This window comes from Nocardioides sp. (assembly GCF_041913365.1).
GTDB lineage: Bacteria > Actinomycetota > Actinomycetes > Propionibacteriales > Nocardioidaceae > Nocardioides.
The window spans coordinates 243,448-349,941 of record NZ_JAYSFM010000003.1; the positions used below are offsets into that span (position 1 = coordinate 243,448).

The 106,494-nt window shown below is 71.9% G+C and carries 99 protein-coding genes and 1 tRNA gene (1 of these 100 only partly in view); 57 read left to right on the forward strand and 43 right to left on the reverse strand.

Annotation, left to right across the window (positions count from 1 at the left end; all coding sequences use genetic code 11):
• From ACE3QY_RS09555 to ACE3QY_RS09610, 12 genes are all read left to right on the forward strand, one after another.
• Window positions 1-1,108, forward strand: the 3' portion of a protein-coding gene (locus ACE3QY_RS09555; RefSeq protein ID WP_374455775.1) for an MraY family glycosyltransferase. Its footprint begins 119 nt before the window's first position; 1,108 of the gene's 1,227 nt are visible here — the last part of the coding sequence; its start codon lies off the left edge, out of view; its stop codon occupies window positions 1,106-1,108.
• A 73-nt stretch (window positions 1,109-1,181) separates the two neighbouring features.
• Window positions 1,182-1,661 (forward strand): hypothetical protein, encoded by a 480-nt coding sequence (locus tag ACE3QY_RS09560; protein ID WP_374455776.1) that lies wholly within the window; start codon window positions 1,182-1,184, stop codon window positions 1,659-1,661.
• A 29-nt stretch (window positions 1,662-1,690) separates the two neighbouring features.
• Window positions 1,691-1,915: a hypothetical protein gene (locus ACE3QY_RS09565; RefSeq protein WP_374455777.1), complete on the forward strand. Its 225-nt coding sequence runs from the start codon at window positions 1,691-1,693 to the stop codon at window positions 1,913-1,915.
• Between the two features lie 12 nt (window positions 1,916-1,927).
• Complete coding sequence (atpB, locus tag ACE3QY_RS09570; protein ID WP_374455778.1) at window positions 1,928-2,725, forward strand: F0F1 ATP synthase subunit A; 798 nt, start codon at window positions 1,928-1,930, stop codon at window positions 2,723-2,725.
• Window positions 2,726-2,850: 125 nt separating this feature from the next.
• Entirely contained in the window at window positions 2,851-3,036 is a 186-nt protein-coding gene (gene atpE, locus ACE3QY_RS09575; RefSeq protein WP_236404967.1) for an ATP synthase F0 subunit C, read from the forward strand.
• Between the two features lie 34 nt (window positions 3,037-3,070).
• Window positions 3,071-3,652: a F0F1 ATP synthase subunit B gene (locus ACE3QY_RS09580; protein WP_374455779.1), complete on the forward strand. Its 582-nt coding sequence runs from the start codon at window positions 3,071-3,073 to the stop codon at window positions 3,650-3,652.
• Window positions 3,652-4,446 (forward strand): F0F1 ATP synthase subunit delta, encoded by a 795-nt coding sequence (locus tag ACE3QY_RS09585; protein WP_374455780.1) that lies wholly within the window; start codon window positions 3,652-3,654, stop codon window positions 4,444-4,446. The genes ACE3QY_RS09580 and ACE3QY_RS09585 overlap by 1 nt, the downstream gene beginning before the upstream one ends.
• A gap of 62 nt (window positions 4,447-4,508) precedes the next feature.
• Window positions 4,509-6,149, forward strand: coding sequence for a F0F1 ATP synthase subunit alpha (atpA, locus tag ACE3QY_RS09590; RefSeq protein ID WP_374455781.1), 1,641 nt, complete (start codon window positions 4,509-4,511; stop codon window positions 6,147-6,149).
• 4 nt (window positions 6,150-6,153) lie between these two features.
• Window positions 6,154-7,071: a F0F1 ATP synthase subunit gamma gene (locus ACE3QY_RS09595; protein ID WP_374455782.1), complete on the forward strand. Its 918-nt coding sequence runs from the start codon at window positions 6,154-6,156 to the stop codon at window positions 7,069-7,071.
• Between the two features lie 5 nt (window positions 7,072-7,076).
• Entirely contained in the window at window positions 7,077-8,534 is a 1,458-nt protein-coding gene (gene atpD, locus ACE3QY_RS09600) for a F0F1 ATP synthase subunit beta (RefSeq protein WP_374455783.1), read from the forward strand.
• The gene (locus ACE3QY_RS09605; RefSeq protein ID WP_374455784.1) at window positions 8,534-8,938 is read left to right on the forward strand and encodes a F0F1 ATP synthase subunit epsilon; all 405 of its coding nucleotides are present in this window, start codon (window positions 8,534-8,536) and stop codon (window positions 8,936-8,938) included. Before atpD ends, ACE3QY_RS09605 begins: the two co-directional genes overlap by 1 nt.
• Before the next feature lie 89 nt (window positions 8,939-9,027).
• On the forward strand, window positions 9,028-9,471 hold the full coding sequence (locus tag ACE3QY_RS09610; RefSeq protein ID WP_374455785.1) for a DUF2550 domain-containing protein: 444 nt from the start codon (window positions 9,028-9,030) through the stop codon (window positions 9,469-9,471).
• Here ACE3QY_RS09610 and ACE3QY_RS09615 read toward each other — a convergent pair.
• Window positions 9,468-10,448 (reverse strand): LacI family DNA-binding transcriptional regulator, encoded by a 981-nt coding sequence (locus ACE3QY_RS09615; protein WP_374455786.1) that lies wholly within the window; start codon window positions 10,446-10,448, stop codon window positions 9,468-9,470. The two genes, ACE3QY_RS09610 and ACE3QY_RS09615, sit on opposite strands and share 4 nt — an antisense overlap.
• Before the next feature lie 89 nt (window positions 10,449-10,537).
• On the opposite strand from ACE3QY_RS09615, the gene ACE3QY_RS09620 reads away from it, so the two are divergent.
• Window positions 10,538-11,716 carry an MFS transporter gene (locus tag ACE3QY_RS09620; RefSeq protein WP_374455787.1) on the forward strand — a complete coding sequence of 393 codons (1,179 nt, stop codon included), beginning with the start codon at window positions 10,538-10,540 and terminating at the stop codon, window positions 11,714-11,716.
• Window positions 11,717-11,803: 87 nt separating this feature from the next.
• Here the strand turns inward: ACE3QY_RS09620 and ACE3QY_RS09625 are convergent, their stop codons facing one another.
• Together ACE3QY_RS09625 and ACE3QY_RS09630 are read right to left on the reverse strand one after the other, a co-directional pair.
• The gene (locus ACE3QY_RS09625; RefSeq protein ID WP_374455788.1) at window positions 11,804-12,772 is read right to left on the reverse strand and encodes a diguanylate cyclase; all 969 of its coding nucleotides are present in this window, start codon (window positions 12,770-12,772) and stop codon (window positions 11,804-11,806) included.
• An 89-nt stretch (window positions 12,773-12,861) separates the two neighbouring features.
• Entirely contained in the window at window positions 12,862-13,446 is a 585-nt protein-coding gene (locus ACE3QY_RS09630; protein ID WP_374455789.1) for a cob(I)yrinic acid a,c-diamide adenosyltransferase, read from the reverse strand.
• A gap of 133 nt (window positions 13,447-13,579) precedes the next feature.
• On the opposite strand from ACE3QY_RS09630, the gene ACE3QY_RS09635 reads away from it, so the two are divergent.
• The 5 genes from ACE3QY_RS09635 (at window position 13,580) to ACE3QY_RS09655 (ending at window position 17,824) form a co-directional block, all read left to right on the forward strand.
• Window positions 13,580-13,888 (forward strand): STAS domain-containing protein, encoded by a 309-nt coding sequence (locus tag ACE3QY_RS09635; protein WP_374455790.1) that lies wholly within the window; start codon window positions 13,580-13,582, stop codon window positions 13,886-13,888.
• A 66-nt stretch (window positions 13,889-13,954) separates the two neighbouring features.
• Window positions 13,955-15,952 carry a protein meaA gene (locus ACE3QY_RS09640; RefSeq protein ID WP_374455791.1) on the forward strand — a complete coding sequence of 666 codons (1,998 nt, stop codon included), beginning with the start codon at window positions 13,955-13,957 and terminating at the stop codon, window positions 15,950-15,952.
• Between the two features lie 21 nt (window positions 15,953-15,973).
• Complete coding sequence (locus tag ACE3QY_RS09645; RefSeq protein ID WP_374455792.1) at window positions 15,974-16,891, forward strand: FAD-dependent oxidoreductase; 918 nt, start codon at window positions 15,974-15,976, stop codon at window positions 16,889-16,891.
• Window positions 16,884-17,495 (forward strand): histidine phosphatase family protein, encoded by a 612-nt coding sequence (locus ACE3QY_RS09650; RefSeq protein WP_374455793.1) that lies wholly within the window; start codon window positions 16,884-16,886, stop codon window positions 17,493-17,495. Before ACE3QY_RS09645 ends, ACE3QY_RS09650 begins: the two co-directional genes overlap by 8 nt.
• A gap of 92 nt (window positions 17,496-17,587) precedes the next feature.
• Entirely contained in the window at window positions 17,588-17,824 is a 237-nt protein-coding gene (locus ACE3QY_RS09655; RefSeq protein WP_374455794.1) for a hypothetical protein, read from the forward strand.
• A 3-nt stretch (window positions 17,825-17,827) separates the two neighbouring features.
• Here the strand turns inward: ACE3QY_RS09655 and ACE3QY_RS09660 are convergent, their stop codons facing one another.
• Both ACE3QY_RS09660 and nucS read right to left on the reverse strand, forming a co-directional pair.
• Window positions 17,828-18,277 carry a DUF952 domain-containing protein gene (locus tag ACE3QY_RS09660; RefSeq protein WP_374455795.1) on the reverse strand — a complete coding sequence of 150 codons (450 nt, stop codon included), beginning with the start codon at window positions 18,275-18,277 and terminating at the stop codon, window positions 17,828-17,830.
• A gap of 85 nt (window positions 18,278-18,362) precedes the next feature.
• Window positions 18,363-19,049 carry an endonuclease NucS gene (gene nucS, locus ACE3QY_RS09665; protein WP_374455796.1) on the reverse strand — a complete coding sequence of 229 codons (687 nt, stop codon included), beginning with the start codon at window positions 19,047-19,049 and terminating at the stop codon, window positions 18,363-18,365.
• Between the two features lie 38 nt (window positions 19,050-19,087).
• Between nucS and ACE3QY_RS09670 the strand changes: the two genes are divergently transcribed.
• Both ACE3QY_RS09670 and ACE3QY_RS09675 read left to right on the forward strand, forming a co-directional pair.
• A complete protein-coding gene (locus ACE3QY_RS09670; protein WP_374455797.1) occupies window positions 19,088-20,194 on the forward strand; it encodes a GNAT family N-acetyltransferase in 1,107 nt (368 codons plus the stop codon).
• A gap of 46 nt (window positions 20,195-20,240) precedes the next feature.
• A complete protein-coding gene (locus ACE3QY_RS09675; RefSeq protein ID WP_374455798.1) occupies window positions 20,241-22,034 on the forward strand; it encodes a 3-hydroxyacyl-CoA dehydrogenase family protein in 1,794 nt (597 codons plus the stop codon).
• 27 nt (window positions 22,035-22,061) lie between these two features.
• Here ACE3QY_RS09675 and ACE3QY_RS09680 read toward each other — a convergent pair whose 3' ends face one another.
• From ACE3QY_RS09680 to ACE3QY_RS09690, 3 genes are all read right to left on the reverse strand, one after another.
• Window positions 22,062-22,598: a hypothetical protein gene (locus tag ACE3QY_RS09680; protein ID WP_374455799.1), complete on the reverse strand. Its 537-nt coding sequence runs from the start codon at window positions 22,596-22,598 to the stop codon at window positions 22,062-22,064.
• Window positions 22,599-22,683: 85 nt separating this feature from the next.
• A complete protein-coding gene (locus ACE3QY_RS09685; RefSeq protein WP_374455800.1) occupies window positions 22,684-23,145 on the reverse strand; it encodes a VOC family protein in 462 nt (153 codons plus the stop codon).
• A 48-nt stretch (window positions 23,146-23,193) separates the two neighbouring features.
• Window positions 23,194-25,617, reverse strand: coding sequence for a LuxR C-terminal-related transcriptional regulator (locus tag ACE3QY_RS09690; RefSeq protein WP_374455801.1), 2,424 nt, complete (start codon window positions 25,615-25,617; stop codon window positions 23,194-23,196).
• Between the two features lie 225 nt (window positions 25,618-25,842).
• Between ACE3QY_RS09690 and ACE3QY_RS09695 the strand changes: the two genes are divergently transcribed.
• The 3 genes from ACE3QY_RS09695 to ACE3QY_RS09705 all read left to right on the forward strand — a co-directional run bounded on the left by ACE3QY_RS09695 (window position 25,843) and on the right by ACE3QY_RS09705 (window position 29,056).
• Window positions 25,843-26,613, forward strand: a complete 771-nt coding sequence (locus tag ACE3QY_RS09695; protein WP_374455802.1) for a hypothetical protein — start codon at window positions 25,843-25,845, stop codon at window positions 26,611-26,613.
• Between the two features lie 79 nt (window positions 26,614-26,692).
• Window positions 26,693-28,177: an MFS transporter gene (locus tag ACE3QY_RS09700; protein ID WP_374455803.1), complete on the forward strand. Its 1,485-nt coding sequence runs from the start codon at window positions 26,693-26,695 to the stop codon at window positions 28,175-28,177.
• A gap of 108 nt (window positions 28,178-28,285) precedes the next feature.
• Complete coding sequence (locus tag ACE3QY_RS09705) at window positions 28,286-29,056, forward strand: alpha/beta fold hydrolase (protein WP_374455804.1); 771 nt, start codon at window positions 28,286-28,288, stop codon at window positions 29,054-29,056.
• Window positions 29,057-29,084: 28 nt separating this feature from the next.
• Here ACE3QY_RS09705 and ACE3QY_RS09710 read toward each other — a convergent pair whose 3' ends face one another.
• Window positions 29,085-29,621 carry a CGNR zinc finger domain-containing protein gene (locus ACE3QY_RS09710; protein ID WP_374455805.1) on the reverse strand — a complete coding sequence of 179 codons (537 nt, stop codon included), beginning with the start codon at window positions 29,619-29,621 and terminating at the stop codon, window positions 29,085-29,087.
• A 47-nt stretch (window positions 29,622-29,668) separates the two neighbouring features.
• On the opposite strand from ACE3QY_RS09710, the gene ACE3QY_RS09715 reads away from it, so the two are divergent.
• A complete protein-coding gene (locus ACE3QY_RS09715; protein ID WP_374455806.1) occupies window positions 29,669-30,655 on the forward strand; it encodes a DMT family transporter in 987 nt (328 codons plus the stop codon).
• On the opposite strand, the gene ACE3QY_RS09720 is transcribed toward ACE3QY_RS09715, so the two are convergent.
• From ACE3QY_RS09720 to ACE3QY_RS09740, 5 genes are all read right to left on the reverse strand, one after another.
• Entirely contained in the window at window positions 30,633-31,946 is a 1,314-nt protein-coding gene (locus tag ACE3QY_RS09720; protein WP_374455807.1) for an AI-2E family transporter, read from the reverse strand. The two genes, ACE3QY_RS09715 and ACE3QY_RS09720, sit on opposite strands and share 23 nt — an antisense overlap.
• Before the next feature lie 26 nt (window positions 31,947-31,972).
• On the reverse strand, window positions 31,973-33,415 hold the full coding sequence (locus ACE3QY_RS09725; RefSeq protein ID WP_374455808.1) for a hypothetical protein: 1,443 nt from the start codon (window positions 33,413-33,415) through the stop codon (window positions 31,973-31,975).
• 138 nt (window positions 33,416-33,553) lie between these two features.
• A complete protein-coding gene (gene ccrA / locus ACE3QY_RS09730; RefSeq protein WP_374455809.1) occupies window positions 33,554-34,894 on the reverse strand; it encodes a crotonyl-CoA carboxylase/reductase in 1,341 nt (446 codons plus the stop codon).
• 110 nt (window positions 34,895-35,004) lie between these two features.
• Window positions 35,005-35,457 (reverse strand): methylmalonyl-CoA epimerase, encoded by a 453-nt coding sequence (gene mce / locus ACE3QY_RS09735; RefSeq protein ID WP_374455810.1) that lies wholly within the window; start codon window positions 35,455-35,457, stop codon window positions 35,005-35,007.
• Between the two features lie 65 nt (window positions 35,458-35,522).
• On the reverse strand, window positions 35,523-36,278 hold the full coding sequence (locus ACE3QY_RS09740; RefSeq protein ID WP_374455811.1) for a LamG-like jellyroll fold domain-containing protein: 756 nt from the start codon (window positions 36,276-36,278) through the stop codon (window positions 35,523-35,525).
• Window positions 36,279-36,531: 253 nt separating this feature from the next.
• Here ACE3QY_RS09740 and ACE3QY_RS09745 point away from each other — a divergent pair, with 253 nt between their 5' ends.
• Both ACE3QY_RS09745 and meaB read left to right on the forward strand, forming a co-directional pair.
• Window positions 36,532-37,713 (forward strand): acetyl-CoA C-acetyltransferase, encoded by a 1,182-nt coding sequence (locus ACE3QY_RS09745; RefSeq protein WP_374455812.1) that lies wholly within the window; start codon window positions 36,532-36,534, stop codon window positions 37,711-37,713.
• A 17-nt stretch (window positions 37,714-37,730) separates the two neighbouring features.
• The gene (gene meaB / locus ACE3QY_RS09750) at window positions 37,731-38,690 is read left to right on the forward strand and encodes a methylmalonyl Co-A mutase-associated GTPase MeaB (protein ID WP_374455813.1); all 960 of its coding nucleotides are present in this window, start codon (window positions 37,731-37,733) and stop codon (window positions 38,688-38,690) included.
• Here the strand turns inward: meaB and ACE3QY_RS09755 are convergent.
• Complete coding sequence (locus ACE3QY_RS09755; RefSeq protein WP_374455814.1) at window positions 38,681-39,235, reverse strand: hypothetical protein; 555 nt, start codon at window positions 39,233-39,235, stop codon at window positions 38,681-38,683. The two genes, meaB and ACE3QY_RS09755, sit on opposite strands and share 10 nt — an antisense overlap.
• Before the next feature lie 202 nt (window positions 39,236-39,437).
• Here ACE3QY_RS09755 and ACE3QY_RS09760 point away from each other — a divergent pair, with 202 nt between their 5' ends.
• Both ACE3QY_RS09760 and ACE3QY_RS09765 read left to right on the forward strand, forming a co-directional pair.
• Window positions 39,438-40,079, forward strand: coding sequence for a TetR/AcrR family transcriptional regulator (locus tag ACE3QY_RS09760; protein ID WP_374455815.1), 642 nt, complete (start codon window positions 39,438-39,440; stop codon window positions 40,077-40,079).
• A 1-nt stretch (window position 40,080) separates the two neighbouring features.
• The gene (locus ACE3QY_RS09765; RefSeq protein WP_374455816.1) at window positions 40,081-42,633 is read left to right on the forward strand and encodes an MMPL family transporter; all 2,553 of its coding nucleotides are present in this window, start codon (window positions 40,081-40,083) and stop codon (window positions 42,631-42,633) included.
• 4 nt (window positions 42,634-42,637) lie between these two features.
• Here the strand turns inward: ACE3QY_RS09765 and ACE3QY_RS09770 are convergent, their stop codons facing one another.
• Both ACE3QY_RS09770 and ACE3QY_RS09775 read right to left on the reverse strand, forming a co-directional pair.
• Entirely contained in the window at window positions 42,638-43,363 is a 726-nt protein-coding gene (locus tag ACE3QY_RS09770; RefSeq protein WP_374455817.1) for an SDR family oxidoreductase, read from the reverse strand.
• A 102-nt stretch (window positions 43,364-43,465) separates the two neighbouring features.
• Complete coding sequence (locus ACE3QY_RS09775; protein ID WP_374455818.1) at window positions 43,466-44,053, reverse strand: GtrA family protein; 588 nt, start codon at window positions 44,051-44,053, stop codon at window positions 43,466-43,468.
• Between the two features lie 58 nt (window positions 44,054-44,111).
• Here ACE3QY_RS09775 and ACE3QY_RS09780 point away from each other — a divergent pair, with 58 nt between their 5' ends.
• Window positions 44,112-45,044 (forward strand): tetratricopeptide repeat protein, encoded by a 933-nt coding sequence (locus ACE3QY_RS09780; protein ID WP_374455819.1) that lies wholly within the window; start codon window positions 44,112-44,114, stop codon window positions 45,042-45,044.
• Here ACE3QY_RS09780 and ppdK read toward each other — a convergent pair.
• The 8 genes from ppdK to ACE3QY_RS09820 all read right to left on the reverse strand — a co-directional run bounded on the left by ppdK (window position 45,030) and on the right by ACE3QY_RS09820 (window position 60,428).
• Complete coding sequence (gene ppdK / locus ACE3QY_RS09785) at window positions 45,030-47,708, reverse strand: pyruvate, phosphate dikinase (RefSeq protein ID WP_374455820.1); 2,679 nt, start codon at window positions 47,706-47,708, stop codon at window positions 45,030-45,032. The two genes, ACE3QY_RS09780 and ppdK, sit on opposite strands and share 15 nt — an antisense overlap.
• 14 nt (window positions 47,709-47,722) lie before the next feature.
• The gene (locus ACE3QY_RS09790) at window positions 47,723-48,466 is read right to left on the reverse strand and encodes an NUDIX domain-containing protein (RefSeq protein WP_374455821.1); all 744 of its coding nucleotides are present in this window, start codon (window positions 48,464-48,466) and stop codon (window positions 47,723-47,725) included.
• A 10-nt stretch (window positions 48,467-48,476) separates the two neighbouring features.
• A complete protein-coding gene (locus ACE3QY_RS09795) occupies window positions 48,477-49,205 on the reverse strand; it encodes a TetR family transcriptional regulator C-terminal domain-containing protein (RefSeq protein WP_374455822.1) in 729 nt (242 codons plus the stop codon).
• 282 nt (window positions 49,206-49,487) lie between these two features.
• A complete protein-coding gene (gene glgB, locus ACE3QY_RS09800) occupies window positions 49,488-51,368 on the reverse strand; it encodes a 1,4-alpha-glucan branching protein GlgB (protein ID WP_374455823.1) in 1,881 nt (626 codons plus the stop codon).
• Window positions 51,365-52,759 carry a hypothetical protein gene (locus ACE3QY_RS09805; RefSeq protein WP_374455824.1) on the reverse strand — a complete coding sequence of 465 codons (1,395 nt, stop codon included), beginning with the start codon at window positions 52,757-52,759 and terminating at the stop codon, window positions 51,365-51,367. The genes glgB and ACE3QY_RS09805 overlap by 4 nt, the downstream gene beginning before the upstream one ends.
• The gene (gene treS / locus ACE3QY_RS09810; protein ID WP_374456015.1) at window positions 52,756-54,486 is read right to left on the reverse strand and encodes a maltose alpha-D-glucosyltransferase; all 1,731 of its coding nucleotides are present in this window, start codon (window positions 54,484-54,486) and stop codon (window positions 52,756-52,758) included. The genes ACE3QY_RS09805 and treS overlap by 4 nt, the downstream gene beginning before the upstream one ends.
• Window positions 54,487-54,509: 23 nt before the next feature.
• Complete coding sequence (locus tag ACE3QY_RS09815; RefSeq protein WP_374455825.1) at window positions 54,510-56,504, reverse strand: alpha-1,4-glucan--maltose-1-phosphate maltosyltransferase; 1,995 nt, start codon at window positions 56,502-56,504, stop codon at window positions 54,510-54,512.
• Between the two features lie 87 nt (window positions 56,505-56,591).
• Window positions 56,592-60,428, reverse strand: a complete 3,837-nt coding sequence (locus ACE3QY_RS09820; RefSeq protein ID WP_374455826.1) for a M36 family metallopeptidase — start codon at window positions 60,426-60,428, stop codon at window positions 56,592-56,594.
• Window positions 60,429-60,544: 116 nt separating this feature from the next.
• On the opposite strand from ACE3QY_RS09820, the gene glgP reads away from it, so the two are divergent.
• Window positions 60,545-63,127 (forward strand): alpha-glucan family phosphorylase, encoded by a 2,583-nt coding sequence (gene glgP, locus ACE3QY_RS09825; protein ID WP_374455827.1) that lies wholly within the window; start codon window positions 60,545-60,547, stop codon window positions 63,125-63,127.
• A gap of 19 nt (window positions 63,128-63,146) precedes the next feature.
• Here glgP and ACE3QY_RS09830 read toward each other — a convergent pair whose 3' ends face one another.
• Together ACE3QY_RS09830 and ACE3QY_RS09835 are read right to left on the reverse strand one after the other, a co-directional pair.
• Window positions 63,147-63,896, reverse strand: coding sequence for a hypothetical protein (locus ACE3QY_RS09830; protein WP_374455828.1), 750 nt, complete (start codon window positions 63,894-63,896; stop codon window positions 63,147-63,149).
• Window positions 63,897-63,980: 84 nt separating this feature from the next.
• The gene (locus tag ACE3QY_RS09835; protein WP_374455829.1) at window positions 63,981-64,115 is read right to left on the reverse strand and encodes a hypothetical protein; all 135 of its coding nucleotides are present in this window, start codon (window positions 64,113-64,115) and stop codon (window positions 63,981-63,983) included.
• 252 nt (window positions 64,116-64,367) lie between these two features.
• On the opposite strand from ACE3QY_RS09835, the gene ACE3QY_RS09840 reads away from it, so the two are divergent.
• Window positions 64,368-65,279, forward strand: a complete 912-nt coding sequence (locus tag ACE3QY_RS09840; protein WP_374455830.1) for a helix-turn-helix domain-containing protein — start codon at window positions 64,368-64,370, stop codon at window positions 65,277-65,279.
• Between the two features lie 5 nt (window positions 65,280-65,284).
• On the opposite strand, the gene ACE3QY_RS09845 is transcribed toward ACE3QY_RS09840, so the two are convergent.
• A complete protein-coding gene (locus ACE3QY_RS09845; RefSeq protein WP_374455831.1) occupies window positions 65,285-65,653 on the reverse strand; it encodes a hypothetical protein in 369 nt (122 codons plus the stop codon).
• 87 nt (window positions 65,654-65,740) lie between these two features.
• The gene (gene glgX, locus ACE3QY_RS09850) at window positions 65,741-67,870 is read right to left on the reverse strand and encodes a glycogen debranching protein GlgX (protein ID WP_374455832.1); all 2,130 of its coding nucleotides are present in this window, start codon (window positions 67,868-67,870) and stop codon (window positions 65,741-65,743) included.
• Window positions 67,871-68,013: 143 nt separating this feature from the next.
• On the opposite strand from glgX, the gene ACE3QY_RS09855 reads away from it, so the two are divergent.
• The 6 genes from ACE3QY_RS09855 (at window position 68,014) to ACE3QY_RS09880 (ending at window position 72,865) form a co-directional block, all read left to right on the forward strand.
• On the forward strand, window positions 68,014-68,790 hold the full coding sequence (locus ACE3QY_RS09855; RefSeq protein ID WP_374455833.1) for an enoyl-CoA hydratase/isomerase family protein: 777 nt from the start codon (window positions 68,014-68,016) through the stop codon (window positions 68,788-68,790).
• A 67-nt stretch (window positions 68,791-68,857) separates the two neighbouring features.
• Window positions 68,858-69,157: a hypothetical protein gene (locus ACE3QY_RS09860; RefSeq protein ID WP_374455834.1), complete on the forward strand. Its 300-nt coding sequence runs from the start codon at window positions 68,858-68,860 to the stop codon at window positions 69,155-69,157.
• Between the two features lie 162 nt (window positions 69,158-69,319).
• The gene (locus ACE3QY_RS09865) at window positions 69,320-70,216 is read left to right on the forward strand and encodes an Ig-like domain repeat protein (protein WP_374455835.1); all 897 of its coding nucleotides are present in this window, start codon (window positions 69,320-69,322) and stop codon (window positions 70,214-70,216) included.
• Window positions 70,217-70,264: 48 nt separating this feature from the next.
• Window positions 70,265-70,963 carry an Ig-like domain-containing protein gene (locus ACE3QY_RS09870; protein ID WP_374455836.1) on the forward strand — a complete coding sequence of 233 codons (699 nt, stop codon included), beginning with the start codon at window positions 70,265-70,267 and terminating at the stop codon, window positions 70,961-70,963.
• Between the two features lie 134 nt (window positions 70,964-71,097).
• On the forward strand, window positions 71,098-71,898 hold the full coding sequence (locus ACE3QY_RS09875) for an electron transfer flavoprotein subunit beta (protein ID WP_374455837.1): 801 nt from the start codon (window positions 71,098-71,100) through the stop codon (window positions 71,896-71,898).
• Window positions 71,899-71,911: 13 nt separating this feature from the next.
• Window positions 71,912-72,865, forward strand: a complete 954-nt coding sequence (locus tag ACE3QY_RS09880; RefSeq protein WP_374455838.1) for an electron transfer flavoprotein subunit alpha/FixB family protein — start codon at window positions 71,912-71,914, stop codon at window positions 72,863-72,865.
• A 53-nt stretch (window positions 72,866-72,918) separates the two neighbouring features.
• Here the strand turns inward: ACE3QY_RS09880 and ACE3QY_RS09885 are convergent, their stop codons facing one another.
• Window positions 72,919-74,451: a hypothetical protein gene (locus ACE3QY_RS09885; RefSeq protein ID WP_374455839.1), complete on the reverse strand. Its 1,533-nt coding sequence runs from the start codon at window positions 74,449-74,451 to the stop codon at window positions 72,919-72,921.
• Window positions 74,452-74,489: 38 nt separating this feature from the next.
• Between ACE3QY_RS09885 and ACE3QY_RS09890 the strand changes: the two genes are divergently transcribed.
• The 7 genes from ACE3QY_RS09890 to ACE3QY_RS09920 all read left to right on the forward strand — a co-directional run bounded on the left by ACE3QY_RS09890 (window position 74,490) and on the right by ACE3QY_RS09920 (window position 78,133).
• Entirely contained in the window at window positions 74,490-75,740 is a 1,251-nt protein-coding gene (locus tag ACE3QY_RS09890; protein WP_374455840.1) for a glutamate-5-semialdehyde dehydrogenase, read from the forward strand.
• Between the two features lie 30 nt (window positions 75,741-75,770).
• Window positions 75,771-75,923, forward strand: a complete 153-nt coding sequence (locus tag ACE3QY_RS09895) for a hypothetical protein (protein WP_374455841.1) — start codon at window positions 75,771-75,773, stop codon at window positions 75,921-75,923.
• Between the two features lie 4 nt (window positions 75,924-75,927).
• Complete coding sequence (nadD, locus tag ACE3QY_RS09900; protein WP_374455842.1) at window positions 75,928-76,560, forward strand: nicotinate-nucleotide adenylyltransferase; 633 nt, start codon at window positions 75,928-75,930, stop codon at window positions 76,558-76,560.
• Window positions 76,557-76,916 carry a ribosome silencing factor gene (gene rsfS / locus ACE3QY_RS09905; protein WP_374455843.1) on the forward strand — a complete coding sequence of 120 codons (360 nt, stop codon included), beginning with the start codon at window positions 76,557-76,559 and terminating at the stop codon, window positions 76,914-76,916. The genes nadD and rsfS overlap by 4 nt, the downstream gene beginning before the upstream one ends.
• Complete coding sequence (locus ACE3QY_RS09910) at window positions 76,913-77,536, forward strand: histidine phosphatase family protein (RefSeq protein WP_374455844.1); 624 nt, start codon at window positions 76,913-76,915, stop codon at window positions 77,534-77,536. Before rsfS ends, ACE3QY_RS09910 begins: the two co-directional genes overlap by 4 nt.
• Window positions 77,533-78,003, forward strand: coding sequence for a DUF4112 domain-containing protein (locus tag ACE3QY_RS09915; RefSeq protein WP_374455845.1), 471 nt, complete (start codon window positions 77,533-77,535; stop codon window positions 78,001-78,003). The genes ACE3QY_RS09910 and ACE3QY_RS09915 overlap by 4 nt, the downstream gene beginning before the upstream one ends.
• Window positions 78,004-78,057: 54 nt before the next feature.
• A tRNA-Ala gene (locus ACE3QY_RS09920) sits at window positions 78,058-78,133 on the forward strand.
• A 149-nt stretch (window positions 78,134-78,282) separates the two neighbouring features.
• Here ACE3QY_RS09920 and ACE3QY_RS09925 read toward each other — a convergent pair.
• Window positions 78,283-79,152: an NAD(P)-dependent oxidoreductase gene (locus tag ACE3QY_RS09925; protein WP_374455846.1), complete on the reverse strand. Its 870-nt coding sequence runs from the start codon at window positions 79,150-79,152 to the stop codon at window positions 78,283-78,285.
• A 128-nt stretch (window positions 79,153-79,280) separates the two neighbouring features.
• Here ACE3QY_RS09925 and rocD point away from each other — a divergent pair, with 128 nt between their 5' ends.
• Window positions 79,281-80,516 (forward strand): ornithine--oxo-acid transaminase, encoded by a 1,236-nt coding sequence (gene rocD, locus ACE3QY_RS09930; RefSeq protein ID WP_374455847.1) that lies wholly within the window; start codon window positions 79,281-79,283, stop codon window positions 80,514-80,516.
• Between the two features lie 14 nt (window positions 80,517-80,530).
• A complete protein-coding gene (locus ACE3QY_RS09935) occupies window positions 80,531-81,922 on the forward strand; it encodes a DUF6226 family protein (RefSeq protein WP_374455848.1) in 1,392 nt (463 codons plus the stop codon).
• Here ACE3QY_RS09935 and ACE3QY_RS09940 read toward each other — a convergent pair.
• The 5 genes from ACE3QY_RS09940 to ACE3QY_RS09960 are packed head-to-tail and all read right to left on the reverse strand — an operon-like array spanning window position 81,915 to window position 86,060.
• Window positions 81,915-82,196 (reverse strand): ankyrin repeat domain-containing protein, encoded by a 282-nt coding sequence (locus ACE3QY_RS09940; RefSeq protein ID WP_374455849.1) that lies wholly within the window; start codon window positions 82,194-82,196, stop codon window positions 81,915-81,917. The two genes, ACE3QY_RS09935 and ACE3QY_RS09940, sit on opposite strands and share 8 nt — an antisense overlap.
• Window positions 82,196-83,446, reverse strand: coding sequence for a low temperature requirement protein A (locus tag ACE3QY_RS09945; protein WP_374455850.1), 1,251 nt, complete (start codon window positions 83,444-83,446; stop codon window positions 82,196-82,198). Before ACE3QY_RS09945 ends, ACE3QY_RS09940 begins: the two co-directional genes overlap by 1 nt.
• A gap of 22 nt (window positions 83,447-83,468) precedes the next feature.
• Window positions 83,469-84,230, reverse strand: coding sequence for an SDR family NAD(P)-dependent oxidoreductase (locus ACE3QY_RS09950; RefSeq protein ID WP_374455851.1), 762 nt, complete (start codon window positions 84,228-84,230; stop codon window positions 83,469-83,471).
• Window positions 84,231-84,240: 10 nt separating this feature from the next.
• Complete coding sequence (locus ACE3QY_RS09955; RefSeq protein ID WP_374455852.1) at window positions 84,241-85,494, reverse strand: MFS transporter; 1,254 nt, start codon at window positions 85,492-85,494, stop codon at window positions 84,241-84,243.
• The gene (locus ACE3QY_RS09960; protein WP_374455853.1) at window positions 85,491-86,060 is read right to left on the reverse strand and encodes an ArsR/SmtB family transcription factor; all 570 of its coding nucleotides are present in this window, start codon (window positions 86,058-86,060) and stop codon (window positions 85,491-85,493) included. The genes ACE3QY_RS09955 and ACE3QY_RS09960 overlap by 4 nt, the downstream gene beginning before the upstream one ends.
• A gap of 195 nt (window positions 86,061-86,255) precedes the next feature.
• On the opposite strand from ACE3QY_RS09960, the gene ACE3QY_RS09965 reads away from it, so the two are divergent.
• Window positions 86,256-86,771 carry a DUF4870 domain-containing protein gene (locus ACE3QY_RS09965; protein WP_374455854.1) on the forward strand — a complete coding sequence of 172 codons (516 nt, stop codon included), beginning with the start codon at window positions 86,256-86,258 and terminating at the stop codon, window positions 86,769-86,771.
• A gap of 3 nt (window positions 86,772-86,774) precedes the next feature.
• Here the strand turns inward: ACE3QY_RS09965 and ACE3QY_RS09970 are convergent, their stop codons facing one another.
• On the reverse strand, window positions 86,775-87,539 hold the full coding sequence (locus tag ACE3QY_RS09970) for a hypothetical protein (protein ID WP_374455855.1): 765 nt from the start codon (window positions 87,537-87,539) through the stop codon (window positions 86,775-86,777).
• Between the two features lie 161 nt (window positions 87,540-87,700).
• On the opposite strand from ACE3QY_RS09970, the gene leuS reads away from it, so the two are divergent.
• The 5 genes from leuS to holA all read left to right on the forward strand — a co-directional run bounded on the left by leuS (window position 87,701) and on the right by holA (window position 95,301).
• Window positions 87,701-90,187 carry a leucine--tRNA ligase gene (leuS, locus tag ACE3QY_RS09975; RefSeq protein ID WP_374455856.1) on the forward strand — a complete coding sequence of 829 codons (2,487 nt, stop codon included), beginning with the start codon at window positions 87,701-87,703 and terminating at the stop codon, window positions 90,185-90,187.
• 28 nt (window positions 90,188-90,215) lie between these two features.
• Window positions 90,216-91,073: a DegV family protein gene (locus ACE3QY_RS09980; RefSeq protein ID WP_374455857.1), complete on the forward strand. Its 858-nt coding sequence runs from the start codon at window positions 90,216-90,218 to the stop codon at window positions 91,071-91,073.
• Window positions 91,074-91,220: 147 nt separating this feature from the next.
• On the forward strand, window positions 91,221-92,030 hold the full coding sequence (locus ACE3QY_RS09985; RefSeq protein ID WP_374455858.1) for a helix-hairpin-helix domain-containing protein: 810 nt from the start codon (window positions 91,221-91,223) through the stop codon (window positions 92,028-92,030).
• Between the two features lie 4 nt (window positions 92,031-92,034).
• Complete coding sequence (locus ACE3QY_RS09990) at window positions 92,035-94,302, forward strand: ComEC/Rec2 family competence protein (RefSeq protein ID WP_374455859.1); 2,268 nt, start codon at window positions 92,035-92,037, stop codon at window positions 94,300-94,302.
• Between the two features lie 12 nt (window positions 94,303-94,314).
• Entirely contained in the window at window positions 94,315-95,301 is a 987-nt protein-coding gene (gene holA / locus ACE3QY_RS09995) for a DNA polymerase III subunit delta (RefSeq protein WP_374455860.1), read from the forward strand.
• 56 nt (window positions 95,302-95,357) lie between these two features.
• On the opposite strand, the gene rpsT is transcribed toward holA, so the two are convergent.
• The 3 genes from rpsT to ACE3QY_RS10010 all read right to left on the reverse strand — a co-directional run bounded on the left by rpsT (window position 95,358) and on the right by ACE3QY_RS10010 (window position 97,693).
• Window positions 95,358-95,618 carry a 30S ribosomal protein S20 gene (gene rpsT / locus ACE3QY_RS10000; protein ID WP_374455861.1) on the reverse strand — a complete coding sequence of 87 codons (261 nt, stop codon included), beginning with the start codon at window positions 95,616-95,618 and terminating at the stop codon, window positions 95,358-95,360.
• Window positions 95,619-95,789: 171 nt separating this feature from the next.
• Window positions 95,790-96,734, reverse strand: a complete 945-nt coding sequence (locus ACE3QY_RS10005) for a hypothetical protein (protein WP_374455862.1) — start codon at window positions 96,732-96,734, stop codon at window positions 95,790-95,792.
• Window positions 96,731-97,693: a phosphotransferase family protein gene (locus ACE3QY_RS10010; protein ID WP_374455863.1), complete on the reverse strand. Its 963-nt coding sequence runs from the start codon at window positions 97,691-97,693 to the stop codon at window positions 96,731-96,733. Before ACE3QY_RS10010 ends, ACE3QY_RS10005 begins: the two co-directional genes overlap by 4 nt.
• Window positions 97,694-97,776: 83 nt before the next feature.
• Here ACE3QY_RS10010 and ACE3QY_RS10015 point away from each other — a divergent pair, with 83 nt between their 5' ends.
• The gene (locus ACE3QY_RS10015) at window positions 97,777-98,325 is read left to right on the forward strand and encodes a GNAT family N-acetyltransferase (protein WP_374455865.1); all 549 of its coding nucleotides are present in this window, start codon (window positions 97,777-97,779) and stop codon (window positions 98,323-98,325) included.
• A 53-nt stretch (window positions 98,326-98,378) separates the two neighbouring features.
• Here ACE3QY_RS10015 and ACE3QY_RS10020 read toward each other — a convergent pair whose 3' ends face one another.
• Window positions 98,379-99,305 carry a DMT family transporter gene (locus ACE3QY_RS10020; RefSeq protein WP_374455866.1) on the reverse strand — a complete coding sequence of 309 codons (927 nt, stop codon included), beginning with the start codon at window positions 99,303-99,305 and terminating at the stop codon, window positions 98,379-98,381.
• Window positions 99,306-99,403: 98 nt separating this feature from the next.
• Here ACE3QY_RS10020 and lepA point away from each other — a divergent pair, with 98 nt between their 5' ends.
• Both lepA and ACE3QY_RS10030 read left to right on the forward strand, forming a co-directional pair.
• Entirely contained in the window at window positions 99,404-101,278 is a 1,875-nt protein-coding gene (gene lepA / locus ACE3QY_RS10025) for a translation elongation factor 4 (RefSeq protein WP_374455868.1), read from the forward strand.
• Entirely contained in the window at window positions 101,275-101,763 is a 489-nt protein-coding gene (locus ACE3QY_RS10030) for a HutD family protein (protein ID WP_374455869.1), read from the forward strand. Before lepA ends, ACE3QY_RS10030 begins: the two co-directional genes overlap by 4 nt.
• On the opposite strand, the gene ACE3QY_RS10035 is transcribed toward ACE3QY_RS10030, so the two are convergent.
• Window positions 101,760-102,848 (reverse strand): DNA glycosylase AlkZ-like family protein, encoded by a 1,089-nt coding sequence (locus ACE3QY_RS10035; protein WP_374455870.1) that lies wholly within the window; start codon window positions 102,846-102,848, stop codon window positions 101,760-101,762. The genes ACE3QY_RS10030 and ACE3QY_RS10035 overlap by 4 nt on opposite strands.
• Window positions 102,849-102,851: 3 nt before the next feature.
• Complete coding sequence (locus ACE3QY_RS10040; RefSeq protein WP_374455871.1) at window positions 102,852-103,304, reverse strand: XdhC family protein; 453 nt, start codon at window positions 103,302-103,304, stop codon at window positions 102,852-102,854.
• Between the two features lie 104 nt (window positions 103,305-103,408).
• Here ACE3QY_RS10040 and ACE3QY_RS10045 point away from each other — a divergent pair, with 104 nt between their 5' ends.
• Both ACE3QY_RS10045 and ACE3QY_RS10050 read left to right on the forward strand, forming a co-directional pair.
• Window positions 103,409-104,341, forward strand: coding sequence for an aminoglycoside phosphotransferase family protein (locus ACE3QY_RS10045; RefSeq protein ID WP_374455872.1), 933 nt, complete (start codon window positions 103,409-103,411; stop codon window positions 104,339-104,341).
• Between the two features lie 185 nt (window positions 104,342-104,526).
• Complete coding sequence (locus ACE3QY_RS10050) at window positions 104,527-106,347, forward strand: long-chain fatty acid--CoA ligase (RefSeq protein ID WP_374455873.1); 1,821 nt, start codon at window positions 104,527-104,529, stop codon at window positions 106,345-106,347.
• The last annotated feature ends 147 nt before the right edge of the window (window positions 106,348-106,494 follow it).

Here is a 106,494-nt window from a genome sequence, read left to right on the forward strand (position 1 = left end):
GCACGCCGAGCCGATCCCCTACCTCGGCGGCCTGGCGATGCTGGGCGGGCTGTGCGCGGCGTACGTCGTGGCGCGCGAGCTGCCGTTCCTCGGCGGCCGCAGCGAGGTCTTCGTCTTCAAGGACGCCGGCGTCGTCCTGCTCGCCGGCGCACTGGTCTGCGCCGTCGGCGTCGTGGACGACATCTACGAGCTCGACGCGCTCACCAAGCTCGGCGGACAGGTGCTCGCCGCGGGCCTGCTCTTCTCGATGGGGGTCCGCTTCTACTACTTCCCGGGGGCCGACGGCACGCAGTTCGCGCTCGACGACGCCCAGAGCGCGCTGCTCACGATGGTCGTGGTCATCGGCACCATGAACGCGGTCAACTTCGTCGACGGCCTCGACGGCCTCGCCGCCGGCGTGGTCGGCATCGGTGCCGCGGCCTTCTTCCTCTACTGCTACTCCGCCTCGGCCCAGAGCAACCTCACCCTGGCCACCACCGGCGCCCTGCTCAGCGCCGCGCTGGCCGGCGCCTGCGCTGGCTTCCTCCCGCACAACTTCCACCCGGCCCGCCTCTTCATGGGCGACTCGGGGTCGATGCTGATCGGCCTGGTGCTGTCGGCCAGCGCGGTGACGCTGACCGGCCAGTTCTTCGGCTTGCCGAAGACCGACGGCAACAGCCTGTTCGTCAACCTGCTGCCGGTGCTGCTGCCCATCTCGCTGCTGATGGTGCCGATCGTCGACCTCGTGCTGGCCGTCGTACGTCGCACCCGTGCGGGACGGTCCCCGATGAGCGCGGACAAGCAGCACCTCCACCACCGCCTGCTCGAGATCGGCCACTCCCAGCGGCGTGCGGTCCTCATCATGTGGATGTGGGCGTTCACGCTCGCCACGGGCGCCGTCGTCGTCAGCCTGGAGGACGCGGTCTGGGTGTGGTTCGGCCTCGGCACGATGCTCGCGCTGACCGTGCTGCTGACGTTCGTGCTGCCGAAGGTGCACCGGCCGCGCAAGACCGGGCTGGGTGACACCGGCCTGCCGGAGAACGCCGTGCCCGAGGGTCGCGCCGAGGCTCCGGATGAGGCATCGTCGGGGGAGCAGCACCCGCGCGAGGAGCACCTGCCGGGACCCTGACTGGAGGGGGTCCGGGACTTTGTGATAGTTTTCACGAGCAGTCAAGAACGCCCCCAACGGACAGGCCGCCGCCATGACGACCGAGTCGAAGCACGACACCCGCAACGGGTTGTCACCGCTCCTCGGTGCGTTGGGTGCAGGTGCCGTCGCGGTCCTCGTCCTCGTGGTCCTCGCCGCTCTCGTCGACGGCCGCGGTGCCGTGGTGGGCGCGGCGGGCGGGGGAGTGCTGACCCTCGCGGTGTTCGCACTCGGGGTCGCCGTGGTGACCGTGGTCGCGCGGCTGATGCCGTCCGCGTCGCTGCTCGTCGCGCTCATGACGTACGCCCTCCAGCTCCTGGTGCTGGCGCTCTGCATCGCCGCCATCGAGCGCGCCGGCGTGAGCGAGGCAGAGCTCTCGCGGGGCTGGTTCGCGGCCGCCGTGATCGCGGTGACGCTGCTCTGGGTGACCGGCCAGCTGGTGACGGCTACGCGTCAGCGGATCCCGGTCTACGAGCTGCCCTCGCAGGCCTCTCCCAGCGACGAGTTGGTCGACCACCCCGGGGGTGAGCGATGACCGAATCCGCTGCTAGTGTGCGGACCGCGATGGCTCGACAGCTTCCCCCGACGGCCGGACCCGACGACACCCCCAAGGGCGACCCCTGGCACGCCTTCGGCTACATCGTCTCGGGTGTGGGCGTCTACGGTCTCGCTGGCTGGGCACTCGACCGGTGGCTCGGTACGGACTTCCTCGTGGCGATCGGCATCCTCATCGGTGCCGGCTTCGGGATCTACATGACATATGCACGGTTCAACAAGGCAAGCCAGTAGGAGACTGACTCGATGATCGGCATCACGATGGCTGAGTCCGGCGGCGAGTTCGTCGCCCCGGGCCCCAACAGCTTCGACTTCTCCGAGGTCGCGCTGTTCCACATCGGTGACACCGCGATCACCAAGCCCATGGTCCAGCTGGTCCTCGGCGCGGTCGTGGTCTTCGTCTTCTTCTACGCCGCGTTCCGCCGCGCCACCCTGGTGCCGGGTCGCCTGCAGTTCGCCGGCGAGAGCGCCTACGGCATGGTCCGCAACTCGATCGGCCGCGACATCATCGGCAGCCACGACTTCCTCAAGTTCGTCCCCTACCTGGTGACGATCTTCTTCTTCATCCTGGTCAACAACGCGTTCGCGTCGATCCCGGGCATCCAGTTCCCGACGTTCTCGCGAGCCTCGATGGCCTACGCGCTGGCCGCGCTGAGCTGGGTCATCTACAACGCGGTCGGCATCAAGAAGCACGGCTTCCTGGGCTACCTCAAGCTCCAGAGCGTCCCGAGCGGCGTGAGCCCGGTGATGTACCCGCTGCTGGTGCCGCTCGAGTTCTTCTCCAACATCCTGGTCCGCCCGGTCACGCTGGCCCTCCGTCTCTTCGCCAACATGTTCGCCGGCCACCTGCTGCTCATCCTGTTCTCCACCGGCGGCCTGTTCCTGCTGGAGTACGGCGGCATCGGCTACGTCGCCGGCCCGCTCGCCTGGGTGCTCGCGATCGCGATCTCGTTCCTCGAGCTCCTGGTCCAGTTCCTGCAGGCCTACGTCTTCACCCTGCTCAACGCGATGTACATCTCCGGCGCCCTCGCCGACGAGCACTGAGCCCAGCACCACCAGCGTCCCCCCCAGATTTCCACCCTGATTCACACCGAAGCTCCACCCCGGGCTCAACCCAGAGCTCACGCTTCACCAACCGAAAGGAAAAAGCCGTGGAAGGCTCCCTCAACATGGTCGGTTACGGTCTCGCTGCGATCGGCCCCGGTGTCGGTATCGGCCTGATCTTCGCCGCCTACATCTCCGGCGTCGCCCGTCAGCCCGAGGCCCAGAGCCGCCTCCAGTCGATCGCCATCCTGGGCTTCGCCCTCGCCGAGGCGCTCGCCATCATCGGTATCGCGCTCGCGTTCGTCCTCTGACACGACCCGCCTGCACGACTGACGAAGGACTGCCATGCAGAATCTGATCTTCCTCGCGGAAGGAACCGAGCCCACCGAGGGCGGCCACGCCCCGGAGAACCCGCTCGGCTTCGTGCCCGTCGAGGCTGCCCTGTCGCTGGTCGTCTTCGGCCTGCTGCTGTTCCTCATCTGGAAGTTCGTGGCTCCGCGCTTCGAGCAGACCTTCGCCGAGCGCACGCAGGCGATCGAGGGCGGCCTGGCCGCGGCCGAGACCAAGCAGGCCGAGGCCGACGCGAAGCTCGCCGAGCTGGAGAAGCAGCTCGCCGACGCGCGGCACGAGGCGGCGCGCATCCGTGAGGAGGCGCGTGAGCAGGGTGCCCAGATCGTGGCCGAGATGCGGGAGCAGGCCCAGGCCGAGTCCAACCGCATCGTCGAGCACGGCAAGACCCAGATCGAGGCCGAGCGCCAGCAGGCGGTCACCTCGCTCCGTGCCGAGGTCGGCTCCCTCGCGACCGGTCTCGCCGGTCGCATCGTGGGGGAGAGCCTCGAGGACGAGGCCCGCCAGAGCCGCGTGGTCGAGCGCTTCCTCGCGGACCTGGAGGCCCAGGGCGGCACCACGTCGGGGAGCGTCAACTGATGATGCGAGGTGCGTCCGCAGACGCCTACGCCGCGGCAGCCGGTGTGCTGCCCGGCACCGGCGACCTGCGCAAGGTGGGCCAGGACCTGTTCGGGGCGGCGGACCTGTTCCGCGCCGAGCCGGGCCTGCGCCGCGTCGCCACCGACGTGTCCGTCCCCGGCGAGGCGAAGGCCGGGCTGGTCCGCGACGTGCTGACCGGCAAGGTGTCGGGGGAGGCGCTCGAGGTGGTGACCACCGCTGTGGCCCAGCGCTGGACCGCTGCGCGTGACCTCGCCGACGCCCTCGAGCAGCTCGGCGTGGTCGCCGTGGTCCGGTCCTCGGCCGACCAGGCCGACCGCCTCGAGGACGAGCTCTTCGCGGTGGGCCAGCTGGTCCAGAGCAGCCCCGAGCTGCGCGAGGCGCTCTCCGACCCGGCCCGCAGCCGGGCGGACAAGTCCACCCTGGTGAGCGGGCTGCTGGCGGAGAAGGTGCTGCCGTCGACGGTCTCGCTGGTGCAGCAGGCGCTCTCGGGCAGCCACCGCACCGTCGGCGTGGCGCTGAACGAGTACCAGAAGGTGGCCGCGGAGGTCCGCGAGCAGCGGGTCGCCACGGTGCGCGTCGCCCGGCCGCTGGCCGAGACCGACCGCGAGCGGCTGCAGGCGGTGCTCTCGCGCACCTACGGCCGCACCGTGCACCTCAACGTCGTCATCGACCCCGAGGTCATCGGCGGCATCCGGGTCGACATCGGTGACGACGTCATCGACGGGACGGTCGCGAGCCGCCTCGACGAGGCCGGGCGCAAGCTCGCCGGCTGACCCACCAGATCCACAGACCCCACAAGTTCTTTCGAGCAGACCCAGAGAAACAGGTGAGTGAAATGACGGAGCTGTCCATCCGTCCGGACGAGATCCGGGACGCGCTGCAGCGCTTCGTGTCGGACTACAAGCCCGAGTCGGCGACCACGGAAGAGGTCGGCACCGTCGCGGAGGCCGCTGACGGCATCGCCCGCGTGAGCGGACTGCCCTCGGTCATGGCCAACGAGCTGCTCGAGTTCGAGGACGGCACGCTGGGCATCGCCCTGAACCTCGACACCCGCGAGGTCGGCGTCGTGGTCCTGGGTGACTTCGACAAGATCGAGGAGGGCCAGGCGGTCCGCCGCACCGGCGAGATCCTGTCGGTCCCCGTGGGCGAGGGCTACCTCGGTCGCGTCGTCGACCCGCTCGGCCAGCCGATCGACGGCCTCGGCGACATCGAGACCTCCGGTCGTCGTGCGCTCGAGCTCCAGGCGCCGACCGTGGTGCAGCGCAAGTCGGTCCACGAGCCGCTCGCCACCGGCATCAAGGCCATCGACGCGATGACCCCGATCGGCCGCGGCCAGCGCCAGCTGATCATCGGTGACCGTGCGACCGGCAAGACCACCATCGCCATCGACACGATCATCAACCAGAAGCAGAACTGGGAGTCCGGCGACCCGGACAAGCAGGTCCGCTGCATCTACGTCGCCATCGGCCAGAAGGGCTCGACCATCGCCTCCGTGCGTGGCGCCCTCGAGGAGGCCGGCGCGCTGGAGTACACGACCATCGTGGCCTCCCCGGCGTCCGACTCGGCCGGCTTCAAGTACCTCGCCCCCTACACCGGCTCGGCCATCGGCCAGCACTGGATGTACGAGGGCAAGCACGTCCTGATCGTCTTCGACGACCTGACCAAGCAGGCCGAGGCCTACCGCGCCGTGTCGCTGCTGCTGCGCCGCCCGCCGGGCCGTGAGGCCTACCCGGGTGACGTGTTCTACCTGCACAGCCGGCTGCTCGAGCGCTGCGCGAAGCTCTCCGACGACATGGGCAGGGGCTCGATGACCGGCCTGCCGATCATCGAGACCAAGGCCAACGACGTCTCGGCGTTCATCCCGACCAACGTCATCTCGATCACCGACGGCCAGATCTTCCTGCAGTCCGACCTGTTCGCGGCCAACCAGCGCCCCGCCATCGACGTGGGTGTCTCGGTCTCGCGCGTGGGTGGCTCGGCGATGACCAAGGCGATGAAGGCCGTCACCGGCTCGCTCAAGGTCGACCTGGCGCAGTTCCGCGCGATGGAGGCGTTCGCCATGTTCGCCTCCGACCTCGACGCGGCCTCGCGCCAGCAGCTCGACCGCGGCCAGCGCCTGATGGCGCTGCTCAAGCAGCCGCAGTACTCGCCGTACCCGCTCGAGGAGATGACCGCGTCATTGTGGCTCGGCACCACCGGCCGCCTCGACAAGGTCCCCACCGACGACGTGCTGCGCTTCGAGGCCGAGTTCCTCGACTACCTCCGCCGCAGCCACGAGGGCATCCTCGCCGGCGTGCGGGAGACGCAGAAGCTCGACGACGACGCCGAGGCCGAGCTCGCGAAGGCCTACGACTCCTTCCTCGACCAGTTCGAGACTTCCGACGGCCAGAGCATCAAGGCCGGCAAGGAAGAGCACGTCGCCCTCGAGGACGAGGACGTCGAGCAGGAGCAGATCGTCAAGCAGAAGCGGGGCTGACGCCATGGCTCTCTCCGTACGCGAGTACCGCGCGCGGATCAAGTCGACGGAGTCGATGAAGAAGATCACGCGTGCGATGGAGCTCATCGCCGCGTCGCGGATCATCAAGGCGCAGCAGCGGGCGCAGGCGGCAGCGCCGTACGCCCGTGAGCTGACCCGCGCGGTCTCGGCCGTGGCGACGTTCTCCAACGTCGACCACGCGCTGACGACCGAGCCGGAGGACCCCAAGCGGGCCGCCGTCCTCGTGGTCACCTCCGACCGCGGCCTGGCCGGCGCCTACTCCTCGAGCGTGCTCAAGGAGGCCGAGCGCCTCGTCGAGAAGCTCAAGGAGGAGGGCAAGTCCGTCGACCTCTACACCAGCGGTCGCAAGGGCGAGGCCTACTTCAAGTTCCGCCAGCGCGCCATCGTCCAGGCCTGGACCGGGTTCTCCGACCAGCCGACCTACGACGTGGCCGCCGAGATCGGGTCCACGCTGATCGCGGCCTTCCTCGGTGACTCCGACTCCGACGAGCACGCCGTCGACGAGGTCCACGTGGTCTACACGCGGTTCCGCTCGATGCTCAGCCAGGAGCCCACCGCCGTGCGACTCCTCCCGCTGGAGGTCGTCGAGGGCACGGAGGCTCCGGACAAGGACGACGTCCTGCCGCTCTACGAGTTCGAGCCGTCCCCCGCGGAGGTGCTCGACTCCCTGCTCCCGCGCTACGTCCAGAGCCGGATCTTCTTCGCCCTGCTGCAGGCGGCCGCCTCCGAGCTGGCCGCCCGTCAGAAGGCGATGAAGTCCGCCACGGACAACGCCGACGAGCTCATCAAGAAGTACACCCGAATCGCCAACCAGGCCCGCCAGGCCGGCATTACCCAGGAAATCAGCGAGATCGTCGGTGGCGTCAACGCCCTTGCCGACGCCAACGCCGGGAGTGAGTGAGAGAAATGACTGCCACTGTTGAAGAGACCCAGACCTCCGGCGCGGCCGGCTCGGTCGGTCGCATCACGCGCGTCATCGGCCCGGTCGTGGACATCGAGTTCCCGACCGACGCGATGCCGGCGATCTACAACGCCCTCAAGGTCGACCTGACCCTTTCCGGCGAGACCACGACCATCACGCTCGAGGTCGCCCAGCACATCGGCGACGGCATGGTCCGTGCGATCTCGATGAAGCCCACCGACGGCCTGGTCCGCGGCGCGCAGGTGACCGACACCGGTGAGTCGATCACCGTGCCGGTCGGCGACGCCACGCTGGGCAAGGTGTTCAACACGACCGGCGACGTGCTCAACCTCGAGGAGGGCGAGACCTTCGAGGTCAACGAGCGCTGGGGCATCCACCGCAAGGCGCCCGCGTTTGACCAGCTGGAGTCCAAGACCCAGATGTTCGAGACCGGCATCAAGGTCATCGACCTGCTCACCCCCTACGTCCAGGGCGGCAAGATCGGCCTGTTCGGTGGTGCCGGCGTCGGCAAGACCGTGCTGATCCAGGAGATGATCGCCCGCGTCGCCAAGGACCACGGTGGCGTGTCGGTGTTCGCGGGCGTCGGTGAGCGCACCCGTGAGGGCAACGACCTCATCGTCGAGATGGAGGAGGCCGGCGTCCTCGGTCAGACCGCCCTCGTCTTCGGCCAGATGGACGAGCCGCCGGGCACCCGCCTGCGCGTCGCCCTGTCGGCGCTGACCATGGCGGAGTACTTCCGCGACGTGCAGAAGCAGGACGTGCTGCTCTTCATCGACAACATCTTCCGCTTCACCCAGGCCGGCTCCGAGGTCTCCACGCTGCTCGGCCGCATGCCGTCCGCCGTGGGCTACCAGCCCAACCTCGCCGACGAGATGGGCCAGCTCCAGGAGCGCATCACCTCGACGCGCGGTCACTCGATCACCTCGATGCAGGCGATCTACGTGCCGGCCGACGACTACACCGACCCGGCTCCGGCCACGACCTTCGCGCACCTCGACGCGACCACCGAGCTCTCGCGAGAGATCGCCTCGCTCGGCATCTACCCGGCCGTGGACCCGCTCACGTCGACCTCGCGGATCCTCGACCCGCAGTACATCGGCGACGAGCACTACCGCTGCGCGATCCGCATCAAGCAGATCCTCCAGCGCAACAAGGAGCTCCAGGACATCATCGCGATCCTCGGTGTCGACGAGCTGTCCGAGGAGGACAAGATCATCGTCTCCCGGGCCCGTCGTATCCAGCGCTTCCTGTCGCAGAACACCTACGTCGCCAAGCAGTTCACCGGCATCGAGGGTTCGACCGTCCCGGTGGCCGACACCATCGAGGCGTTCAACAAGATCGCTGACGGCGAGTACGACCACGTGGCCGAGCAGGCCTTCTTCATGTGCGGCGGTCTGGACGACGTCGAGCAGAAGTGGGCCGAGATCCAGAAGAGCCTCTGATGGCCGAGTCGACCGACAAGGTCCTCCAGGTCGAGCTGGTCGCCGCCGACCGGCTCGTCTGGTCGGGCCAGGCCACCATGGTCATCGCCCGCACGACCGAGGGCGACGTCGGCATCCTGCCCAACCACGCGCCGCTGCTGTCCTCGATCATCGAGGGCGTGGTGGACGTGCAGACGGTCGACGGCGAGACCTGGGTCGCGGCGGTCGACGCCGGCTTCCTGTCGGTGGCCGACAACCGGGTCTCGATCCTCTCCGAGCGGGCCGAGATGTCCCACGAGATCGACCTGGAGCAGGCGCGCGCCGAGCTCGAGCGGTGCAAGCAGGCCGGCGAGAACGACGACGAGGCGCAGGAGAAGGTACGCCGCGCCGAGGCACGCGTGCGTGCCGCGGAACGGGCCTCCTGAGAGGTCTTCCCACGCGACCGCTAGGGTGAGCGCACGAACCACACGGTTCGTGCGCTCACCTTGTTTCTGTCGGCGTGTGGAGGGTGTGGATGCCGGTCTGGGAGTGGATGCTCGACATCGTCGGGCTCGCCCTTCTGCTGGCCCTGCTCTACGGCATCTCGCTCATCGTCCGGCGCCGCCTGCTGGCCCGCAACGGCGGCACGTTCGAGCTGAGCTACCGGGTCCGCACCGAGCACCCCGGTCGCGGCTGGCTGCTCGGGATCGGCCGCTACTCCGGGCAGTCCCTCGAGTGGTTCCGGATCTTCTCGCTGTCCCCGCGCCCCAAGCGCGTCTGGGCCCGTGACCACCTCGAGTACTCCGGCCGGCGGGCGCCCGCGGGGCCCGAGGAGATGTCGCTCTACGACGGCCACGTGGTGGCCTCCTGCCACTACGCCGGCGAGCCGCTCGAGATCGCGATGAGTGAGGCCTCGCTGACCGGCTTCCAGGCCTGGCTCGAGTCGGGCCCGCCCGGCACCGACTGGAACCGGCGCTAGCCCGTCCTGGCCGGTCCAGTCGACTCCCCGACGCGCAGCGCGACCGGGAGCAGCACGTCGGCGACGTCCTCGCCGTCGACGCGGGCGAGCGCCGCCTCGGCCGTGGCGCGGCCCTTCTCGGCGATCGGCTGGACCACCGTCGTGAGCTCCAGGTCGAGCCACGGCGTCGGCACGCCGTCGAAGCCCGCGACGCTGAGGTCCTCGGGGACCCGCGTCCCGCGGCGGCGCGCCTCGGTGACGACCGCCGCGGCCTGCACGTCGCTCTGGCAGACGACCGCGGTGACGTCGGGGGCTGAGTCGAGGTAGGCCGCAACGATCGACTGGGCCGCCTCGTGGTCGCTGGGGCACGCACCGATGGTGTGGGCGTCGGGGAAGACCGCCCGGATACCGGCCTCGCGCTCGCGCTGCGGGTGCGAGGCCTCGAGGGTGAGCAGCGCGGCGCGCCGGTGCCCGAGCTGGTGGAGGTGCTCGGCCAGGGCGGTCGAGCCGGCGCGGTGGTCGACGTCGATGAACGTCGTGCCGGGCCACGCCGGACCCTCGACGACGACCAGAGGCACGTCGCGCGCCACGAGGTCGTCGTACGCCGCCCAGGTCTCGCGGCCGCAGTTGTCGTAGATGACCGCGTCGAGGGGCAGCCGGCTCTGCTCGTCGCCGTCGGCCATCAGCAGCAGGCCCACCCCGGCCGACTCGAGGACCTCGGAGACGGCGTCGAGCATCGGCAGCGCCGCCGGGTCGCGGAACGCCGTGCTGAGGCGACCGACCGCGATGCCGACGACGCCGCTGCGGCCCTGCCGCAGGTTGCGGGCGAGCGGGTTGGGTCCTGCGTAGCCCAGCGTCGCGGCGGCGGCGAGCACCCGCTCGCGGGTGGCGGCGGAGACCGGCTTGTTGCCCGAGAAGGCGAGCGACGCCGTCGACAGCGACACCCCGGCGGCGGTGGCCACGTCGGCCAGGGTGGGGGCGCGGGTTGGACCGGACACGGGGGAGAGGCTAGCATCGAATCGTTTCGATCGAAACGTTTCGTTGCGCCGCGCGACGATGCCCGCCCGAGCCCGTCCGAGGAGCGCCCGTGCCCACCCTGACCGCCGCCCGCAACGCCGTCGGGCTGTCGTTCTTCCTCAACGGTCTGGTGTTCGCCAGCTGGGTGTCGCGGATCCCGGAGGTCAGGTCGAGCTTCGACCTCTCCAACGGCCGGCTCGGCCTGGTCCTCCTCGCCATCGCGCTCGGCTCGGTGCTCGCGCTCCCCACCAGCGGTGCCCTGATCAACCGGTGGGGCACCGTCCGGATCGTCCGGTTCGGCTCGGCCGCGGCCACGATCGGCATGCTCACCGCGGCCCTGGGGCTCGGCCAGCTGCTGCCCGTGACCGTCGTCGGCCTCTTCGTCTACGGCCTCGGCATCGGGGTCTGGGACGTGGCGATGAACGTCGAGGGAGCCGAGGTCGAGCGCAGCCTGCGGCGCACGATCATGCCGCGCTTCCACGCCGGCTTCAGCGGCGGCACGGTCGTGGGCGCCCTGCTCGGAGCGCTGCTGATCGAGCTGTCCGTCCCCTCGTCCGTGCACCTGGTCGGCATCGTGCTGGTCGCGGTGCTGCTGGTGTGGCGCACGTCCCCGTCGTTCCTGCCGGTGGCCGAGTCGCACGCGGAGCACACCACGTCGGCCGCTCGTGCCTGGCTCGAGCCGCGGACCCTGCTCATCGGCGTCATGGTGCTCGCCTTGGCGATGACCGAGGGCACCGCCAACGACTGGCTCGCGGTCGCCCTCGTCGACGGCCACGACGTCTCGCACGCCGTGGGGGTCGCCGGCTTCGCGGTCTTCGTCCTCGCGATGACCGCCGGTCGTTTCGTCGGCACCGGTCTGATCGACCGCTTCGGCCGCGTCCTCGTGCTGTGGGGCACGATGGTCCTCGCCGGTGCCGGCGTGCTGCTGATCGTCTTTGCCGACCAGCCCGTCCTCGTCGTGCTCGGCATCGTGCTCTGGGGCATCGGCGCCTCGCTCGGCTTCCCGGTCGGCATGAGCGCCGCGGCCGACGACCCGGTCCGCGCGGCGTCGCGGGTGAGCGTCGTGTCGACCATCGGCTACGCCGCGTTCCTGGCGGGCCCGCCCTTCCTCGGCTTCGTCGGCGACCAGGTCGGCACGCTCAAGGCGCTGCTGGTCGTCGCCGTGCTGCTGATGCCCGCGGCCCTCGTGGTGCCCTCGGCCCGAGAGCAGCGCAGCACGACTCCCGCTGCTCGCCAGGAGACGGCCTAGGAGCGCATCAGCGCCCCGGGGGTGTCGAGGCTCTCGCCCGTCCCGAGCAGGGTCTCCGGGCCGGGCAGGATCATCAGCCAGCCAGTGTCAGCGGCGGAGCCGCTTGTCGGCGTACATCGCGGCGTCCGCGATCGCCTCGGTCTCGCCCATCGTGCCGACCTGGTCGAGCGTCGCCGAGCCGATCCCGGCGGACAACCCCGCTGCGTCGAGCTCGGCGCGCAGCCGCTCGACCACGTGCGCGACCTCGGCGGCCGTCGTCTGGGGGCACAGCACGCCGAACTCGTCGCCGCCGAGCCGCGCGACCACGTCGGTGCGCCGGCAACCGGCCCGGATCACCCCGGCGGCCCGCTGGAGCATCGCGTCGCCGGCGGCGTGGCCGTCGCGGTCGTTGACCTGCTTGAGGCCGTCGAGGTCGAGCACGACGATGCTGGCGTGGTCGCCCAGCCGGTGGTGGCGTCCCTCCTCGACCTCGCACGCCCGGCGCCAGGCCCGTCGGTTGCGCAGACCGGTCAGCGGGTCGGTCTCCGCCTCCCGCAGGGTCGCCTCGAGCTGACGGGACAGCCAGACCGCCTGGTCGTCGAGCATGCGGACCACCGACAGCATCTGGCCGAGCAGCTCCAGCTGCGGGGCGATCTCGACGAACGCGTCACCGCGCACCGAGGAGTCGATGCCGCAGACCGTGCCGAAGAGCGTGTTGTCGCTGTTGAACAGCGGGATGCCGACATAGCTGGCGACCGAGAGCGCGCGCGCCGCCTCGATGCCGGCGTACTGCCGCACCCGGGACACGTCGGGTGCCACCCGGGGGCCGCCCTCCTCCCACATGGAGTGGCACAGCGAGTCCTCCCACTTGGGGCCGTCGCCGACCGCCAGGTCGAGCTCGTTGGGCGTGACCTCGAGGTAGACCTGCCTGCCGTCGATCACGCGCGAGACGGTCCAGAAGTCCATCGGCACCTGCTTCTGCAGGTAGTCCAGGACCAGCCGGGTCGCCTCGTCGAACGTGGACACCCCGGTCAGCCGGGGCATCCCGGCGTGGGCGTGGGTGGGCTGCGCGGTCACGCGTCTCCTCGAGATCGATCAGGGCCGGTCCGGTCCATTGTGGGACACGGGGGACGGGTCCCGCGGGGGAATCGGGCGGTGGGACGGGTTCAGCGCTCGCCGCCCGGGACCCACAGCACGTCGCCGTTCTCGCGGTTCGCGTGCCGGGCCAGGATGAAGAGCAGGTCGGAGAGGCGGTTGAGGTAGGTGATCGCCAGCGGGTTCATGGTCGCCTCGTGCTCGCCCCAGGCCGCCCACGCCGCCCGCTCGGCACGACGTACGACGGTGCGCGCGACGTGGAGGTGCGCCGCGGCCACGGTGCCGCCGTTGAGGATGAACGACCGCAGCGCGGGCAGCGACTCGTTGTAGTGGTCGCACCAGGCCTCGAGGCGGTCGACGTAGTCCTGCTCGACGCGCAGCGGCGGGTACTTCGGGTCCGGCACCACGGGCGTGGAGAGGTCGGCGCCCACGTCGAAGAGGTCGTTCTGGATCGTGGTCAGCACCGACACCACGTCGTCCTCGAGGCTCCCGTCGGTGGCCGCGTGCGCCAGGGCGACGCCGATCTGGGCGTTGCCCTCGTCGACGCAGGCGTAGGCCTCGAGCCGCGGGTCGGTCTTCGCCGTCTCGCTCATGTCGCCGAGCCGGGTCCGGCCGGCGTCGCCGGTGCGGGTGTAGATGCGCGTCAGGTTGACCATAGGGCGGGAGCCTACTTGCGGGGACTCGCCGAAAAGGTGAGGCATCGGTGCAACCTGATCGGGTACACATGCGTCCTAGGAAGTGACAGCGGTCACGGGCCTGGCGTCGGGGGACGTCAGTGAGGAGCACCAGATGGACATCGTCTCGGACGGGAACATCCTGGTCCTGCACGGCGCGTTCGACGTGCGGAGCACGTCGGAGGTCCGCAACGCCATCTACGAGCACCTCGAGGGCGGCGAGGACGACGTCGTCATCGACATGACCGGGGTCTCGACGATCGACCTGACCGCGCTCCGCCTGCTGGCCGTGGCCACGCGCCACGCGTGGCTGACCGGCCACCACCTCACCGTGCGCAACCCAGGCCCGGCCGTGCGGCGGATGGCCCACCTCGCCCGGCTCGCCCACGCGATCGAGGTCGAGCGGGTCGCCGCCACCGCCTGAGCCTGAGGGATCCGTCACACGTCCAGCCCGGTGACTCCCGGGTAACCGCCGTCCTACCCTGTCGCCATGACGGACAAGGACCGCCCCTGGGTGATGCGCACCTACGCCGGCCACTCCACGGCCGAGGCGTCCAACGCGCTCTACCGCACGAACCTGGCCAAGGGCCAGACCGGCCTCAGCGTGGCCTTCGACCTCCCCACCCAGACCGGCTACGACCCCGACAGCCCGCTGAGCCGTGGCGAGGTCGGCAAGGTCGGCGTGCCCGTCCCGCACCTCGGCGAGATGCGCAAGCTGTTCGCCGACATCCCGCTCACCGCCATGAACACCTCGATGACGATCAACGCGACGGCCATGTGGCTGCTCGCGATGTACCAGGTCGTGGCGGAGGAGCAGAACCCCGACCTCTCGCCCGACGAGGTGGCCCACCAGCTCGCCGGCACCACGCAGAACGACATCATCAAGGAGTACCTCTCCCGGGGGACCTACGTCTTCGGGCCCGAGGCGTCGCTGCGCCTGATCGCCGACATGATCGCCTACACGGTCCACGAGATCCCGAAGTGGAACCCGATCAACATCTGCAGCTACCACCTGCAGGAGGCCGGTGCCACGCCCGTGCAGGAGGTGGCGTACGCCCTGTGCACCGCGATCGCGGTCCTCGACCAGGTCAAGGCCTCCGGGCAGGTGTCCGAGGAGGACTTCGAGAAGGTCGTCGGCCGGATCTCGTTCTTCGTCAACGCAGGTGTCCGGTTCATCGAGGAGACCTGCAAGATGCGGGCCTTCGTGCAGCTGTGGGACGAGATCACCCAGGAGCGCTACGGCGTCACCGACCCCAAGATGCGGCGCTTCCGCTACGGCGTGCAGGTCAACTCCCTCGGGCTGACCGAGGCGCAGCCGGAGAACAACGTGCAGCGGATCGTGCTGGAGATGCTCGGCGTGACGCTGTCCAAGGACGCCCGCGCCCGAGCCGTGCAGCTGCCCGCCTGGAACGAGGCCCTCGGCCTGCCGCGACCGTGGGACCAGCAGTGGTCGCTGCGCTTCCAGCAGGTCCTCGCCTTCGAGTCCGACCTGCTGGAGTACGACGACATCTTCGCCGGCAGCCACGTGATCGAGGCGAAGGTCGCCGAGCTGGTCGAGGGTGCGAAGGCCGAGATCGACCGCGTCCAGGCGATGGGCGGAGCGATCGCCGCGGTCGAGTCCGGCTACATGAAGCAGAACCTCGTCTCCGCCCACGCCGCCCGCCGCGCGCGCATCGAGTCGGGCGAGGAGGTGATCGTCGGGGTCAACAAGTTCGAGACCACCGAGCCCTCGCCGCTGACCGCCGACCTCGACGCGGCCATCCAGACCGCCGACCCTGAGGCCGAGCGGGCCGCGCTCGCGAGCGTGGAGGCGTGGAAGGCCCAGCGCGACGAGGCCGAGGTGACCGAGACCCTGGCCGCCCTCGCGGCGGCCGCCAAGACCGACGCGAACCTGATGCGGCCGACCCTCGCAGCCGCCCGCGCGGGCGCGACCACGGGGGAGTGGGCCGGCACGCTGCGCGAGGTGTTCGGCGAGTTCCGCGCCCCGACCGGCGTCTCCGGCGCCGTCGGCGTGGCCGAGGCCGGCGCCGAGCTGAGCGCCGTGCGCGAGCGGGTGCGCGCGACCGGCGAGGAGCTGGGCGGCCGCTTGCGCGTGCTCGTCGGCAAGCCGGGGCTCGACGGCCACTCCAACGGCGCCGAGCAGGTGGCCGTCCGGGCCCGCGATGCGGGCTTCGAGGTCATCTACCAGGGCATCCGCCTCACGCCCGAGCAGATCGTCGCCGCGGCCGTGGCCGAGGACGTGCACCTCGTCGGCCTCTCGATCCTGTCGGGCTCGCACATGGAGCTGGTGCCCGACGTGCTCGACGGCCTCGAGGCAGCCGGGCTCGGCGACCTCCCGGTCATCGTCGGCGGCATCATCCCGAGCTCGGACGCCAAGGCGCTGGTCGAGCGCGGTGTGGCCGCGGTCTACACGCCGAAGGACTTCGGGCTCACCGAGATCATGGGCGGCTTCGTCGACGTGATCCGCAAGGCCAACGGCCTGGACTGACCGGCTGGCAGACTCTCGGTCATGCCCACCTCCGAGCAGCGCGTGATCGTGGTCGGCGCCGGCGTGGTCGGGCTGACGTGTGCGATCAGGCTGCTCGAGGCCGGGCACCGCGTCGACGTGGTGGCCCGCGACCTGCCGCTGGAGACGACGTCCGCGATCGCGGCGGCGCTCTGGTACCCCTACCGCGCGTTGCCCCAGGACCGCGTGACGGCCTGGTCGAAGGCGGCGTACGGGGCCTTCGAGGAGCTGGCCGCCGACGAGCGGAGCGGCGTCCGGATGCTCACCGGCACGGAGGTCCTCCGCGACCACCAGCCCGACCCGTGGTGGCGCGGGGCGGTGCCCTCGCTGGACCGGGAGACCTCGCTGCCGCCGGGGTACGCCGACGGCTGGACGTTCGTCGCACCGGTGATCGACATGCCGGTCCACCTCCGCTGGCTGGTGGCGCGGGTCGAGGCGCTGGGCGGCACGCTGACCCGGATGAACCTCTCCTCGCTCCCTGACGACGGCACGCTCGTCGTCAACGCGACGGGCCTCGGCGGGCGGCACTTCGGCGCCGACCCGTCGGTGCACCCGGTCCGCGGACAGGTCGTCGTCCTGGAGCAGGTCGGCCTCGACCGCTGGACGCTCGACGGCAGCGGACTGACGTACGTGGTGCCGCGCGCGGCCGAGATCGTCGTCGGCGGGACCGACGTGGAGGGTGAGTGGAGCCGCACGCCGGACCCGGCCGTCGCCGAGGAGGTGCTGCACCGCGCGACGGCGCTGGTCCCGGAGCTGGAGGGCGCCCGGGTGCTGCGGCACAAGGTCGGGCTGCGACCGGCGCGCCCGGAGGTGAGGATCGAGCGGGTCGGCGAGGTGATCCACTGCTACGGCCACGGCGGCGCCGGGGTCACCCTCTCGTGGGGCTGCGCCGACGACGTGGTGGGGTTGGCCGGTGACTGACCTCCAGTGCGCCGCCCGGGTCTTCGTGGCCCGGCACGGCGAGGCCCTCTACGAGAGCGAGCTGCTCAGCGACGCCGGCGGCTGGCTCAGCCCGCTGGGGCGCGAGCAGGCCCGACGGCTGGGCACCGAGATGGCCCCCGAGCGCATCTCGCACGTGTGGACCAGCGACATGGCGCGTGCCGTCCAGACCGGGGAGATCGTCGCCGCACAGCTCGGCGTCGACGTCGTCGTACGCAAGGGCCTGCGCGAGTTCGGTGTCGGTGACGCTGCCGGGACGACCGGGATCCCCGACCCGTTCGCCGCGACCTTCGCCGCCTGGCTCGAAGGCGACCTCGACGCCCGGATCCCGGGCGGGGAGAGCGGCGACGAGGTCCTGGAGCGCTACCGGACCGTGCTCGAGGAGATCGCCGACACCCACCGTGGCGAGGCCGTGCTCGTGGTCAGCCACGGTGGCGTCATGTGCATGGCGCTCTCCGCACTGGCCCGCAACCTCTCGATGAGCCACAGTCGCGACCTGCCGATGCCCAACGGCGGCGTGGTGGCCCTCGAGGCCGACGCCGACGGCTGGGTGGCACGCTCCTGGGCCGGGGCGACGCTCGACTGACGGCTGGGCGAGACCCGGGTGGGGACACCCTGGGTCGACACTAGGCAAGACACTAGGTAAGGCTTCCCTAACCCTCATGTAGGGTGCCGCGCGTGGGCAAGTCCAAGTGCGGTTCCTCGAAGAAGGCCGGCAAGGCGGTGAAGGTCGCCAAGCTGCCGAAGAAGAAGTGCTGCGTCTCATCGACGAAGTGCAACCGCTGCCCGCTGCGCATGCTCAAGGAAGGCACCCTTCCGGCCGGCTACACGGTCAAGAAGCGCAAGCTCGTGAAGATCGACGTCGTCACCGCCAAGGGCGGCAAGAAGGGCAAGAAGGCCGCGAAGGCCGCCTGAGGCTCACCCCAGACGTTGGGCGACCAGCACGACGACCGCGATCACTGCCATCACGGCCAGGGCGATGCCCATCCGCCGCGCCATCTCCTTGACCCACAGCGTGGTCACCGTCTCCACTGCGCCCTTCCGGCTCAGCGGCGCGACGTCGACGACGGCCCGGCGGTTGATCGGGCCGTAGACGTGCGGGTAGGTGTCGTCGCCCACCGGCTCGACCCGCACCTCCGACTCCAGGCGGGCGGTGTCGATGGTCAGCAGGACCAGGTCCTCGCCGATCGAGCGGTAGTAGCGGTCGAACACCCCCTGCACCTGGTCGCGCCGGCTCGCGTGGATGAATCCCTCCTCCTCGAGGCTCACGCCCACGGTCGAGGTGGTGTAGGTGTCGGTCTCCAGCGCCCTGCGCCAGTCCGCGGCGGTCGCGATGTGGAAGATGCGCTCGGGCTGGCTCGCGGTCACCGTGCGAGGGTAGCGACATGGCCCGGTACCCGAGGGTCGCGCGCCCGATGGAATTCCGCCCGCAGGAGTGGAAGTCCATCCGGGCTCAGAACAGCCGGTGCTCGGCGTCGTCCATGCCGCGGAGGGCGTCGTAGTCGACGAGGGCGCAGGCGATGCCGCGGTCGGTGGCGAGGACGCGGGCCTGGGGCTTGATCTCCTGGGCCGCGAAGATGCCGCGGACCGGACCCTTGGCGCTGAGCAGCGGGTCGCGGTTGAGCAGCTCGAGGTAGCGGGTGAGCTGCTCGACGCCGTCGATCTCCCCGCGCCGCTTGATCTCCACCGCGACCGAGAGGCCGTCGGCGTCCCGGCACATCAGGTCGACCGGGCCGATCGCGGTCATGTACTCGCGGCGCACGAGCGACAGCCCGTCCGCGAGGGTCGCGGGGTGCTCGGCCAGCAGCTCCTGGAGGTGCTTCTCGACGCCGTCCTTCTGCAGGCCGGGGTCGACGCCGAGGTCGTGCGAGCTGTCGTGCAGCACCTCGTCGATGAGGATGCGCAGGGTGTCGTCGGACTTCGCCGCCGTCACCAGCCACTCGGGCCGGCCGTCCTCAGCGACGCCCTCGCGCACGGTGCACGGGGGCGACATCCAGTTCAGCGGCTTGTAGGAGCCGCCGTCGGAGTGGATCAGCACGGACCCGTCCGACTTCAGCATCAGGACGCGGGTGGCGAGCGGCAGGTGGGCCGAGAGCCGTCCGGCGTAGTCCACCTGGCAGCGTGCGACGACCAACCTCATGAATACAGCCTCACGACGGGCGAATCTACAGTGACCCCGTGACCGACCACCCGACCGACCACGCCGTACGCCCCGCGCGGGCGCGCGACCTGCCCCTGCTCGCGGCGATCGAGGACGCCGGGCTGCCGATGTTCGAGGAGGTGCTGGGCGACCTGACGGGTGACGCCCTGGCCTCGCCCGCGGTCAGCGGGCACGAGCGGGCCGCCCAGCCGGGCTTCATCCTGGTCGCAGGCGACCCGGTCGTCGGCTTCGCCCACGTCCGCGACCTCGAGTCCCACGCCCACCTCGACCAGCTGTCCGTGCACCCCGACCACGGCCGCCGCGGGATCGGCGCCGCGCTGCTGGACGCGGCCGCGGAGCGTGCCGCGGTCAAGGGCCACGGCGCCCTCACGCTCACGACGTACGCCGACCTGCCGTGGAACGCTCCGTTCTACGCCCGGCACGGATTCACCGAGGTCGCCGCCGACGAGCCGATGACCGCCACCCAGCTGGCCATCTCGGCGGCCGAGGAGCAGCTCGGCCTCGGCCGCCACGGCCGCCGCACCTGGATGCGCCGCACGCTCAGGAGGCACCGCAGCACCGCCGACATCGCTGCGTTCCTGCCGGCCGTCGACGGGTCCCCGCGCGACGTGGGCGTCCTGCGGGCCGTGGTCCGGCGGCCCGGTCCGGGGGAGCGCGAGGTGCTGGAGGTCGGCCACCTCGACGTCACCGAGGGCCTGGTGGGCGACACCTGGGCGACCCGAGGGAGCCGTCGTACGCCGGACGGCTCGGCGCACCCCGACATGCAGCTGAACCTGATGAACCACCGGCTCGTGGAGTTCCTCGCGCAGGACCCCGGGCGCGAGCAGCTCGCCGGCGACCAGATGTTCGTCGATCTCGACCTCTCGCACGCGAACCTGCCGGCGTGGAGCGAGCTCCACATCGGGGGCCCGGCCGGTGCCGTGATCGTGGTGACCGACCAGCCGCACAACGGGTGCGGCAAGTTCATCGCCCGCTTCGGCAAGGACGCGCTGACCTTCGTCAACGGCCCCGAGGGCAAGCCCCGCCGGCTGCGCGGCCTCTGCGCGAGGGTGGTGCGCCCGGGCCCGGTGCGTCCCGGCGACGAGGTCGTCGTCGTACGTCCGGGGGAGCCGACGTCGACGTGACGGTTGCCACACCCGCACGGGCGAGGAGGCGTGGGAGCATGCGTCCATGACTGAGACGGCTACTCGTGAGTTCACCACCGTCGGCGTGATCGGCCTCGGCACCATGGGTGCCGGCATCGCCGAGGTCTTCGCCCGCAACGGCTACGACGTCATCGGTGTCGAGCTCAACGACGCGGGGCTCGAGCGGGGCCGCCAGCACCTCGAGCACTCCACCGGACGCGCGGTGAAGCGCGAGAAGATGACCGGGGAGCAGCAGGCCGAGCTGCTGGGCCGGATCACCCTCACCACCGCGATGGAGGACCTGGCCAAGGCCGACCTCGTCGTCGAGGCGGTCGTCGAGTCGCTCGAGGTCAAGAAGTCGATCTTCCGCACGCTGGACGGCATCGTCCGCGACGACGCCGTGCTCGCCACCAACACCTCGTCACTGAGCGTCACCGAGATCTCCACGGCCAACTCCAAGCCGGGCCGGGTCGTCGGCGTCCACTTCTTCAACCCGGCTCCGGTGCAGAACCTCGTCGAGATCGTGCGCACGGTCGTCACGGAGCCGGAGGTGCTCGCGCAGGTCCAGGGCCTGCTGCGCGACCTCGGCAAGAACCCCGTCGTCTGCGGCGACAAGGCCGGCTTCATCGCCAACACGCTGCTCTTCGGCTACCTCAACCACGCCGTGGCGATGTACGAGGGCAAGTACGCCTCGCGCGAGGACATCGACGCCGCGATGCGCTTCGGCTGCGGCTACCCGATGGGCCCGCTGGCGCTGCTCGACCTGATCGGCCTCGACACGGCCTACGAGATCCTCGACACGATGTACAAGCAGGGTCGCGACCGCCTGCACGCCCCGGCCCCGATCCTCAAGCAGTACGTCACCGCGGGCCTGCTCGGCCGCAAGTCGGGCCGCGGGTTCTACACCTACGAGGCCCCCGACTCGCCGATCGTGGTGGCCGACGCCCACACGCCCAGCGAGGACGACAAGCCCCGCCTGCGCCACGACATCAAGCTCGTCGGCGTGGTCGGCACCGGCACGATGGCCTCCGGCATCGTCGAGGTCTTCGCCAAGGCGGGCTACGACGTGCTGTTCACCGGTCGCGGCCAGGACAAGGTCGACGGCGTCATCGCCACGATCACCAGGAACTTCGACAAGCAGATCCAGCGCGGCCGCGCGACCGAGGAGCAGAAGACCGAGGTGCTCGGCCGGGTGCGCGGCACGACCTCGCTGGACGACCTCAAGGACGTCGACATCGTGGTCGAGGCGATCGCCGAGGACCTCGCGATCAAGACCACCCTCTTCGAGAACCTCGACGAGATATGCAAGCCCGGCGCGATCCTGGCGACCACCACCTCGTCGCTGCCGATCATCGCGATGGCGAAGGTGACGAAGCGTCCGCAGGACGTGATCGGCATGCACTTCTTCAACCCGGCCGCGATCATGAAGCTGGTCGAGGTGGTCTCGACCGTCTCGACCGACGAGGCGGTCACCGAGAGCGTCCTCGCGCTCTGCGACCAGGTCGGCAAGGTGGCGGTGAAGTGCGGTGACCGCGCCGGCTTCATCGTCAACGCCCTCCTCTTCCCCTACCTCAACGACGCCGTCAAGATGCTCGAGGCGCACTACGCGACCGCCGACGACATCGACACGGCGATGAAGCAGGGCTGTGCGCTCCCGATGGGACCGTTCGAGCTGCTCGACGTGGTCGGCAACGACGTGTCGCTGGCGATCCAGAAGGAGCTCTACCTGGAGTTCCGGGAGCCGGGCTTCTCGCCGGCGCCGCTGCTGGAGCACCTGGTCACCGCGGGCTACCTCGGTCGCAAGACCGGGCGCGGCTTCCGGGACTACAGCGCGCGCTGAGACGCGCCGCCTCCGAGCGGCCCCGGATCAGACGGTCGCCGTGATGGTGCGGCTGGCGGAGGTCGCCTGCGGTGACGTGGCCACGACGGTGAGGGAGGCGCTCGTCGTCGGCACGTTGCGACGCTTGACCGAGAACGTCAGCTCCGGGGTCGACTGGGCGTCGTTGGTGAGCGCACCGGTCCACGTGAACGTGTAGGTCCACACGGTGTCGCTGGAGCCGGTCACCTTGCCCGCTGCCCAGCCGGTGCCGGTGACCGACAGGGCTGCGCCACCGGCGGCCGAGGTGCCGGGGAACGACAACGTCACCGTGAGGCTGGTGACCACGGGAGCCGTCGCGGACCACTCGCGACGCACCTGGACCTGCGTCTTGATGCGGTTGGGCGACGCACCGTTGTAGTCGTCGGGGTAGACCGCGAAGGTGTCGAGCACGAGCGAGGCAGCAGCGGAGGCGGCGTACGCGGGGGCCGTGCTGGCGGCGACGACCACCGGCGCCGTCCAGGCGGCGCCGAGCAGGGCACGCCGCGAGGCGGCCGGACCGCTGTCGCGGGTCGTCGACTCCGTCATGCGACCGCCCTCCCTCGGTGCGGTGTGCGAGCGAGCATCGCTCGTCGACAAGTGAACCACGTGAGGGCCAGCCGGTCAGGGCTGGTCAGTCCAGGCAGAACTCGTTGCCCTCGGGGTCGGTCATCACGAGGTGCCCGGCGGTCATCGGCGGAGCCGGCTCGTGCCGCTCCACCCGGGTGGCGCCCAGGGCGACGAGGCGCTCGCACTCAGCCTCCAGGGCGGACATCCGCTCCTCGCCCTGGAGCCCGGGCGCCGCCCTGAGGTCGAGGTGCACGCGGTTCTTGGCCGTCTTGCCCTCCGGCACGCGCTGGAAGAACAGCCGGGGCCCCTCGCCGTCAGGGTCCTCGGCCGCGGACGCGGAGTTCCACTCCGACTCCGGCACCCCGACCTCGGCGAGGAAGGCGTGCCACGCGTCGAACGGGTCCTGGCCCGGCTCGAGCTCACGCCCGGGCGGGGGTGGGTTGACGTAGCCCATCGCCTCGGCCCAGAAGCGGGAGAGGGCCTGCGGGTCGTGGGCGTCGAAGGTCACCTGGATGGTCCGGCTCATGCGGGCCATCATGCGCACACGCCACCGACAGTGGGGTCCCGGTAGGCGTCAGAGGCGCTGCGACTGCTCCATCACCAGGGCCGCGAGGCGCGCCCGCGTGTTGATGTCGAGCTTGCGGTAGATGTGGGTGAGGTGCGCGTCGACCGTGCGGGGGGAGACGAAGAGCTCCTCGGCGATCTTGCGGCTGGTCAGGCCGTGCGCGACCCGCTCGGCGACCTGGCGCTCGGCCGCGGTGAGCGCGTCGAGCACCGACGGCGGCGCCGTCGCGGGGCGGTTGAAGACCGCGGTGATCAGCGGCACCGCCTCGGCGGACAGCTCGTCGCCGTCGAGCCACTCCGCGGGCGCCGTGCCCGGGGCGATGTCGTAGTCGGCGGAGTAGCCCCAGCGCACCGCCATCCGTGGCGTGCGGAGCGCGAAGGCGGCGGCCGCGAGCGCCCGCGCCTCGGGCAGGTCGCGGGCACGGGCCACCCCGGCAAGGCCGTCGAGCACGTCGGCCGCGCGGAGCGGGAGCCGCATCGTGCGGCAGTGGTCGAGCGCGGTGAGGTACGTCGTCGTGGCCTGGTCGAGGTCGCCGAGCTCCACCAGCGCCCGCCCGAGCAGCAGCCGCGCCTCGACGCCGTCACGACCCAGCCGCGCGGAGTCGGCCAGCGCCACCACGTCGGCGGCGAGCCCGGCGGCCTGGCGGGACTCCCCGCGGCGCAGCAGGTCGCGGCCGTCCTGCGCCAGCACCGGCAGCCGGACCGCCCAGGGCAGCGTCTCGCGGACCACCTCGGTGGGCTCGAACGTCGGGTCGAGGCCACGCAGCAGCGTCTCCGCGAGCAGCCCGACGCGGTCCTCGGCGAGCTCGCGGGCCTCGGCCACCACGGCACGGGTGCCGGCGACCGCCTCGGCGATGCGTCCCTGCTCGAGCGCGATGCGGGCCAGCAGGGTGCGGAGGGAGAGGTCGATCCAGCGCTCGTCGCCCCCGGTGCGGGCGGGCATCGCCTCGCCCGCGGCCCGGGTGGCCTCGGCGAAGCGCCCCTGCGAGGTGTACAGATCGGCGAGGGTGCGGGTCGCCTGGCGGCGCATCGACCCTTCGGGATCGAGCTCGATGGCCCGCAGCGCCTCGCTCTCTGCGCGGGCGAGGTCGCCGGCGTCGAGGTGCATCTCTGCGCGGATCGAGGCGGTCTTGGCGAGCTGCTCCTCGGGCCGCGGTGCGGAGGACGCGTGCTGGTCGGCGCGGTCGAGCAGCCAGAGCCCTTCGTAGGTGCCGCGCATCTCCGACGCGGCGATGCCGGCGCGCCGGGCCATCTGGGCGCCGATCCCCGGCGGTCCGTCGCCGCTGGCGAGCGCGCCCTCCATGATCTCGACCGCCTCGCGCGTGCGCATGGAGGTGTAGAGCGAGGAGTAGATCCGGTTGGCGACGGAGTAGCCGTCGGCGCGCGTCTCCGGGTTGGCGCACGCAGCCAGCACGGCATGGCGCATGGCCGGGAGGTCGCGCAGCCACTCCGCGTCGGCCGCGCCGAAGTTGTCGTGCTCGGGGGCGTTGCCCTCGGCCCACCGCAGCAGGCCCGCGTCGACCGCCGCGGCGTCATCGGCCCCGGCCAGCACGCGCGCCCGTCCGCGGATCGGGGAGAGCATGTCGAACCGCCCGTGCTGGTCGACCTCGAGCAGGCTGCGCCGGACGAGGCCGCCGGTCAGCTCCGCGGCCTCGGGCACCGGCACGTCGAGCACCTCGGCGAGGACCCCCAGACCGACCGGGAAGTCGAGCAGCCCGATCCGGCGCAGCGCGGTGGCGCTGGCCTCGTCGAGGAGGTCGTGCGCCGAGTCGACCGCCTGGTCCAGGCTGACCGTGGACATCGCGTTGCTGAGCCCGACCAGCGCGGACTGCACGGCGACCTGCTCGATCAGCAGGGGGAGGCCGCCGGTGGCGCTCAGCAGCCGGCGCACCTCGTGGGCCTGCGCGGCGAGGTCCACCTGCTGGCCACCGGCCGAGCGGATGCGGCGGAGGAACAGCTCGACGGCCGGGCCCTCCAGCGGCGAGCGCGGGGTGGGCACCGGCAGCGGCCCGACGCGTACGACGGACTCGTAGGGCTGCCCGGCCGTGGTCCGCGCCGTCACCACCACGCGCGCGTCGCTGGTGCTCTCCAGCATCGACTGCAGCACCGGTCCGGCGTCGGTCGCGTCGAGGTCGAGCCCGTCGAGGACGAGCAGGGTGTCCCGGCCGTCGACGGCGCGGCCCAGCGCGCCGGTCAGCGAGTCGCCCGGCGCCGTCTCCGACTCGAGGCTCTCGAGCGCGGCCACGAGCACGTCGTCGAGCGTGCGCAGGTTGCGCGCGTCGACCCACGACGCGGGAGCCGCCTGGGCGGCGTGGCGCACCAGCAGGGTCTTCCCGCTTCCGGGAGGACCGACCACGGTGACCCAGCGCGACTCGTCGATCGCCTCGCTCAGCGCACGCTGGACGTCGTCTCGACCGAGGCACGGGGACAGCACGAGTCCGAATCTATCGGCTTACGTAGGTGAGATAGGTAGGACTACGGATGCCGACACCCGCCCTTTCGCGGGAATCTTCTCTCACGCCGAGAGCGGCGGGACCGCACAGGGGAGGGTCCCGCTGCCCGGCCGCTTCTCGAGAGCAGGTCGCACGTCGTCGGGGGTCGACGCGCGACCTGCTCTTCGCGTTGCCCGGCAGTTGCGCCCGCTGCGTACGCTGTGGCCATGGAAATCGTCCTCCTGCTCGTCGTCCTCGGCGGCCTCACCGCGGTCGCGGTGGGAGCCGGGAGGTCGGGCAAGAAGCGCGAGCTGGCCCGGGCGGAGGCCGAGGTCGCGCCGGTGAAGAAGCTCGCCGAGGAGGACGTCACCGCCCTCGGCGTCGAGCTCCAGGACCTCGACATCGACCTGGCCGGGCAGGAGCTCGACCCCGGTGCCAACGCCGACTACCAGCGGGCGCTCGACGCCTACGAGTCCGCCAAGGCCGCCGCCGCGGGGCTGACCCGGCCCGAGGACGTCAAGCACGTCACCGAGATCCTCGAGGACGGCCGCTATGCCATGGCGTGCGTGCGTGCCCGGGTGGCCGGTGAGCCGCTGCCGCAGCGCCGTCCGCCGTGCTTCTTCGACCCGCGCCACGGGCTGTCGGTCGCCGACGTCCCCTGGACGCCGCCGGGCGGCGCCTCGCGCGACGTGCCGGCCTGCGCCCTCGACGTGGAGCGCGTCCGCGCCGGCGCCGAGCCCGACATCCGCAAGGTCATGGTCGGCTCCCGCCGGGTGCCGTACTGGCAGGGCGGCCGCGCCTACCAGCCCTACGCCGCGGGCTACTTCGGCGCCTTCAGCCCGATGGACTGGATGTTCATGGGCATGCTCTTCGGCGGCGGGTTCGACGGCCTCGGCGAGGGCATCGGGGCGATCGGCGAGGGCATCGGCGACATGTTCGGCGGCATCGGCGACGGCATCGGCGGCATGTTCGACGGCTTCGACGGCTTCGACTTCTGAGCCGACCTCCGACCCCACCCGGACCCTTCGTCCTCAGGGGTGTGCTCGACCCCCGAGGACCGGTCTAGCGTCCGAAGGCATGGCCGGAGTCGAGACAGGCACCATCACCACCGACATCCCCGCACGGATGGACCGCCTCCCGTGGGCCCGCTGGCACTGGCTCGTGGTCATCGGCCTGGGCACCGTGTGGATCCTCGACGGCCTCGAGGTGACGATCGTCGGCTCGATGTCGGAGGCGCTCAAGCCGGGTGACACCGGCCTCGGCCTGTCGAGCTCCGACGTGGGCCTGGCCGGCGCGATGTACGTCGCCGGGGCCTGCGTCGGCGCGCTGTTCTTCGGCCAGCTCACCGACCGGTTCGGCCGCAAGAAGCTCTTCCTCATCACCCTCGGCGTCTACACGGTGGCCACGGTGCTGACGGCGTTCTCGATGAACCCGGCGTGGTACTTCGCGTGCCGCTTCCTGACCGGCACCGGCATCGGCGGCGAGTACGCCGCCATCAACTCCGCCATCGACGAGCTGATCCCTGCGAAGTACCGCGGTCGGGTGGACGTGGCGATCAACGGCTCGTTCTGGGTGGGCGCCGCCCTGGGTTCGCTCCTGACCATCCCGCTCCTCGACCCCAACGTGGTCGACCCGAGCTGGGGCTGGCGGGCCGCCTTCGCCCTCGGCGCGATCCTCGCAGTCGGGATCCTGGTGGTGCGTCGCCACGTGCCGGAGAGCCCGCGCTGGCTCTTCATCCACGAGCGCGAGGACGAGGCCGAGCGCGTCGTGAGCGACATCGAGAGGACGGTCGTCGACGAGACGGGCGTCGAGCTGCACGACGTCGACGACACGATCACCATCCGGCAGCGCAAGACCATCAGCCTGGCCCTCATCGCGAGGACCGTCTTCACGATGTACCCGCGGCGCACGATCCTGTGCTTCTCGCTGTTCGTGGGCCAGGCCTTCCTCTACAACGCCTTCTTCTTCACCTACGGCGACACCCTCAGCACCTTCCTCGACGTGACGCAGACCGGCTGGTACCTCGCGATCTTCGCGGCCAGCAACTTCATCGGCGCGCTGGTGCTGAGCCCGCTCTTCGACACCATCGGGCGGGTGCGGATGATCGCCGGCACCTACATCGTGTCCGGGATCCTGCTGGCGGTCGCGGGGGTGCTGCTCGGCGACCTGAGCGCGGTGACGCTCACGATGTTCGGCGCGGTGACCTTCTTCTTCGCCTCGGCCGGTGCCAGCGCGGCGTACCTCACCGCCTCGGAGATCTTCCCGATGGAGACCCGCGCCCTGTGCATCGCCTTCTTCTACGCGATCGGCACGGCCGCGGGCGGCATCGCCGGCCCGCTCCTGTTCGGCCGGCTCATCGAGGACGCGAGCAGCGACGGCGACATCACCGGCATCGCGATCGGCTACTTCATCGGCGCCGCCCTGATGATCGCCGGCGGCATCGTCGAGATCTTCCTGGGCGTCAAGGCCGAGGGCCAGTCGCTCGAGGACATCGCGCAGCCGCTCACCGCCGAGGACCGGGCCGACAACCAGACGGACCAGGCCGAGAGGAGCCGAGCATGAGCCCGATGCCACCGCCCGAGTCGTCTACGGAGGGCCACCGCGACCGGCAGCCCCACACCACCGGGGACGGGTCGGTCGTCGCGACCTGAGCACTGCGAGGATGGGGCCGTGAGCCTGCACACCACGGTCCTCGGCGACCACGGCCCGACCGTCGCGTTCTGCCACGGGCTCTTCGGCCAGGGCAAGAACTGGACCCAGATCGCCAAGGCGCTCAGCGCCGACCACCGGGTGGTCCTCGTCGACATGCCCAACCACGGCCGATCGCCGTGGACCGAGACGTTCGACTACCTCGACCTCGCCGACCAGGTCGCCGACACCCTGCGCCCCGAGGGGGCGCTCGCCCTGGTCGGTCACTCGATGGGCGGCAAGATCGCGATGTGCCTCGCGTTGCGGCACCCCGAGCTGGTCGAGCGGCTCGCCGTCGTCGACATCGCCCCGGTGGCCTACGACAGCGGTCGGGAGTTCGTCGGCTACATCGAGACCATGCGCGGGCTCGACCTCACCACCATCGAGCGCCGCGACGAGGCGGAGGAGGCGCTGCGCGAGGCCGTGCCCAACCCGGTCGTGCGCAGCTTCCTCCTGCAGAACCTCCGCCGCACCGACGACGGCTGGCAGTGGCAGGTCAACCTCGAGCTGCTCGGGGAGGAGATGGCGGGGCTGGTCGGGTGGCCCGACGCCGAGCTCGGCGAGGCGACGTACGACGGACCGGTGCTGTGGGTGGGCGGAGCCGACTCCGACTACATCAGCGACGAGTCCGGCGGCGAGATGGACCGCCGCTTCCCCCGCAACCGGCGGGTGCTGGTCAAGGGCGCGGGCCACTGGGTGCACTCCGAGCAGCCGCAGGTGTTCCTCGAGGTGATGCGCCGCTTCCTGCCCTGACCCTGCGCAGCCGGTCCCAGGACGGGGGTCAGGAGCGTTGGCGGGCCCGGTAGGCGGCCACGGCCTCGCGGTTGCCGCAGGTGGTGGAGCAGTAGCGGCGCGAGCGGTTGCGGGACAGGTCGAGGACGACGTCCTCGCAGTCCTCGGCGGCGCAGCGGGCCAGGCGCGACATCTCGTCGGCGCGGATCACGTCGACCATGGCCATCGCGGTCTCCACCACCACGCGCTCCTCGAGCGGGCGGTCGGGGTCGACCGCGTGCAGGTGCCAGTCCCACTGGTCGTGCCGCTGGAGCTGGGGGAGTGCCTTCGCCCGGGCCAGCATCGTGTTCACGATCTCGGCGGCCTCGTCGCGCTCGGCCAGCAGCAGGCCCCGCAGCGCGGGCCGGAGCCGGCGTACGGCATCGAGCTCGGCAGGTGTCGCGTCGTGGCGCCCGGTGTAGGACCACCCGACCAGGAAGGCCGACAGGTCGTCGACCGACCCCAGCGGCTGGCCGGGCTCGTCGGTCGAGTTGGCCAGCGCCACGGCCGCCTGGAGGGCCGCGTCGGTGTCATCCGTGAAAAGCACGTTGACACATTACATGAGTCCGCCCTAATGTCATGACCGTGAGCGCTATGACCCATGACGTCACCTCGTCCCGCACCGCGGCCGGCCTGGTGCTGGCCGTCGCCTCCGCGACGTCGTTCGGCCTGTCGGGTGCACTCGCCCGCGGCCTGCTCGACACGGGCTGGAGCGCGGGCGCCACCGTGGGCCTGCGCATCGCCATCGCCGCCGCCGTGCTGGTCGTCCCGGGCGCGCTGGCGCTCCGGGGCCGGTGGCACCTGGTGCGTGACAACGCCGGGCTGGTCCTGGTCTACGGCCTGGCGGCCGTGGCCGGCGCGCAGCTGTGCTACTTCTACGCCGTCACCTACATGCAGGTCAGCGTGGCGCTGCTGCTGGAGTACACCGCGCCCGTCGCCGTCGTCGTGTGGCTCTGGCTGCGCCACGGGCACCGGCCCTCGGCGCTCACCCTGCTGGGCGCGGCGATCGCCGCCGCTGGGCTGGTCCTCGTGCTCGACGTCGTCTCCGGTGCCGAGCTGAGCACGGCCGGCGTGCTGTGGGCGCTGGGCGCGATGGTCGGCGCGGCGACGTACTTCGTGATCTCCGCCGACGAGGACAACGGCCTGCCGGGGATCTCCCTGGCCGCCGGCGGCCTGCTGGTCGGCGGCGTGGTCCTGCTGGTCGCCGGGGCCACGGGCATCCTGCCCTTCCACGCCTCCACCGCGGACGCGGTCTACGACGGCCGGGCGGTGGCGTGGTGGATCCCGGTGGTGCTGCTGGGCCTGGTCACCGCGGCGTTCTCCTACGTCACCGGCATCGCGGCGGGACGCCGCCTCGGCAGCCGCCTCGCGTCGTTCGTCGCCCTCGGCGAGGTCCTGGCCGCGGTGGTCTGGGCGTGGCTGCTCCTCGGCGAGCTGCCGCGGCCGATCCAGCTGGCCGGTGGCCTGCTGGTGCTCGCCGGCGTCGTGGTGGTCAAGCTCGGGGAGGGCCGCGCGTCCCTCGTCGTCGAGCCGCTGCCCGAGCCGGAGCCCGAGTCCCTCAGCGGGCGTCCTGCCGCTTGAGGAACACCTCGCGGTGCAGCAGCAGCAGTGCCGCCGCGGTGGGCACCGCGAGCAGCGCGCCGACGACGCCCATGAGCGAGCCGCCCACCAGCGCCGCCACGACCGTGACCGAGCCGGGGATGTCGACCGACTTCTTCATGATCCGCGGGTAGATGAAGTACGACTCGATCTGCTGGTAGGCGAGGTAGTAGACCAGCGCGACGAGCGCCACGGTGGGGGAGACCGTCAGCCCGAGCAGCGTCATGATCGCCCCTGAGACGAAGGCGCCGACGACCGGGATGAGCGAGAACAGCCCCACCACGAAGGCCAGAGCGAACGCGTAGTCGCCCAGGCCCACGACGAACGAGAACAGCAGCGTGCTGATCCCCGCGCACAGGGCGACGAGGAACGCGCCCGCGACGTAGGCGCCCGTGGAGCGGATGATGCGGTCGCCCAGGTCGCTGACCCGGGGGCGCTTCGACGCCGGGGCCAGGGAGTACGCCGCGTGCTTGATGCTCGGCAGCGAGGCCAGGAAGTAGATCATCAGCACCAGCACGATGAGGCTGTTGGTGAGGGCGCTGAGCACCCTCAGGCCGACGCCGAGCGCGCCGCCGAACACGCGCTCGCCGAAGTCGCCGTTCTGGATGTAGTCGCGGACCTTGGCGATGAGGTCGTACTTGTCGTCGAGCTTCTGGACCTGGCTGTTGGCCTGGAGGTCGTCGAGCCATCCAGGGGCGTTGCGGGTGATCTGCGCGATCTGCTCGCTGATCACCGGCGCCACGGCGACGACGAACAGCGCGAGGACGCTGATGACCACGACGAGCACCAGCAGCACGGACAGCCCGCGCCGGATGCCCCGGCGCATGAAGAACTCGACGACGGGGTTCAGGCCGATCGCGAGGAACATCGACATCACGAGCAGCACCAGGATCGAGGAGATGCTCAGCAGCTGCTGGGACAGGAACACCGCGATGAGTGCGCCGAAGGCGCCGAAGAAGCCGATGTTGAAGGGGGAGTGGCGCAGCAGCTGCGAGGGCTGGGCCGCCGGCTCCACGGGGACGTACGGCGCGGGCGCCGCCTCGTCGACCACGAGGTCGGTGGCATCGTCGATCCTCTCCGCGATGTCGGCAGCGGACTGCGCGGACTCCTCCGCCGACTCGGCTGCCGCCTCGGCACGGTCGGCGTGGTCGCTGGCCTGCTCCACGACCTGCTGGGCTGCCTCGTGCGCGGCTCCGTGAGCGGCGGACGCATCGCCGTCCGCCCGCGTCTGGGCGGCCGCGGGCACCTCGTGCTCGGCGTCGCGGGGTGCCACGGCCTCCCGCAGCCGAGAGCGCCAGCTCAGGACTCGTCCTCGCCGAAGCCGGCGACCACGTCGCGCAGTGCACCGAGCTGGGCGGTGATGGCGTCGCGGCGCTTGGTCACGCGCTCGACCTCCGACTGGATGTTCGCCAGCTCGCGCTCGGCCTCGGCCTGTCGCGTCGCGGTGATCGAGTCGGCCTGCGTGCGGGCGGAGGCCACGATCTGCTCGGCCTCGCGGCGGGCCCGGCTGAGCAGGCCCTCGGCCTCGCTCTGGGCCTGGGACCGGTGCGTGTTGGCCTGGGCCGTCGCCTCGCGCGCCCGCTGCTCGGCCGCGGTGGCGCGGTCCTCGGCCTCGACGACGAGGCGCTGCGTCTCCGCGGTGGCGTTGCTGTGGTGCTCGGCCGCCTCGCGGGTCAGCCGCTCCTTCTCCACCGCCAGCGTGCGCCTGGCCTCCTGGACCTCGCGGTCCGCCGCCGCCCGGGCCTGCTCGGCCTCGCGGGTGGCGGTGGTGCGCATCTCGTTGGTCTCCTGCTGCGCGGCCAGCCGGAGCTGGTCGGCCTCGCGTCGCGCCGCGGCCAGGATGTCGTCCGCCTCGGCCTTGGCCAGCGAGCGCTCGGTCTCCGCGTCGGCGGTGAGCCGGGCGCGCATCTCGTCCAGCTCCTTGAGCTGGACCATGCGCATGTCGTCGGCCTCACGGGCCGCGTCGGCGCGGATGCTCTCGGCGTCGCGACCGGCGGCGCGGCGGATCTCGTCGGCGTCGCGGCGGGCGGCCGTGCGCACGTCGTTGGACTCGTCCTCGGCGAGCTTGAGCATCGAGGTGGCCCGGCCGCCGAGACCGGCGTAGGTCGGGTTGGTGTTCTCCTCGAGCTCGGCGCGCAGGCGGCCCAGCTCGGACTCGAGCTCGATCACCCGCTCCTCGCTGCTCGCGAGGCTGGTGGCCAGGCCGGACTTCTCCGACATGAGCTGGCCGACCCGCTGGTCGACCGCGGTCCGGTCGTAGCCACCGCGGCGCACCTGCGGCAGCGGTGCCGCTGCGGCAGCCGGGGGGACTGGGGCGGCCGGGCGGGCGGCCGCCGGGGTGGGCGCCGGGGTCGTCGCCCGGGCGGGCGCGGGAGCCTGGGCAGCCGGCGCGGGCGGCGGGATCACCGGGGCCTTGACGGTCGCCTCCTGGTCCGGGGTCGTGCGGGGCGCGGGCTGCTCGGTCGGCTTCGCGGCGGCCGGCTGGGCCGGCTTCTCGGCCGGCTTCTCAGCCGTCTTCTCCACGGGCGTCGTCGCCGGGGCCTCGGTCTTCGAGGGTGCGGGCTTCGCGGCCCCCGCCTTCGCGGGCGCCTCGGCAGGCTTCGCGGCCGGCTTCCCGGCCGACTTCGCGGCCGCGGCGGCGGGTTCGTCCTTCGGTGTCACCGGGAGCACCTGGGTCTCCTCGGCCGCGTCGTCGGAGGACTCCGGCTCGTCGAAGATGGACAGGCCCTGGTCGGAGCTCATGCTGCGACACCCACTCTCACGTCGTACGGACTGCGTAGGTGCCAGTCTCTCCGATGCCGTGGAACAAACACACCCCGGCTCGCGGACGAGCCGCGAACCGGGGTGTGAGCAATCTCAGAACAGCCCCGAAGGGGTGGGTCAGACGCCCCGGAACCGGTTGATCGCGCTCTCGTGCTGCGCGCGCATCTCGTGGTCGAGGACGCCCTGGCCCTCCTCCGGCGCGAGGCAGAGCACGCCGACCTTGCCCTGGTGGGCGTTCTGGTGGACGTCGAGCGAGGCCTGGCCGACCTCGTCCAGCGTGTAGGTCCGCGACAGGGTCGGGTGGATCTTGCCCTTGGCGATGAGGCGGTTGGCCTCCCACGACTCGCGGTAGTTGGCGAAGTGGCTGGAGATGATCCGCTTGAGGTTCATCCACAGGTAGCGGTTGTCGTACTCGTGCATGTAGCCCGAGGTCGACGCGCAGGTGGTGATGGTGCCGCCCTTGCGGGTGACGAACACCGAGGCGCCGAACGTCTCCCGGCCCGGGTGCTCGAAGACGATGTCGATGTCCTCGCCGCCGGTGAGCTCGCGGATGCGGGCGCCGAAGCGCTTCCACTCGCGCGGGTCCTGCTCGGTGCCCTCGTCGTTCCAGAACTTGTAGCCCTCCTCCGAGCGGTTGATGATCAGCTCGGCGCCCATGCTGCGGGCGATCTGGGCCTTCTCCTCGTTGGAGACCACGCACACCGGGGTGGCGCCGCCGTTGAGGGCGTACTGCGTCGCGAAGCCGCCGAGGCCGCCGGAGGCGCCCCAGATCAGGACGTTGTCGCCCTGCTTCATGTCGCCGCCGTTCTTGCTGACCAGCTGGCGGTACGCCGTGCAGTTCACGAGGCCGGGGGAGGCGGCCTCCTCCCAGGTGAGGTGCTCGGGCTTGGGCATCAGCTGGTTGGCCTTGACCATCGCCACGTCGGCCAGGCCGCCGAAGTTGGTCTCGAAGCCCCAGATCCGCTGCTCGGTGTCGAGCATGGTGTCGTTGTGGCCGTCAGGGCCCTCGAGCTCGACCGAGAGGCAGTGGGCGACGACGCGGTCGCCCGGCTTCCACTTGGTCACGCCGGGACCGGTCTTGAGCACCACGCCGGCGAGGTCGGAGCCGACCACGTGGTAGGGCAGGTCGTGGCGCTTGGTCAGCTCGGAGTTGCGGCCGTAGCGCTCCAGGAAGCCGAAGGTGGAGACGGGCTCGAAGATCGAGGTCCACACGGTGTTGTAGTTGATGGCGCTGGCCATCACGGCCACGAAGGCCTCGCCGGGGCCGAGCTCGGGGAGCGGCACCTCGTCGACGTGGAGCGACTTGCGCGGGTCCTTCTCCTTCGCCGTGAGGCCCTCGAACATGTCGACCTCGTCCTTCTTCACGAAGGCGGCGCGGTAGGACTCGGGCAGCTCGAGGCTGGCGAAGTCCTCCGAAGTGGCGTTGCCGGACTGGATGGCTTCGAGGATGTTCTGCACTGGTGTCTCCTGCAATCAGGTGTGAGGCATCGGTGGCGTCGATCGGGGCGAAGATACCGGCGAGTAACCTCGCGCGGGTGGAGGTGTGAGATACCTCGCGTCGGCGGGGCTCAGTGGCCGTGGGCGGCGGGCTCGACCAGCTCGACCAGCACGCCGCCGGCGTCCTTGGGGTGGATGAAGTTCACGCGGCTGTCCGACGTGCCGCGCTTCGGCGCGTCGTACAGCAGGCGCAGACCGCGCTCGCGCAGCACGTCGGCGACGTGCTCCACGTCCTCGACGCGGAAGGCCAGCTGCTGGATGCCCTGGCCGTTGCGCTCGAGGAACTTCGCGATCGTCGACTCGGACGTCAGCGGGGCGAGCAGCTGGATGCACGACCCGGAGTCGCCGACCCCGACCATCGCCTCGCGGACGCCCTGCTCCTCGTTGGTCTCCTCGTGGAGGACCGTCATGCCGTAGGCGTCGCGGTAGAACGCCATGGCCTCGTCGAGGTCGGGGACCGCGATGCCGACGTGGTCGATCGCGGTGAAGAGGTGGTGCACGTCAGCAGGCAGGTCGGGGGTCATGGGCACATCGTGTACGACGGCGCGCCCGGGGGCGAGGGGGTGTGACCGTCGCCACTCCCGACCGGTCAGCCCAGGCTGGCGGCGCGGTCGTACGTGCCGAGCACGGCGGCGGCGTCGATGTCGCCGATGAAGCCGAGCGGGCTGGCGCACGGGCCGCCGTAGTCCCCGACGTAGAAGTCGTCGCCGTTAGGCATGCCGTAGTAGACGTTCGCTGCCGCGGGGGCAGCGGCGCCCACCTGCCGGCCGTCGACCCAGAGCCGGATGGACTGGCCGTCGAAGGCGCCCATCACGGTGTGCCAGCTCCCGTCCCAGATCGCCGCGCCCGCGTCGGCCGACCGGAACACCGTGGTCCCGTCGGAGACGTAGAAGACGAGCCCGCCGTCACCGCCGGTGAAGAGGCCGTAGGACGCGTTCTCGCACTGGAACGCCCCCTTCGACATGACGTAGCGGAACGCGCCGGGACCGGTGCTGCGCACCCGGGCCAGCACGGTGACGCCGTCCGGCTCCAGCGAGGGCGCGTCGGCCATCCGGACGCTCTGCGCGCCGTTGAAGCGGAGCGCGGCGCGCTTGAGGAACAGCAGGCGGGGGAGCTGGACCCAGGTCGGGTCGGCGGCGTCCGCGCCCGCAGTGGTGCCGAGCTGGCCGCGGTTGCCGTTGAAGGAGAGGTCGTAGGCCACCTGGCCCGAGCCCTCGTCGAAGAGCCAGAGCCCGCCCACGCCGCCGGCGCGCGCGCTCGCGGGCGGCGCGGCGAGGACGGTGCCGAGCAGTGCGGCCGTGGCCAGCGCGACGGCGGAGGTCAGGGTGCGGCGGACTCGTGACATGGGCGCTCCTCGGGAACGTCGGATCGGCCCCGAGGCCGCGGGTGTGGGACAAGACCACCACCCACGTGACCCGCGTGGTGCGTCGTGCTGGCGCGCTCCCTCATTTTGGTGAGCCCACATGGGTGGGGCGGGGTGTGACGTGTGCCTCACAGGTGAAGGGTCGCTAACCCCTGCCGAACCCGCCACGCTGGTGGGTATCGTCCGAAGGAGCAGCACGTCTGCCGGACCCACCCCGTACGCCTGGAGGAAACCCATGACCACTTCCGTGATCGTTGCCGGTGCACGCACCCCGATCGGCCGCCTGCTCGGCGGGCTCAAGGACCAGTCGGCGGCCGACCTCGGCGGCGTCGCCATCAAGGGCGCCCTGGACAAGGCGGGCGTCACGGGCGACCAGGTCGACTACGTGATCATGGGCCAGGTCATCCAGGCCGGCACCGGCCAGATCACCGCCCGCCAGGCCGCGGTCAAGGGCGGCATCCCGATGGACGTCCCCTCGATCACCATCAACAAGGTGTGCCTCTCGGGCATCAACGCCATCGCGATGGCCGACCAGCTCATCCGCGCCGGCGAGCACGACGTCGTCGTCGCCGGGGGCATGGAGTCGATGACCCAGGCCCCGCACCTGCTGCCCAAGAGCCGCGAGGGCTTCAAGTACGGCGACACCGCGCTGGTCGACTCGATGGCCTACGACGCCCTCTACGACCAGTTCACCCACCAGGCGATGATCAACCTGACCGACGGCTGCAACGCCGCCGGCGCCAACCTGACCCGCGAGGAGCAGGACGCGTTCTCGGCCCAGTCGCACCAGCGTGCGGCCCTCGCCTGGAAGAACGGCCTCTTCGACGACGAGGTCGTCCCGGTGACCATCTCGACCCGCAAGGGCGACATCACGGTGGCCGAGGACGAGGGGGTGCGCGGCGACACGACCGTCGAGTCGCTCGCCGGCCTCCGCCCGGTCGCCAAGGACGGCAGCATCACCGCCGGCTCGGCCTCGCAGATCTCCGACGGCGCCTGCGCCGTGGTCGTGATGAGCAAGACGAAGGCAGAGGAGCTCGGCCTCACCTGGATCGCCGAGATCGGCGCCTCCGGCCAGGTCGCCGGGCCCGACTCCTCGCTCCAGCTCCAGCCGGCCAACGCGATCGCCAAGGCGGCCGCGAAGGAGGGCATCGAGGTCTCCGACATCGACCTCTTCGAGCTCAACGAGGCCTTCGCCGCCGTCGGCATCGAGTCGGCGCGTCAGCTCGGGGTCGACCAGGACAAGGTCAACGTCAACGGCGGCGCCATCGCGCTCGGCCACCCGGTCGGCATGTCCGGCGCGCGCATCGTGCTGACGCTCGCCCTCGAGCTGAAGCGACGCGGCGGTGGCGTCGGTGCCGCCGCCCTGTGCGGCGGTGGCGGGCAGGGTGACGCCCTGATCATCCGCGTCCCCGCCTGACGGACCCGGTGACGCGCGTGGCCCCGCGGGGTGCCGTCGCGGTCCCCGACCTGGTCGCGCGGGCGCGCCGGGGTGAGCCCGCCGCGGTCGCGCGCCTGATCACGCTGGTCGAGGACGCCTCCCCGCTGCTGCGCGAGGTGATGTCCGCCCTCCGCGAGCACGCGGGCGGGGCCCACGTCCTCGGCATCACCGGTGCGCCCGGCGTCGGGAAGTCGACGTCCACCAACGCGCTGGTCGCGGCCATGCGACGGGCCGGCAGGCGGGTCGGCGTGCTGGCCATCGACCCGTCGTCGCCGTTCTCCGGGGGAGCGCTGCTCGGCGACCGCGTGCGGATGGGCGACCACGCCCTCGACGAGGGCGTCTACATCCGCTCGATGGGCGCGCGCGGTCACCTCGGCGGCCTGGCCCGGTCGACGCCGCAGGCCGTGCGGGTGCTGGACGCCGCGGGGTGCGACGTGGTGATCGTCGAGACCGTTGGCGTGGGGCAGAGCGAGGTCGAGGTGGCCGGGCTGGCCGACACCACGCTCGTGCTGCTCGCCCCCGGAATGGGCGACGGCATCCAGGCCGCCAAGGCGGGCATCCTCGAGATCGGCGACGTGTACGCCGTCAACAAGGCCGACCGCGAGGGCGCCGACCGCACCCGACGCGAGCTGCGCACCATGCTGTCCCTGGCCGAGCGCCGTGACGGAGCCTGGCGGCCACCCGTGCTCCAGACCGTGGCCAGCACGGGGGAAGGCATCGACGAGCTGCTGGCCGAGGTCGACCGGCACGCCGCCTGGCTGGCGGAGTCGGGCGAGCTGGCGCGTCGGCGTACGACGCGGGCGCGGGGCGAGGTCGAGGCGATCGCCCTGGACGCCCTGCGCGAGCGCTGGGGAGCGGCCGGCGGCAGCGCCGACCTCGACCGGCTCGCCGGCCGGGTGGTGTCAGGGGACGTGGACCCCTATGCCGCCGCTGACGAGCTGCTGGCTCAGGGCTGAGCAGCCAGCAGCTCGCGGAGCTCGACGGCCGCGTACGTCGTCCACGCCTGCAGGATGGGCAGGCTGACGCCGTCGGCGGTGATGGAGAGCAGGTGGTGGCCCTGTCCGGAGGGGATCGAGGCGATCACGGTCTGGGTCGGGCCTGACGTCAGGGCCACGCTCTCGACCGCCTGCGGGTCGTGGCCCGTCTCGGGGCCGTGGGCAGCGAACATCTTCCCGGTCAGCCGGGCGGCCGGGACGAGGTCGGCCCTGCAGTAGCCGTGGCCCACGATCGGGAAGCCGTCGGCGGTGCAGAGCAGGGCCGAGGACGGCGCGTCCAGCTCGTCCAGCACGGCGACCAGCGACTGCCACACCTCGTCCACGGTGCCCAGGACCGCACCGGTGCCGGCAGGCACCCGGCCCGCGGAGTCGACCGGACCGGTGGCGCCGTCGATGACGGGCACGGGCCCGCGGGCCCTGACCTGCTCGCGACGGAAGTCGGAGGCGCGGCCGGACCACGACGTGGCGGGCCGTCGGGAGGGGGGCGCGATCCGTGCGGTCGTCACGGTGGGTCCTTCCTGGACGAGGGGCGACGGAGCCGAGGCGGCGCGCGCACGTCCCTTTGTGGAGAGGTCGTTGCCTTTGTGGGTGAACCGTAACCAGCCACGGCTGCCCGGCGCGGGGATATCCGCGCGCTATTCGGAGAACCACCTACTCGGTCTAGCCCTTTACTTGCACCACGGTGCATAGTTGCACTATGGTGCAGGAATGACCTTCCAAGCCGCCGGCGTCCGCGAGCGCCGCAAGGTGGAGACCCGCGCGGCCCTCACGGCAGCCGCCATCCAGGTGCTGGTCGAGGAGGGGCTCGAGGAGCTCACCGCGGACCGGATCGCCGAGGTGGCCGGCGTCTCGCGCCGCACCCTGTTCAACTACTTCCCGCGCGTGGAGGACGTCCTCACGGCCTCGCTCGAGGCGGCCACGGTCGAGACGATCGACGCGATCGTGGACCGGCCCGCCGACGAGCCGCTGCGCACCTCGGCCCTGGTCGTCCTCGAGGCGATGATCGACGGCCCCGTGTTCGCCCAGGCCCGTGAGCTGGAGCGGGCGGCCGGCCGGTCGACCGCGACCCGCCGCTTCCTCCTGGAGTTCGAGGACCGCCAGCGCGCGGCCCTCGAGGAGGGCCTCCGGCGCCGTCTCGGCGAGGACGCCGACCCGATCTACGTCGCCAGCCTGGCAGCCGCTTCGTTCGGCGCGCTCTGCGCGGTGACCCGCCTGGCCGTGTCCGCCTCGTCCGACGAGGCGCATGCCGCCGAGCTCCACAAGGTCTGGATCCGCCGGGCCATGGAGCACCTCTTCGCCGGCTTCGACGAGGCCGCTGCCGTTCCCGCACGTCCCGACAGGGGGAACTGACGTGGCAACCCTGCTCCACCGGCTGGGCCTGTTCTCGGCCCGTCGCCCGATCGCCGTCCTGCTGGCCTGGTTCCTGGTGATGGCCGCCGCCGTGGGCGGCATGGCCACCCTGTCGCGCCCGCTCAGCAACGAGTTCGAGATCCCGGACAGCGAGTTCGGGCGCGTGCTCGACGAGCTCGGCAGGGAGATCCCGCAGGTGGCCGGCGGCACCGGCACCGTCGTCGTGCACAGCGAGGATGGCTTCACCGCCGAGCAGAAGGCCGCACTGCGCGACACCATGGCGGCGTGGGAGGACCTGCCCCACGTCACCGAGGTGATGGACCCCTTCGCCCTGCAGCGCCAGCTCGACGGCTCCGACGACCGGTTGGCCCGGGCCGAGAAGCGGCTGACCAAGGGTCAGGAGCAGTACGACACCGGCCGCGCGCAGCTCATCGGCCTCGAGAACTACCTGGCCGACCACCCCGGCCGGGCCACGCCCGCGCTCGAGCAGCAGCTCGCCGACGGTCGTACGCAGCTCGCCGAGGCGGAGGAGGAGCTCACGGCGGGCTGGGACGCCTACCACGCCGGTCGCGACCTGCGCTCGGCCGGCGAGGGCGTCTCCTTCGTCAGCCGCGACGGCACCACGGCGCTGGTCCAGGTGCGCTTCGACACCCAGACCCAGCAGCTCGACCCGACGGTCCTGGAGGCCGTGCCGGAGACCGGGGAGCGCCTCGCCGAGGCCGGCATCGAGGCCGACTACGGCCAGGAGATGACCATGACCCGCGAGGTGGGTGGCATCGGCGAGGTCATCGGCGTCGCGGTCGCGGGCGTCGTCCTGCTCGTGATGCTGGGCTCGCTCGTCCTGGCCGGCCTGCCGCTGGCCATCGCGCTCGTCGGCGTCGGCGTGAGCCTGACCCTGGGCGTCGCCACCACCCACTGGATCGACCTCCAGCAGATGGCGCCCGTCCTCGGCATGATGCTCGGCCTCGCGGTCGGCATCGACTACGCCCTCTTCATCGTCAACCGCCACCGCCGCCAGCTCGCCGACCTGACCGCCGACGGCACGGTGCCGACCAGGGACCAGCTGCGCGCCAGCGTCGCGCTGGCGACCGGCACCGCCGGCTCCGCCGTCGTCGTGGCCGGCACCACCGTGGTGATCGCGCTCGCCGCCCTCGCCGTCTCCGGCATCCCGACGCTGCTGCAGATGGGACTGCTGGCCGCCTTCACCGTCGCGGTCACCGTCCTCGTGGCGCTCACCCTGACGCCGGCGCTGCTGTCGCTGGTCGGCCGCCGCGCGGTGCCGCGCCGGTCGCGCCGCCGCCCGGCGTCCTCGACGCACGACGGGTGGCCGCAGCGCTGGGTCGGCGTGGTCACCCGCCGTCCGCGCGCGGCGACCGCCCTCGTCACGCTCGTGATGCTGGTACTCGCCCTGCCCGCGCTGTCGATGCGCCTCGGCCTGCCCGACGGCTCCTCCGAGCCGCAGGACTCCACTGCCTACCAGGCCTACGAGCGGGTCGCCGAGAGCTTCGGCCCCGGCAGCAACGGCCCGCTGCTCCTCGCCGCCGAGTACGACGCCCCGGTGGCGGAGGACGACGTCGTGGCCGAGGAGGCGAAGGTCGCCCGCGCCGTCCTGGCGGTCGACGACCGCGTGTCGGTGCTCCCGATCGGCACGAGCGATGACCGGCGCACCATCGCCTTCCAGGTCGTCCCGGCCGAGGGCCCGTCCGCGGAGTCGACCGTCGAGCTGGTGCAGGGCCTGCGCCGCCTCGCCGACGGCGAGGCCGTGCGGGAGAGCTCCTGGCTCGACCTCCGCCAGGTCGTCGGCGACGCGAACCCGACCGGCGAGCAGCTGCTCGGCGACGACGTCGAGCTCGGCCTGACCGGTGCGACCGTGGCCAACATCGAGGTCTCCGAGCGCCTGGCCGGTGCGCTGCCCCTCTACCTGACCATGGTCATCGGGCTCTCGCTGGTGCTGCTCACGATCGTGTTCCGCTCGATCCTGGTGCCGCTGGTGGCGACCGCGGGCTTCCTGCTCTCCGTCGCGGCGAGCTTCGGCGCCATCGTTGCGGTCTACCAGTGGGGCTGGCTCGGGTCGGTATTCGACGTGCACGACCCGTCAGCGGTGTTCAGCTTCATGCCCACGCTGCTGATCGGCATCCTCTTCGGCCTGGCCATGGACTACCAGATGTTCCTGGTCTCCGGGATGCACGAGGCGTACGTCCACGGCAGGGACGCGCGTACGGCGGTCCGGGAGGGCTTCACCTCCGGCGCCCGGGTCGTCGCCGCGGCGGCGCTGATCATGGTCGCGGTCTTCTCCGGCTTCATCTGGGCCGAGATGACCATGGCGCGCTCGATCGGCTTCGGCCTGGCGGTCGGTGTCTTCCTCGACGCCTTCCTGGTCCGGATGACGTTCACGCCCGCGGTGCTCACCATGCTCGGCGACCGCGCCTGGTGGCTGCCGCGGTGGCTCGACCGGCTGCTGCCGAACCTCGACGTCGAGGGCGCGGCGCTCGCCGCCCGGCTGGCCGAGCAGGACGAGGTGGAGCCGGAGCGCGAGCTGGCCCCTGTGGGGTGAGCCGTCAGCTCAGGCGCAGCGTCTGGCCGGTGATGCGCGAGGCTGCGCTGCTGGCGAGGAACAAGGTGCTCTCGGCCACCGCCTCGCTCATCCGCTGGGTGCGGACGAGGGTGTCGCCGGAGAGCCGGCTGCCGTGGCTCGACGCGGCCACCGGGGCGTACTGGCGGGGGAGCACCGAGCGGTGGCGCTGGAGCACGGTGTTCACCCGGACGCCGAGGCCGGACCACTGCTCGCCCGCGCGGACCGTCGACTCGACGAGCTGGGCCTGGGCGGCCTCCGGGGTCGAGGAGAGCTCGAGCCACGTGGCGACCGCTCCCGTGTTGATCACGCAGCCGCCGCCCAGCGCGGGGCTCTGGCTCAGCTTGAGGCGCATGCGGGTGGTGAGGAACGTGGGGCCGAGCAGGCCGGACCGCGCCGCCTCGGCGACGAAGGCCTGCTCGCTGGCCGGCAGGCCGAACGGCAGGTTGCACGATGCCGCCAGCACGAGCACATCGATGTGGCCGATCACCCCGACGAGGTTGTCGATCGACTCCTGGCGGGCGAGGTTGACCGACTCGTAGTCGAACGCCGACAGGTCGGTGTCGTAGAGCGCGCGCAGCATCATCGTGCCGGTCACGGTCACGGACGCACCGGACCTCGCAAAGGCGGTCGCGATGGTGTGACCCTCGCCCCGCGTCCCCCCGATCACCAGCACCTCGTAGCCGGTGAAGTCGTACGACCCCGTGCTCATCCCTGCTGTCGCCCCTCCGTCGAACCCGGGGGATTTTCTACCACGCGGTAGGGGCGCCTAGATAGGTGAGGCTGTGCTCAGTCGAGACACAGTTCGGCACGCTCAGACCACATCCTTCCCAGCCATCACTTCTTCCTCTTGCTGCGCAGTCAGCAGGTCGAGGCGACCGGTCCGCACGGCGGCGAAGGTCCAGAGCTTGTTGAGGACGAAGGACAGGGGCGTCACCAGCGCGATCACGATCAGCTGGGACCAGTAGAGACGGTTGCGCAGGCCGGTGGAGTCGTCGAAGACGTCGGTCGGGAGGCTGACGGGTGAGTGCGGGTGCATGAGCAGGGTCAGGAGCGCCAGGCCCACTGCCTGGCCGCCGAGGCCGACCACGAGGAACGGCCAGTACTCCTTCCACCAGCGCGTGTGCCGGCTGCTCTGGAAGGTCCACGACCGGTTCAGCTGGAAGTTGGAGAGGTTGGCGACGAGGAACGCGATGGTGGAGTAGACGTGGTACCAGCGCAGGTTGAACTCCGAGGTGCCCAGCCCGACCACGGCCTCGTCGAAGTGGGGGCCGACCTTGCGCAGCACGATGAGGGTCACCATGTTGACGACGACGCCGGACGCGCCGACCACCCCGAAGCGCGCGAGGAGCCCGAGGTTGCGGCGGTGGCGCGTCGACAGCGCGGCTCCCCGAGGTCCCATACGGACGAGGCTACCGACCGGGGCGGCGCTGCGTGGGCGCTCTCCCTAGGATTGCCCCATGACGCAGCAGCCGTTCAGTCGTCCAGGTGCCATCGACCTTTCCGGGCTCGGACAGCCCGCGCGCCCACCCCAGGCCGGTACGCCGGCGGGCGGGGGAGCGGCGGCAGGGTCGTCGTACAGCGTGGTCGTGGACGAGAAGAACTTCCAGGGCCTGCTCGAGCAGTCGATGACCGCACCGGTGCTGCTGGTGTTCTACTCGCGCACCCGGATGCCGGAGAGCGGCCAGCTCGCCGACGACCTCGAGACGGTCGTCGGGGAGCACGAGGGGCGCTACCTCCTCGGCCTCGTCGACATCGACGCCGCGCCGCAGATCGCGCAGGCGATGCAGATCCCCTCGATCCCGCTCGTGGTCGCCGTCGTGGACGGCCGCCCGATGCCGCTGTTCCAGGACCCGCTGCCGCTCGAGGAGCTGCGCACGGCGCTGACCCAGGTCGGCCAGCAGCTCACCGCACAGGGGATCACCGGCCGGCACCAGCCCCGCTCCGCGGCCCCCGCCGCCGAGGGCGAGGAGGAGGTGGTCGACCCGCGCTACGCCCCGGCGCAGGACGCTCTCGCGGCCGGTGACATCGACGCGGCGGTCGCCGAGTACCAGAAGCTCGTCGACGCCAACCCGGCTGACGCCGAAGCGGCCGGCGGGCTGGCGATGGCCAAGGTCATGCAGCGCACCCAGGGCGTCGACCTCAACCAGGCCCGTGCGGCCGCGGCGGAGAGCCCCGACGACGTGGACGCGCAGACCCTCGTCGCCGACCTCGACATGCTCGGGGGCCACGTCGAGGACGCCTTCACCCGGCTGGTGAACCTCGTCGCCCGGACGGCCGACAAGGACCGTGAGAAGGCCCGCGACCACCTGCTCGGCCTCTTCGCCGCGGTCGGCAACGACGACCCGCGCGTGCTCGCGGGCCGTCGCAACCTGGCCTCAGCGCTCTTCTGAGTCCCGCTTCCCGAGCACCGAGCGTCCGGCCTCGAGGCGGGCGACCGGCACGCGGAACGGCGAGCACGAGACATAGTTGAGACCGACCTCGTCGAAGAAGTGGACCGACAGCGGGTCGCCGCCGTGCTCGCCGCACACCCCGACCTTGAGGTCGGCCTTGGTCTTGCGACCCTTCTTCGTGCCCATCTCGACCATGCCGCCGACACCGAGCTGGTCGAGCGACTCGAACGGCGAGACGTCGAAGATGCCGTGCTCGAAGTAGCGCGAGAAGAACGACGCCTCGACGTCGTCGCGGGAGAAGCCCCACGCCATCTGGGTCAGGTCGTTGGTGCCGAAGGAGAAGAAGTCGGCGGACTTGGCGATGCGGTTGGCCAGGAAGGCAGCCCGCGGCAGCTCGATCATCGTGCCGATGGAGATGTCGAGCTTGATCCCGCGCTCCTCCTCGACCTCGGCGATCTGCTGGTCGATCTCGGCGCGGACGATCTCGAGCTCGCGGACGCTGGCCACCAGCGGCACCATGATCTCGGGCCGTGGGGTGCCGTGGGCTGCCATCCGGTCGGCGGCGGCCTCGGCGATCGAGCGCGCCTGCATGCGAAACAGCCCGGGGATCTGGATGCCGAGGCGGACGCCGCGCAGGCCGAGCATCGGGTTCTGCTCGTGGAGCCGGCGCACGTGCGTCAGCAGGTTGGCGGCGTGCTCGTCGACCTCGCCGCGCTCCTCGGCGAGGGCCACCTCGACGCTGAGCTCGGTGAGGTCGGGCAGGAACTCGTGCAGCGGAGGGTCGAGCAGCCGGATCGTCACCGGCAGGCCGTCCATCGCCTCGAGGATCTCGGTGAAGTCCTGCTTCTGCAGGGGGAGCAGCTCGTCGAGGGCGGCCTCCACGCCGGCCTCGTCCTCGGCGACGATGAGCTTCTCGACCAGCGCGCGGCGCTCGCCGAGGAACATGTGCTCGGTGCGGCACAGGCCGATGCCCTGGGCGCCGAAGCGGCGGGCGCGGGCGGCGTCCTCGGGGGTGTCGGCGTTGGTGCGCACGCGCAGGCGCCGGGCGCCGTCGGCGTGCGCCATGATCCGCGCGACCGCCTGGGCGAGGTCGTCGTCGATCCGCTCGCCCTCGAAGTGGCGTACGACGACGGAGTCGGCCACCGGCACCGCGCCGGCGAACACCTCGCCGGTCGTGCCGTCGATGGAGATGACGTCGCCCTCGCGGATCGTCTCGCCGTCGCGGACGCGGAACTCCTTGGCCCTGGTGTCGACGTCGAGCGACTCGGCGCCGCACACGCACGTCCGGCCCATGCCGCGGGCGACCACGGCGGCGTGCGAGGTCTTGCCGCCACGGCTGGTGAGGATGCCGCGGGCCGCGACCATCCCGCGCAGGTCGTCGGGGTTGGTCTCCTTGCGCACGAGGATGACGTCCTCGCCCTTGTCGGCCCACTCCACGGCGGTGTCGGAGTCGAAGACCGCCTTGCCGACGGCGGCGCCGGGGGAGGCGTTCATGCCTTTCGCGAGCAGGGTGCGGTCGGCGGACTCGTCGAAGCGCGGGAACATCAGCTGGGCCAGCTGGTCGCCGGTGACGCGCAGCACGGCCTCGTCCATCTGGATCATGCCCTCGTCGACCATGTGCACGGCGATGCGGAACGCCGCCTCCGGCGTGCGCTTGCCGACGCGGGTCTGGAGCATCCAGAGCTTGCCGCGCTCGACGGTGAACTCGATGTCGCACATGTCGCGGTAGTGGCGCTCGAGCCGCGTCATGATCGTCATCAGGTCGTCGTGGGACTTCCGGTCGATCTCGGCCATGTCGGCCAGGGACACGGTGTTGCGGATGCCGGCGACGACGTCCTCGCCCTGGGCGTTCTGGAGGTAGTCGCCGTACTCGCCCTGGTTGCCACTGGCGGGGTCGCGGGTGAAGGCCACGCCGGAGCCGGAGTCCATGCCGAAGTTGCCGAAGACCATCGCCTGCACGTTGACCGCGGTGCCGAGGTCCTCGGGGATCCGCTCCTGGCGGCGGTAGAGCCGCGCCCGGTCGGTGTTCCACGAGTCGAAGACGGCGCGGATGGCGAGGTCCATCTGGTCGCGCGGGTCCTGCGGGAAGTCGCGACCGGTTTCGGTCTTGATGATGCCCTTGAAGGTCTCCACGAGACCGCGCAGGTCGTCGGCGTCGAGGTCGAGGTCGTTCTCGGTGCCCTTGGCCTTCTTCACCTCGTCGAGCGCCTCGGAGAACAGCTCCGAGTCGACGTGCAGCACGGTGCCGCCGAACATCTGGAGCAGCCGGCGGTAGGAGTCCTGGGCGAACCGCTCGGACTCGCTGCGGGCCGCGAGGCCGCCCACGGACGTGTCGTTGAGCCCGACGTTGAGGACCGTCTCCATCATGCCGGGCATCGAGAACTTGGCGCCCGAGCGCACGGAGACCAGCAACGGGTCGTCGGCGTCGCCGAGCTTCTTGCCCATCGCCTCCTCGAGCGACGCGAGGTGCTCGGTGACCTCCTCGGCGAGACCATCCGGCTCCCCGCCCTCGGCGAGGTAGGCGCGGCACGTCTCGGTGGAGATCGTGAAGCCCGGTGGGACGGGCAGGCCGAGGTTGGTCATCTCGGCCAGGTTGGCGCCCTTGCCGCCCAGGAGGTCCTTCTGGTCCTTGCTTCCCTCTGCGAAGTCGTACACCCAGGTCATGTAGGCATCCTGCCTCAGCGACCGGACTCCGTATACGGCTGGGAACCCTCGACTGCCGCCCGGACCCGGCGGGCGGTGAAGTCGGCCGCGAGCTCGTCGACCTCCTCGAGCGTGCAGAACCGCACGCTCCGGATCTCGCGCTCCTGCTTGACCACGCCGTCGAGGATCGCGGCGGGGTGGGTGCCGCCGTCGAAGACGAGGCACACGGCGTCGTCCCAGCCGCCCCACGCCGGCAGCCAGTCGGTGAGCACCAGGCCGCCGGGCTCGAGGTCGAGGCCGAGCTCCTCCTCGACCTCGCGCTGCACAGCCAGCCGCGGCGACTCGCCGACCTCCACGACCCCGCCGGGCAGGTCCCAGTCGCGCTTGTACGTCAGCTGGCACAGCAGCACGCGACCGGCGTCGTCGCGCACCAGCATCTGCGAGATGGCACGCTTGCGGGGGAGGAACGAGTTGAGCAGCGACCGGAAGCCCTCGGGGTGGTCGACGGGCCGGTCCTCGCGCACCCGCGCGTAGACCACACGGTCGGCGACCTCGCCGTCGACGGTGAGACCCCGGCTGACGCCCTCCTTGAGCAGCCCCGCCCACGTGGCGGTGCGCTGCGCGGCGCGGTCGTCGAGGCCGACCAGCGTCTCGACCCGCTGGTGGTCGCCCAGCGCGGCCGCGACCTCGCGCCGGAGCTCGTCGACGCTGGGCTCGCCCTGCCACTGGATCCTGGCCACGCCCTCGGCCACGGTCGTCACGCTGATCGGGTCGCCCACCCGCCCCACCCTAACGAGGTCGTGAGAGGAGCAGGCCCTGGAGATGGGAGCGCGCGACCTCCACTGCCTCGGCCGGGGTGAGGTGGCCGAGGCACACCTCGATGCCCAGGCCGTCGACGAGCGGCCGCAGCAGCGCCGCGGAGCGCTCGGCCTCCTCACGACCCACCTCCGGAGCGACGACCCGCACCACGTCGACCAGGCGTGCGGCCACGTCGTCGTGGCGCTCCTGCCGGGCGAGCACGACCCGGTCGACCTCACCGTCGACGTCGGTGGCGGAGCGCGGGGCCTCGATGTCAAGCCGCAGGACGTCCCTCGGGACGTAGCCGTGGTTGGCCATCGCGAAGCGGTGGTGCAGCGGACCTTCGTCGTCCTCGTGGTCGCCCGGCATCGCCGCCGTCGATGGCGCCGCCACTGCGAGACGCCACCACACGAGCTCGTCGGCGATGGCGGCAGGGCAGGTCGGCATCAGCGGCGCGAGCATGGCTGCGCCCGCGTCCACACCGGTGCTGGACGGACGCCGCCCGATCCGACCGCGTCGCCGTACGGCCACCTCGTTGAGGGCCAGGTTGCGCAGGTCGGCCTCCGGGTTGAGCAGCCGGCGGACCGTGCTGATCGACGTGCCGAGGACCTTGGCCAGACCGTGCCGGCTCAGCCGGTCGACGCCGTGGTCACGCACGAGGGTGAAGCTGGCGAGCTCGAAGAACGCGAACCGGCCGCCGTAGTCGATGATCTTGGGCACGCCCCCATTCGAGCAACGATCGCTGCGTCCCGCATCGCGCTCTCCACAGGCGGGGCCGGGTGCTGACACACCCTTGGCCAGCACCCACGGCGGAGGGCGACCTTTTGTGGCACACCCGCGGTCAGCACCCACGGCGAGGAACGGCCTGTGTCGACACGCCCTGTGTCGGGTTGCGGAGGACACGGGCGCGAGAGCTGGCGCAGGGTGTGTCACCACACGCAGGAACGGGCCGTGGGTGCTGGCGCGGGCTGTGTCAGGACCGCGGGTGGGCCAGGTGTACGGCTAGGCGTCCTTGCGGAACCAGACCGTGGCGAGGGGAGGCACCACGATGTCGGCGTGGGCGGGCTGGCCGTGGTGGTCGCCCTCGGTGGCGGTGATGGAGCCGAGGTTGCCGACACCGGAGCCGGCGTAGGACTCGGCATCGGTGTTGAGGACCTCCGACCACGTCCCGGGCGAGGGCAGGCCGAGCCGGAAGCCCTCGTGCGGCTGGCCGGCGAAGTTGGCGACGCAGACGAGGTCGGGGTGGCCGGGGGAGCGGCGTACGAACGAGAAGACGTTGCGCCCGGCGTCGTTGGCGTCGATCCAGGCGAACCCGTCGGGGTCGTTGTCGCGGCCCCAGAGGGCACCGGTGCCGGCGTAGGCGGCGTTCATGTCGCGCACCATCGCGTGGACGCCGGCGTGCTCCGGGTGCTCGAGGAGCCACCAGTCGAGCTCGCGGCTCTCGGCCCACTCGGACTCCTGGCCGAACTCGCAGCCCATGAACAGCAGCTGCTTGCCGGGGTGCGCCCACATGTAGGCGAGGTAGGCGCGCAGGTTGGCCAGCTGCTGCCAGCGGTCGCCGGGCATCTTGCGCAGGAGGGAGCCCTTGCCGTGCACGACCTCGTCGTGGCTGATCGGCAGGACGTAGTTCTCCGCGAAGGCGTAGACGAGCGAGAACGTCATCTGGCCGTGATGGTGGCTGCGGTAGAGCGGGTCCTTGGAGACGTAGTTGAGCGAGTCGTGCATCCACCCCATGTTCCACTTGAAGCCGAAGCCGAGCCCGCCGTCGCTGGTCGGGCCGGTGACGCCCGGCCAGGCGGTGGACTCCTCGGCGATGGTGACGATGCCGGGGACGCGCTTGTAGACGGTGGCGTTCATCTCCTGGAGGAACTGCACGGCCTCGAGGTTCTCGCGACCGCCGTACTTGTTGGGCGACCACTCGCTGTGCTCGCGGGCGTAGTCGAGGTAGAGCATCGAGGCCACGCCGTCCACCCGCAGGCCGTCGGCGTGGTACTCCTCGAGCCAGTAGACCGCGTTGGCGTAGAGGAAGTTGCGGACCTCGTTGCGGCCGAAGTTGAAGATGTGCGAGCCCCACTCCTTGTGCCAGCCGCGCTGGGGGTTGGGGTCCTCGTAGAGCGGCGTCCCGTCGAAGCGGGCCAGCGCCCACTCGTCGGTGGCGAAGTGCCCGGGCACCCAGTCGAGGATGACGCCGACGCCGGCCTGGTGCAGGCGGTCGATGAGGCGCTTGAGGCCGTCGGGGTCGCCGAAGCGGGAGTCCGGCGCGAAGTACGACGTCACGTGGTAGCCCCACGAGCCGCCGAACGGGTGCTGCATGACCGGCATGAACTCGACGTGCGTGAAGCCGAGGTCGGCGACGTAGGGCACGAGCGCGTCGGCGATCTCGTCCCAGGAGTAGAGCTCGCCGCTGTAGTGCTTGCGCCACGAGGCCAGGTGGACCTCGTAGGTGGACATCGCCTCGTCGACGGGCTGCTTGGTGCGCCGTGCCTCGATCCAGGGGTCGTCCGACCACTGGTGCTCGGAGCGCCAGACCCGGGACGCCGAGCTCGGCGGCTTCTCGGCGTACTGCGCCATCGGGTCGGCACGGTCGACCCACCGGCCGTCGGCTCCACGGATGCGGTACTTGTACTGCGCGCCGACGCCGGTGCCCGCGACGTGGACGTGCCACACGCCCGAGCCGTCGAGACGCGTCATCGGGTGGGCCGCTCCGTCCCAGCCGGCCCACTCGCCGGCGACCTGGACCTCCATGGCGTTGGGCGCCCAGACCCGGAAGGACGTGCCGTCGTCGGTGACCTGGGCGCCGAGGACGGTCCAGAGCTCCTCGTGGCGACCCTCACCGATCAGGTGCAGGTCGAGCTCGCCGGGGGCGTTCGTGCTGGTGCTCATGTGGTCTCTCCCAACGCTGCCAGCGGGATGGAGACCCATCCCGGACGGTTGCGTGCTTCGTAGACGGCCTCGTAGACGACCTTGTCCGCGAGGTAGGCGTCGAGCAGGGTGGCGGCCTGCTCGTCCAGCCCGGTACCCCTTTCGGCGGTGTACGCGTCGAGGAACGCTGCCCGGTTGCGCCCGGACCACTCGGCCGCGCGGTAGGCGCGCTGCTCGGTCTCACCGCCGTTGTCGGCACCGGCCCCGGTCATGGCGACCACGCGTGGCGCGTAGTCGAACGAGCGGATCATCCCCGCGACGTCGCGCCACGCCGAGTCGGGCTTGAGCCGCTCGGCCAGCGGCTTGGCGGGCTCGCCCTCGAAGTCGACGATCTTCCAGCCCAGGCTGGTGCGCAGCGTCTGGCCGAGGTGCAGGTCGCCGTGGACCTGCTGCACGTCGACGTGGTCCAGCGCACGCAGCCGCCCGAACGTCTCGCGCAGCGCCGCCTCGTGCTCCGCCAGCTGCGGTACGACGTCGAGGGCGGCGTCGAGCCGGCCCTCCATCGCGGTCGCCAGGGCGTCGATCGCGGCGGCGTCGCGCTCCTCGACCGGGAAGTGCGCGGCGAGGTCGGCGTGGACCTCGGCCAGGGCGACGCCGAGCCGGGCCGCCTCGCTCGCGAAGTCGCCGCCGACCTCGTCGGCGTGCAGATCGGCCTCGGCGAAGAGATTGCGGACGCTCGCCAGGGCCAGGTCCCAGCCGTCGCTGGCGGTGCGCAGGAACTGCTGGAGCATGGCCAGCTGGATGGTCGAGCCGGTGCCGCCGGCCTCGTCGTCGACGAGGTCGAGCCAGCCGTAGAGGGAGGCGACGTGCGTCGAGCCGGCCTCGGTCAGCACCTGGTGGATGGCGATGTCGGGGTTCACCCCCGGCGTCACCTTGCGGAAGACCTTCATCAGCGAGTCCTCGCCGAAGGCCACCGAGGAGTTGGACTGCTCGCCGGAGAACAGCGTGGAGTGCGCCTCGAGGTCGAGGTCGTGCCCCGGGAGGGAGTGGAAGTCGAGCAGCCCGCGGGAGGTGCTGGCCGGGGGCGCGGCGAAGGCGCGGAGCCACAGCGCCATCGACTCGCGGTCGTGGACGGCGTCGTAGACCCACGCGTGGCCGAAGTCCTCGTCGTCCCACTCGCCGATCAGGGCGTGCGCGATGCGTTCCTGCGGCTCGGCGTAGTAGGCGAGTGGCAGCTGGTAGAGCTCGGTCTCGTCACCGAAGGCGACCTCGGCCAGCTCGATCACCACCCGCACGCCTGCCGGCGGGTCGGGCAGCTCGCCCACTCGTCGTACGGACGCCAGGCTCCAGTCGCGGCCCTTGCCCGCGAACCAGCGCGCCTCGGCGATCCAGTGCTGGAGCTCGTGGTTCACGCCTCCACCCCCTGGGTCATGGTCTGGTCGGTGAGTCGCAGCCACAGGAAGCCGTAGCCGCCGAGCGTCAGCAGGTAGGGGAGCTCGCCGATCGCGGGGAACGGGACGCCGCCGAGCAGCTCGACGGGCACCATCCCCTCCCAGTGCCGCAGGTCCAGCTCGACCGGCTGCGGGAAGCGGGACAGGTTGTTGACGCACAGGATGACGTCGCGGTCCTCGCCCGTGCCGTGCTCGCGGACGTACGACAGCACGCTGGGGTTGGAGCCGCCGAGGTCGGTGAAGTCGCCGAGCCCGAACGCCGGGTGCCGGCGGCGGGCGTGCACGAGGCGCCGGGTCCAGTGGAGCAGCGAGGAGGTGTTCTCCAGCTGCGCCTCGACGTTGACCGACTGGTAGCCGTAGACCGGGTCCTGGATCGCCGGCAGGTGCAGCTTGCCCGGCGTCGCGGAGGAGAAGCCGGCGTTGCGGTCGGGCGTCCACTGCATCGGGGTGCGCACGCCGTCGCGGTCACCGAGCCAGATGTTGTCGCCCATCCCGATCTCGTCGCCGTAGTAGAGGACGGGGGAGCCGGGGAGGGAGAGCAGGAGCGCGGTGAACAGCTCCATCCGGTTGACGTCGTTGTCCAGCAGCGGCGCCAGGCGTCGGCGGATGCCGATGTTGGCCTTCATCCGCGGGTCGTGGGCGTACTCGGACCACATGTAGTCGCGGTCCTCGTCGGTGACCATCTCCAGCGTCAGCTCATCGTGGTTGCGCAGGAAGATGCCCCACTGGCAGCCGTCCGGGATCGCCGGCGTCTGCTCGAGGATCTCCGAGATCGGGAAGCGCGACTCCCGGCGCACCGCCATGAAGATGCGCGGCATCACGGGGAAGTGGAAGGCCATGTGGCACTCGGTGCCGATCCAGCGGCCGTCGGCGGTCTGCTCCGGGCCGAAGTACTCCACCACGTCGGCCGGCCACTGGTTGGCCTCGCACAGCAGCACGCGGCCGGGGTAGTGCTCGTCGACGAAGCTGCGGCACTTCTTCAGGAAGTCGTGGGTCTCCTTGAGGTTCTCGCCGTTGGTGCCGGGGCGCTCGTAGAGGTAGGGCACCGCGTCGAGGCGGAAGCCGTCGAGGCCCATGTCGAGCCAGAACGCCATCGACTCGAGCATCGCGTCGTGGACCTTCGGGTTGTCGAAGTTGAGGTCCGGCTGGTGGTGGAAGAACCGGTGCCAGAAGTACTGCTGGCGCACCGGGTCCCACGTCCAGTTGGACGGCTCGGTGTCGACGAAGATCACCCGGGCGTCCTGGTAGAGCTCGTCGGTGTCGGACCAGACGTAGAAGTCGCCGTAGGGGCCGTCCGGGTCGCTGCGGCTGGCCTGGAACCACGGGTGGGCGTCACTCGTGTGGTTCATGACGAAGTCGATGATCACCCGGATGCCGCGCTGGTGGCAGGCGTCGACGAACTCGTGGAAGTCGTCGACCGTCCCGCACTCGGGGAGGATGTTGTTGTAGTCGGCCACGTCGTAGCCGCCGTCGCGCAGCGGCGAGGTGAAGAACGGCGGCACCCACAGGCAGTCGACGCCGAGCCACTCGAGGTAGTCGAGCTTCTCGATGAGGCCCTTGAAGTCGCCCGTGCCGTCGCCGTTGGAGTCGCGGAACGACCGGACCAGCACCTCGTAGAAGACCGCCGTGCGGAACCACTCGGGCTCGGCGTTGAGCACCGCGGTCGCGGCCGTGGCGTCGGCCGGCATCTCGGCTGACGTGTGGTGGTCGCTCAACGCGTCCTCCTGACGGTGATGACGTGGGCGGGTTCGTGGCCGGGGTCGAGCCGGACGTAGTTGTGCTGGCTCCAGCTCCAGTCGGCGCCGGTGATCTCGTCGTGGGCGACGAACGAGTCGTGCCAGCCCAGCCCGAGGGCCGGCATGTCGAGGTGGACCATCGTCTCGCGGGCGCCGTGCGGGTCGAGGTTGATGACGCTGAGCACGACGTCATCCCCTCCGTCGGGCAGGCTCGCCTTCTTGGAGAAGACCAGGACGCTGTCGTCCTCGCTCTCGTGGATGGTGACGTTGCGCAGCATCTGCAGCGCCGGGTGCTCGCGCCGGATCTGGTTGAGCCGGGTGATGTACGGCGCCAGCGTGGTGCCCTCGGCGTCGTGCTTCTTCCAGTCGCGGATCCGGATCTGGTACTTCTCCGAGTCGAGGTACTCCTCCGAGCCCGGCTTCACCGCCACGTGCTCGAACAGCTCGTAGCCGGCGTACACGCCCCAGCTCGGCGATCCCGTGGCCGCGAGGGCGGCGCGCACCTTGAACGCCGCCGGCCCGCCGTACTGGAGGTAGGCGTGGAGGATGTCGGGGGTGTTGACGAAGAAGTTCGGCCGCATCAGGTGGTCGGACTCGCTCGAGACCTCGCGGAGGTAGTCCTCGATCTCGCGCTTGCCGGTGCGCCAGGTGAAGTAGGTGTAGCTCTGGTGGTAGCCGATGGCGCCCAGGCCGTGCATCATCGCGGGCTTGGTGAAGGCCTCGGACAGGAACAGCACGTCCGGGTCCGTACGTCGTACCTCGGCGAGCAGCCACTCCCAGAAGGCCAGCGGCTTGGTGTGCGGGTTGTCGACGCGGAAGATCCGCACGCCGTGGGACATCCACAGCTTCACGATCCGCAGCACCTCGCGGCAGATGCCGGACGGGTCGTTGTCGAAGTTGATCGGGTAGATGTCCTGGTACTTCTTCGGCGGGTTCTCCGCGTAGGCGATGGTGCCGTCGGCGCGGGTCGTGAAGAACTGCGGGTGCGTCTTCACCCACGGGTGGTCGGGCGCGGCCTGCAGCGCGAGGTCGAGGGCGACCTCGAGACCGAGCTCGCCGGCCCGCGCGACGAAGGCGTCGAAGTCCTCGAACGTGCCGAGGTCGGGATGGATGGCGTCGTGCCCGCCGTCCTTGCTGCCGATCGCCCACGGCGAGCCGGTGTCGTCCGGACCGGGGGTGAGGGTGTTGTTGGGGCCCTTGCGGTTGACCTCGCCGATCGGGTGGATCGGCGGCAGGTAGAGCACGTCGAAGCCCATCTGGGCGACCGCGTCGAGGCGGTCGATCGCGGTGAGGAACGTGCCGGTGGTGACCTTCCCGGTCTTCGCGTCCTTGGTGGCGCCCTCCGAGCGGGGGAAGAACTCGTACCAGCTGCCGAAGAGCGCGCGGACCCGGTCGGCGCGGAAGCGGAACGGCCCGGTGACGGTCGTCAGCTCGCGCAGCGGGTGGGCCAGGAGCACGGCGTCGAGCTCGGGGTCCTGGAGCGCGGCGAGCCGCGCGGCCACCGGTCGGCTGGTGTCCTCGGCGGCCTTGCGGGCACCCGCGACGAGCGCGTCGGCCGTCTTGTCCAGCTTGTCGGCGCCGGTGCCGGCGGCGACCCGCTCGAGCAGCAGCCGGGCCTCGGTGAACATCAGCTCGACGTCGACGCCGGCGGGGATCTTGATGCCGGCGTCGTGCTGCCAGGTGGCGATCGGGTCGGACCAGGTCTGGATCTCGAAGGTCCACTCGCCCTCGGTGTCGGGCGTGACGTGGGCGGCGTAGCGGTTGGGCTGGTCGCCGTAGGGCCACATCCGCACCGGGGCGCGCCGGCTGCCGCTCGGGTCGATGGCGACGACTTCCGCGCCCAGCTGGTCGTGGCCCTCTCGGAACACGCTGGCCCGGACCGGCATCGGCTCACCGACCGTGGCCTTGGCCGCGAGGCGGCCCAGGTCGACGACGGGGGAAACATCCATCACGGGTATGCGTCCAACCATGACCCCCACACTTGCGAAGGTCGGGTGCCGGACGCAACCCGTGACGGACGTGGTCTCACCCGCCGGGGTGCTCGCCCGCGACGCGGGTCACCGGCCCGTCACGACGATCCGCTGCACGCGGCTGCGGGCGGGACGGAACGCCGTGCGGTCGTCGGGGCGGAAGCGGACCCGCACGGTGTGCCGCCCGCGCAGCAGCCGCTTGGTCACCGTCACCCGCTCGTGGCCGGTCGTCGTGCGGACCGTGCGCCACTTCTCGCCGTCGACCACGAGCACGAGGCGTCCCGCACCCGGCCGGTCGCTGCTCGAGGTGACGTCGATGAGCAGCTTCGGCGCCCGGTTGGCCGCGGTCTGGAGCTTGCGGCGCACGGTCAGCGAGACGGTGGGCCGGACGCGTGCCGCGGTGGGCGCAGTGCCCGCGGTGGGCGTCGTGCCCGTGCTACCCGTGCCACCGGTCCCGCCACCCGTCCCGGTGTCCGTCGTCGGCTCGCCGGGCTGCTGCGGCAGCGTCGGCGCCTCACCGAAGACCTGCAGCTCGGCGGCGTGGACGATCGTGCCGCGGTCGGATCCCTCCTTGCAGTCGGTGAGGACCGTGGCGCTCGCGGTCTGCTGGCCGGCGTAGGCCTCCTGGCCGGTGCACTGGTTCTCCAGCGTCACCAGCCGTACGGCAGCGGCCTCCGTGTCGGGCACGTCGAACTCCCGCAGGTTGAGCGTCGGCGCCACCGGTCGGGGGAGCTCGCTCGGGAAGGCGTCGGCGGGTGAGGTGTAGAACGGCGTCCAGGTGGCGTCGTCCGAGTCGCAGTCGGCGGTGCACGCCTCGAGCGCGAACTGGCGCAGCGCGGTGAAGCGCGAGCCCGAGTCCGGGTCGTCCTGGGCCAGCGGGATGTCGGTCGGCGAGGCGGGGGCCGGGGTGAGGTAGGCGCTCACCTGCACCCGCTTCACCGTGCTGACGTCGCCGGCGAGGTCGACCGCGACCGACGGGTGGGACTCGTCGACCTGGGCCTCGGTCACGCCGCCCCAGTTGGTGGCCTCGGTGCCGTCGATCAGCGCCTCGGCGTTGAGCGAGCCGTCGGTGGCCGCGATGACCGAGGCGCCGGCGGCGCTGCTGGCCAGGTTGACCACGTCGCCGACGGTCTCGGTGCGCGCCGCGCCGTCCGCGAGGACCTTCATCGTCCAGCGGGTGAAGCCGCGGTCGGGCGAGACGGCCACCATGTCGTAGGTGCCGGGCGTGAACCGGGCGCTGGAGCCGAGCTCGGTGCCCGGGTCGGTGTCGGCCACCGGCGTCACGCGTGCCTCGTAGTCCCCGACGAAGATCTTCGACTCGCCGGTGGTGGCGAAGGTGATCGTCGATCCCGGACCGGTCGGGGTCGCGAAGCCCGGTGTCGGCTCGTCGTCGTCGGCGTCCGCCGTGCGTGCGTCGACGCCCATGCCGCGGCGCGCGAAGGCGGCCCACATGGCGTCCTGGTTCTCGCCTCCGAAGCGCATCCGGTCCGCGGCGAGCATCGCGTCGCGCGCGTCCAGCATCGACGTCGACCCCTGCTGGAGCAGGAACGCGTCGAAGACCAGCTGGACCCAGCGTCGGTTGCCGGGGCAGGCGTCGGCCGGGCGCGGGGTGGCCGTCGCCGTGGCGTCGGCGCACTCCAGCTGGAGCGAAGCGTCGTCGTAGGGGAACTCGGCGTCGTACTTCTCGACGAGCGCCTGGCGGACCTCCCACATCGTGCCGTTCCAGATCTCGCCGTCCGCGTGGACCTCGGGACCCGTGGAGTCGAAGCCGTAGTCGGAGTAGTTGAGCGGGTTGTCGTCGATCGAGTAGTCGCGGATCGCGGTCTCGGTGTTGCCGGTGGCGTAGGCGCCGACGGCCCAGACGTTGCCGCCGTTGCTGTAGCCGTGGGCGAACTGGTACTCGCCGGCGACCAGGTCGCCCCACGACTCGCCCATCGCCCCGCCCTGCTCGGACGTGATGCCCTCGTCCGGGCCGCCGATCATGCGGTTGCTGATGGCGTGGGTGTACTCGTGACCGACGATGCCCATGTCGAGGCCGCCGTCGGTGCAGGGCGCGTAGAAGGCGCCGGCGATCGGTTCGAAGAGGTACTGGTTGGTGATGCCCGGGGTGCCGTCCTGCAGCGTGATCTGGTTGGCGTTGTCGCGGCCGAGGAAGCTCGGGCTGCCGCCGGTGGTGGCGCCGGCCTGGGCGTTGCCCACCTCGGGGTCGCCGGCGACGCCGCCGCGGCTGCCGTTGTCGGACTGCAGGTTGTAGTTCTCCTCGGTGAAGCCGAGGTAGTAGGAGTAGTCGTGCATGCGGTTGTGCGCGACGAACAGGTTGCCCACCGAGGCGTCGATGTCGTTGCCGCCCGGGACGAGCTGGGCGGTGTCGCAGCGGCTGTTGTTCCACGCGTCGGTGAACTCACCGGTGTAGTGGCGATCGGCGGAGACCGGTGCCTGCAGCAGGCCGCCGGGCGTGAGCGGGCTCGCCCACGCCTCGTGGGTGTTGGCGTTGTTGCCGACCGTGGTGAAGGTCGACAGCGCGCCGATGGTGTCCCAGGGCCCGAAGGCGGCGATGTTGCGGAGCTCGCCGGGCGGCGTGGTGCACGCGTCGTCAGAGGGAGCGTCGGTGAGGCGCCAGCAGCCGACGACCGAGTTGGTCGGCGTCTGGTCGGGGGAGTCGAGCGTCGGGTTGGCGGTGAAGTAGCGCCACTGCGGGTTGGCGGCGAGGTCGCCCGTGCCGGGGGCGGCGGTGTCGCTCGTGGTCACCGCGAGGGCGTACTGGCCGACGGTGACCGACGCCGCGTCGAACGGGCACACCTGGACCGAGTACGTCCCCGCCGGGATCTCGGGGGAGGAGTACGTCGCCACCTCGGGGTTGGTGGCCAGGTCGCCGGTGACCAGCACGTCGTCGCCCTGCCAGATCTTCACGGTGAAGTCGTCGAGGGGGACCCCGGTCGCGACGGCGGTGATGCTGCGGGTCAGGTCGTCCTCGAGGTCGAAGGGGTGCTTGGGGCCGCACTCGGTCGCAGTCACGGCGCCGGTGAAGACGTCGTTGTAGGCGAAGTTCTCCGCCCGGTTGTGGCGCGCCAGCACCTCGCCGGTCACGGCGTCGACGAGCGAGGTGAAGCCGAGGGCCGTCGCGCCGGCGGCGTTGACCACGTTGGCCTCGAGCACCGGCCGGACCGATCCGTCGGCCATCGGCAGCGCGCGCAGGCGCACCTGCTGCTCCTGGGCGAAGCCCGGCACGGTGAGGCGGGTCCACTCGCCGCTCACGGTCGTGGTGATGTCGGCGACCTGCCCGGCCGGGACGCCGACGGAGAGGTCGGTGGCTGCCTTCAGCCAGCCCTGCAGCGGCGTGAGGGTGGCCGCCGGCAGCGTGCCGGTCGTCCGGGCGAGGGAGGAGGAGACGTAGGCGACCCTGCCGTCCGCGACGCCGACGGTGACCAGGCCGCCGAGGGCGGGGGCCAGCCCGTCGAAGTCCTGCCGGAAGAGGACCGCGCGGGCATCCGACTGGGCGAGCTTCTGGGCGCTGACCAGCACGAGCCCGTCGACGTCCGAGGCGGTCATGCCGAACACGGCCGCGTGACCGCGCAACCAGGAGCGCGCGCCGTCCGCGGCCGCGCCGGGGGCCGCGCCGAGGCTGCCCGACGCCGGGAGGATCGAGGCGGGGGTGCCGAGGGAGTTCCAGCGCGCGGTGACAGGGCCGAGCGCCGTGACGGCGGACTCCTGCGCGGCCGTGGGGACGGCCGTGCCGCGGGAGTCGACGTCGGCGGGGCCGGCGACCGGATCACCGAGCGTGCGTACGTCGGCGGGGGTGGGGCCGGGCGTGACCGTCTGCGGCTCGGCGGTGGCCGGCGCGGCGATCGTGGTGAGGGTGGCGATCGCGAGGATCGAGGTGGCCGCGATGATGGTGCGGCCGAGACGTGCTCGGGGCGAGGTCATGCCGCACCAACTGCGGAACCTACCCGCGAGTTATGCGCCCGTCGTCGTGGTGTGACAGGCGGGGGCTGCAAGGGACGGGTTGGATCGATCCAAGAAATGCCCTAGCGTGCAGGATCGTGCGAGCTTTTCGTCGATTCACCGTCCGTCCTGTCCTGCCCGAGCCGCTGGGTGCGCTGTCCGTCCTGGCCGGCAACCTGCGCTGGTCGTGGCACCCGCCCACCCAGGACGTCTTCGCGTCCGTCGACCCGCAGCTGTGGCGCGACGTGGCGGGCGACCCGGTGCGCTTCCTCGGTGCGGTGGGCCGCGAGCGCCTCGACGAGCTGGTCGACGACGGCGACTTCCGGGCCCGGCTCGACGCCGCCCAGGCCGACCTGCAGCGCTACCTCTCCGAGGACCGCTGGTACGCCCGCAAGGCCGGCGACGACGCGCCCCGCGCGATCGCGTACTTCTCCTCCGAGTTCGGCATCACGTCGGTGCTGCCGCAGTACTCCGGAGGCCTCGGCATCCTCGCCGGTGACCACCTGAAGGCCTCGTCCGACCTCGGCATCCCGCTGGTCGGCGTGGGCCTGTTCTACCGCCACGGCTACTTCAAGCAGGCGCTCGACCGTGACGGCTGGCAGCAGGAGAGCTACCCCGTCCTCGACCCCGACGAGCTGCCGCTGACCGTGCTCCGCGAGCCGGACGGCAGCCGCGCCACGGTCTCGATCGCGCTGCCCGACGGCCCGGACCTGGTGGCCCGGATCCTCGTCGCGCACGTCGGTCGGGTGCCGCTGCTGCTGCTCGACACCGACATCGAGGACAACAGCGCCCACTACCGCGACGTCACCGACCGGCTCTACGGCGGCAACTCCGAGCACCGGCTGCGCCAGGAGCTGCTCCTCGGCGTCGGTGGCGTGCGTGCCCTGCGGGTGTGGTCGCGCATCACCGGTGCCCCGGCGCCGGAGGTCTTCCACGCCAACGAGGGCCACGCCGGCTTCCTCGGCGTCGAGCGGATCCGCGAGCTCACCGTCGGTGAGGGCGGCCCGCAGCTGGACTTCGACACCGCGCTCGAGGTCTCCCGCGCCGGCACGGTCTTCACGACCCACACGCCGGTCCCCGCGGGCATCGACCGGTTCCCGCGCGAGCTCGTCGAGCAGTACTTCGGTGGCAACTCGCCGACTCCCGGCGTGCCCGTCGAGCGGGTGCTCGCCCTGGGCGCCGAGGACTACGAGGGCGGCGACGCCGGCGTCTTCAACATGGCCGTCATGGGCTTCCGCCTCGCGCAGCGCGCCAACGGCGTCTCCCAGCTCCACGGCCACGTGTCGCGTGGCATGTTCAACGGCCTCTGGCCGGCCTTCGACGAGGCCGAGGTGCCGATCAGCTCGATCACCAACGGCGTCCACGGCCCGACCTGGATCGCCCGCGAGGTCATCGAGCTGGCCGCGAGCCGCGGTGCCGACGTCGACGGCGACGACACCGACGCGCTCTGGCCGTTGGTCGACCAGATCAGCGACCGCGAGATCTGGGACCTCAAGCGCACGCTCCGCACCCGCTTCATCGAGGACGCCCGCAGCCGGATGGCGAAGTCGGCGGCCAAGCGCGGCTTCGCCCGCGCAGAGTCCACCTGGATCGACACCGCCCTCGACCCCGACGTGCTGACCATCGGCTTCGCGCGCCGCGTGCCGACGTACAAGCGGCTCACCCTGATGCTCCGCGACCCCGACCGGCTGCGGAAGCTGCTGCTCGACCCCGAGCGCCCGATCCAGCTGGTCATCGCCGGCAAGGCGCACCCGGCCGACGAGACCGGCAAGCGGCTCATCCAGGAGATGGTGCGCTTCGCCGACGACCCGGAGATCCGCCACCGCATCGCCTTCCTGCCCAACTACGACATCGCGATGGCGCAGCCGCTCTACCCCGGCTGCGACGTGTGGCTCAACAACCCGCTGCGCCCCTACGAGGCGTGCGGCACCTCAGGCATGAAGGCCGCGCTCAACGGCGGCCTCAACCTCTCGATCCTCGACGGCTGGTGGGACGAGTGGTACGACGGCAACAACGGCTGGGCCATCCCGTCGGCCGACGGCATCGACGACCCCGACCGGCGTGACGACCTCGAGGCCGCGGCCCTCTACGACCTCATCGAGAACGAGGTCGCCCCGCGCTTCTACGAGCACAACCACGAGGGCGTCCCGCCGCGCTGGCTGGAGATGGTGCGCCACACACTGAAGTCGCTCGGTCCGAAGGTGCTCGCGACCCGCCAGGTGCGCGACTACGTCCGCGAGCTCTACGCCCCGGCGGCGCACACCGCCCGCACGCTGAACTCCGACTACGCCGGCGCCCGCACGCTGTCGGGCTGGAAGCAGGAGGTCCGCTCCGCGTGGCCCGGCGTCCGGGTCGAGCACGTCGACTCCGAGGGCGTCGGGGACGCGCCCGAGGTCGGTGCCACCCTGGCCGTCCGCGCGTGGGTGGCGCTCGGCTCGCTGTCGCCCGACGACGTCGAGGTCCAGGTCGTGCACGGCAGGATCGGCTCCGACGACGTGCTGACCAGCACCTCGGTCACGCCGATGCTGGTGGGGGAGTCCTACGACGGCAACCGCCACCGCTTCGACGCGGCCGTGCTGCTCGACCACTCCGGTGCGTTCGGCTACACGGTGCGCGCCGTCCCGCGCAACGAGGCGCTCGCCTCGGTCGCCGAGCTGGGCCTGGTCACCGAGCCCGCCTGACGGGCGGCGCGCGCGGCGGTCACGGCAGGGCGGTGGCGAGCCTCTCGCTCAGCAGCGTGGCCGTCCGTCGCGCCAGGCCCTCGCCACGGCCTCGCACACCGGCCGGGACGTAGACCATGGCCAGCACGTCGCCGCGCCGCTGGTAGACCAGCGCCAGGCGGAGGGACTCACCGGTCCGGAACTCGATGGTGTTCACGACGGCGAGGTGGTCGGCCTGCCACCCGGCGGCCGGCCGCATCGGGGTGATGGTCGTGCGGAGGTCGGGGACGTTCGCGATCACCGACGGGACGTAGCCGCTCGGGCAGGACGCGACGGCGTCGCGCAGCTCCTGCATGGCCTGCTCGGCGCCACCGGGACGGTAGGCGACGGTCTCGGTGGACACCCACGCGCTGTCCGAGAGGTCGTCGCTCCCGGACGGGTCGAGGCCCTCGAGCGCGTAGCGCACCTGGTGGCGGGCCGTGCGCAGCTGCTCGCTCGGGAAGGTGGCCGCGCACAGGTCGAGGCTGACCTGGCCCTCCACCTCGTCGCCCCGCTGGAACTGGTCCGCCCCGTATCCCTCGGGCAGGTCGGCGCGACGCACCTCCACCGGCCGGACCAGGGCGTCCGGGTCGACGGGCGCCTCGGACGGGGTCGTCGCGGGCGCAGTGGGCGACCGGTCGGGCGCGGGCGTCGAGCTGCCTGCGGCGTCCGCGTCAGCGCCGCAGCCGGCCAGGAGTGCGGCCCCGACCACGGTCGCGAGGAGCGTCGACAGCTTCCGAGAGGTCATCACGCGGGGAAGGGTGCCACGAGCGGCGGGGACCAGCGGGTGGAACGCCGAAGTTCGTGGTGCCCGCGCCCTGACAGTCCGCCGCGGTCAGCCGACCGGGATCGACCGCCGGCACCCGCAGGTGTCGCTGCACGGCAGGTAGGTGTGCGTGGCGTGCCCGCACCGCGGGCACGGCACGTCATGGCTGAGGTGGCTGCTGGTGTTCTCGACGGTGTCCCACATGGCGTGTCTCCCTTCGGTGGTCGGGGGGTGGTGGTCCTGACAGCGTGCGCCTGCCGGCACGCCCCGCGCATCGGGTTTTCTACGTATTCGCCCCCCGGTGGTTCCCGGATGGGGGCGGGGGCCGGATCCCTCGACCAGCGGGCGCCGGGGTGGTTGGGTGGCGGCGCGAGCACCAGGCCCTCGACCGGCTGGCCGGTCGTACTGCGCAAGCACGATCAAGCGGGGACGTACGCCGGTGGGGAGGGTGAGGGCATGACGACAGCGACGGACACCTTCGGGGAGTTCCTCGCCACCCTGGCCGAGACCCTCGACCTGGGCAGCGAGGAGCGGGCCCGGCGGCTGCACCTCTCGCGCCACCACCTCGACCGCGTCGTGTCCGCTGCGGGCGGTGAGCCACCGGAGAAGATGCGCCGGCGGCTGCTGCTGGAGCGGGCGGCGTACGTGCTGGTCACCACCGACCGGCAGGTGCTCGACGTCGCGATCGAGGCGGGCTTCGGCTCCCACGAGGCGTTCACCCGCGCGTTCGCACGGGCCTACGGCGCCGCGCCCAGCCGCTGGCGTCACGCACCGACCCGCACCCAGATCCGGTCCGCGAGCCAGGTGCACTTCCACCCACCGGGCAGCCTCCGGCTGCCCACCGCCCGAAAGGTGACCGCCATGGACCTGCTGACCCGGATGATCGAGCACCACCTCTGGCTGACGAGCGAGATGCTCGACCGCGCCGCCCGGCTGAGCGACGAGCAGCTCGACGCCCCGATCGAGGTGCCGATCGGCACCATCGACGACGACATGACCATTCGCTCCGTGCTCGGCCGCCTCGTCGGCCAGCTCGCGCAGTGGAACGCCGCGACCGAGCAGCGCCGCTACGACTGGGACCAGGAGCGCGGCAAGTCGATCAGCACGCTGCGCCGCGAGCTCGCCGACGAGGGGTCGGCGTTCCTGGCCCAGGTGCGGACGACGGTCGAGGAAGGTCGTCTGGACGACACCTTCGTCGATGCGACGTGCGAGCCGGTGCGGGTGTTCTCCTACGGCGGCATGGTCGCGCACGTGCTCACCTTCGCCGCCGTACGACGCCTCGTGGTGCTCGGCGCCTTCGAGACCCTCGGCGTCACCGACCTCGACGCCGGCGACCCGATGGAGTGGGTGGCCCAGCCGACGCCTTGACCTCGTCAGCCGAGCACGAGCCAGAGGCCCACCAGCGTGGGCACGACGCCGAGCAGGAGCCACGGCGACACGATGCTCCTGCCGTGGATCGCCCGGCCGACCCCGACGGCGATCGCGCCGAAGACGCCCGCGACCACGGCGAGGCCCACCTGCGAGCTGAGCGGCGCGTCGTCGAGGGTCACGGCGGCGACGACGAGGCCCACCACGAGGTGGAGGATCGTCGTCACGGCCAGGGTCGACATCACCCAGCGCTGGACGCGGGCCAGGTCGCGCGCGTCGCCCTCGGGGTCCTTCACGACCACGCGGGGGGCGTCGAGGTCGAGCAGGTGGCCGCGGCCCTTCTCCTTGCGGCGGGCGGGAACGGTCTGCGCCATGCGACCACCTCCGAGCTCGTTGTTACGACACATTGTCGGAGATGCCCGCGGTCCGGCCCAAATCCGCGCCACGTCCCGGGCCGTCGCTCACGTCTGGCGCAGCACCAGGACGGAGCGGGCTTGCAGCTCCAGCGAGCTGCCGGCGACCACGGGCGTGCCGAGGGCGACCTCGGTGTTGGTCGACAGCACGACCTCGCCGTGGTGGACCCACTTGTTCGCCGGCAGGGTCAGCTGCACGTCGTCACTGCCGGCGTTGAGCCAGATCATGAACGAGGTGTCGCGGACCTGCTCGCCGTGCGGGCCGGGGGAGCGCAGCGGCGCGCCGTTGAGGAACATCCCCACCGTGCGGCAGCCGTCGTCGTTCCAGTCGTCGGTCGACATCTCCCGGCCGCTGGGGTGCACCCACACGACGTCCTTGATGCCGCCCTTGATGGTCGGGCGCCCCTCGAACCAGTGCCGCTGCCGCAGCACGGGGTGCTCGCGCCGCAGACGCAGCGCGGTCTTGGTGACCTCGTAGACGTCGAGCCAGGCGTCGTCGGGCCGCCAGTCGATCCACGAGGTCTCGTTGTCCTGGCCGTAGGCGTTGTTGTTGCCGCCCTGGGTGCGGCCGCGCTCGTCGCCCGCGGTGAGCATCGGCACGCCGCTGGAGAAGCACAGGGTGGCCATCAGGTTCGCGGCCTGCCGGCGGCGGGCCGCGACGATCGCCGCGTCGTCGGTCTCGCCCTCGACGCCGCAGTTCCACGAGCGGTTGTTGTCGGTGCCGTCGCGGTTGTCCTCGCCGTTGGCCTCGTTGTGCTTGTCGTTGTACGACACCAGGTCGCGCAGCGTGAAGCCGTCGTGGGCCGTGACGAAGTTGACCGACGCGTAGGGCGAGCGGCCGTCGTCGGCATACAGGTCGCTCGACCCGGCGAGCCGGGTCGCCACGGTGCGCACGCCGGCGGAGTGGCCGCGCCAGAAGTCGCGCATCGTGTCGCGGAACTGGTCGTTCCACTCGATCCACGGCGGCGGGAACTCGCCGACGCGGTAGCCGTCCATCGAGGCGTCCCACGGCTCGGCCACGAGCTTCACGTGCCGCAGGACCGGGTCCTGGCCGATGGCCGTGATCAGGTGGCTGCCCATGTCGACGACCTGGTTGGTGCGGGTCAGCGCGCTCATCAGGTCGAAGCGGAAGCCGTCGACGTGCATCTCGGTCACCCAGTAGCGCAGCGAGTCCAGGATCATCCGCAGGCTCTGGGTGTGGGTGGCGTCGAGGGTGTTGCCGCAGCCGGTGACGTCCCAGTAGGTGTCCGTCATCGGCTCCGCGTCCGGGTCGGTCACCGGCGGCGGCACCACGCGCTGGTAGTAGCCGAGGTCGTCGAGGCCCCGGAAGCTCAGCGTCGGGCCGAGCGGGCCCGCCTCGGCGGTGTGGTTGTAGACCACGTCGAGGATCACCTCGAGCCCGGCGGCGTGGAAGTCCTTGACCATCTGCTTGAACTCGGTGACCTGCTGGCCCCGGTCGCCCGCGTGCGCGTACGCGTTGTGCGGGGCGAAGAAGCTGATGGAGTTGTAGCCCCAGTAGTTGACCAGCCCGCGCTCGGCCAGCCCTGGCTCGGAGACGAACTGGTGGATCGGCAGCAGCTCCACGGCCGTGACGCCGAGGTCCTTGAGGTAGTCCGTCACGGCGGGCGTGGCGAGACCGGCGTACGTCCCGCGCAGCTCCTCGGGGACCCGGTCGTGCAGCTGGGTCATGCCCTTGACGTGCATCTCGTAGATCACGGTGTCGCGCCAGCGGCGACGCGGTGAGGTGTCCGCGCCCCACTGGAAGTCGTCGTAGACGACCACGCTGCGCGGCACGAACGGCGCCGAGTCGAGGTCGCTGATCGTGTCGGGGTCGCCCTGGGCGTAGCCGAAGATCGCGTCGTCGACGAGGAGGTCGCCGGCGACGGCCTTGCCGTAGGGGTCGAGCAGCAGCTTGTTGGCGTTGAACCGCAGCCCGGCGTCGGGGTCCCACGGCCCGTGCGCGCGGTAGCCGTAGCGCGTGCCGGGGGAGACGCCCGGGATCGCGCCGTGCCACACGCCCAGCGAGTGCTCCGTGAGCAGGTGCCGCACCTCGGCGCCCTCCTCGTCGAAGAGGCAGACCCACACGTGCTCGGCCGCCGGGGCGTAGACCGCGAAGTTCGTGGAGTCGTGGGACCAGGTCGCGCCCAGGGGGTAGTTGCGACCGGGCCAGACCCTCATGGTCTCGCCTTCGTGGTTCCAGACTGTGGTCTCGGGGGGCGGTGTCACGCGGGTCATTGTGGTCGAGACGGGCGCGCACGGCACAATGCGGCATCGCAATCGTGTAACACCGCTCACGCAGCACCGACGATGAGGAGCAGCGCATGGAGTTCGTCTCGATCGACGTGACCGACGGGGTCGCGGTCCTGCGGCTGGACCGCCCGAAGATGAACGCGATCAGCGTCCAGGTGCAGGCCGACCTCCGCGAGGCGGCCGCCGAGCTCAGCGAGCGCGACGACGTACGTGCCGTGGTGCTGTGGGGCGGCGAGCGGGTCTTCGCCGCCGGCAACGACGTCAAGGAGATGGCCGACCTGTCCTACGCCGACATGGTCAGGGTCTCCACCTCGGTCAGCTCGGCGACCACCGCCATCGCGCGGATCCCGAAGCCGGTGATCGCCGCCGTCAACGGCTACGCCCTCGGCGGGGGCTGCGAGCTCGCCCTCTCCGCGGACCTGCGCTTCGCGGCCGAGGACGCGGTGTTCGGCCAGCCGGAGGTCCTGCTCGGGATCATCCCCGGCGCGGGCGGCACCCAGCGGCTCACCCGGCTGGTCGGCACGTCCACGGCCAAGGACATCATCTTCACCGGCCGCTTCGTCAAGGCCGACGAGGCGCTGCGCATCGGCCTCGTCGACCGGGTCCTGCCGCCGGGCGACGTGCTCGAGGCGTCGGTCGCCTACGCCTCCCAGTTCAGCGGCGCCGCGGCGCTCGCGCTCCGGGCGGCCAAGGAGTGCATCGACCGGGGCAGCGAGGTCGACCTCGACACGGGCCTGGAGATCGAGCGGCAGCAGTTCGCCGCGGTCTTCGCGACCGAGGACCGTACCCGCGGCATGACCTCGTTCGTTGAGAACGGACCCGGCAAGGCGACCTTCGTGGGGCGCTGACACCGGGTACGCTCCGGCCCGCGGAGCGACCGGCCGCGTCGCGCGACGACCTGAAGGAGACCGACCAGTGGACAAGATCCGGGGAACCCTGGCCCAGCTCGTGTGGATCGTGAGCGCCCTCTCGGCACTGCTGCTCGCGATGGGCGCCCTCCTGATCGCCCTCGAGGCCAACCGGTCCAACAGCGCGGTCGACTTCATCCTGCAGGCTGCGAGCTTCGTCGACCTCGACATCTTCTCCCGCAGCGACGGCATCAAGCAGTTCCGGGGCGAGGGCGCCGACATCAAGAACGCCCTCTTCAACTGGGGCCTGGGCGCCATTGCCTGGCTCGTCGTGGGCCGGCTGGTCAGCAAGCTCATCAAGTCCTGACCGCTCCCGGGCGGGGCGCCGGACCACGGGTTCGGTGCACATGCGTACCGCATCGTGGGACGGGGTGTACCTCAGTGTGTAACTGAGTGTCACAGTTCCCGGGCGACCACCGACCATGGGAGGGACGGTGGCGCTGACCCGTTTCCTTGGGAGGGAATACGCATGCACCTGAAGTCCAGCCTCGCCGCCTTCGGCATCGCCTCGCTCGTCGTCACCGGTCTCGGCGCCGTGCCCGCGGGCGCGGCCTCCGGCAACCTCGTCTTCGTCTGCAACACCGTCCTCGGTGACAAGGAGTTCCTCACCACTGCCGACACCGACCTGCCCGCCACCCTCGCCACCGGCGCCTCGGCCCCGGTGAACGTGACGGCGAAGGTCACCATCCCCGACGACGTCCGCAACGCGGTCTACACGGTCTTCGGGGCGCGGAAGGTCGCGGGCACGGCGAAGATCAAGGCCACCCAGAACGGTGCCGCGCTGCCCGACATCGCCGCCACCGTGGCGAGCGCCGACCTGCCCGCCTCGGGGCCGGTCACGGTGACCGCCACCGGCGCGGGCCCGACGTTCGCGCCGACCGCCGCGGGGACGTACGTCCTCAAGGCCGCCAGCTACACGGCCTCGCTGGCGTTCACGAAGGCGGACGGCTCAGCGGCGTACACCGCCGACGTGACGTGCACGCCCAAGGCCGCCACGCCCGCCCAGGACCTCACCGTCGACACCGTGACCGTCACCGACGCGGCCACCCCCGGCACCCCGACCACGCCCGGCGCTGTCCAGTCGACGACCACGAAGGTGAGCGGCAGCTGGTCGAAGAAGCAGTCGAAGATCGTCGCCCGGATCAAGGTCGGCTCCACCGACAAGGCCGCCACCGGCACGGCGAAGGTGAAGGTGACCCGCGGCCAGAAGAAGGTCAAGAGCCTGCGGGTCGACGTGAAGGCCGGCAAGGCCAAGGTCGTGGTCCCCAAGGTCTCCAAGCCGGGCACCTACACGATCACCGTCTCCTACGCGGGCGACGCGACCCACGCCGCGTCGAAGGGCAAGGTCAAGGTCAAGGTCGGCTGAGGTGGCGCCCCTGCCCGTGATCTACGATCCGGGCAGGGGGTTCCACACATGTCTCGATCATCCGTGCGCCGACAGGCGGCCGGAGTGGCCGCCGCCGGTGTGCTCGGCCTGGCCGCCGCCGTCGCGCCGGTCCACCCGGCCTCGGCTGCCGTGCCGTCGAGCACCACCGTCGTGCTCAGCGCCGCCCAGTCGTCCTTCGGGCAGCTGGTCACCGCCTCCGCCGCCGTGACCACGCCAGCCGGCCCGGCCGAGGGCGACGTCGTCTTCTCGGTCGACGGGGTCGCCTTCAAGGCCAACCTCGGGGCGAGCGGGACGGCCAGCCTCGTGCTCCCGCGCGCCGCCGTGGGAGCGCACGCCGTGCAGGCCACGTTCCTGCCCCGGGACCCGCTCCGGCAGGACGGCAGCACCTCGCCGAGCGTGGCCTGGCAGGTCGTGCCGGTGCGCACCCGGCTCCAGGTGCGGGTGACCGGCAAGCGGCTCCGGGCCCCCATCGCGGTCCACGTCCGGGCCGCCGGGGACTACGGCACCACCCCGTCGGGGCAGGTGCGGATCGTCGTGCGGAAGTCCGGCCGGAAGGTGCGGGTCGCCCGCGGCACGCTCGAGGGCGGCGCAGTCGGCGGCCGGCTCCTGCTGGACCCGGGCCCGTCCCGGAGGGGCCGCTACCGGGTGCAGGTCACCTACCGCGGCGACGCCGACCACCTCGCGGCCACGCGTGAGGTGCGCTTCCGCATCGGCGCGCGGCGCTGAGCGGTCCGGGCAGCGACCGTGACAGTGGCACTGTGAGGATCCCCACCCCGAACGCCATTCCGTGCCGGGGTGCGTGACTTGTAGCCTCACGAGCACATCCGAGTGCACAGGAGGGGCCGCGAGGCCACACCACCATGAACATTGTTGTCTGTGTGAAGTACGTGCCGGACGCGACGGCCGACCGCAAGTTCGAGGACGACAACACCGTCGACCGCGTCGGTGTCGACGGCCTGTTGTCCGAGCTCGACGAGTACGCCGTGGAGCAGGCGCTGCAGTTCCGCGAGAAGCGTGAGGGTGAGGAGATCACCGTCACCGCTCTGACCGTCGGCCCGGAGAAGGCCGTCGACGCGGTGCGCAAGGCGCTGCAGATGGGTGCCGACTCCGGCGTCCACGTGGTCGACGACGCGATCGCCGGCTCCGACTACCTCGGCACCTCGCTGGTGCTGGCCAAGGCCATCGAGAAGATCAAGGCCGACGCGGGCGCCGACCTCGTGGTCTGCGGGATGGCCTCGACCGACGCCTCGGGCTCGGTCGTCCCGGCGATGCTCGCCGAGCGCCTCGGCCTCCCGCAGGTCACGCTGGCCTCGGTGGTGGAGTCGCAGGGCGACCAGGTCCGCATCAAGCGCGACAACGAGGGCTCGACCGAGGTCATCGGCGCGAGCCTGCCGATCGTGCTGTCGGTGACGGACCAGTCCGGCGAGGCCCGCTACCCGTCGTTCAAGGGCATCATGGCGGCCAAGAAGAAGCCGCTGGAGACCTGGTCGCTGACCGACCTGGGCCTCGACGCCGACCAGGTCGGCCTGTCCGTGGCGTACTCGCAGGTCGAGGACACCACCGCCCGCCCGCCGCGCACGGCCGGCGAGATCGTCACCGACGAGGACGGCTCGGGCGCCACTGCGCTGGTCGAGTTCCTCGCGTCGAAGAAGTTCATCTGAGGAGCGCTGACGCATGTCTGAGGTTCTTGTTGTAGTCGACCACGCCGACGGCGAGGTCAAGAAGCCCACCTACGAGCTGCTCACGATCGCGCGCCGCCTCGGCGAGCCCTCGGCCGTGTTCTTCGGCTCGCCCGAGCAGGGCGAGGCCGTGGCCGAGAAGGCCAAGAAGTACGGCGCGGCGAAGGTCTACGTGATCGACGACGCCCAGATCAAGGGCTTCCTCGTCGCCCCCAAGGCCGAGGCGCTCCAGCAGCTGGCCGAGAAGACCAGCCCGGCGGCGATCCTGCTGCCCTCGACGTTCGAGAACAAGGAGGTCGCCGGTCGCCTGGCGATCAAGCTGGGATCGGGCGTGATCACCGACGCCGTCGACGTGCAGGAGGGTGGCGTGACCACCCAGTCGGTCTTCGCCGGCAACTACACGGTGCAGGCGAAGGTCACCACGGGCACCCCGATCATCACGGTCAAGCCGAACTCGGCCGCCCCGGAGGAGGCCGAGGGCGCCGGCGCCGTCGAGGCGTTCGCCGCCACCATCAGCGACGCCGCCAAGGGCGCCCAGGTCGTGGCCACCCAGCCGCGGCAGTCCACCGGTCGTCCCGAGCTGACCGAGGCCGCGATCGTGGTCTCGGGTGGTCGTGGCACCGGCGGCAACTTCGAGCCGGTCGAGGGCTTCGCCGACAGCCTCGGCGCGGCCGTGGGTGCCTCGCGTGCCGCGGTCGACTCGGGCTGGATGCCGCACGCGTTCCAGGTCGGCCAGACCGGCAAGACGGTCTCGCCCCAGCTCTACGTCGCCAACGGCATCTCGGGTGCGATCCAGCACCGCGCCGGCATGCAGACCTCCAAGACGATCGTTGCGGTCAACAAGGACCCCGAGGCCCCGATCTTCGAGCTGGTCGACTTCGGCGTGGTCGGCGACCTGCACTCCGTGCTGCCCGCCGCCACCGAGAAGATCACCGAGCGCAAGGGCTGATCGCCCGCAACGCACCCGGATGCCCCGACCGCGAGGTCGGGGCATCCGTGCGTTCACCACTCCTTGATCCGCACCTGCCAGTCGTCTCCGCGACGCACGACCTGCATCGTCTGGCCCCGGTCCATGCGGGTGCTGCCCATGTCGAAGCGGGTGGGGCGGTCGTAGGACTGCTCGACCTCGCGGCACCGGCCCGGGGTCGGCGTACGGGCTCGCCCGAGCCGTTCGGTGCCGCCGGACGAGACGTGCCGGAGGACGACCGGCCACTGCCGTGAGCCGGAGGTCGCCACCACCTGGACGGCTGCGTCCGGTCCATCCGGGACCACGACGTCGCACCGTCCGGCGACGCCGCCCGGCAGCGTCACGACGCCCAGCTCGGGCGAGATCACGTGGGTGCTCGCGGGGCCGGGCACGGCGACGTACTGCCCATCGCGGGTCTGGCCCAGCGAGCGCGGGCCCATCCGCAGCGCCTGCCAGGCCAGGCCGTCGCGGGTGGTGAGTGCGATGTGGTTGCCGCGGCACCTCACCACGGCAACGATCACGGCGAGGGGTTGCGCGGTCTCGCCCGGGCCCCAGTTGCACTGCGCACCCGACTCGAGCACCGTGATCGGGGCGCTCCAGGACTGGGTGCCCGGGTCGTACACCTGGGCTCGCACCCGCCTGCCGGTGCGTGAGCCGAGGGCGACCAAGGGAGACCCCGGTGCGGTGAAGAACCGCGTGTAGGTGCCGCGTTCGACCGTCACCAGCCCGGGCGCGTCGACCGGCGCGACCTGCGTGACCGCCCACGGCGAGTCGGCACTGGCCCGGGCGATCGTCGTGACCGTTGCGGGGTAGTCGAACTCGCCGAAGAGGGTGGTGTCGGAGTCGACGTTGGCGAAGTTGCTGTCCGTGCAGGCCCCGTCGAACGCGATCTCCTGTCGCGTCGGCGGGGCGGCCCCGGCACGGGTGAGCACGACGAGGCCGCAGCGCCCGCCGAAGCCCCTGCCGTAGAGGTAGGACACCTGGCCGGTGTCGGTGATCGTGGCGGTCGCGGTGTACTCCTGGCCCGGAGTGCTCAGCGTGTGGCGGGTGAATCCCTCCGGGCCGAAGGTGACGTAGCCCCTGAACTCCGGCCACACCGCCCGGCTGCCGTCGGGGGAGATGCCGGGCTCCTCGTAGGCCTCGCCCTCCAGCTCGTACGACGTCCACGAGACGGTGTCGGGCGACCAGAGCGCGCGCGAGGAGGTCGGCGCCTGGTCCTCGGACCAGCCGTAGCGGTCGCACTCGGCGATCACGGCCACGGCGCCGTTGGCCGTCCGCGCGTCGACGTCGCCGCAGAAGAGGTTCTTCCGCGCGAGCACGACGGTCCGCGCACCCCAGGCGCCGGTCGCGGTGTCGTACCGCTTCGCCCACACCGTGCGGTGGCTCTCGGCGGTCCAGACGCGCAGCACGTCACCGTCGGCCAGGGTCAGCTCGACACCGCCGATGATCTCGCGCGGCAGCTGGGCCGTCGGTGGCGCTGCCGCCCCCGTGCCGGCTCCGGCCGTGGAACCCGTCAGGACCGCCGCTGTGGTCGCCAGCGCGACCACCACCCCCGTGATGCGAGACATGGGCTCAGGATAGGCACGACGGACCTACGCTGGACGGCATGAGCAGCGAGGATGCGGTCCGCGAGGTCGCCGGTCGGGCGCGGACGGCGAGCCACGAGCTCGCCACGGCGACCCGGGCGACCAAGGACGCCGCGCTGCGGGCGATGGCGGACGCGCTGCTGGCCTCGGCGCCGGGGATCCTCGCCGCAAACGCCGAGGACGTCGCCCGGGCGGAGTCCGGCGGCACCCCGGCCAACATCGTCGACCGGCTGCGCCTCGACGACGCCCGGCTCGAGGCGATGGCGCAGGGGCTGCGCGACGTCGCGGGGCTGCCCGACCCCGTGGGCGAGGTGCTGCGCGGGAGCACGCTGGCCAACGGGCTCGAGCTCCGGCAGGTGCGCGTGCCCTTCGGCGTGGTCGGGATGATCTACGAGGCCCGGCCCAACGTCACCGCCGACGCCGCCGGCATCTGCCTCAAGGCCGGCAACGCGGTCCTGCTGCGGGGGTCGTCGAGCGCCCGGTCGAGCAACGCGGCGATCGTGGCGGCGATGCGCGGCGCGCTGGCCGGCAGCGGCCTGCCGGAGGACGTCGTACAGCTGGTGCCGGGGGAGACCCACGACAGCGTCAAGGCCCTGATGCGGGCCCGTGGCCTCGTCGACGTGCTGATCCCACGCGGTGGCGCGGGCCTGATCCGCAGCGTGGTGGAGGAGTCGACGGTGCCGGTGATCGAGACGGGCGTGGGCAACTGCCACGTCTACGTCGACGCCTCGGCCGACCTCGAGCAGGCGCTCGCCATCGTGCTCAACGCGAAGACCCAGCGCACGAGCGTGTGCAACGCGGCCGAGTCGCTGCTCGTCCACCAGGACGTCGCCGACGAGTTCCTGCCGACGGTGATCGAGGCCCTCCAGGCGGGTGGCGTCCGGATCCACGGCGACCCGGCCTTCGCGGAGTACGACGACGTGGTCCCGGCCACCGACGAGGACCACGGCGCCGAGTTCCTCGCGCTCGAGATCTCGGCCGCGGTGGTGCCCGACGTCGAGGGCGCGATCGCGCACATCCGCCGCTACTCCTCAGGGCACACCGAGGCGATCGTCGCCCGCGACCAGGGCGCCATCCGCCGCTTCGTCGCCGCCGTGGACTCCGCCGCCGTGGTCGTCAACGCCTCGACCCGCTTCACCGACGGCGGCGAGTTCGGCTTCGGCGCCGAGATCGGCATCTCGACGCAGAAGCTGCACGCCCGCGGCCCGATGGGCCTGCCCGAGATGACCTCGAGCAAGTACGTCGTCGTCGGCGACGGCCACGTGCGCTGACGCGCGGGCGCAGACGATAGGATCGCGCCCATGCTGAGCACCGTCATCACGCTTGCCGCCGAGACCGCCGAGCACGGCGAGCCCGCGATCCACCCCTACGCCGTGGGGGGCATCGCCCTGGCGCTGCTGCTCGTCCTGCTGCTGGCAGTGATCTCCTTCGGTGGCGGCCGCGAGCACAGCTGATCCCGTGCCGGACCGGAAGGCACCTCGTCGGGTCGGGGTGATGGGCGGGACCTTCGACCCCATCCACCACGGCCACCTCGTGGCGGCGTCGGAGGTGCAGGCCTGGTTCGACCTCGACGAGGTCGTCTTCGTCCCCACCGGCGACCCCTGGCAGAAGAGCGACCGCGAGGTCACGACCGCTGAGCACCGCTACCTGATGACGGTCGTCGCCACCGCCGCCAACCCGCGCTTCAACGTCTCCCGGGTCGACATCGACCGCGAGGGCAAGACGTACACGATCGACACGCTCCGCGACCTCAAGGCGGAGATGCCCGACGCCGAGCTGTTCTTCATCACCGGCGCCGACGCGCTCGCCGACATCTTCACGTGGCGTGACGTCGAGGAACTCTTCGAGCTCGCCAACTTCGTCGGCTGCACCCGGCCCGGCTACGCCATGGACCCCGAGGCGCTGGCGAAGATCCCCGCCGACCGGGTCACCATGGTCGAAATCCCTGCCCTGGCGATCTCCTCCACCGACTGCCGCGAGCGCAAGCGGCGCGGCGAGCCGGTCTGGTACCTCGTGCCCGACGGCGTCGTCCAGTACATCGCCAAGCACGACCTCTACGCAGCACCCGCAACGAACAAGGACACTGCATGACTGCCACCGACCACGCCCTCGAGCTCGTCGCCGTCGCCGCCCAGGCCGCGCACGACAAGAAGGCCGACCAGGTGCTGGCCTTCGACGTGAGCGACCAGCTCGCGATCACCGACGCCTTCGTGCTGGCCAGCGCCAACAACGAGCGCGCCGTCGGCGCGATCGTCGACGAGGTGGAGGACAAGCTCCGCGAGGCGGGCGCCAAGCCGATCCGCCGCGAGGGCCACAAGGAGGGTCGCTGGGTGCTGCTCGACTACGGCGAGATCGTGGTGCACGTCCAGCACGAGGAGGAGCGCTCCTTCTACGCCCTCGAGCGCCTCTGGAGCGACTGCCCGCTCATCCCGCTGTCCCTGTCGTGAAGCGCCTGGTCCTGCTGCGGCACGGCCGCACGGCCTGGAACGACGCCCGGCGCGCGCAGGGGCACGCCGACATCCCGCTCGACGAGCAGGGGCAGGCCCAGTCCGCGGCCGTCGCGCCTGCGATGGCCGCCCTCGCGCCCGTCGCGGTCTGGAGCTCGGACCTCTCCCGCGCCGCGCAGACCGCGGCCTGCGTCGCCGCGGTGGCCGGGCTGGAGCCGGTCCTCGACGCGCGCCTGCGTGAGTTCGACATCGGACCCAACCGCACCGGGCTGACCAGCGAGGAGTACGCCGCCGCCCACCCCGAGGAGCACGCCAGGCTGCTCGCAGGGGACGACGCCGGCATCCCCGGGCGCGAGACCGACGACGACGTGCTCGCGCGCTTCCTGCCCGCCCTGGCGTCGTACGCCGACGCGCTCGGCGAGGGGGAGACGGGGATCATCGTCTCCCACGGTGCCGCACTGCGCGTCGCCGTGCCGGCGTTCCTCGGCCTCGCCGACCCGGGGGAGGCCCTCGGCGTGCTCGCCAACTGCGGCTGGATCGAGCTCGAGCACGCCGCCTCGACCTGGACCGGCGGCGAGACCCGCTGGCGGCTGGTCGCCTGGAACCGGGTCGTCGCGTGAGCGACCGGGCGCGCGAGGTCGACCTCCACCTCAGCCGGCAGCTGGCGAAGGTGATGGACGACGCGGTGACCGTCCCCGGCACCCGCTTCGGTGTCGGCCTCGACGCCGTCCTCGGGCTGCTGCCCGGCATCGGCGACGCCGTCGGAAGCGCGCTGTCGACCGTGATCGTCCGCGACGCGATCCTGGCCCGGGTGCCCATGGTGGTGCTCGCTCGGATGGCGCTCAACCTCGTCGTCGACGCCCTGCTCGGCCTGCTCCCCGGCGTCGGCGACCTGCTCGACATCGCCCACCGGGCCAACCGCAAGAACCTCCACCTGCTGCTCCGCGAGGTCGAGCGGGCGCCGCTGCGCGAGCCGCCGACAGCGGCGTACGTCGCCGGCGCGGTCGCGCTGACCATTGTCCCGGTGCTCGCCGGGGTGGGCGTCGCGATCCTCGGGATCTGGCTCCTGGTGCGCTGGATCAGCTGAGGGGGCACCCCGATTTCACGTCGGCGAAACTGTCGGCTAATGTTCTCGGCTGTTGGGGCTGTGGCGCAGCTGGTAGCGCATCTGCATGGCATGCAGAGGGTCAGGGGTTCGAGTCCCCTCAGCTCCACCAACACGAAGGCCGGATCCGTCAGGATCCGGCCTTCGGTCTTGTCTGGGTGCGTTTCCACACGTGTCCGAGAAGTCGCCCTTCGAGTTGTGGCCGAGGGGCGGTTTCCCGGACACGTGTGGTGAACCGCCCGCCCTCCCCCGAGAACGCGATCATCGCCGGAGCGCCTCCACGACGGCGGCCATGTCGTCGGCGCCGAAGCCGAGCGTGGAGGCGCGGGAGTAGAGCTCGTGGCTCTGGCGGGCCATCGGGGCCGCGGCCCCGGCCGACTCGGCGAGCTCGAGGACCAGCCGGCAGTTGCGGGCCACGTCGTCGATCGCGGTCTGCGGTGCGTAGTCGCGCTCGAGCATGGCGGCCAGGCGCAGCCGGGACACGGCGCTGGCCATCGGCCCGGAGTCCAGGACGCGATGGAGCACGTCGAGGTCGACCCCGCTGCGCTCGGCCAGGTGCACCGACTCCGCCAGGGACGTGACCAGGCTGACGAGGAACGCGTTGACGGACAGCTTGGTGGCCGTCGCGGCCGGCACGTCGCCGCACCGCACGACCGCGCTGCTGGTCGGCGCGAGCAGCCGCTCGACCGGGTCGAGGTCGCCATCGCCCGCGAGCATCACGACGAGCTCGCCGCGCTGCGCCGGGACGCGCGATCCGGAGACGGGTGCCTCGACGTAGCGTCCGCCCGCCTCCCGCACCCGCTCGTGGAAGGCCGAGGCGGAGGTCGTCGACACCGTCCCGAGGTTGACCAGGGTGCGTCCCGCAAGGGAGTGGGCGAACGCCGAGCCGTCCCAGCCCAGCACCTCCTCCAGCGCGGCCGCGTCCGCCAGCATCAGGAGGACCACCTCGCAACGGTCCAGCACCTCGCCGACATCGGCCGCGCCCTCGGCGCCCGCCGACGTCAGCTCGCGGACCCGCTCCGCCCGCCGGGTCCACACCACCAGCCGGCGGCCGGCCCGCAGCAGGTTGAGCGCGATCGGCTCGCCCATGTGCCCGAGCCCGATGAAGCCGACCGGGTCCGCGTCGTCCATTCAGTGCCCCTTCCACGCATCCGTCGAGACGATGACACCAGCCGCGCCACGACCCTGTCGCGGGCCACCTGGGAAACAGTGGCTTCCTCGCTTCGGCGGTTTCGTACGGGCGGTGGCACCATGTGCCCATGACCGCGACTGACCACTCCACGAGCACCACTTCCGAGCGCACGGCCGCCCACATCGAGGCGACCGAGCGCTACGCAGCGCACAACTACCACCCGCTGCCGGTCGTGCTGTCCGAGGGCGACGGCGCGTGGGTCATCGACGTCGACGGCAACCGCTACCTCGACTGCCTCGCGGGCTACTCCGCGCTCAACTTCGGCCACTCCAACGAGCGCCTCGTCGCGGTCGCGCGCGAGCAGCTCGGCCGGCTGACGCTCACCAGCCGCGCGTTCTTCAACGACAAGCTGAGCGGCTTCGCCGAGGCGCTGTGCCGGCTGACCGGCAAGGACATGATCCTGCCGATGAACTCCGGCGCCGAGGCCGTCGAGACCGCCATCAAGGTCAGCCGCAAGTGGGGCTACGAGGTCAAGGGCGTGCCCGCGGGCCAGGCCTCGATCATCACCATGGAGGGCAACTTCCACGGCCGCACCACCACGATCGTCAGCTTCTCGGACGACGAGGTCGCGACCTCGGGCTACGCGCCCTTCACCGGCGGCTTCCGCAGCGTGAAGTACGGCGACATCGCCTCGATCGCCTCGGCCATCGACGACACCACCGTCGCCGTGCTGTTCGAGCCGATCCAGGGCGAGGGCGGCGTGGTCATGCCGCCGCAGGGCTTCCTCCGCGAGCTGCGCGAGCTCTGCACCGAGCGCAACGTGCTGATGGTCGCCGACGAGATCCAGTCCGGCCTGGCCCGCTCCGGCAGGACGTTCGCCTGCGACCACGAGGACGTCGTCCCCGACATCTACATCATGGGCAAGGCGCTCGGCGGCGGCATCTACCCGGTCTCCGCGATCGCGGCCGACCACGACGTCATGGACGTCATCACGCCCGGCTCGCACGGCTCGACCTTCGGCGGCAACCCGCTCGCCGCGGCCATCGGCACGGAGGTCGTCGCGATGCTCGAGGAGGGCACCTTCCAGGCCCGCTCCGCCGAGATCGGCGCGCTGCTCGAGGAGGGCTTCCGCCCGCTCGTCGGCCGCGGCCTCTCCGACGTGCGCGTCCGGGGCGCGTGGGCCGGCATCGACATCGACCCGACGCTGATGAGCGGCCGCCAGATGTCCGAGGCGCTGATGGCGCGCGGCATCCTGGCCAAGGACACCCACGGCTCCACGGTGCGTTTCGCGCCGCCGCTGGTGGCCAGCGACGAGGACATCGCCGGGCTGGTCCGCGCGGTCACCGAGATCCTCGCGGGCTGACGGCCGGCGTTCGCGTGGACGCCCGGTTCGACCACCTCGTCGTCGCCGTCGAGGACCTCGACGAGGCCTTGGCTCGCTGGCGTGCGGCCGGGCTCCCAGCCGAGCGCGGGGGAGCGCACCCGGTCGGCACCGAGAACGTCCTCGTCCGCGGCCCGCGGCCGGCGTACGTCGAGCTGATCGCCGCGGGCTCCGAGGAGTCCAACCCGGCGCTCGACCGGATCCGCGGTGCACGCGGACCGATCTCCTGGGCGGTCGCGGTGGACGACATCGAGGCGGCGCACGCCGCCCTCGTCGCGGCCGGCTTCGACCCCGCCCCGCCCGTGCCGGGCTCGCGGCGCACGCCGAGCGGCGACGTGGTGGAGTGGAAGGTCTGCGACGTCGACACGGGCCCGTACGACGACGCGCTCCCGTTCCTCATCGAGTGGACCACGCCGATGCCGCCCGGCCCGGCCGACGGTGCGGTCGTGGCGTCGATCTCGATCACCCCGCCCGATCCCGACCGCGTGGCCGACCTGCTGGAGGCGCTCGGCTTCGTCCCGAGCCGCTACTGGCCGCGACGCGTGTTCCACGAGCCGAACGGTCCGGTGATCATCACCCTCGACCCGCTAGGTGAGCCGGTCGCGCTCGGCGAGGGATCGTGGACCATGTCCTGGTCCGGCGACGACGGGCCGAACACCCCGGTGTCGGTGTCGGTGACCCTGCCCGTCGAGGGCCACGCGTCGGCCACCCTCGACGGCGTCCTCGTCTCCACGAGCGCCGACCGTCGCCGCTTCGCGGCCGCGGCGCTGCTGCCCGCGGTCGACGATGCCTTCGCCCGCCTGCGCGGCGACCTCGCCGACTGGCCGGACCCGCACCCCGGCGGCAGCCCGCCGCTCGAGGAGGAGTACTCCCGCGAGACCGAGCCGGAGCGCTACCGGCTGCTGGCCGTCCGGTCCGACGCGTGGATCGAGGCAATCACGGCGGCCGGGCTCGGGACGGCCGAGCAGGTCGACCCCGGGACCGTGGAGTGGATGGCGGAGCAGCACCTCGCGGCCAGCCGCGTCACCGTGGTGCGAGGCGCGCCGGGCACGCAACCCGTCGTGGTGGGGCTGTTCTCGGACGAGACGTTCGTCCAGGTCGGCGTCGGGGAGCCGGTCGAGGTCCTCGAGCGCCAGCCGTACTGCGGCTGCGACGCCTGCGACGACGGGTCGGCCGCGCTGCTCGCGGCCGTCGACGACGCCTTCCTCCTGGTGCTGTCGGGTGGCGTCTACGTAGTGCGCGAGCGGGGGAGGTTCGTCAGGCGCTCGCTCGACGGCTGGAACGGGAGCGGCAGCTTCACGGGCGGTGAGGCCGAGCAATGGCTGGCCGACGCGGCGGCCGGACGGCGTACGGACGGGGTCGTCGCCGGCGAGCCCTGGCTCAGCTGAGCCGCTCCACGACCCGAGCGAGACCTGCCGCCCGGGCGGCCTCGAGGGGCGTCATGCCCTCCAGCGGCGACACGAGCGTCGGCGAGGCGCCGCGGTCGAGGAGCAGGAGCGCGACGGTCTCACGCCTCTCCTCGATGGCCGCGACCAGCGCCGTCGACTGGAGCTCGGCATGGACGAAGTCGACGTCGACGCCCGTGTCGAGGTGGTGCTCGACGAGGTCGGCGTCACCCGCGCAGGCCGCCGCGAAGAAGGCCTTGTAGTCACCGTGCGACATCAGCGGCCCGACGCCGTGATGACCTCGGACAGGTGGCGGTGCCCCCGCAGCTCGTAGCCGACCACCGTCACCCACGGCGCCAGCATCAGCACGCCGAGCGCCACGGTCATCGACGCGCCAGCCTGTGCGAGGAGCCAGGCCGCGACGAGCACGACCAGCGTCCCGGCGAGCAGCCAGTAGTGCAGCGGGTCGCGCCCGGGGAACATCACGTGGAAGAGCACGAACAGCACCACCACGAACACCGCGACCGGGATCGCCATCGTCAGCACCGTCTGCGCGGTGTCGAGCTGGCTGTGGTGCTCGAGGAGGTACGCCGCCGCGTGCAGGCCGGCGCCGGTGCCGGCGATCGCGGCGTACAGCAGCATGTGGCCGAAGCCGAAGACCATGCTCTTCGCGTTGCTGCCCCGCAGCGCCTCGCCGTAGGGGACGGTGAAGTAGCACCACCACAGCCCGACGGCGAGGGCGACGCCGGCGAGCGCGATCACCGCGGCCTCGGCGCTCCAGCCCTGCGCGGAGACCACCGCCTCGATGGCGGTCGTGGTGCCGAGGATGACCTCGCCGAAGGTGATGATCGCGAGGAGGCCGTAGCGCTCGGCGATGTGGTGGGGGTGCCACGGCGTCGAGGGGAAGTGGGTCTCGATCCAGACCGTCCCGCCGACCTCGACCGCGAACAGGACGACGGCGAGCGCGATCTGGGCGGGCACCGGCAGCAGGTCGAACGCGGTGACGACCCAGCCCACCTGGACGGCGGCGATGCCGCGGGCGTAGGCCAGGCACGTCGAGCGGCGCGGCGGGTCGTGCCGGGCGGCGCGCGTCCACAGCACGACCATGGAGAGCCGCATCGTGACGTAGCCGGCCACGAGCACGGCGTTGTCGAACTCGTCGTGGGCGAACCCCTCGAAGACGTCGTGCAGCCCCAGCGCCATGACCAGCACGCCGACCATCTGGACGAGGGTCGCCAGGCGCATGAACGCGTCGTCGGTGTCGTACGCCGAGGCGAACCACGAGAAGTTGATCCACGCCAGCGTGATGGCGAACATGGCGACGCCGAAGCCGAGCAGGCCGGGCACGACGTGGTCCTCGACGAGGGCGTGCGCGAACTGGCTGCCGGCCAGGCTGAACGCCACGACCAGCGTCAGGTCGTACAACAGCTCCAGCGGGGTTGCAGTGCGGTGGGCCTCGTGCGGATCGCGACCGGTCATCCGGCGGAGCCGGTGCGAGCGGTCGGTGCCCGGGGACGCGGTGCTCATGCCCCCGGATCTTGGCAGAAGGTCAGGCGATCGTGAGGCCGCCGTCGACCGGGATCATCTGGCCGGTGACGTAGCCGGCGGCGTCGGAGGCCAGCCAGACCGCGGTCGCGGCGAGCTCGCGCGGGTCGCCCTTGCGGCCGGCCGGGACGCGCTGCAGGGCGAGCTCGAGGTAGCCCTCCGGGTAGGTCTCGGTCATCTCCGAGGTGAAGAAGCCCGGCGCGAGCGCGTTGACGCGGATGCCCTTGCGGCCCATCCACTGCTGCGCGAGGTCGCGGGTCAGGCCGCCGAGCCCGGCCTTCGAGGCGGAGTACGCCGCCTGCGGCAGGCCGCCGGTGGTGATGCCGAGGATCGAGGAGATGTTGATGATGCTCGAGCCCGGCTCCATGACGCGGCCGCAGGCCTGCGCCATCCAGTAGCAGCCGTTGAGGTTGACGTCGATGACCGAGCGGAACTGCTCGGGCGTCTCGCGAGTGGCGGGCACGGCCGTGCCCACACCGGCGTTGTTGACCAGCACGTCGACCCGGCCGAACTTCGCCATCGCCTCGTCGACGAGTCGCTGGCACTGCTCGGGGTCGGCCACGTCGGTCTCGACGGTGTGCACGCGGCGTCCGGTGGAGCGCACGGAGGCGGCCACCCGCTCCAGCTTCTCCACGCGGCGCGCACCGAGAACCAGGTCGGCGCCGGCCTCGGCGAAGCAGTGGGCGAACGCGACGCCCAGCCCGCTGGAGGCGCCGGTGACGATGACGACCCTGTCGTCGAGGCGGAACAGGTCCATGACTCCCATGCCGGGGACCCTACGGCGTGGCGCTCGTCACCGACGGCTCCGGGGTCGGGGCCGGCGCCCGCTGCAGGCCGCGCACGGACCGGGAGCAGAGGACGAGGGCCACCACGACGGCGTACGCCACACCCGAGGCGACCAGGAGCTCCTCCAGGCCGACAACCGAGGCCAGCGGCCCGTAGGCGACCTGGCCGATCGGGATCGCGACGAACGAGCCGAGGGCGTCGTAGGAGTAGGCGCGCGAGAGCATCGAGTCGTCGATGTTCTCCTGCATGGCGAGGTTCCACCCCATCCCGAACACCTCGACGCCGACCCCGGCCAGGAAGGACGCGGCGATCAACCAGCCCAGGCTGGGATGGACGCCGAGCAGCACCATGGGCGGGACGAAGGCGAACATGCCGATCATCCCGTAGAGCAGGGGCCGCTGGAGCGGGACCCACAACAGCACGAGGGTCGTGAGCACCAGCCCGATCGCCTCGGCCGAGAGCACGTAGCCCCAGCCCTGCCGCCCGATGGTGTCGTCGGCCACGACCGGCCCGAGGGTGTTCCAGGCGCCGGAGTGGATCGCGTTCATCAGCCCGAAGCCCACGACGACGGCCCACAGCCACGGGGTCGCCCAGAAGAAGCCCCACCCCTCCCGGAGCTCCTCGAGCGTGCTGGACGTCTCGGCGCGTGGTTCGCGCGGCGGGATGGTGATCGGCAGCAGCAGCAGGGCGCTGACCAGCCAGGTCGCTGCGTCGACGGCGAGGGCCCAGCCGGGACCGACGGTGACCACCAGAAGGGCGCCGACGCTCGGCCCGAGGACGGTCAGGCCGTTGCGGGTCAGCGACACCAGCGCGTTGGCCGGTTGGAGCTGGGTGCGCGGCACCAGGCTCGGCAGCACGCTCGCCATCGCCGGGAAGCCGATCCCGCTCACGACGCCGTGCGCGGCGGCCAGCACGAGCAGCATCCAGATCTCGGCGTGCCCCGTCAGCACGAGCAGTGCGATGGCGCCCTGGGTCACCGCCGAGGCGAGGTTGGAGAACTGGAGGACCGCGACGCGCGGGAAGCGGTCGGCGATCACGCCGCCGTAGAGGAGCAGCAGGACCATCGGCGCCATGTGCGCCGCCAGCACCTGCCCCAGCGCGCTCGCGGAGTCGCTGATGTCCAGCACGGCGAAGGCGAGCGCGATGTTGGACATCATGTTGCCGAGCGTGTTCACGAAGCGCGAGGAGAAGTACCACGCGAAGTTGCGGTTGCGCAGCGGCGCGAACGACGAGGCCCAGGTCATCGCGGCCCTTCCTGGTCGGTCGGCGGGCGGGACGCCTCGCCGGTGAGCCCGCCGGTCATGGTGAAGGCGGTGTGGGTGGCGCTGACGTGCACGGTGTCGGGAGTCCCGGCCGGAAGGGCAGCCGCGTGCAGCAGCGTCGAGGCTTCGTGCAGGAGGTCGACGGCGCGCCGCCACGTCTCGGGGGAGACCCACGTCTCGAGGTCGCTCGAGGCCGCCGGGCCGGGCGCTGCGTCGAGCAGCCGTCGCTCGACCTCGACGGCGTTGGCCCGCGCGTAGGCGACGCGGTCCTCGACGCCCGAGCTGCGGTCGGCCACCTCGCGCGTGGCGTCGTACCGGTAGCGCTTGGCCACGCCGCCGCGGATCTTCTCCTCGCCCTCGACCACCAGCTTGCCGACGTCGTGGAGCACCCGCAGGTGGTACGACGCGTTGGCGTGGGTGAGGTCCAGCTCGCGGGCCACCTCGGCGGCACTCATCGCCTCGCCGGTCAGCAGCGACAGGATCCGCAGCCGCAGCGGGTGCGCCGTGGCGCGCAGCCGCGCGACCGCGCCGTCGTCCGGCTCGCCCATCCCACACCCCCCAACGGTCCTCGGGGAGTGAGTGTGCAGGGGGCGACGGCAACTGTCAAACACTTCTTGGGCGGTCTGCCCGGAACGACCCCTGACCCGACCCTGACCCGACCCCGGAACGGGGTGAAATCGACCCTGCGACGTGCTTGGCTGGTGTCATCAGAGGCCGCCAGGGCCCGCCGAGGAGTGAGAGAGATGTCCGACCAGTACCCGACCGACCCACAGGCCGACCCGACCCAGGGCTACCCGACCCAGGGCTACCCGACCCAGGGCCACCCGGCCCAGGGCTACGGCCAGCAGCCCCAGGCCGCCTACCGCGCCGCCCCGTCGACCATGTCGGCCGAGGACGAGCGGACGTGGGGAGCCATCAGCCACGCCGGCGCCGTCGTCGCGATGATCTGCTCGGCCGGCTTCCTGGGCTTCCTGGCCTCGATCGCGGTCTACGTGATCCACAAGGACCGGGGCCCGTTCGTCCGGGCGCACGCCGCCAACTCGATCAACATCCAGATCACGATGTTCATCTGGCTCGTCGTGCTGGGCATCCTCACCATCCCGGTCGCCGTCCTCACGCTGGGCCTGGGCCTCGTCGTGATGCTGCCGGCGCTGGGTGCCGCGTTCGTCGTGGCCGGCATCCTGCACGTGATCGGTGCCGTCAAGGCCTACAACGGCGAGTGGTGGAGCCCGCCGCTCACCCCGCAGTTCGTCAAGTGACGATCAGCTGAGGTCGCGCAGGACCTCGTCCTGCCACGCGAACGCTGCCCGGGACCGGACCGCGAGGTCCGGCCCGGGCAGCAGTGCTTCCACCCGCTCCGCCATCCCCTCCGGCAGGTCGGTGCGCAGGTAGCGCAGGCCGAAGTCGTGCCGCGCCGGGCAGTGCTGGATCCGCAGCAGCCGCACCAGCGGCTCGACCGCGAAGCGCAGGTGCAGGCCGGTCGCCTCGGCGAGGTCGCCGCGGGCGATCGCCCGCTCGACGAGCCAGGCCGCGGACTGGCGGCGGGCCGCGGCCTGGGCGACCGCCTGCTGCCGCTGCGCCTCCATCTCGGCCTCGTCGTCGTCCTCGAGCAGGAGCAGGCCGTCGGGGTCGTGCAGCACCATCGGCACGCCGTGCCGTCGGGTGTCCATCGTCAGCCGCTCGGGCGTGGTCAGGATGACGACGTCCACGAGCCGGGTCGGGCGGCTCAGGTCGGCGGCGTCGGGCTGGAGGTGGATGAAGCACTGCCGGCCCGTGGGCCAGGTCGCCTCGGGCACCTCCCACACGTGGTCGACCTCGAAGCGCGCGCGGGCGAGCGCCAGCACCGCGTCGTACGTCGGGGTGGCGTCGCCGCTGCACCACGCCTCGACGTCGAGGTCGGAGTGCTCGTCCCACCCGCCGGTGACGGCCGAGCCGTTGACCACGACGACCTGGAGGGCGGGCACCTCGTCGGGGAGCGCGGTGAGGAAGGCGAGCCAGTCGTCGTACCTGCTCAGGTCAGCGGCCATGGGAGCGAGTATGATGTGTCCCGTGCACCAGCAGCTCCTTCTTTCGCAGCCGCGCTGATCGGGGCCTCCCACCCACGGAGACCGACACGCGGCCACCCCTCCATGTGAGGGGTTTTTTCATGCCCGACCCAGCACCACCCGCACCTGCAGAGGATCCCGCCATGAGCAGCCCAGACACCGGAGCACACGACGCCGAGCGCGCGACGTACGACATCGCCGGCACCGAGACGAAGTGGCAGCGTGTCTGGGAGGACCTCCAGCCGTTCCGGGCCGACGACGACAGCCCGCGGGAGAAGCGCTACGCGCTGACGATGTTCCCCTACCCGAGCGGTGACCTGCACATGGGCCACGCCGAGGTGTTCGCCCTGCACGACGTGGTGGCGCGCTACTGGTGGCAGCGCGGCTACGAGGTGCTGAACCCGATGGGCTTCGACTCCTTCGGGCTGCCCGCGGAGAACGCCGCGATCCGTCACGACGAGCACCCCGACACCTACACGCGCGCCAACATCGCCAAGTCGATCGAGTCGTGCCAGCGCTACGCCGCGTCGTTCGACTGGACGCGCACCTTCAACACCAGCGACCCGGAGTACTACCGGTGGACGCAGTGGCTGTTCCTGAAGTTCTACGAGCGCGGCCTGGCCTACCGGAAGAACAGCCCGGTCAACTGGTGCCCCAACGACCAGACGGTGCTGGCCAACGAGCAGGTCGTCGGCGGCGTCTGCGACCGCTGCGGGGCGGAGGTGACCAAGAAGGAGCTGACCCAGTGGTACTTCAAGATCACCGACTACGCCCAGGAGCTGCTGGACGGCCTGGACGAGCTGGAGCAGACCTGGCCCGACCGCGTCGTCACCGCGCAGCGCAACTGGATCGGTCGCTCCGAGGGCGCCCACGTCGACTTCGCGGTCGAGGGGCGTGACGAGCCGGTCACCGTCTACACGACGCGCCCCGACACGCTGTTCGGCGCGACCTTCATGGTGGTCGCCGCCGACGCGGCCCTGGCCACCGAGCTGGTCACCGACGAGCAGCGCCAGGCGCTGGACGACTACCTGGTCGAGGTCCGCAAGGAGACCGAGATCAACCGGCTGTCGACCGACCGCCCGAAGACCGGCGTCTTCCTGGGCGTGCACGCGACCAACCCGCTGACCGGCACGCAGATCCCGGTCTACGCCGCCGACTACGTGCTGGCCGACTATGGCACCGGCGCGATCATGGCCGTCCCCGGCCAGGACCAGCGCGACTGGGAGTTCGCCCAGGCCTTCGACCTGCCGGTGATCCGCACGGTCGAGCCGCCGGAGGGCTGGGAGGGGGAGGCCTTCACGGGCGACGGCCCGGCGATCAACTCCGCCAACGACGAGATCGACCTGTCCGGGATGGGCGTCGCGGAGGCGAAGTCCACCACGATCTCCTACCTGGAGGGCAAGGAGCTGGGCCGCGGCACGGTCAACTTCCGGCTGCGCGACTGGCTGCTGAGCCGCCAGCGCTACTGGGGCGCCCCGATCCCGATCATCCACTGCCCGGTGGACGGCGAGGTCCCGGTGCCCGAGGACCAGCTGCCGGTGACGCTGCCGATGCTGAAGGGCGCCGACCTGAAGCCCAAGGGCACCTCGCCGCTGGGGGGCGCCACCGAGTGGGTCGAGGTCAGCTGCCCGACCTGCGGCGGCCCGGCCACGCGCGACACCGACACCATGGACACCTTCGTGGACTCGTCCTGGTACATGTTCCGCTACTGCTCGCCCCACGAGGACACGCAGCCCTTCGACAGCGCGAAGGTCAACGCGTGGATGCCGTGCAACCTGTACGTCGGCGGGGTCGAGCACGCCGTGCTGCACCTGCTGTACGGCCGCTTCTTCACCAAGGTCCTGAACGACATGGGCCTGGTCGACTTCCGCGAGCCGTGGTCGGCCCAGCTGAACCAGGGCTTCGTGATCAACCAGGGCAAGAAGATGAGCAAGTCCCTGGGCAACGGCGTCAACCTGGGGGAGCAGCTCGCCGCCTTCGGCGTGGACGCGGTGCGGCTGACCCTGGTCTTCGCGGGCCCGCCGGAGGACGACATCGACTGGGCCAACATGTCGCCCGACGGGTCGCTGCGCTTCCTGCAGCGGGCGTGGCGGCTGTCCGGTGACGTCACCTCGGCACCCGGGGCGGACGTCACGACCGGCGACGTCGCGCTGCGGCGTACGACCGCGCGGACGGTGCACGACGCGGCCGAGCTGGTCGAGACCTACCGCTTCAACGTGATGGTCGCCCGGGTGATGGAGCTGGTGAACGCCACCCGCAAGGCGATCGACTCCGGCTGCGGACCGGACGACCCCGCGGTGCGCGAGGCCACCGAGGCGGTGGCGATCCTGCTGTCGCTGGTGGCGCCCTACACAGCCGAGGAGATGTGGGAGCGGCTGGGCCACGAGCCCACCGTCGTCCGCGCCGGCTGGCCGGAGGTCGACGAGGCGCTGCTGGTCGAGGACACCGTGACCGCGGTCGTCCAGGTCAAGGGCAAGGTGCGCGCGCGGCTGGAGGTCTCCCCGGACATCTCCGAGGCCGACCTGGAGGCAGCGGCGCTGGCCGACGAGGGCGTCCAGCGCGCCATCGACGGGGCGACGGTGCGCAAGGTGATCGTGCGCGCACCGAAGCTGGTGAACATCGTCGTCTGAGGCGCCGGCTCGCCAGTAGGGTCTCGCTATGCCTCGCGTGGTCGTCGTCACCGACTCGACCGCGAGCCTGCCCGCCGAGCTGGCGGAGGCCCGCGGCATCCGGGTCGTGCCCCTGCAGGTGGTGATCGGTGCCAAGGTGCTCGACGAGGGCCCCGACGGGGCCACGCCGGAGGTGGTGGCGCAGGCGCTGCGCGACTTCGTCCCGGTCAGCACCTCGCGACCGGCTCCGGCGCTCTTCGCCGAGGTCTACCGCTCGTTGGTGGCCGACGGTGTCGAGGAGATCGTCTCGATCCACCTGTCCGGGGAGATGAGCGGCACGTTCGAGTCCGCGCAGCTCGCCGCCCTCGAGGTCGACCTCCCGGTGCACGTGGTCGACTCCGGGCAGGTGGGCATCGCCACCGGCTACGCCGCCCTCACCGCCGCCGACGTGCTGGCGGCCGGGGGGACGGCCCAGCAGGCCGCCGAGGCGGCGCTCGCCCGCGGGCAGGCCGCCTCGTCGCTGTTCTACGTCGACACCCTGGAGTACCTCCGCCGCGGCGGCCGGATCGGGGCGGCGGCCGCGCTCTTCGGCAGCGCCCTGGCCGTCAAGCCTCTGCTCGAGATCAAGGACGGCAGGGTCGTCCCGCGCGAGCGCGTGCGTACGGCGTCGCGGGCGCTGGCGCGGCTGGCCGACCTCGCGGTCGAGGTGGCGGGCGAACAGGCGGTCGACGTCTGCGTGTCGCACCTCGCCAACGCCGACCGCGCCGAGGAGCTGGCCACCACCCTCGCCGACCGCCTGGCGCCCGGCCTCGAGGGCCGTGAGGTGATGTGCGGCGAGCTCGGCGCGGTCCTCGGCGCCCACGTCGGTCCGGGCATGGTCGCGGTCTGCGTCTCGCCGCGGCCCTGACATCTTCAGCGATCCCCGGCTGACCGGGGATCGCTGAACTTGTCAGGCCGTGCACGGGCCGACAAGTTCAGCAAAGGCCTGACAGGTCTCTCCACAGATCGCTCGCGGGCCCTGTCGAGGGGCGCCCGGCGTTCCTAGCGTGGAGCCATGCGTCGATCCCAGTCCGCATCCGAGCACGCCGAGGCGGTGTCGCGGCGGCTGGCGACGCTGAGCGCCGAGCTGGCCGCCGTACGCGGCGAGCCGGACGCCTCGACGCACACCCGCGTCCGGCCCTCGGAGCAACCGCCTGCGCCGGTCGTGCTCCCCGTGCCGGGGCGGCACGCGTCCCGCCGGCTGCGGATCGGACGGCTCCAGCTGGGGCCGGTCCACCTCGCCGTGGTCGCCGTGGTGGCCGCGCTCGCGGTCGGCCTGGCGGCCTGGCTGGTGGTGCGCGACCAGGCCGAGGCCGTGCCGTTGCCGCCGGTCGAGCCGGCGCCTTCGCAGCTGGCCGCGGTGTCACCGTCCGGCGCACCCGCGACCGAGCAGCCGTCGGGCGAGGTGGTCGTCGACGTCGCCGGCAAGGTGCGCAGGCCCGGCATCGCGGTGCTGCCGCCCGGCTCGCGCGTGGTCGACGCGCTGAAGGCGGCCGGGGGAGCGCGTCGCGGCGTCGACCTCACATCGCTCAACCTCGCGCGGCCGGTCGTCGACGGTGAGCAGATTCTGGTCGGGGTGGCGCCCGCGCCCGGGGTCGCCGGCACCCTCGGCTCGTCCGCACCGTCCGGGGAGACGCTGGTCAACCTCAACACCGCAGACCAGCCCACGCTGGAGACGCTGCCGGGGGTCGGTCCGGTGACGGCCGAGGCGATCCTGGCGTGGCGCAGCGAGCACGGCGGCTTCACCTCGGTCGAGGAGCTCCTCGAGGTCGACGGGATCGGCGACGCCACGCTCGCCGACCTCGCCCCGCTCGTCACGCTCTGACCCCGTGCCCGACCTGCGCGCGGTCGCATTGGGGCTGGGTGCCTGGACCGGCGCGCTGCTGGTGCTGGTGCTGCCGGGGTGGGCGGCCCTGGTCGCCGCGCTCGGCGTGGCCGTGCTCGCCGGCCTCGGGACGCTGCGGCGCTGGTGGGCCGTGGCGTGGCTCGGGCCGCTCGCCGCGCTCGTCGCCGTGGCCGGCGTGGCGACGCTCCATCAGACGGTCGTCACGACCTCCCCGCTGGCCGGCCTCGCGGCCGAGGGAGCTGTCGTGACCGTGCGGCTCGACCTGACCTCGGACACCCGGGTCGTCGCGGGGCAGTACGGCGACCTCCAGGTCGTCCGGGCACGGGTGGCCCGGGTGGAGGGACGGGGGAGCGCGTGGTCGCTGGACGCCCCCGTCGTGGTGATGGCCGACGCCGACTGGCCGCGGCAGCCGCTCGGCACGACGGTCGAGACCTCGGCCCGGCTGGTCGCGGGCGACGGCGACGTCGCAGCGCTCGTCCGGCCGCTGGGTGAGCCGCGGGTGCTGGCGGAGCCCGACAAGTGGTGGGACGCCGCCGCGGCCTTACGCCGGTCGGTGCGCGCCGCGGTCTCCGACCGGGACGCCGACGCGCGCGAGCTGGTGCCGGCGCTGGTCGTGGGCGACGACGGCGGTCTCGACCCCGGCCTCGCCGACGACTTCCGGACCACCGGCCTGACGCACCTGCTCGCGGTCAGCGGCACCAACCTCACCCTGGTCGTCGGGTTCCTGCTGGTGCTGGGGCGCTGGGTCGGCGTACGCGGGCGGTGGCTGCACGCGCTGGCCGCGATCGGGATCGTCGGCTTCGTGGTCACCGCCCGGGCGGAGCCGAGCGTGGTCCGCGCCGCGGCGATGGGCACCGTCGCGCTGGTCGGGATGGGCCGCAACGGCCGCTCACGGGGCACCCGCGCGCTGGGCGTCGCGGTGCTTCTGCTCCTGCTGGTGTGGCCGCGCCTCGCGGTGACTGCCGGCTTCGCCCTCTCGGTGCTCGCGACTGCCGGGATCCTGCTGCTGGCGCCGGGCTGGCGTGACGCGCTGATGCGGTGGACGCCCCGGTGGGTGGCCGAGGCGGTCTCCGTGCCGCTGGCCGCCCAAGTGGCGTGCACCCCCGTCGTGGCCGCGTTGTCCGGGCAGGTCAGCCTCGTCGCAGTGGCGGCCAACCTGCTGGCGGCGCCGGCGGTGGCACCGGCGACGGTGCTGGGGCTCGCGGGCGGCCTGCTGGGCCTGGCGTGGCCGCCGCTCGGAGCCGTGGTCGCTGCCCCGGCCGCGTGGTCCGCCGGCTGGATCATCGCCGTCGCCCGCTGGGGAGCCGCGATCCCGACCGCGGCGGTGCCGTGGGGGACCGGGCCGGTCGCCCTGGCGCTGCTCACCGCGCTCTGCGTCGTCATGGTCGCGGTCACGCCCCGCGTGCTCCGCCACCCGTCGACCTCGCTGGGTTGCGCGGGACTCCTCGTGGTCGTGATGCTGGTCCGGCCTCCCACGATCGGCGGGCCGCCGGAGGGGTGGGTCCTGGCGATGTGCGACGTGGGGCAGGGGGACGGGCTGGTGCTCCGCGCCGCCGAGCACGCCGCGGTCGTGGTCGACGCCGGCCCCGACCCGGTCGCGATGGACCACTGCCTCGACCGGCTCGAGGTGACCTCGGTCCCGCTGCTCGTGCTCACCCACTTCCACGCTGACCACGTGGACGGGACGGCCGGGGTGCTGGAGGGACGCCGGGTCGGGGAGGTCGAGGGGTCGTCCCTCCCCGACCCGCCGGACGGGGCGCGGGAGGTGGCGACCGTGCTCGGCCACGACCCCGCGCTGCCGGCGTACGGGGCGACGCGGACGGTGGGCGACGTGACGCTGCAGGAGGTGTGGCCGCGACCGGGCGCAACGCTCGACGGCTCGGGCGAGAGCGCGCCCAACAACGCCAGCGTCGTGGTCCTCGCCCAGGTCCGGGGCCTGCGGATCCTGCTCACCGGCGACGTCGAGCCGTCGGCGCAGTCCGCGCTCGCACGAGACCTCGCCGGGCTGCGGGTCGACGTGCTCAAGGTGCCCCACCACGGCAGCCGCCACCAGGACCTCGACTGGCTGACCTCCCTCGGGGCGCGGCTGGCGCTGGTCTCGGTGGGGGAGGACAACGGCTACGGACACCCCGCACCCGACGTGCTGGCGGCGCTGACGGCGGCCGGTGCCCGGGTGTGGCGGACGGACGTCTCGGGCGACGTGGTCGTGGTGGTCCGGGAGGGCGAGGTCGGTGTCGTCGCCCGCGGATAGAGTGCGGGCACCATGGCACGCACTCCCACCGCCGCGCAGGTCCTCGGCCACGTCGTCCTCGTGACGGGCAAGGAGGAGTACCTCTCCTCGCGCACGGTCGCCTCGGTGCGCGAGGCGGTGCGGGCGCACGACCCGGAGGCCGAGCTCGCCGAGTCGGCGGCCGCCGAGCTCACCCTGGCCGCGCTGGGGGAGATGGCCGCACCGTCGCTGTTCTCCTCGATCCGGTGCGTCATCGTCCGCGGGCTGGAGGACCTGCCAGACGAGTCCGTCGACGGGCTCCTCGACTACTGCGCGGGTCCGGCCGACGACGTCGCGCTGGTGCTGGTGCACTCGGGCGGCGCGAAGGGCAGCGGCGTGCTGACCAAGCTGCGCAAGCTGCCGGCGGTCACCGAGGTGAAGTCGGAGGAGGTCAAGCCCAGCGAGATGCCCGGCTTCGTCAGCTCCGAGGTGGCCGCGCACGGCGCCAGGATCGACTCCGAGGCCGCCACGTTCCTCGTGCAGGCGGTCGGCAGCGACCTGCGCTCGCTGGCGGCGGCCGCCGACCAGCTCACCAACGACTTCCACGGTGAGCCGCTCACCCTCGACAAGGTCCAGCGCTACTTCGGCGGCCGGGCCGAGGCCAAGTCGTTCACCGTGGCCGACGCGGCCTTCGCGGGCCGCCGGGCGGTGGCGCTGGAGGAGCTGCGCTGGGCGCTCGACTCCGGCACCGCACCGGTCCTGGTCACCTCGGCGATGGCCGCCTCGGCCCGCAGCCTGGCGCGCTACCTCGGCGCACCGCGCGGTGCGCGCGACGCCGACCTGGCCCGCGACCTGGGCGTGCCGCCGTGGAAGGTCCGGACCGTCCGTGACCAGTCCCGGTCGTGGAGCCCGGAGGGCATCGCGGCCGCGGTCCGCGCCGTGGCGGTGGCCGACGCCGACATCAAGGGCCAGGCGCACGACGCGTCGTACACCCTCGAGCGGCTGGTGCTCACCGTCGCCGGGCTGCGCGAGGGGCGCTGAACGCCCGAAATGCGAAACACCCGCCACGAGGGCGGGTGCTCAGCGGGAGGGCCGGCTCAGAGAGCGGCGGCCTTCTTGGCGATCGACGACTTGCGGTTGGCGGCCTGGTTGGCGTGGATGACGCCCTTCGAGGCGGCCTTGTCGAGGGCCTTCATGGCGTCGCGGCCGGCGGCCACGGCCGCGTCCTTGTCGCCCGCCTCGGAGAGCTCGCGGAACTTGCGCACGGCGGTCTTCAGGCGCGACTTCACGGCCTGGTTGCGCTGACGGCGCAGCTCGTTCTGCTTGTTGCGCTTGATCTGGGACTTGATGTTCGCCACGTGTGGATCCTCGGAGCTAGAACTGGTCTGAATGGAAGTCTGGTGCTTGTCGGCTGCCTGGCAACCCCTCCCAGAATCGGCACGGGGAGGGTCGGGTGCCGGACATGCAGGGCCTGACTCTACCGGCAGGCCTCGCGCGCGCCCAAATCGCCTGAGCGCCCGCGAACGGGCTCAGCGACCGGTGCGCCGGGCCACGGCCTCCAGCATGCGGCGCGACTCACGGATCCGGAAATCGTTGAGCGTGGGGAGGTTCACGTCGACCGCGACCGCGGAGCGTACGGCGAGGTGGGCGCCGAAGCCGGCGAGGAAGGCCGTGACGACCTCGTCGCCGGCCTCGCGGAGGGCGGGGGAGCCGGCGATCGAGCCATCGAACCACCCCTCGTCGACCCGCTCGAGGCGGGCGAGGAGCGGGTCCACCCAGGCGGGGCCACGCGCGGCGGTGCCCCAGTCGAGGAAGACGATGTCGCCCGAGGGCCGTCTCAGGAGGTTGTCGACCCGGATGTCCCAGTGCACGACGTGCGGCATCGGGCGCGCGGCCTCGGCCCTGAGGATGCCCGCCCACCCGTGTGGGTCGCTGCGCAACCAGTCGGGCACCGGCGCCTCGACAGGTGCGTCGGCGAGCGTGTCGAGGGACTCGGCCCACACCTGGAAGCGGTGGCCGACGTCCACGAGGTCGACCGTCGCGGGGACGTCCCGCTCCTGCAGCACGGCCGAGAGCCGGTCGGTGCCGGCGAGGACGGCCTCGAGCTCACCGGGGTGGCTGAAGTCGGGGTGGCGGCCGTCCACGTCCTCGATGAGCAGCGCGACCCAGGCCCCGTCGTCGTACGACGCCAGCAGCCGCGCCCACAGCTCGTGCGCGCCGACGTGCTCCAGCACCGCCACCTCCCGCCGGAACAGGCCGGGGGTGTCGGGGTTGAGCTCCGCCCCGACCGCCTTCACGAATGCGCGCGTGCCGTCCGCGCAGGTGAGGCGGGTGGCGCACCCCGGCGACATGCCACCGACCTGCTCGGCCGTCGCCACGACGGGCGAGCCCAGCGTCTCCTCGACCCACGTGCGCACGGTCGCGGGCACGGCGGCGTAGGGCCGGCGCACGCCGACCGCGCGCGGAGCGGTCACGCCCAGCCCCGGCGCTCGGCGAGCCACTGCCAGCAGACCTCGCCCTGCCAGCGCTGGTGGTCGCGGAGGTGGGGCGACGTCGGCGGGACCGGCAGCTCGGCCTGGGTGAGGAAGTAGCCGACGTAGAGGGCCAGGATGATGTCGAGCGCCTCCGGCGTGACCTCGCGGAGCAGCCGCCGGTCGGCGATCACGGCGTCGACGTCGATGCCCTCCCCGCGCGGCCCGATGAGGGCGGCGAAGGAGTCGAACCACGCGGCCCCGCGCACGGGCCAGTTCCAGTCGCAGAGCAGCGCGCGGCCATCGGGGTCGATGAGGACGTTGTCGGAGCGCACGTCGGTGTGCATCACGGTGTCGCCGCCGACGACCTCGGCGTAGCGACGCGCCAGCGCCTCGGTCTCGGCGAGGTGGGCCGGGTCGAGGTCGGCGCGGCTCTCCCGGAGCGCCGTCCACCCGTCGACGAGGGACGCGAAGTCGTCCTCCGCGGAGTCCAGGTCGAGCCCCTCCGGGGGCGGCGTGAGCGCGTCGGCCGCCTGCTCGAGCGCGTCGAGGACGGCGTCGAGGTCCTCGTCCTGCCACGGGCGGTGCGGCGTCCGCGCGGCGACGTACTCGATGCCGAGGACGACCCAGTCGTCGTCGAGGTGCCACAGCAGCCGCGGGGCCGGCACGGCGGTCGGCAGGGCGGCGAGCTTGCGCGCCTCCTCGCGGTAGGAGTCGGCGAACGGTCGCTGCGCCTTGACCGAGGCCGCCTTCACGAAGTGGCGCGAGCCGTCCTCGCACACCAGCACCGATGCGAAGCCGGGCGTGAAGCCGCTCGTCTGCGAGATCGCCGAGACGACGGGGGAGCCGCACTTGCGCTCGATGTACGCCCTCAGGTTCGGCGGCAGGAACGGCCACTCGAGGCGCCGGGCGGTGTTGTCGTGCGGTGCTGGGTAAGGCGCGACGGGTGCGGTGCGGGACATGGGCGGCATCCTTCCCCACGGCGTCCGCATCCACGACCGATATCGGGTGGAGCCGGTCGCCGGGGCACCGGTACACATGGGTCATGCCCGAGCTCGTCCTGCCGACCACCTCCGTCCAGCGGTCCTTCCTCGAGGCGATGGAGGAGTTCGTCGCCGAGGGGGCCGAGTTCAGCCAGACCGCTGCGTGGATCGAGCACAACGCGCCCGGGTGGCGCGATCCGGAGGCGTTCGCGACCTTCGTGGAGGCGGTGAGGGCCGACGCCGAGGAGGACACCCCGCGACCGGACTTCCACGTCCCGTGCACCACCCTGTGGTGGGTCGACGGCGAGGACTACCTCGGTCGGATCGCGATCCGCCACCGGCTCAACGACTTCCTGCTCGACGTGGGCGGGCACATCGGCTACGACGTCCGCCCCACCCGCCGTCGCGAGGGCCACGCGACGGCCATGCTGCAGCAGGCGCTCCCGTGGGCGCTCGGCCTCGGGATCGACCCGGCGCTGGTCACCTGCGACGTCGACAACCTCGGCTCGGTCCGGGTCATCGAGGCCGCCGGTGGCGAGCTCGAGGACGTCCGCGGGGTCAAGCGGCGCTACTGGGTGCCGACGTCGGGGTCGTCCGCTACGTCGGGGTAGTCCAGTGGCAGATGGTCGTCCAGCCGGCCCGTCGCCAGCCATCTGCCACTGGACTACGCCGCGGGCGGGGCGACGCTCTCCGTGCTCCTCGCCGCGGGGGACCGGGTGCGGGTCGCCGCGCCGACGCCGACCACGGCGACGGCCAGCCCGACCAGCTGGGTCAAGGTGAGGGTCTCGTCGAGCACCACCCACGCCATCACGGCCGTGACGGGCGGGCTGAGGAAGAACAGGCTGGCGGCCGCGCCGGAGCCGCCGCGGAGCACCAGCAGCGACAGCAGGACGAGCCCGATGATCGAGTTCACGATGGCCAGGAGCAGCACGGACGCGACGGCACGGGAGGTGTCGGTGACCGGCCAGGGTCCCTCCGTGGCCAAGCCGAGGACGAGCATCGGGGGCGCGGACACCGCGAACTGGACCGCGGCCGACCACAGGAGGTCGGGCTGCGCCCCGATCCACCGCTGTCCGAGCGTGCCGAGGCTGAGCGTGAGCATGCTCAGGCAGCCGATGAGGACGGCGACCGGCCCGCCGGCGTGGCCGAGGTCCGCACCGAGCACGAGCAGCACGCCCACCACGCCGACGAGGAAGCCGCCGACCTGGAGGGCGGTGACCCGCTCGTGGAGCAGCCCGGCGGCGAGGATGGCGGTGAGCACCGGGCTCAAGGCGTGGAACAGGGAGGCGAGGGTCGCGCCGAGCCCGAGGTCGAAGGCGACGTACATCAGCCCGAACTGCAGCGCGTTCATCACCAGGCCGACGACGGCCACGCGGCCGAGGGTGGCCCGGTCCATGCGGGTCGGTCGCCGCAGCGCCAGGGCGAGGCCGGCGCCGAGGAGCGCGGCCAGCACGAACCGCCACCCCAGCACCGAGAACGGGGCTGCCGCGTGCACCGCGGCCGGCCCGGAGATGTAGCCGGAGGACCACACGAGGACGAAGGCGGCCGCCGGGACGAGCGGGAGGTGGGACGTGCGGGGCGGCCGGGTCACCCCCGGCACGCTAGCGTCCGGCCGCCCGCCGGTTCGGCGTGCCCCCGCCTGCGTGGAACAATGAGCCGAGCCCGCCGTCGTACCCCTGAAAGCAGTCCGTGAGCCTCAAGAACGCGCCCCAGCCTGGCTCGACCGACCCGTCGATCATCCGCAACTTCTGCATCATCGCGCACATCGACCACGGCAAGTCGACGCTGGCCGATCGGATGCTGCAGCTGACCGGTGTGGTCGACGAGCGCGCGGCGCGTGCGCAGTACCTCGACCGGATGGACATCGAGCGCGAGCGCGGCATCACGATCAAGAGCCAGGCCGTGCGGATGCCGTGGACGGTCAAGGCCGACAACGCGGCGGGCGCCGAGCCGGGGACCTACGTCCTCAACATGATCGACACGCCCGGCCACGTCGACTTCACCTACGAGGTCTCGCGCAGCCTCGAGGCCTGCGAGGCCGCGATCCTGCTGGTCGACGCCGCGCAGGGCATCGAGGCCCAGACGCTGGCCAACCTCTACCTCGCGATGGGCGCCGATCTCCACATCATCCCGGTGCTCAACAAGATCGACCTGCCGAGCGCCAACGTGGAGAAGTACGCCGCCGAGCTCGCCGGCCTGGTCGGCTGCGAGCCCGAGGAGGTGCTGCTCACCAGCGCCAAGACCGGCGTCGGCGTGGAGGCGCTGCTCGACGAGATCGTCAAGCAGACCCCTGCCCCGGTGGGCGATGCCGACAAGCCGGCGCGCGCGCTGATCTTCGACTCGGTCTACGACACCTACCGCGGCGTGGTCACCTACGTCCGCGTCGTCGACGGCAAGCTCAGCCACCGCGACCGGATCAAGATGATGTCGACCAACGCGGTCCACGAGATGCTCGAGGTCGGCGTGATCAGCCCGGAGCCGGTGAAGGCGGGGGAGATCGGTGTCGGCGAGGTCGGCTACCTGATCACCGGCGTGAAGGACGTACGCCAGTCCCGCGTGGGTGACACGGTCACCTCGCAGCACCACGGCGCGACCGAGCCGCTGGGCGGCTACAAGCACCCCAACCCGATGGTCTACGCCGGTCTCTACCCGATCGACGGCGACGACTACCCGACGCTGCGCGACGCGCTGGAGAAGCTGCAGCTCAACGACGCGGCGCTGACCTACGAGCCGGAGACCTCCGGCGCGCTCGGCTTCGGCTTCCGCTGCGGCTTCCTGGGACTGCTCCACATGGAGATCACCCGCGACCGGCTCGAGCGCGAGTTCAACCTCGACCTGATCTCGACCGCGCCCAACGTGGTCTACGAGGTCGGCATGGACGACGGCACCGAGGTCGAGGTGACCAACCCCAGCGAGTACCCCGACGGCAAGGTCGCCGAGGTCCGCGAGCCTGTCGTGAAGGCGACGATCCTGGCGCCGGCCGACTACATCGGAACGATCATGGAGCTGTGCCAGCTCAAGCGCGGCAGCCTGCAGGGGATGGACTACCTCTCCGAGGACCGCGTCGAGATGCGCTACACGCTGCCGATGGGTGAGATCGTCTTCGACTTCTTCGACCAGCTGAAGTCGCGCACCAAGGGCTACGCCTCGCTCGACTACGAGCGCTCCGGCTGGCAGGCAGCCGACCTGGTCAAGGTCGACATCCTCCTCCAGGGCGAGCCGGTCGACGCGTTCAGCGCGATCGTGCACCGCGAGGCGGCGTACTCGTACGGCGTGATGATGGCCGGCAAGCTGAAGGACCTCATCCCGCGCCAGCAGTTCGAGGTGCCGATCCAGGCCGCCATCGGCGCCCGCGTGATCGCCCGCGAGACCATCCGCGCGATCCGCAAGGACGTCCTGGCCAAGTGCTACGGCGGTGACATCAGCCGCAAGCGCAAGCTGCTGGAGAAGCAGAAGGCGGGCAAGAAGCGGATGAAGAACATCGGCTCGGTCGAGGTGCCGCCGGAGGCGTTCGTCGCCGCGCTCGCCACGACGCAGCCGTCGGAGAAGACCGGCAAGAAGTGACCGTCGTCCGCGTCGCCGACGTCCGTCCGCAGCCGTGGGCCAACGGCGGCGGCACGACGCGCGAGCTGCTGGTCGCCGACGACGGCTCCTGGCGGATCAGCCTCGCCGACATCGGGGCGGACGGCCCGTTCTCGTCGTTCCCGGGGCGCCGCCGGCTGCTGACCGTCGTCGACGGCCCGGTGCTCGGGCTCGACGTCGACGGCCAGAGCCACGTGGTCGAGCCGCAGCGGCCGTTCGCCTTCTCCGGCGACGCCGCCGTCGAGGCCTCGGTGCCCCAGGGGCCGGTCCGGGCCCTCAACGTGATCGTCGACCCGGCCGTGTCGCCGCACGTGACGGTCCTCGAGCTCGGGCGTACGTCGACCCTGCCGCTCGCGGAGGACCAGGCCGCCTTCGTGCTGAAGGGCGACGGCGCCGGCAGCCTGGTCGCCGGTCCGGGCGAGGTGGCCGGCCGGTCGACCGTCGCGGTCGTGACCCTCGAACGCTAGACCTGCTCGCGGGTGAGGGTCAGGTCGGTGACCGTGATCCCGAGCCCGGTCTCCAGCGCCCGGACCGGAGCGTCGAGCTCGGCCTTGCGGGGCTTGCGGGTGCCGGCGAACCACACCACCTCGAGCGGGCGCTTCCTCGCGGACCCGGTGGCGCGCCAGTAGCCGGTGATGCGACCGTCGACCAGCAGCGGCGGGAGGACCATCCCGTTGGCGCCGATCCAGAGCCGGTCGAGGTGCGCCTGCGTCGCGAAGCGGACCCGGGCCGCCGGGTCGTAGCCACACATCAGCGCGTCGAACTCGGGGAGCAGGCGTACGCCGTCCGGCACGCGCGGTGGTGGGGCGTCCGGCAGGGCCACGTACGTCCGGCCGTCGGGGCCCAGGTCGGACGTCAGGTCACCGAGGTCGGCGAGCAGCTCGTCGACCACCCGCAGCCCGAGGCCCGACCACCACGCGACGTCGTGCCGCGACGCCGGGCCGTGGCTGCGCAGGTGGACGCGCACGGCGTCGGTCAACGTGGCGGCTGCCGCGGGTGCGAGCGTCCGGTACTCCGGGGCACCCTGCCCCGACCAGTCGCCGTTGACCGGTCGCCGCACCAGGCCGCCGTGCCCGAAGGCGAGGTAGCGCCCGGCAGCGTTGCCGGTCACGTCGTCGTGGCCCTCGTGCTCGAGGAGCCAGTGGTGCAGGTGCTCTTGCAGCTGGTCGGTGGTGCGCCACTCGGCCGCGAAGCGCTCGGTCGCGGCCCACAGGTCGTCGAGCCCGGAGCGCTCCAGCTTGAGCAGGCGCTGCCACAGCGTCCGCTGGCCGACGCGGGTCGCCGCGCCGAGGGCGGCGTACTGCTCGGGTGTCGCGGTGTGGACCGTCCCGCGGATCGTGCTGCCGCGCACGATCGCGCTGGACTCGTACGCCGCCTCGACCTCGGCGCGCGTCGTCCCGGGGAACCGGGCCGCAAGCCCGAGGAACGGCGATCGCGCGGTCTGCGACTGGACCGGTCCGACCTGGGTGAGGCGACCGGCGACGTCGGGGGCGGGGTCGGGGAACTGCCGGGCGAGCGCGGCGGCCGCCAGGTCGTCCCAGGAGAGCGCCACGGATCAGTCGCGCATCGGGCCGCCGGGGCGGCCGTAGGACCCGGCGACGATCTCGGCGACGACGGACAACGCGATCTCACCGGGACCCTTCCCGCCGAGGTCGTGCCCCGCCGGCACGTGCAGCGTCGAGACGTCGACGCCCTCCTCGACCAGCTCGTCCAGCAGCCCGGACGCCCGGCGGCGGCTCGCCATCATCGCGACGTACGACGCCTCGGAGGCGAGTGCGGCCCGGAGCACCCGGGGCGCGTCGGGGGCGTCGTGGTCGCACAGCACCACCGCGTCGCCGGCCGCCGGGTCCAGGCCGGGGCCGCCGTCGTCGGCGGGCTCGACGACCACGTCACGACCGACGGTGGCCGCGATGACCGCGATGGCCCGGGAGATCGGGTTGTCGGTCAGGACGAGGATCCGGCCGTGGGTCGGGCCGTCGTCCGACCACGGCTGCTGGCGCAAGCTCATGCACGTACTCGCTTCGCTCCGTGCGCGCATGAGGCACATGTCGCGCTGTTCTCGATGGTGAGCTCGCTGGCGCTCGCTCACGTCCGCCAGCCTATTGTCGCGACGTGCCCGTCACCATCCCCGAAGGCCTGCTGTCCCAACGACAGCTGGGAGAGGACTGGGGACGATGGCTCGACCGGCTCCCGCGGCTGACCGCCGACCTGCTCGAGGAGTGGCGCCTGACGCCGGTGGGCGAGTCCCTGCACGGCTTCTGCTCCGTCGTCGTGCCTGTCACGGACGCCGACGGCGCCCGGGCCGCGCTCAAGGTGTCCTTCGACGGTGACGAGGAGTCGCTGCACGAGGGGCTCGCCCTCCAGAAGTGGGGAGGCGACGGGGCCGTGCGGCTGCTGCGCGCGGACCCGCGCCGGCGCGCGCTCCTGCTCGACTGGCTGCCCGGCCCCGACCTGGGCGACGCGTGGGACGTCGAGGCGTGCGAGGTCGTCGGCGACCTCTACCGCCGGCTGCACGTCCCGGCGCTGCCGCAGCTGGCCACCGTGGCGTCGTACGTCGAGCGGTGGCTGCGCGAGCTCGACGACCTGGGCCGCGACCTGCCGGTCCCACGGCGCTACGTCGAGCAGGCGCTGTCGCTCGGACCGGACCTGCTGGCCGACGAGCGAACGCACGTGGTCGTGCACGGCGACCTCCACTACGCCAACGTGATGGCGGACGACGCGGGGGAGTGGCTGGCCATCGACCCCAAGCCGATGGCCGGCGACGCGCACTACGAGCCGGCGCCGATGCTGTGGAACCGGATGGACGAGCTCAGCGGCCCGGGTGCGGTCGGGTCGGTGCGTGACGGACTCCGCCGTCGCTTCCACGCACTGGTCGATGCCGCCGGCCTCGAGGAGGACCGGGCGCGGGACTGGGTCGTGGTCCGGATGGTGCTGAACGCCGGGTGGGCGGTGCAGGACGCCCGGCGTGCGGGTCGCGCGCTCAGCAGTGACGAGCAGGACTGGATCACCCGCTGCATCGCGATCACCAAGGCCGTGCAGGACTGATTCTCGCCTGCCTCTCGGGGCGCTCCAGACGCGGCGTGCGAGGTTGATCACGGTCCGTGGTCCGGACAATTGGCGAGTTTGCTACCACCCGGTAAACAGAGTGATCTAGGTTACAGCCCAAGTCAGCAGCCAGCCCCGCTGTGTGACGCGGTCGCGTCACGCTCCGACGAATGAGTAGGTAACAGATGCCGATCACCATCGACACGGCCTTCCTCGACACCATGCCGGCCAACGTGGCCGTCCAGTTCTTCGACCGCGTCACCGCCACACCGGACGCGGAGGCGTTCCGGTTCCCCCGTGGCGAGGCCTGGGAGTCCGTCACCTGGAAGCAGGCCGGCGACAAGGTCGAGGCCCTCGCGGCCGGTCTGATCGCGCTCGGCGTGCAGCCCGAGCAGCGGGTCGGCATCGCCTCCGGCACCCGCTACGAGTGGATCCTGGCCGACCTGGCGATCATGTGCGCCGCCGGTGCGACCACCACCGTCTACCCGAGCACCAACGCCGAGGACACGACGTACATCCTCGGCGACTCCGAGAGCCGGGTCGTCTTCGCCGAGGACGACGAGCAGCTCGCCAAGCTCACCGCCCACCGGGCCGAGCTGCCCCACGTCAGCAAGGTCGTGACCTTCGACGGCAAGGCCGACGGCGACTGGATCATCACGCTCGACGACCTCGCGGCCCTCGGAGCCACGCTGCTCGCCGAGCAGCCCGACGTGGTGCGCACGACGTCGGAGGCGATCCGCCCCGACCAGCTCGCCACCCTGATCTACACCTCCGGCACCACCGGCCGCCCGAAGGGGGTGCGGCTCCGCCACTCCTCGTGGGTCTACGAGGGCGAGGCCATCCGCGCCCAGGGCATCCTCGGCCCCGACGACCTCGAGTTCCGCTGGCTGCCGATGGCCCACTCCTTCGGCAAGGTGCTGATGTCGACCCAGATGGCGTGCGGCTTCGCCGCGGCGATCGACGGTCGCGTCGAGAAGATCGTGGACAACCTGGGTGTCGTGAAGCCGACGTTCATGGGCGCTGCGCCGCGCATCTTCGAGAAGGCGCACGGCCGCATCGTCACCATGCAGGCCGCCGAGGGCGGTGCCAAGGAGAAGATCTTCAAGAGCGCCTTCAAGGTCGGCCTCGAGGTCGAGCGGCTCAAGCGCGAGGGCAAGTCCGTCCCGCTGGGCCTGAAGGTGCAGCACGGCCTGTTCGACAAGCTCGTCTTCTCCAAGATCCGCGACCGTTTCGGCGGCAACGTCCGGTTCTTCATCTCCGGCGCCGCGGCGCTGAACCGCGACATCGCCGAGTGGTTCGGCGCGGCCGGCATCAAGATCCTCGAGGGCTACGGCCTCACCGAGACCTCGGCGGGCTCCTTCGTCAACCACCCCGACCAGAACAAGTTCGGCACCGTCGGCCCGGTCTTCCCGGGCAGCGAGGTCAAGCTCGGCGACAACGACGAGATCATGATCAAGGGTCCCGGCGTGATGGACGGCTACCACAACCTGCCCGAGGAGACCGCGAAGACGCTGACCTCCGACGGGTGGCTGCACACCGGTGACAAGGGCGCCCTCGACGAGGACGGCCACCTGCTCATCACCGGGCGCATCAAGGAGCTCTTCAAGACCTCCGGCGGCAAGTACATCGCGCCGCCGGCGATCGAGTCGAAGTTCAAGGCGGTGTGCCCCTACGCCAGCCAGTTCATGGTCTTCGGCAACGAGCGCAACTACTGCGTCGCGCTGGTCACCCTCGACCCCGACGCCATGGCCGGCTGGGCCCAGGAGAACGGCATGGGAGGGGCGTCGTACACCGAGATCGTGCAGTCCGACGCGGTGCAGAAGATGGTCGGCGAGTACGTCGACGAGCTCAACAGCCACCTCAACCGCTGGGAGACCATCAAGAAGTGGAAGCTGCTCGACCACGACCTCACGGTCGAGTCGGGCGAGCTCACGCCGTCGATGAAGGTCAAGCGCAACGTCGTCGAGGACAACCACAAGGCGCTGATCGACGAGATGTACGCCTAGCCCTGAGGCCGCGCCTGACGGGGCGCACAGGAGCACCGGTCGGGCGGGGGGCCCCCGGTTACCCGGGGGCCCCGGCCCCCAGGGGGGGCCCGGGCGGGCCAGTCACAAACGGGTAAACCCCGGCCGGGGGCCGATTCCCGCCCCGGG

Coding starts and splice junctions, on each gene's coding strand:
- ACE3QY_RS09560 (WP_374455776.1), top strand. CDS start 1,182: ATGACGACCGAGTCGAAGCACGACACCCGCAACGGGTTGTCACCGCTC.
- ACE3QY_RS09565 (WP_374455777.1), top strand. CDS start 1,691: ATGGCTCGACAGCTTCCCCCGACGGCCGGACCCGACGACACCCCCAAG.
- atpB (WP_374455778.1), top strand. CDS start 1,928: ATGATCGGCATCACGATGGCTGAGTCCGGCGGCGAGTTCGTCGCCCCG.
- atpE (WP_236404967.1), top strand. CDS start 2,851: ATGGTCGGTTACGGTCTCGCTGCGATCGGCCCCGGTGTCGGTATCGGC.
- ACE3QY_RS09580 (WP_374455779.1), top strand. CDS start 3,071: ATGCAGAATCTGATCTTCCTCGCGGAAGGAACCGAGCCCACCGAGGGC.
- ACE3QY_RS09585 (WP_374455780.1), top strand. CDS start 3,652: ATGATGCGAGGTGCGTCCGCAGACGCCTACGCCGCGGCAGCCGGTGTG.
- atpA (WP_374455781.1), top strand. CDS start 4,509: ATGACGGAGCTGTCCATCCGTCCGGACGAGATCCGGGACGCGCTGCAG.
- ACE3QY_RS09595 (WP_374455782.1), top strand. CDS start 6,154: ATGGCTCTCTCCGTACGCGAGTACCGCGCGCGGATCAAGTCGACGGAG.
- atpD (WP_374455783.1), top strand. CDS start 7,077: ATGACTGCCACTGTTGAAGAGACCCAGACCTCCGGCGCGGCCGGCTCG.
- ACE3QY_RS09605 (WP_374455784.1), top strand. CDS start 8,534: ATGGCCGAGTCGACCGACAAGGTCCTCCAGGTCGAGCTGGTCGCCGCC.
- ACE3QY_RS09610 (WP_374455785.1), top strand. CDS start 9,028: ATGCCGGTCTGGGAGTGGATGCTCGACATCGTCGGGCTCGCCCTTCTG.
- ACE3QY_RS09630 (WP_374455789.1), bottom strand. CDS start 13,446: ATGGTCAACCTGACGCGCATCTACACCCGCACCGGCGACGCCGGCCGG.
- ACE3QY_RS09635 (WP_374455790.1), top strand. CDS start 13,580: ATGGACATCGTCTCGGACGGGAACATCCTGGTCCTGCACGGCGCGTTC.
- ACE3QY_RS09640 (WP_374455791.1), top strand. CDS start 13,955: ATGACGGACAAGGACCGCCCCTGGGTGATGCGCACCTACGCCGGCCAC.
- ACE3QY_RS09645 (WP_374455792.1), top strand. CDS start 15,974: ATGCCCACCTCCGAGCAGCGCGTGATCGTGGTCGGCGCCGGCGTGGTC.
- nucS (WP_374455796.1), bottom strand. CDS start 19,049: ATGAGGTTGGTCGTCGCACGCTGCCAGGTGGACTACGCCGGACGGCTC.
- ACE3QY_RS09675 (WP_374455798.1), top strand. CDS start 20,241: ATGACTGAGACGGCTACTCGTGAGTTCACCACCGTCGGCGTGATCGGC.
- ACE3QY_RS09680 (WP_374455799.1), bottom strand. CDS start 22,598: ATGACGGAGTCGACGACCCGCGACAGCGGTCCGGCCGCCTCGCGGCGT.
- ACE3QY_RS09685 (WP_374455800.1), bottom strand. CDS start 23,145: ATGAGCCGGACCATCCAGGTGACCTTCGACGCCCACGACCCGCAGGCC.
- ACE3QY_RS09695 (WP_374455802.1), top strand. CDS start 25,843: ATGGAAATCGTCCTCCTGCTCGTCGTCCTCGGCGGCCTCACCGCGGTC.
- ACE3QY_RS09700 (WP_374455803.1), top strand. CDS start 26,693: ATGGCCGGAGTCGAGACAGGCACCATCACCACCGACATCCCCGCACGG.
- ACE3QY_RS09715 (WP_374455806.1), top strand. CDS start 29,669: ATGACCCATGACGTCACCTCGTCCCGCACCGCGGCCGGCCTGGTGCTG.
- ACE3QY_RS09725 (WP_374455808.1), bottom strand. CDS start 33,415: ATGAGCTCCGACCAGGGCCTGTCCATCTTCGACGAGCCGGAGTCCTCC.
- mce (WP_374455810.1), bottom strand. CDS start 35,457: ATGACCCCCGACCTGCCTGCTGACGTGCACCACCTCTTCACCGCGATC.
- ACE3QY_RS09740 (WP_374455811.1), bottom strand. CDS start 36,278: ATGTCACGAGTCCGCCGCACCCTGACCTCCGCCGTCGCGCTGGCCACG.
- ACE3QY_RS09745 (WP_374455812.1), top strand. CDS start 36,532: ATGACCACTTCCGTGATCGTTGCCGGTGCACGCACCCCGATCGGCCGC.
- ACE3QY_RS09760 (WP_374455815.1), top strand. CDS start 39,438: ATGACCTTCCAAGCCGCCGGCGTCCGCGAGCGCCGCAAGGTGGAGACC.
- ACE3QY_RS09770 (WP_374455817.1), bottom strand. CDS start 43,363: ATGAGCACGGGGTCGTACGACTTCACCGGCTACGAGGTGCTGGTGATC.
- ACE3QY_RS09775 (WP_374455818.1), bottom strand. CDS start 44,053: ATGGGACCTCGGGGAGCCGCGCTGTCGACGCGCCACCGCCGCAACCTC.
- ACE3QY_RS09780 (WP_374455819.1), top strand. CDS start 44,112: ATGACGCAGCAGCCGTTCAGTCGTCCAGGTGCCATCGACCTTTCCGGG.
- ppdK (WP_374455820.1), bottom strand. CDS start 47,708: ATGACCTGGGTGTACGACTTCGCAGAGGGAAGCAAGGACCAGAAGGAC.
- glgB (WP_374455823.1), bottom strand. CDS start 51,368: ATGAGCACCAGCACGAACGCCCCCGGCGAGCTCGACCTGCACCTGATC.
- treS (WP_374456015.1), bottom strand. CDS start 54,486: ATGCCGGCCGACGCCACGGCCGCGACCGCGGTGCTCAACGCCGAGCCC.
- ACE3QY_RS09815 (WP_374455825.1), bottom strand. CDS start 56,504: ATGGTTGGACGCATACCCGTGATGGATGTTTCCCCCGTCGTCGACCTG.
- ACE3QY_RS09820 (WP_374455826.1), bottom strand. CDS start 60,428: ATGACCTCGCCCCGAGCACGTCTCGGCCGCACCATCATCGCGGCCACC.
- ACE3QY_RS09835 (WP_374455829.1), bottom strand. CDS start 64,115: ATGTGGGACACCGTCGAGAACACCAGCAGCCACCTCAGCCATGACGTG.
- ACE3QY_RS09840 (WP_374455830.1), top strand. CDS start 64,368: ATGACGACAGCGACGGACACCTTCGGGGAGTTCCTCGCCACCCTGGCC.
- ACE3QY_RS09845 (WP_374455831.1), bottom strand. CDS start 65,653: ATGGCGCAGACCGTTCCCGCCCGCCGCAAGGAGAAGGGCCGCGGCCAC.
- glgX (WP_374455832.1), bottom strand. CDS start 67,870: ATGAGGGTCTGGCCCGGTCGCAACTACCCCCTGGGCGCGACCTGGTCC.
- ACE3QY_RS09855 (WP_374455833.1), top strand. CDS start 68,014: ATGGAGTTCGTCTCGATCGACGTGACCGACGGGGTCGCGGTCCTGCGG.
- ACE3QY_RS09865 (WP_374455835.1), top strand. CDS start 69,320: ATGCACCTGAAGTCCAGCCTCGCCGCCTTCGGCATCGCCTCGCTCGTC.
- ACE3QY_RS09870 (WP_374455836.1), top strand. CDS start 70,265: ATGTCTCGATCATCCGTGCGCCGACAGGCGGCCGGAGTGGCCGCCGCC.
- ACE3QY_RS09875 (WP_374455837.1), top strand. CDS start 71,098: ATGAACATTGTTGTCTGTGTGAAGTACGTGCCGGACGCGACGGCCGAC.
- ACE3QY_RS09880 (WP_374455838.1), top strand. CDS start 71,912: ATGTCTGAGGTTCTTGTTGTAGTCGACCACGCCGACGGCGAGGTCAAG.
- ACE3QY_RS09885 (WP_374455839.1), bottom strand. CDS start 74,451: ATGTCTCGCATCACGGGGGTGGTGGTCGCGCTGGCGACCACAGCGGCG.
- ACE3QY_RS09890 (WP_374455840.1), top strand. CDS start 74,490: ATGAGCAGCGAGGATGCGGTCCGCGAGGTCGCCGGTCGGGCGCGGACG.
- ACE3QY_RS09895 (WP_374455841.1), top strand. CDS start 75,771: ATGCTGAGCACCGTCATCACGCTTGCCGCCGAGACCGCCGAGCACGGC.
- rsfS (WP_374455843.1), top strand. CDS start 76,557: ATGACTGCCACCGACCACGCCCTCGAGCTCGTCGCCGTCGCCGCCCAG.
- ACE3QY_RS09925 (WP_374455846.1), bottom strand. CDS start 79,152: ATGGACGACGCGGACCCGGTCGGCTTCATCGGGCTCGGGCACATGGGC.
- rocD (WP_374455847.1), top strand. CDS start 79,281: ATGACCGCGACTGACCACTCCACGAGCACCACTTCCGAGCGCACGGCC.
- ACE3QY_RS09940 (WP_374455849.1), bottom strand. CDS start 82,196: ATGTCGCACGGTGACTACAAGGCCTTCTTCGCGGCGGCCTGCGCGGGT.
- ACE3QY_RS09945 (WP_374455850.1), bottom strand. CDS start 83,446: ATGAGCACCGCGTCCCCGGGCACCGACCGCTCGCACCGGCTCCGCCGG.
- ACE3QY_RS09950 (WP_374455851.1), bottom strand. CDS start 84,230: ATGGGAGTCATGGACCTGTTCCGCCTCGACGACAGGGTCGTCATCGTC.
- ACE3QY_RS09955 (WP_374455852.1), bottom strand. CDS start 85,494: ATGACCTGGGCCTCGTCGTTCGCGCCGCTGCGCAACCGCAACTTCGCG.
- ACE3QY_RS09960 (WP_374455853.1), bottom strand. CDS start 86,060: ATGGGCGAGCCGGACGACGGCGCGGTCGCGCGGCTGCGCGCCACGGCG.
- ACE3QY_RS09965 (WP_374455854.1), top strand. CDS start 86,256: ATGTCCGACCAGTACCCGACCGACCCACAGGCCGACCCGACCCAGGGC.
- ACE3QY_RS09970 (WP_374455855.1), bottom strand. CDS start 87,539: ATGGCCGCTGACCTGAGCAGGTACGACGACTGGCTCGCCTTCCTCACC.
- leuS (WP_374455856.1), top strand. CDS start 87,701: ATGAGCAGCCCAGACACCGGAGCACACGACGCCGAGCGCGCGACGTAC.
- ACE3QY_RS09980 (WP_374455857.1), top strand. CDS start 90,216: ATGCCTCGCGTGGTCGTCGTCACCGACTCGACCGCGAGCCTGCCCGCC.
- ACE3QY_RS09985 (WP_374455858.1), top strand. CDS start 91,221: ATGCGTCGATCCCAGTCCGCATCCGAGCACGCCGAGGCGGTGTCGCGG.
- holA (WP_374455860.1), top strand. CDS start 94,315: ATGGCACGCACTCCCACCGCCGCGCAGGTCCTCGGCCACGTCGTCCTC.
- ACE3QY_RS10010 (WP_374455863.1), bottom strand. CDS start 97,693: ATGTCCCGCACCGCACCCGTCGCGCCTTACCCAGCACCGCACGACAAC.
- ACE3QY_RS10015 (WP_374455865.1), top strand. CDS start 97,777: ATGCCCGAGCTCGTCCTGCCGACCACCTCCGTCCAGCGGTCCTTCCTC.
- ACE3QY_RS10040 (WP_374455871.1), bottom strand. CDS start 103,304: ATGAGCTTGCGCCAGCAGCCGTGGTCGGACGACGGCCCGACCCACGGC.
- ACE3QY_RS10050 (WP_374455873.1), top strand. CDS start 104,527: ATGCCGATCACCATCGACACGGCCTTCCTCGACACCATGCCGGCCAAC.